Annotated in this window: 84 protein-coding genes and 1 tRNA gene (1 of these 85 cut by a window edge); 59 read left to right on the top strand and 26 right to left on the bottom strand. The window is 49.2% G+C overall.

Annotated features, from left to right (window positions below):
- From BLP55_RS05420 to BLP55_RS05375, 10 genes are all read left to right on the top strand, one after another.
- Positions 1–471 (top strand): T9SS type A sorting domain-containing protein (locus BLP55_RS05420; RefSeq protein WP_211516809.1); only part of this gene is annotated, 471 nt, incomplete at its 5' end.
- Positions 472–537: 66 nt separating this feature from the next.
- Positions 538–2,769 carry a beta strand repeat-containing protein gene (locus BLP55_RS05415; RefSeq protein ID WP_091141300.1) on the top strand — a complete coding sequence of 744 codons (2,232 nt, stop codon included), beginning with the start codon at positions 538–540 and terminating at the stop codon, positions 2,767–2,769.
- A 37-nt stretch (positions 2,770–2,806) separates the two neighbouring features.
- Entirely contained in the window at positions 2,807–5,611 is a 2,805-nt protein-coding gene (locus BLP55_RS05410) for a helix-turn-helix and ligand-binding sensor domain-containing protein (RefSeq protein ID WP_091141299.1), read from the top strand.
- A gap of 320 nt (positions 5,612–5,931) precedes the next feature.
- Complete coding sequence (locus BLP55_RS05405; RefSeq protein ID WP_091141298.1) at positions 5,932–9,057, top strand: glycoside hydrolase 5 family protein; 3,126 nt, start codon at positions 5,932–5,934, stop codon at positions 9,055–9,057.
- A gap of 14 nt (positions 9,058–9,071) precedes the next feature.
- Positions 9,072–10,946, top strand: a complete 1,875-nt coding sequence (locus tag BLP55_RS05400) for a glycosyl hydrolase family 16 (RefSeq protein ID WP_211516808.1) — start codon at positions 9,072–9,074, stop codon at positions 10,944–10,946.
- Positions 10,947–11,002: 56 nt separating this feature from the next.
- On the top strand, positions 11,003–11,818 hold the full coding sequence (locus BLP55_RS05395; protein WP_091141350.1) for a glycoside hydrolase family 16 protein: 816 nt from the start codon (positions 11,003–11,005) through the stop codon (positions 11,816–11,818).
- 46 nt (positions 11,819–11,864) lie between these two features.
- Positions 11,865–14,117, top strand: a complete 2,253-nt coding sequence (locus tag BLP55_RS05390) for a glycoside hydrolase family 3 N-terminal domain-containing protein (RefSeq protein WP_091141297.1) — start codon at positions 11,865–11,867, stop codon at positions 14,115–14,117.
- Position 14,118: 1 nt separating this feature from the next.
- Positions 14,119–15,801 carry a family 16 glycosylhydrolase gene (locus tag BLP55_RS05385; RefSeq protein ID WP_091141296.1) on the top strand — a complete coding sequence of 561 codons (1,683 nt, stop codon included), beginning with the start codon at positions 14,119–14,121 and terminating at the stop codon, positions 15,799–15,801.
- 251 nt (positions 15,802–16,052) lie between these two features.
- On the top strand, positions 16,053–16,580 hold the full coding sequence (locus BLP55_RS05380; protein WP_170826794.1) for an ankyrin repeat domain-containing protein: 528 nt from the start codon (positions 16,053–16,055) through the stop codon (positions 16,578–16,580).
- 6 nt (positions 16,581–16,586) lie between these two features.
- On the top strand, positions 16,587–17,357 hold the full coding sequence (locus BLP55_RS05375; protein ID WP_091141294.1) for a T9SS type A sorting domain-containing protein: 771 nt from the start codon (positions 16,587–16,589) through the stop codon (positions 17,355–17,357).
- Positions 17,358–17,455: 98 nt separating this feature from the next.
- Here BLP55_RS05375 and BLP55_RS05370 read toward each other — a convergent pair whose 3' ends face one another.
- Positions 17,456–18,157 (bottom strand): glycoside hydrolase family 5 protein, encoded by a 702-nt coding sequence (locus tag BLP55_RS05370; protein ID WP_244503422.1) that lies wholly within the window; start codon positions 18,155–18,157, stop codon positions 17,456–17,458.
- Positions 18,082–19,266, bottom strand: coding sequence for a hypothetical protein (locus tag BLP55_RS05365; protein ID WP_091141292.1), 1,185 nt, complete (start codon positions 19,264–19,266; stop codon positions 18,082–18,084). The genes BLP55_RS05370 and BLP55_RS05365 overlap by 76 nt, the downstream gene beginning before the upstream one ends.
- A gap of 636 nt (positions 19,267–19,902) precedes the next feature.
- Between BLP55_RS05365 and BLP55_RS05360 the strand changes: the two genes are divergently transcribed.
- The 12 genes from BLP55_RS05360 (at position 19,903) to BLP55_RS05310 (ending at position 31,357) form a co-directional block, all read left to right on the top strand.
- Positions 19,903–20,454, top strand: coding sequence for a DUF3347 domain-containing protein (locus BLP55_RS05360; protein ID WP_091141291.1), 552 nt, complete (start codon positions 19,903–19,905; stop codon positions 20,452–20,454).
- Between the two features lie 46 nt (positions 20,455–20,500).
- A complete protein-coding gene (locus BLP55_RS05355) occupies positions 20,501–21,019 on the top strand; it encodes a helix-turn-helix domain-containing protein (protein WP_211516807.1) in 519 nt (172 codons plus the stop codon).
- 87 nt (positions 21,020–21,106) lie between these two features.
- Positions 21,107–21,829 (top strand): heavy-metal-associated domain-containing protein, encoded by a 723-nt coding sequence (locus BLP55_RS05350; protein WP_091141289.1) that lies wholly within the window; start codon positions 21,107–21,109, stop codon positions 21,827–21,829.
- A gap of 83 nt (positions 21,830–21,912) precedes the next feature.
- The gene (locus tag BLP55_RS16790; protein WP_139149609.1) at positions 21,913–22,167 is read left to right on the top strand and encodes a heavy metal-binding domain-containing protein; all 255 of its coding nucleotides are present in this window, start codon (positions 21,913–21,915) and stop codon (positions 22,165–22,167) included.
- 4 nt (positions 22,168–22,171) lie between these two features.
- Positions 22,172–22,660 carry a DUF305 domain-containing protein gene (locus tag BLP55_RS05345; protein ID WP_091141288.1) on the top strand — a complete coding sequence of 163 codons (489 nt, stop codon included), beginning with the start codon at positions 22,172–22,174 and terminating at the stop codon, positions 22,658–22,660.
- A gap of 10 nt (positions 22,661–22,670) precedes the next feature.
- Positions 22,671–25,166 (top strand): heavy metal translocating P-type ATPase, encoded by a 2,496-nt coding sequence (locus tag BLP55_RS05340; protein ID WP_091141287.1) that lies wholly within the window; start codon positions 22,671–22,673, stop codon positions 25,164–25,166.
- A 44-nt stretch (positions 25,167–25,210) separates the two neighbouring features.
- Positions 25,211–27,895 (top strand): multicopper oxidase domain-containing protein, encoded by a 2,685-nt coding sequence (locus BLP55_RS05335; protein ID WP_091141286.1) that lies wholly within the window; start codon positions 25,211–25,213, stop codon positions 27,893–27,895.
- Positions 27,896–28,077: 182 nt separating this feature from the next.
- Positions 28,078–28,410 carry an ArsR/SmtB family transcription factor gene (locus tag BLP55_RS05330; protein ID WP_091141285.1) on the top strand — a complete coding sequence of 111 codons (333 nt, stop codon included), beginning with the start codon at positions 28,078–28,080 and terminating at the stop codon, positions 28,408–28,410.
- 19 nt (positions 28,411–28,429) lie between these two features.
- Positions 28,430–28,900 carry a DUF6428 family protein gene (locus BLP55_RS05325; RefSeq protein WP_091141284.1) on the top strand — a complete coding sequence of 157 codons (471 nt, stop codon included), beginning with the start codon at positions 28,430–28,432 and terminating at the stop codon, positions 28,898–28,900.
- 16 nt (positions 28,901–28,916) lie between these two features.
- Positions 28,917–29,546: a low molecular weight phosphatase family protein gene (locus BLP55_RS05320; protein ID WP_170826792.1), complete on the top strand. Its 630-nt coding sequence runs from the start codon at positions 28,917–28,919 to the stop codon at positions 29,544–29,546.
- Between the two features lie 3 nt (positions 29,547–29,549).
- Positions 29,550–30,620, top strand: coding sequence for an ACR3 family arsenite efflux transporter (gene arsB, locus BLP55_RS05315; RefSeq protein ID WP_091141283.1), 1,071 nt, complete (start codon positions 29,550–29,552; stop codon positions 30,618–30,620).
- Positions 30,620–31,357, top strand: coding sequence for a metallophosphoesterase family protein (locus tag BLP55_RS05310; protein ID WP_091141282.1), 738 nt, complete (start codon positions 30,620–30,622; stop codon positions 31,355–31,357). Before arsB ends, BLP55_RS05310 begins: the two co-directional genes overlap by 1 nt.
- A gap of 402 nt (positions 31,358–31,759) precedes the next feature.
- Here the strand turns inward: BLP55_RS05310 and BLP55_RS05300 are convergent, their stop codons facing one another.
- Positions 31,760–32,113, bottom strand: a complete 354-nt coding sequence (locus BLP55_RS05300) for a helix-turn-helix domain-containing protein (RefSeq protein WP_091141280.1) — start codon at positions 32,111–32,113, stop codon at positions 31,760–31,762.
- A 1-nt stretch (position 32,114) separates the two neighbouring features.
- A complete protein-coding gene (locus BLP55_RS05295; protein ID WP_091141279.1) occupies positions 32,115–32,588 on the bottom strand; it encodes a lipocalin-like domain-containing protein in 474 nt (157 codons plus the stop codon).
- Between the two features lie 103 nt (positions 32,589–32,691).
- On the opposite strand from BLP55_RS05295, the gene BLP55_RS05290 reads away from it, so the two are divergent.
- On the top strand, positions 32,692–32,955 hold the full coding sequence (locus BLP55_RS05290) for a helix-turn-helix domain-containing protein (protein WP_091141278.1): 264 nt from the start codon (positions 32,692–32,694) through the stop codon (positions 32,953–32,955).
- Between the two features lie 131 nt (positions 32,956–33,086).
- On the opposite strand, the gene BLP55_RS05285 is transcribed toward BLP55_RS05290, so the two are convergent.
- The 8 genes from BLP55_RS05285 to BLP55_RS05250 all read right to left on the bottom strand — a co-directional run bounded on the left by BLP55_RS05285 (position 33,087) and on the right by BLP55_RS05250 (position 39,408).
- Complete coding sequence (locus BLP55_RS05285; RefSeq protein ID WP_091141277.1) at positions 33,087–34,019, bottom strand: hypothetical protein; 933 nt, start codon at positions 34,017–34,019, stop codon at positions 33,087–33,089.
- A complete protein-coding gene (locus tag BLP55_RS05280) occupies positions 34,016–34,312 on the bottom strand; it encodes a helix-turn-helix domain-containing protein (RefSeq protein ID WP_091141276.1) in 297 nt (98 codons plus the stop codon). The genes BLP55_RS05285 and BLP55_RS05280 overlap by 4 nt, the downstream gene beginning before the upstream one ends.
- A 103-nt stretch (positions 34,313–34,415) precedes the next feature.
- Positions 34,416–35,333, bottom strand: a complete 918-nt coding sequence (locus BLP55_RS05275) for a hypothetical protein (RefSeq protein WP_091141275.1) — start codon at positions 35,331–35,333, stop codon at positions 34,416–34,418.
- A gap of 89 nt (positions 35,334–35,422) precedes the next feature.
- Positions 35,423–35,510, bottom strand: a tRNA-Ser gene (locus tag BLP55_RS05270).
- Between the two features lie 44 nt (positions 35,511–35,554).
- Positions 35,555–36,424, bottom strand: coding sequence for a glutamate--tRNA ligase family protein (locus tag BLP55_RS05265; RefSeq protein WP_091141274.1), 870 nt, complete (start codon positions 36,422–36,424; stop codon positions 35,555–35,557).
- Positions 36,424–37,452: an asparaginase gene (locus BLP55_RS05260; protein ID WP_091141273.1), complete on the bottom strand. Its 1,029-nt coding sequence runs from the start codon at positions 37,450–37,452 to the stop codon at positions 36,424–36,426. The genes BLP55_RS05265 and BLP55_RS05260 overlap by 1 nt, the downstream gene beginning before the upstream one ends.
- Positions 37,442–38,578, bottom strand: a complete 1,137-nt coding sequence (locus BLP55_RS05255) for a 1-acyl-sn-glycerol-3-phosphate acyltransferase (RefSeq protein ID WP_091141272.1) — start codon at positions 38,576–38,578, stop codon at positions 37,442–37,444. The genes BLP55_RS05260 and BLP55_RS05255 overlap by 11 nt, the downstream gene beginning before the upstream one ends.
- A gap of 62 nt (positions 38,579–38,640) precedes the next feature.
- Entirely contained in the window at positions 38,641–39,408 is a 768-nt protein-coding gene (locus BLP55_RS05250) for a TatD family hydrolase (protein ID WP_091141271.1), read from the bottom strand.
- A gap of 94 nt (positions 39,409–39,502) precedes the next feature.
- Between BLP55_RS05250 and BLP55_RS05245 the strand changes: the two genes are divergently transcribed.
- The 3 genes from BLP55_RS05245 (at position 39,503) to BLP55_RS05235 (ending at position 43,280) form a co-directional block, all read left to right on the top strand.
- Positions 39,503–39,940 carry a retropepsin-like aspartic protease gene (locus BLP55_RS05245; protein ID WP_091141270.1) on the top strand — a complete coding sequence of 146 codons (438 nt, stop codon included), beginning with the start codon at positions 39,503–39,505 and terminating at the stop codon, positions 39,938–39,940.
- 49 nt (positions 39,941–39,989) lie between these two features.
- The gene (locus tag BLP55_RS05240; protein WP_091141269.1) at positions 39,990–42,320 is read left to right on the top strand and encodes a T9SS type A sorting domain-containing protein; all 2,331 of its coding nucleotides are present in this window, start codon (positions 39,990–39,992) and stop codon (positions 42,318–42,320) included.
- A 126-nt stretch (positions 42,321–42,446) separates the two neighbouring features.
- Positions 42,447–43,280 carry a T9SS type A sorting domain-containing protein gene (locus BLP55_RS05235; protein ID WP_091141268.1) on the top strand — a complete coding sequence of 278 codons (834 nt, stop codon included), beginning with the start codon at positions 42,447–42,449 and terminating at the stop codon, positions 43,278–43,280.
- 61 nt (positions 43,281–43,341) lie between these two features.
- On the opposite strand, the gene odhB is transcribed toward BLP55_RS05235, so the two are convergent.
- Positions 43,342–44,610: a 2-oxoglutarate dehydrogenase complex dihydrolipoyllysine-residue succinyltransferase gene (gene odhB / locus BLP55_RS05230; RefSeq protein WP_091141267.1), complete on the bottom strand. Its 1,269-nt coding sequence runs from the start codon at positions 44,608–44,610 to the stop codon at positions 43,342–43,344.
- Between the two features lie 253 nt (positions 44,611–44,863).
- Positions 44,864–47,650, bottom strand: coding sequence for a 2-oxoglutarate dehydrogenase E1 component (locus BLP55_RS05225; protein WP_091141266.1), 2,787 nt, complete (start codon positions 47,648–47,650; stop codon positions 44,864–44,866).
- Between the two features lie 116 nt (positions 47,651–47,766).
- Here BLP55_RS05225 and BLP55_RS05220 point away from each other — a divergent pair, with 116 nt between their 5' ends.
- From BLP55_RS05220 to BLP55_RS05195, 6 genes are all read left to right on the top strand, one after another.
- Complete coding sequence (locus BLP55_RS05220) at positions 47,767–48,309, top strand: hypothetical protein (protein ID WP_091141265.1); 543 nt, start codon at positions 47,767–47,769, stop codon at positions 48,307–48,309.
- A 94-nt stretch (positions 48,310–48,403) separates the two neighbouring features.
- Complete coding sequence (locus tag BLP55_RS05215; RefSeq protein ID WP_091141264.1) at positions 48,404–48,919, top strand: hypothetical protein; 516 nt, start codon at positions 48,404–48,406, stop codon at positions 48,917–48,919.
- Positions 48,920–49,033: 114 nt separating this feature from the next.
- Positions 49,034–50,494, top strand: a complete 1,461-nt coding sequence (locus tag BLP55_RS05210; RefSeq protein ID WP_091141263.1) for a serine hydrolase domain-containing protein — start codon at positions 49,034–49,036, stop codon at positions 50,492–50,494.
- A gap of 162 nt (positions 50,495–50,656) precedes the next feature.
- Entirely contained in the window at positions 50,657–51,361 is a 705-nt protein-coding gene (locus BLP55_RS05205) for a DUF456 domain-containing protein (RefSeq protein ID WP_091141262.1), read from the top strand.
- A gap of 46 nt (positions 51,362–51,407) precedes the next feature.
- Positions 51,408–53,759, top strand: a complete 2,352-nt coding sequence (locus BLP55_RS05200) for a DUF5686 family protein (protein WP_091141261.1) — start codon at positions 51,408–51,410, stop codon at positions 53,757–53,759.
- Positions 53,756–54,340, top strand: coding sequence for a hypothetical protein (locus tag BLP55_RS05195; RefSeq protein WP_091141260.1), 585 nt, complete (start codon positions 53,756–53,758; stop codon positions 54,338–54,340). Before BLP55_RS05200 ends, BLP55_RS05195 begins: the two co-directional genes overlap by 4 nt.
- A gap of 39 nt (positions 54,341–54,379) precedes the next feature.
- Here BLP55_RS05195 and BLP55_RS05190 read toward each other — a convergent pair whose 3' ends face one another.
- Positions 54,380–54,730, bottom strand: coding sequence for a hypothetical protein (locus BLP55_RS05190; protein WP_091141259.1), 351 nt, complete (start codon positions 54,728–54,730; stop codon positions 54,380–54,382).
- Between the two features lie 19 nt (positions 54,731–54,749).
- Positions 54,750–55,724 carry a polyprenyl synthetase family protein gene (locus BLP55_RS05185; protein ID WP_091141348.1) on the bottom strand — a complete coding sequence of 325 codons (975 nt, stop codon included), beginning with the start codon at positions 55,722–55,724 and terminating at the stop codon, positions 54,750–54,752.
- Positions 55,725–55,880: 156 nt separating this feature from the next.
- On the opposite strand from BLP55_RS05185, the gene BLP55_RS05180 reads away from it, so the two are divergent.
- Genes BLP55_RS05180 through BLP55_RS05165 form a run of 4 tightly spaced genes read left to right on the top strand, consistent with a single transcriptional unit; the run spans position 55,881 to position 62,107 of the window.
- Entirely contained in the window at positions 55,881–56,474 is a 594-nt protein-coding gene (locus BLP55_RS05180) for a TetR/AcrR family transcriptional regulator (RefSeq protein WP_091141258.1), read from the top strand.
- Positions 56,475–56,485: 11 nt separating this feature from the next.
- Positions 56,486–57,847 (top strand): TolC family protein, encoded by a 1,362-nt coding sequence (locus tag BLP55_RS05175; RefSeq protein WP_091141257.1) that lies wholly within the window; start codon positions 56,486–56,488, stop codon positions 57,845–57,847.
- A 2-nt stretch (positions 57,848–57,849) separates the two neighbouring features.
- Positions 57,850–58,914: an efflux RND transporter periplasmic adaptor subunit gene (locus tag BLP55_RS05170; protein WP_091141256.1), complete on the top strand. Its 1,065-nt coding sequence runs from the start codon at positions 57,850–57,852 to the stop codon at positions 58,912–58,914.
- A gap of 10 nt (positions 58,915–58,924) precedes the next feature.
- Positions 58,925–62,107 (top strand): efflux RND transporter permease subunit, encoded by a 3,183-nt coding sequence (locus tag BLP55_RS05165; RefSeq protein WP_091141255.1) that lies wholly within the window; start codon positions 58,925–58,927, stop codon positions 62,105–62,107.
- Between the two features lie 68 nt (positions 62,108–62,175).
- Here the strand turns inward: BLP55_RS05165 and BLP55_RS05160 are convergent, their stop codons facing one another.
- Positions 62,176–62,523 (bottom strand): toxin-antitoxin system YwqK family antitoxin, encoded by a 348-nt coding sequence (locus tag BLP55_RS05160; protein ID WP_091141254.1) that lies wholly within the window; start codon positions 62,521–62,523, stop codon positions 62,176–62,178.
- A 571-nt stretch (positions 62,524–63,094) separates the two neighbouring features.
- On the opposite strand from BLP55_RS05160, the gene aspS reads away from it, so the two are divergent.
- The 16 genes from aspS to BLP55_RS05080 all read left to right on the top strand — a co-directional run bounded on the left by aspS (position 63,095) and on the right by BLP55_RS05080 (position 78,756).
- Positions 63,095–64,846 carry an aspartate--tRNA ligase gene (gene aspS / locus BLP55_RS05155; RefSeq protein WP_091141253.1) on the top strand — a complete coding sequence of 584 codons (1,752 nt, stop codon included), beginning with the start codon at positions 63,095–63,097 and terminating at the stop codon, positions 64,844–64,846.
- Between the two features lie 130 nt (positions 64,847–64,976).
- The gene (locus BLP55_RS05150) at positions 64,977–65,177 is read left to right on the top strand and encodes a cold-shock protein (protein WP_091141252.1); all 201 of its coding nucleotides are present in this window, start codon (positions 64,977–64,979) and stop codon (positions 65,175–65,177) included.
- Between the two features lie 275 nt (positions 65,178–65,452).
- Entirely contained in the window at positions 65,453–65,818 is a 366-nt protein-coding gene (locus BLP55_RS05145; RefSeq protein WP_091141251.1) for an NADH-quinone oxidoreductase subunit A, read from the top strand.
- A gap of 90 nt (positions 65,819–65,908) precedes the next feature.
- Positions 65,909–66,460, top strand: coding sequence for an NADH-quinone oxidoreductase subunit B (locus tag BLP55_RS05140; protein ID WP_091141250.1), 552 nt, complete (start codon positions 65,909–65,911; stop codon positions 66,458–66,460).
- Entirely contained in the window at positions 66,460–66,978 is a 519-nt protein-coding gene (locus tag BLP55_RS05135) for an NADH-quinone oxidoreductase subunit C (protein ID WP_091141249.1), read from the top strand. The genes BLP55_RS05140 and BLP55_RS05135 overlap by 1 nt, the downstream gene beginning before the upstream one ends.
- A 17-nt stretch (positions 66,979–66,995) precedes the next feature.
- Positions 66,996–68,231: an NADH-quinone oxidoreductase subunit D gene (locus tag BLP55_RS05130; protein WP_091141248.1), complete on the top strand. Its 1,236-nt coding sequence runs from the start codon at positions 66,996–66,998 to the stop codon at positions 68,229–68,231.
- Positions 68,232–68,311: 80 nt separating this feature from the next.
- The gene (locus tag BLP55_RS05125; protein ID WP_091141247.1) at positions 68,312–68,851 is read left to right on the top strand and encodes an NADH-quinone oxidoreductase subunit NuoE family protein; all 540 of its coding nucleotides are present in this window, start codon (positions 68,312–68,314) and stop codon (positions 68,849–68,851) included.
- Positions 68,851–70,218, top strand: coding sequence for an NADH-quinone oxidoreductase subunit NuoF (nuoF, locus tag BLP55_RS05120; RefSeq protein WP_091141246.1), 1,368 nt, complete (start codon positions 68,851–68,853; stop codon positions 70,216–70,218). Before BLP55_RS05125 ends, nuoF begins: the two co-directional genes overlap by 1 nt.
- Before the next feature lie 123 nt (positions 70,219–70,341).
- Positions 70,342–71,391, top strand: a complete 1,050-nt coding sequence (locus BLP55_RS05115; RefSeq protein WP_091141245.1) for an NADH-quinone oxidoreductase subunit G — start codon at positions 70,342–70,344, stop codon at positions 71,389–71,391.
- Positions 71,391–72,434: an NADH-quinone oxidoreductase subunit NuoH gene (gene nuoH, locus BLP55_RS05110; RefSeq protein WP_091141244.1), complete on the top strand. Its 1,044-nt coding sequence runs from the start codon at positions 71,391–71,393 to the stop codon at positions 72,432–72,434. Before BLP55_RS05115 ends, nuoH begins: the two co-directional genes overlap by 1 nt.
- Before the next feature lie 222 nt (positions 72,435–72,656).
- Positions 72,657–73,202, top strand: coding sequence for a NuoI/complex I 23 kDa subunit family protein (locus BLP55_RS05105; protein ID WP_091141243.1), 546 nt, complete (start codon positions 72,657–72,659; stop codon positions 73,200–73,202).
- Positions 73,202–73,720 (top strand): NADH-quinone oxidoreductase subunit J family protein, encoded by a 519-nt coding sequence (locus tag BLP55_RS05100; RefSeq protein WP_091141242.1) that lies wholly within the window; start codon positions 73,202–73,204, stop codon positions 73,718–73,720. The genes BLP55_RS05105 and BLP55_RS05100 overlap by 1 nt, the downstream gene beginning before the upstream one ends.
- Positions 73,720–74,040 (top strand): NADH-quinone oxidoreductase subunit NuoK, encoded by a 321-nt coding sequence (nuoK, locus tag BLP55_RS05095; RefSeq protein WP_091141241.1) that lies wholly within the window; start codon positions 73,720–73,722, stop codon positions 74,038–74,040. Before BLP55_RS05100 ends, nuoK begins: the two co-directional genes overlap by 1 nt.
- Positions 74,040–75,923 carry an NADH-quinone oxidoreductase subunit L gene (nuoL, locus tag BLP55_RS05090; protein WP_091141240.1) on the top strand — a complete coding sequence of 628 codons (1,884 nt, stop codon included), beginning with the start codon at positions 74,040–74,042 and terminating at the stop codon, positions 75,921–75,923. The genes nuoK and nuoL overlap by 1 nt, the downstream gene beginning before the upstream one ends.
- Before the next feature lie 7 nt (positions 75,924–75,930).
- Complete coding sequence (locus tag BLP55_RS05085) at positions 75,931–77,373, top strand: complex I subunit 4 family protein (RefSeq protein ID WP_091141239.1); 1,443 nt, start codon at positions 75,931–75,933, stop codon at positions 77,371–77,373.
- A gap of 6 nt (positions 77,374–77,379) precedes the next feature.
- Complete coding sequence (locus BLP55_RS05080; RefSeq protein WP_091141238.1) at positions 77,380–78,756, top strand: NADH-quinone oxidoreductase subunit N; 1,377 nt, start codon at positions 77,380–77,382, stop codon at positions 78,754–78,756.
- Positions 78,757–78,823: 67 nt separating this feature from the next.
- On the opposite strand, the gene BLP55_RS05075 is transcribed toward BLP55_RS05080, so the two are convergent.
- The 6 genes from BLP55_RS05075 to BLP55_RS05050 all read right to left on the bottom strand — a co-directional run bounded on the left by BLP55_RS05075 (position 78,824) and on the right by BLP55_RS05050 (position 86,653).
- On the bottom strand, positions 78,824–79,168 hold the full coding sequence (locus BLP55_RS05075) for a heavy-metal-associated domain-containing protein (protein WP_091141237.1): 345 nt from the start codon (positions 79,166–79,168) through the stop codon (positions 78,824–78,826).
- A gap of 63 nt (positions 79,169–79,231) precedes the next feature.
- A complete protein-coding gene (locus BLP55_RS05070; protein ID WP_211516806.1) occupies positions 79,232–79,714 on the bottom strand; it encodes a cupin domain-containing protein in 483 nt (160 codons plus the stop codon).
- 120 nt (positions 79,715–79,834) lie between these two features.
- Positions 79,835–82,147, bottom strand: a complete 2,313-nt coding sequence (locus BLP55_RS05065) for a tail fiber domain-containing protein (RefSeq protein ID WP_091141236.1) — start codon at positions 82,145–82,147, stop codon at positions 79,835–79,837.
- Between the two features lie 237 nt (positions 82,148–82,384).
- On the bottom strand, positions 82,385–84,136 hold the full coding sequence (locus BLP55_RS05060) for a sensor histidine kinase (protein ID WP_091141235.1): 1,752 nt from the start codon (positions 84,134–84,136) through the stop codon (positions 82,385–82,387).
- A complete protein-coding gene (locus BLP55_RS05055; protein WP_091141234.1) occupies positions 84,133–84,759 on the bottom strand; it encodes a response regulator in 627 nt (208 codons plus the stop codon). Before BLP55_RS05055 ends, BLP55_RS05060 begins: the two co-directional genes overlap by 4 nt.
- 64 nt (positions 84,760–84,823) lie before the next feature.
- Complete coding sequence (locus tag BLP55_RS05050; protein ID WP_091141233.1) at positions 84,824–86,653, bottom strand: tail fiber domain-containing protein; 1,830 nt, start codon at positions 86,651–86,653, stop codon at positions 84,824–84,826.
- Positions 86,654–87,082: 429 nt separating this feature from the next.
- Here BLP55_RS05050 and BLP55_RS05045 point away from each other — a divergent pair, with 429 nt between their 5' ends.
- The 5 genes from BLP55_RS05045 (at position 87,083) to BLP55_RS05025 (ending at position 93,866) form a co-directional block, all read left to right on the top strand.
- Positions 87,083–89,905: a MopE-related protein gene (locus BLP55_RS05045; RefSeq protein ID WP_091141232.1), complete on the top strand. Its 2,823-nt coding sequence runs from the start codon at positions 87,083–87,085 to the stop codon at positions 89,903–89,905.
- 443 nt (positions 89,906–90,348) lie between these two features.
- The gene (locus BLP55_RS05040) at positions 90,349–91,650 is read left to right on the top strand and encodes a tyrosine-type recombinase/integrase (protein ID WP_091141231.1); all 1,302 of its coding nucleotides are present in this window, start codon (positions 90,349–90,351) and stop codon (positions 91,648–91,650) included.
- 89 nt (positions 91,651–91,739) lie between these two features.
- Positions 91,740–92,480, top strand: a complete 741-nt coding sequence (locus tag BLP55_RS05035; protein ID WP_091141230.1) for a hypothetical protein — start codon at positions 91,740–91,742, stop codon at positions 92,478–92,480.
- 69 nt (positions 92,481–92,549) lie between these two features.
- On the top strand, positions 92,550–92,834 hold the full coding sequence (locus BLP55_RS05030) for a helix-turn-helix domain-containing protein (protein WP_091141229.1): 285 nt from the start codon (positions 92,550–92,552) through the stop codon (positions 92,832–92,834).
- A 99-nt stretch (positions 92,835–92,933) separates the two neighbouring features.
- Positions 92,934–93,866: a hypothetical protein gene (locus tag BLP55_RS05025; RefSeq protein ID WP_139149608.1), complete on the top strand. Its 933-nt coding sequence runs from the start codon at positions 92,934–92,936 to the stop codon at positions 93,864–93,866.
- A gap of 66 nt (positions 93,867–93,932) precedes the next feature.
- On the opposite strand, the gene BLP55_RS05020 is transcribed toward BLP55_RS05025, so the two are convergent.
- On the bottom strand, positions 93,933–94,196 hold the full coding sequence (locus BLP55_RS05020; protein WP_091141227.1) for a helix-turn-helix domain-containing protein: 264 nt from the start codon (positions 94,194–94,196) through the stop codon (positions 93,933–93,935).
- 103 nt (positions 94,197–94,299) lie between these two features.
- On the opposite strand from BLP55_RS05020, the gene BLP55_RS05015 reads away from it, so the two are divergent.
- Positions 94,300–94,773 carry a lipocalin-like domain-containing protein gene (locus BLP55_RS05015; protein WP_091141226.1) on the top strand — a complete coding sequence of 158 codons (474 nt, stop codon included), beginning with the start codon at positions 94,300–94,302 and terminating at the stop codon, positions 94,771–94,773.
- A complete protein-coding gene (locus tag BLP55_RS05010) occupies positions 94,773–95,096 on the top strand; it encodes a helix-turn-helix domain-containing protein (RefSeq protein WP_091141225.1) in 324 nt (107 codons plus the stop codon). The genes BLP55_RS05015 and BLP55_RS05010 overlap by 1 nt, the downstream gene beginning before the upstream one ends.
- Before the next feature lie 418 nt (positions 95,097–95,514).
- On the opposite strand, the gene BLP55_RS05005 is transcribed toward BLP55_RS05010, so the two are convergent.
- Entirely contained in the window at positions 95,515–96,060 is a 546-nt protein-coding gene (locus BLP55_RS05005) for an HXXEE domain-containing protein (protein ID WP_091141224.1), read from the bottom strand.
- Positions 96,057–96,743, bottom strand: partial view of a heavy metal translocating P-type ATPase gene (locus BLP55_RS05000; RefSeq protein ID WP_091141223.1) — the 3' end only. It continues 1,260 nt past the right edge of the window; only the last 687 of its 1,947 coding nucleotides appear in the window; its start codon lies beyond the right edge, outside the window; the stop codon is at positions 96,057–96,059. Before BLP55_RS05000 ends, BLP55_RS05005 begins: the two co-directional genes overlap by 4 nt.

Genomic DNA, 96,743 nt, shown 5'->3' with positions numbered 1-96,743 from the left:
TTCCAGGTGGTACGCGCATCGGACCTGGCCAGCGCGACGCTCGACCGTTCTACGAACTTCTTTAACTTCAACATGATCCCTGTTTCGCTGTACACCGCGGGCGCGACCTACAACGTACGCGTGGCGGTGATGACGGCAGGCACGTGGTCTCCGTTCGGCGACGCCTGCGAGATTATGGCGCCTGGAGCTGCGGCCAAAGGCATCGATACCGACGAAGCAACATCGGCGTTCAAGGCCGCTACCTATCCGAACCCTTTCACGAGCGACTTCAGCATCGACATCGCGACCGAAAGCAACGAAATGGTACAGGTGAAGGTGTATGACATGTTGGGCAAGCTTGTCGAGTCTAAGGAAGTAAACGCCGCCGACTTGAACACCACAAAAGTGGGGGCACAATACCCATCGGGTGTTTACAATGTGATTGTCAACCAGAACGGCATCGTGAAAACGATCCGTGTGGTGAAAAGATAAAATTTGGGGGGTTAATAATAGAAAACACCTCTCTTTATGGGAGGTGTTTTTATAAAAATGAAGACTATGAAAAATGCCAAAAATGGAATAGCAACCTTGTTTTTTTTGTTTTCGGTAGCAGGTATGGCGCAGGTTGGCATCGGAACTCCGGCTCCGGCGGCCACGCTAGACATTACCGCGGCAAACTTGACCGCGGCCAGTGTAGATGGCTTGTTGGTGCCAAGGATATCCAGGGCGCGCGCGCAAACCATGGCCGGCACACCAACATCGACGTTGGTTTACATTGACAATGTGGCTACGGGGTCATTGCTCGGAACAACCGTCAATGTGACATCTGTGGGGTTCTATTTCTTTAACGGAACGGTTTGGGAAAGATTGGCCTCGGGCGCAAACAACGCGTGGAACATTACAGGCAACGCCGGTTTGTCGGGCACGACCAACTTTTTGGGCACAACAGATCCCGTCGACTTGGCTTTTAGAAGAAACAACAGCGCCGCGGGTAAAATCGGTGCAACCAGCACCGGATTTGGCGTCAACGCACTTACGGCAGGCGCAGCCACTACCAGTACCGCTTTCGGCACCGATGCGGCTCGTCTTACCACAGGCAACGCGAACACCTCGGTGGGTTACCAGGCCTTGTACGCGCAGGTGGGCGCGGCCAATGCCACCGCCATGGGCTATCAGACTTTGCTGGCCAATACGGCCGCAGAAAGTTCGGCCTTTGGTTCGCAAGCGATGATGGGCAATATTGGCGGCACGGGCAATACGGCCATGGGTTTCCAGGCTTTGCTGTCAAACGCCAACGGGTCGCAAAACACCGCCGTCGGAAATCAAGCGGCACGCGGGACCACAGGAAGCAGCAATACCGCCATCGGCTACCAAACCCTTTATTTCAACACCACAGGAATCAACAATACGGCCATCGGCAGACACGCCATGCACTTAAACACGGCCAGCAACAATACCGCCGTGGGGCAACAGGCTTTGTTGAACAATACAACCGCTACGGGAAACACCGCTGTGGGCTCGGATGCGTTGCGTATCAGTACCGGAGCGGGCAATACCGCGGTCGGATACGCAGCAGGTGAAGAGCATGGAACGGGCGCCAACAACACCTATTTAGGGTTGGAGGCGGGAAGGTATAACACCGGTGCGGCGGGCAACAACGTGTTCGCGGGTTACCAATCAGGACACCGTTCAACCGGATCGTTCAATACCATATTGGGCTCGGCCACGCTTAGAGGCACAGGCGCTTCGTCGAACAACGTCGCGGTAGGCTACAACATCATGACCGCGGCAACCACCGCCACGAACAATACCGCGCTGGGCTCGGGTGCCCTTAGCGGAAACGTCGTCGGTAACAGCAACGTTGCCATCGGATACCAAGCAGGGGCTACCGAAACCGGTGACCAAAAATTGTATATCGAAAACTCGAACGCAGGCCCGAACGCTGCTTTGATCTATGGTGAATTCAACACCAACATCGTACGCGTCAACGGACAAATCCAGGTGGGCAATCCAACCATTGCCGGTTACGCCTTTCCTACCGTTCGCGGCACCAACGGACAAATCTTGCAAACAGACGGTGCAGGCGCGACCAACTGGGTCAGCCCAAGTGCATTGTCGATCACAGAGACCGATCCGCAGGTGTCTTCTACAACCACGGGTTATGTCCCAAGATGGAACGGGACCACGTTGGTTGACGGCGTTGTTCGTGACGATGCTACGAATGTGGGTATCGGCGTAGCCCCATCGGCAGGCAACAGACTGGACGTGAACGGCAATACCCGAACCACGAACTTTCAGATGACCAGTGGCGCGGCCGACGGCTACCTTTTGCAAAGCGATGCTGCCGGAAACGGAACCTGGGTTCCCAATGCTGCGGCCAATCTGTCGATGGTAAATGCAAACCTTACAGCCAATCAAGTATTGACGGGTGCCGGTTGGGAAAAAATCAACTTCGACAACGAAACGTTCGACACCGCCAGCGAGTTCAACATCACCAATGGTCGATTCAGGGCGTCAAAGGCCGGTTTCTATCGGATCAATGCGGCCTACCATACCAACCCGCAATCGCATACGAACCTTTACTCGATTGGTGTTTACGTCAACGGGACCTTGCACAAAATGTCGGCCAGCGACCACCATGGTATTGGCCAGATTGAGCGTTCGGTCAGTTGTTTGGTGCCATTGGCGGTGAACGACTATGTCGAGATTTACATCGAGGACTATGTCGCTGGCGTTGAGATCGACGGTTACTCGGGCAAGACCTATTTCGAAGTACAGCAAGCACGATAAGTAACGTCAAAAATTGCAACGGTATAAGGTCCATAAAATGAAACGCCGATTCGCTTTGGCTTGGCTATTGTTTGCCCCTTTTTGGCTGTTGGCGCAGGAACTTTCGCCCATCGTCAAATACAACTCGGGCAATTACAATGCCGGCAACCAGAACTGGATGATTGCCCAGGACGCGGACAAATTCATGTTCTTTGCCAACAACGAAGGGCTGCTCGAATTCAATGGATCGGCCTGGACGCTGTACCCGTCGCCGAACGAAACCATCATCCGTTCGGTCAAAGTGGTGGGCGACCGGATTTACACCGGTTGCTACATGGAATTCGGCTACTGGACACGACAGCCCAACAAACAGCTCCAGTACCATTCGCTGAGCAGCGGCATCAAAAACCAAATCAAGGACGACGAGCAGTTCTGGAACATCTTGGGCTATGACCAGTGGGTGATTTTTCAATCGCTCGACCGCATCCACATCTACGATACGCAAACCAAGAAATTCTCGGTCATCGCACCCAAAAATGGCGTCTTGAAAGCCTTTCAGGCAGACACCGCCATTTACTACCAGGTGCCCAACGATGGCCTTTATGAAATAGAAAACGGCGCACCCAAACGCGTGTCGAACCATCCTGCGGCCAACCACAAAATCGTCAATATTTTTTCGAACGACGACGGGCTGTTGGTGCTTACGCAAAACCACGGCTTTTTCTCTTTGATCGACGGTGTTTTTGCGCCACAGCAGTCGGACGCGAACCGCGAACTGGCCAACAGCAGCGTGTACAGCGCCGAACAATTGTCCGACAATGGCTTCGCGATAGGAACCGTGTCGAACGGGGTGTTCGTGCTTTCGGCCGATGGACAACTCCGGTACCACATCACGCAAGACAAAGGGCTGAGCAACAATACGGTGCTTTCGGTTTTTGAAGATGCCGATCACAACGTATGGATGGGGCTCGACAACGGGATCAACTGTTTGAACCTGCGGTCGCCGATTCGAAGTTATACCGACAAGACCGGGTTTTTGGGCACTGTGTACGCTTCGTTGTTGCACGACGGCAAACTGTACATCGGCACCAACCAGGGATTGTTTTGCAAAACCTATCATTCGAACGAACCTTTCCAGTTCATCGCCCATACCAAGGGGCAGGTTTGGTCGTTGTTCGAACACCAGGGCACGGTGTTCTGCGGCCATGATTCGGGAACGTTTGTGGTGACGGGTGCCACGGCATCGCCTATTTTCTCTGCATCGGGCACTTGGGGATTTGTGACCGTCCCGGGCCGGAAAGATTTGCTCATGCAGGGCAATTACTACGGCCTATCGGTGTTGCAAAACGTGGGCGGACAATGGAAGTTCCGCAACAAGATCGACAAGTTCGACTACTCGGCCAAACATTTTGCGCTGACCGACGACCGCGAGGTGTACATCAGCCACGAATACAAAGGTGTTTTTAGGTTTAAGCTCGACGAGAACTTTGCCGTTTGTTCCGATTTGACGACGCTCAAAAATCCGCAAAAAGGGAAGAATGCGAGCCTGGTACAATTTGATGGACGTGTGTATTACGCCAGCAAGAACGGCATTTATGTACTCGACCAGGTGAGCAAAACCTTCCAAAAACACGCGGCGCTGAGCGCGGTATTCGAACAAGACGAGTACACCACGGGCAAGTTGATCGTAGACGGATCGAACAAACTTTGGACGTTTTCCAAAAATTACATCCACTATTTTACGCTGAGCAAGATCAGCAACGCGCTCAAGAAAAACACCATCCCGATCCCGATGTCGCTTACCGGATCGCTGTCGGGCTATGAAAACATCTCGCAACTTTCGAATTCGACCTATTTGATTGGCACGACCGATGGCTATTACACCATCAAGCTCAGCGATTTGCGGCCGGGCCACAACCGCGTCTCGATTACCGGGGTCACAACCAACAAAATAGAGGAAAAACCCGTCAATGCCACGATCCAAGCCGACGGCGATTTCGCCTACAACGACAACAACGTGACCATCGGATTCACCGTCCCCGAATACCACAAATACCTGTACACGGAATACCAATACCTGCTCGAAGGCCTGCAGGACCAGTGGAGCCATTGGTCGGCACGGGCCACGGCCAACTTCAAGAACCTGCCCGCGGGCGATTATGTTTTTAGGGTACGCGCACGTACCGCCGACGCCGATCCGAAAAATATGGCCACCTATCGGTTTACGATCCGAAAGCCTTGGTATGCGACCAATTTGGCGTGGTTGGTGTACGGTATCCTTGCGTTGGTTTTGGCGGGTTACATCCACCGGGCCTACAAAAAGTACTACCGCGAAAAGGAACAAAAACTGATCGACGAAAACAACCTGTTGCTCGAAATCAAAGAACTCGAAAGCGAACAACGGCTCATGAAATTGCAAAACGAACAGCTCTCGAGCGACGTAGACAGCAAAAACCGCGAACTGGCCGTATCGACCATGAGCCTCATGAAGAAAAACGAACTGCTTGCGCTGATCAAGGACGACTTGAAACGCGCGCCGGCCAACCACGACGACAAAAGCATCAAATCGGTGATCAAGAGCATCAACGAAAGCATTTCGGGCGACAATTCGTGGACCATTTTCAAGGACGCGTTCAACAGCGCCGACAACGACTTTTTGAAAATCGTCAAACAGTCGCATCCGTCGCTCACGCCAAACGATTTGAGACTTTGTGCCTACCTTCGACTCAATTTATCGTCCAAGGAAATTGCGCCGCTTTTGAACATTTCGGTACGCAGCGTAGAGGTCAAAAGATATCGTTTGCGTAAAAAAATGGATTTGCCGCACGAAACAAGCGTGGTGGACTATATTCTATCGATATAGTTGGCCAAAATAGTCGTATTTTTAACTATACATTAACTATACGAACGCCGTAAATGAAGGAAGATTTGCCGTAGTATTTTATCTTGGAAACACCAATAAACAAAGGCTTTTATGCGAATACCGACGAAATCTTTTTTTGTATAGTTTCTTTAGACGTTCAATTTATTTTTCGAAATAGAAAAAATGTAGTTTTAGCACATTGTAATTTTTGGGTCGCGCTTTTTGCCGATACTTAAAAAATAAACCCAAATCATTAACTATACGCCACTTTTTAAATCAGTTTGCAACCAATTCACTCTAAAACCAAATAACGTTAACAAATGAGAAAATTAATTTTACTAACCATTGCTCTTTTTTCGGGTGTTGCCCTTGCGCAAGACAAAGTGGTCGTTGCCAAAGGCGACCAAGGTTCGAAATTGATCGTCAATGGCCAAGAATTCATCGTCAACGGGATGAACTGGGACTACTTCCCAATCGGCACCAATTACACGTACAATTTTTGGAGCCAGCCCGACGCCTTTGTCAAACAGGCGCTCGACGAAGAAATGTCGTTGCTCAAGAACATGGGCGTCAATACGATTCGCGTGTATGCGGGCATGCCTAAAAAATGGATCGAATATGTCTATTTGACGCACGGCATTCACACCATGCTCAACCATTCGTTCGGGCGTTACGGGCTTGACCTCAACGGCGGCTACATCCCGAATACCGAATATTCAGAACCGGCCGTGCGCGAGCTGTTGCTCAAGCAAGTCACCGAACTGGCCACCGAATACAAGGACACCAAAGGACTTTTACTGTTCTTGTTGGGTAACGAAAACAACTACGGATTGTTCTGGGACGGTGCCGAAACCGAAAACATCCCGGTGCCCGAGCGCGTTTCTACCAAGCGCGCCGTGGCCATGTACAAATTGTTCAACGAAGCGGCAGTGGCGATGAAAAAAGCCGATGGGTCGCACCCGATTGCGTTTTGTAACGGCGATTTGATGTACCTGGACATCATCAACAAAGAATGTCAGGACTTTGATATTTTTGCGACCAACGTATACCGCGGACAATCGTTTGGCGATTTGTTCGAGCGTGTCAAGAACGAATACGGCAAGCCGGTGTTGTTCGCCGAATTTGGTGCCGATGCGTTCAACGCGACCACCAACCAGGAAGACCAAACTTCGCAAGCCTACTACGTGTTGAACCAGTGGAAAGAAATCTACCAGAATACCGCGGGATTGGGCAAGGCGCAAAACGCGATCGGTGGATTCACGTTCCAATTCAGCGACGGCTGGTGGAAATACGGACAAACCTCTGGTCTGGACGTACACGACAGCAATGCCTCTTGGTCTAACGGCGGCTACATGCGCGATTTTGAACAAGGCCAGAACAACATGAACGAAGAGTGGTTCGGGATTTGCGCAAAAGGACCGACCAATGAAAAAGGTTTTTACGAGCTCTATCCGCGTTCGGCCTACTATGTTTTGAAAGAAGCACACCAGCTTAATCCTTATACAGCAGGTACGCAAAGCGCCATCAATGCGCATTTCGACAAAATCCAGATCATGGATGCCACGCTGCGCGCCCGTGGCGACAAAGCGGCACTCGAGGCCCAACAAGGCGGTAAGATCCGTTTGAGCAAGCTGCGCGCCGAGTTCACGACGTTCAATACCGGCGGCTCGTTGATCGACACGCCAAAGGATCCCGATCCGAATGCCACCGAATATCCTAACCAACTCGGATTCGACCACATGCAATCGTTCTACGTAGGCGTAGAAGGCAACCCAACGGCCAACATGACGGCCAATGTAGATTTCAACATCTTGGGCAATGTCGCGTTGAACCCAATCGACCAGATTTTCTATGAAAACCGCGGCCGTCCTGTAACGCTCGAGCGCAACAACGAAGAGGTACGCATCGATTCGAACAACCGCGTTCAGGTGTACAGCGCCAGCTACAAATGGAACCACAATTACTTTAACCTCGACGGATTCTACCGTACCGGCCACTACCACTGGGGCTATGAAGGCGACTTCTTTGGATTGTATCCTGAAGCGAACTACGGACCGGCCATGGACCTTTACAACGGCGTCGCGCCATCGGGTTTTGAAATGGAAGGCAAAAAATATTTCAGCGGATTGAAACTCGCTTTCGGACCGCAACTTTGGTGGGGCGCCAACCCGGCCATTTTGCTCAAATACTCGAAGAGCATCGCCGGATTTGGCCTGACAGGGGTGTTCCACGAAGACCTCGCGCAACAAACCAGCACCGAGAGTTCCTTTGCAATTCCGCAACCTAAAACCAGGCGCCTCACGTTGCACGTCAACAAAAAAATCGGCAAGTTCGGTGTAGACCTGGGCGGTATCTGGGCAGGACAGCCACTTAACGGACGCGAATACCAGGTCGCACGCGGCCCCGAAGACAACCAGCAAATCTATCAACACGAGATCGAAGCCAAAGACAACTGGGGCGGTAAATTCAAGGTAACCTATACCGGCGGTCGTTTCAACTGGTACGGCCAGGCAGCGGCCATGGGGCTCGTGGCCAACGGTGGCGCCGACTATACGCAAACCTTTACCGGCTGGAGACTCAAGGACAGCGGTAGCGGCAACCAATACAACTTTTTGAGCGGACTCACCTATTCGGTGGGCAAACTCCAGATCGCGCCAAACTTCTTGTGGCAAAAACCACTCGAAGGACCAATCGACGCAAGCGCGATGGCACCGGGCAGACCTAGAAACATCCTCGACGATCCGTTTGTCGTACGTGCCAACCGCGAACAAGTGGCGGGCGAGATCTTGTTTACGTTCGACCCAACACCGGGCACCTGGATGTACCACTGGGACAGCGACCGAACAGAAGATTCAAAATTTGCGGTAAGCGCAGGAGCCGTGTTCCGTCACTTGCCGACTACACAGGACGCCGCCATCGGTATCTTGCCTGACGGGCGTACTACTTTTGCGTTCGACGGCGCGGCACCAGCCAAAGACCTGTATGAAGTCAACGCCAAAGTCGTGTCTAAACTGACACCTGATTTGGGTATCATCGCCAACCTGTATACGGGCGACGCCCAGGCCAACGGCTCGGATGCGAGAACCATCCACCGTTACGGCATGGATTTGCGCGTGATTTACAAGCAAATCAAATTGAATTCGTTCGTCAAAATCAACGATTGGGGACCTTACGATTACCACCGCGATTACAACCTGACGTTCCCGATCCAGCTCATGGCCGACCTGTCTACCGAAATCGGCAAACCAGATTGGTTCGTGCTTCCGGGCACACGCATCGGCATCCGCGGTACTTGGCGTTCGCTCGACCAATACTCGCCGCGTTACAGCCCTACACAAATCCAGGATGCTGCGGGCAACTGGGTACCAGATCCTACCGCAATTGGCTTCCCTGACGGCAACGAGTGGGAAATCAGGACGTACATCCACATCAACATCGGCAAATAAAAAAATTGAACACTATGAAAACAAATTATAAAAAACATTGGACCAAGTGCTTGCCGTTGGGCATACTTGCGCTGGCCGTTTTGGGTTGTGAGAACGACGAAAACGACTTTAAGGAAGCCACATTTTCCAAAAATCCCGAAGTATTCATCGACACCTTTACACCGGGGCTGATCTATTCGGCCTATGGCGGCGCCGTACCTGGTGCATTTCAGGTGGATACCGAAGAAACCTTTAACAACTCGGCGGCTTCGATGCGCTTTGATGTACCCAATGCGGGCGACGCGGCGGGTGCCTATGCGGGCGGATCGTTCTACACCAGCGTGGGACGTGACCTGACGGGTTACGATGCGCTCACGTTTTGGGCCAAAAGCGACGTGGCGGCCACCATCGATGTGGTAGGATTCGGCAACGACTTTGGCGAGAACAAATACCAGACGGCCATCAACGGGTTGCGCATCAGCACGGCATGGAAAAAATACATCATCCCAATCCCGGACCCCGCCAAACTTACCCAGGAAAAAGGTATGTTCTTTATTTCTGAGGGGCCAGAAGACGGCGATGGCTATACGTTTTGGATCGACGAGGTGCGTTTCGAGAAGCTGGGCACCATCACGCCGCAACAGCCCCAAATACTGAACGGACAAGATGTTACGCAAACCTCTTTTGTAGGAGTAACCACCCCGATTGACGGCTTGGTTTGCCAGTTCAACATGCCCAACGGCATCAATCAGGCCGTAAGCGTTACACCCGCTTTCTTTACGTTTTCCTCTTCCAATCCGTTGGCGGCTACGGTTAACGAGCAAGGTGTTGTGACAACGATTGGCTCGGGAAGTGCAGTGATTACAGCAACGTTAGGCAGTGAAGAAGTTTTGGGATCGCTGACCGTAAATTCACAGGGAGCATTTGAGCACGCGCCGGTGCCCGACGAAGATCCGGCAGATGTCATCTCGATATACACAGAAGCTTATCCCAACGTGCCCGTGAACTACTATAACGGCTATTGGCAGCCCTACCAAACTACACAATCGGCAGACTTTACCGTTGACGGAGACAACGTGCTAAACTACACCAACTTTAACTTTGTGGGTGTCGAATTCTCGGCCCCGACGGTAGACGCCTCGGGTATGTCGCATTTGCACCTTGATTTGTATTTCCCTAACGCATTGCCGGCGGGTTCTAACTTTAGGGTACGTTTGGTAGACTTTGGTCCCGATGGTGCTTTTGGCGGTGGCAACGATGTAGGATTTACACTAACATTTGCGGCACCGACGTTGGTTTCGCAAAACTGGGTCAGTCTAAACATCCCATTGTCCGACTTCGCAGGGTTGACCAGCCGTGCACATTTGGGCCAACTTATCTTTGAAGGCACCAACATTACAAATTTTTATGCCGACAACATCTACTTTTATAACGACGGGAGTGTGATTCCTACGGTACCGCCCGTCGCAGCGCCTAACCCAACCTATCCTGCCGCCAACGTGACTTCGGTATTCAGCGATGCCTACACCAACGTCGCGGCAGATTTAAACCCTAACTGGGGACAACTCACCCAGGTTACCCAAGTGCCTATCGCAGGCAACAACACCTTGGTTTACGCCGGATTGAACTACCAGGGCCTCCAGTTGGGGACACCGTTGGACGTCACCTCCATGACATTCTTGCATTTGGATTACTATTCGGCCACATCGAACGCGTTAAACGTTTATCTGATTAGCGGCGGCCCGACGACCGAGCAACTCGTCAACCTTACCGTCCCGACGACGGCCGGTTGGAACAGCGTCGATATTCCGCTTTCGCAGTTCGCTCCGGTGAATCTGGCCAACATCATCCAACTCAAGTTCGACGGTAACGGCGACATTTATTTAGACAATATTTTATTCAGGAACTGATGGCATGCCCCTACAAAGGGGCCGGCCATTGGCTAACGCTAAAACCAAAATATACCATGACTTATTTTTCAAAGAAATATTTGACCCTCACGGCATTGGCTTGTCTTTCGTTGTCCCTGACGGGCTGCGACGAAGAAGCAAAACAAAGCCTCCCTTCGCACAGCTGGCAGCTCGTTTGGCATGATGAATTCGACGGCACGGCGGGCTCGCTCCCCGATGACACCAAGTGGGGATTCGACCTTGGCAACAACAACGGATGGGGCAACCAAGAACTCGAGGTGTACACCAACAATCCTGAGAACGTTTCGCTAGACGGCAACGGCAACCTCGTGATTACTGCCATCAAAAACGGCAATTCGTTCACCTCGGCGCGCGTCAAGACACAAGAAAAATTCGCACAAGCCTACGGACGCTTCGAAGCGCGTCTAAAAACCCCTTATGGACCTGGTGTATGGCCTGCGTTCTGGATGTTGGGCGACAACGTGGGCGAAGTAGGCTGGCCAATGTGCGGCGAAATCGACATCATGGAAATGCGTGGACAGGCTCCAAGCACCGTATTGGGTACCGTACACGGCCCCGGCTATTCTGCGGGCAACGCGATCTCTGGTTCTTATACGCTCCAGGCCAATCGCTTTGACTTGGACTACCATGTATTTGCGGTCGAATGGACGCCCAACCAGCTCGACTTTTTTGTCGACGGGTATTTGTTCAAGCGCATCACGCCACAGGACACGCCCGGACAATGGGTCTATGACCACCCATTCTTTATGATCTTGAACGTGGCCGTGGGCGGAACCTTTGCAGGCTTCCCGACCGACCAGACGCCATTCCCGCAAAAAATGACGATCGATTACGTCAGGGTTTACCAATAACATTTAAAATCAGCGGCGTCAGCGTTAGTGCGGCGTCCCTTGTCTTATGAAAAATTACTTGTCGCTACTGTTGTTGCTTGTTTCCTTTTGGGGCATTGCACAACCCAAAAATACCGACCGGCGCATCGCCAAGCCCAGTATCGGCCAACGGGTCGATGAGCTGTTGGCCAAGATGACGCTTGAGGAAAAAGTCGGTCAGCTCAACCAATATTCGGGCGACAATACCGTGACCGGACCGCTTACGATCAATCCGAACAAAACCGAGGAGATCAAGCAGGGCAAAATCGGTTCGATGATTAACATCTTGGGCTCGGAATATACGCGACAATACCAAGACCTGGCCATGCAATCGCGTCTGAAGATTCCGTTGCTTTTTGGCCTCGACGTCGTGCACGGCTACAAAACCACCTTCCCGATCCCGCTGGCCGAAGCCGCGAGTTGGGATTTGCCTGCCATCGAATTGGCGGCGCGTGTGGCGGCCCGCGAATCGGCGGCGAGCGGTATCCATTGGACCTTTGCGCCCATGGTCGACATTTCGCGCGACCCGCGTTGGGGCCGTGTCATGGAAGGGGCAGGCGAAGACACCTATCTTGGTTCGAAAATCGCCTATGCCCGCGTCAAAGGTTTTCAGGGCGACAAACTCGGCGATTTGAATTCGGTCATGGCGTGCGCCAAACACTTCCTCGCCTATGGGGCGGCCATCGGCGGACGTGACTACAATTCGGTCGACATCAGCAAACGCGCGCTTTGGGAGACGTATCTTCCGCCGTTCAAGGCAGCACTCGATGCGGGCGCGGCCACGTTCATGAACTCGTTCAACGACATTAACGGGATTCCCGCTACCGCCAACAAACACATCCAACGCGACATTCTGAAAGGCCAATGGAATTTTACCGGGTTCATCGTATCGGACTGGGGTTCGATTGGCGAAATGGTTAACCACGGCTACAACGCCGACAAAAAAGAAGCCGCGCAGGCCGCCATCAACGCGGGCAGCGACATGGATATGGAAAGCAACTCGTACCGCGAGAACCTCGTCCAGCTCGTGCGCGAAGGCAAGGTCTCGGAATCGGTGGTAGACGATGCGGTGCGCCGCGTGTTGCACAAGAAATTCGAGTTGGGGCTGTTCGACGACCCGTACCGTTACAGCGATGCCAAACGTCAGCAAAAAGAACTCAACAATCCCGAAAATACCAAAGCCGCGCGTGACATGGCCGCCAAGAGCATCGTTTTGCTCAAGAACGAACAGCACATCCTGCCGCTTTCCAAAAACACCAAAACCATCGGCTTCATTGGCCCGATGGTCAAACTCAAACGCGCGAACCACGGCTTTTGGGCCGTTGATTTGAAAGACGTCGATTCGACCTACATCGTCTCGCAATGGGAAGGCCTACAACAAAAAGTAGGCAAGAACACCAAGCTGTTGTACGCCAAAGGATGTGGCATCAACGATACGAGCAAGGCCGGTTTCCAGGAAGCGATCGACGTGGCCAACCAATCGGATGTGATTGTTTTGAGCGTGGGCGAAAAACACGACATGAGCGGCGAAGCCAAGAGTCGCAGCAACATCCAGCTGCCTGGCGTACAGGAAGACCTGATCAAGGAACTGCAAAAAACAGGCAAGCCGATCGTGGTACTCATCAACGCAGGGCGTCCGCTGGTGTTCAATTGGACGGCCGACAACATGCCTGCCATTTTGTACACGTGGTGGCTCGGATCGGAAGCAGGAAATGCCATTGCCGATGTGCTTTTTGGCGACTACAACCCATCGGGCAAACTGCCGATGACGTTCCCGCGTACCGAAGGCCAAATCCCGATCTACTACAACTATCTGAGCACGGGCAGACCGGCCAAGAACGAAAACGATAAGATTTACGTATCGGCTTACATCGATTTGCAGAATTCGCCCAAGTTTCCGTTCGGCTATGGCTTGAGCTACACCACGTTCGGCTACTCGGCACTCAAATTGTCGAAGACTTCGATCGCGAAAAAAGAAAAACTCGAAGTATCGTTATCCGTAACCAATACCGGAAAGGTCGCGGGTGAAGAAGTCGTGCAGTTGTACCTCAAAGACCGCGTCGCGTCTATCGTACGACCTGTAAAAGAGCTCAAGGATTTCCAGAAAATCAAGCTCGAGCCGGGGCAAAGCAAGACGGTTGTTTTTACGATCGACAACGAAAAACTATCTTTTTACGACAACGACCTGGCATTCATTTCTGAACCGGGTACGTTTGATGTGATGGTCGGGTCGTCTTCGGAAGACATCCGCCTGCGCGGTCAATTTGAATTAAGCGAATAACATGAGACCAAAACTCTTTCAAATATTGGCTTTCCTGCTGCTTGCCCCCGTTTGCGTGGCGCAAGACGTGGTGTACAACGACTTGGTGTGGTCGGATGAATTCGATGCCGATGGGGCCGTCAACGGCAGCCGCTGGTTCCACCAAACCCAATTGCCCAACGGCAACAGCTGGTTCAACGGCGAAGTGCAGCATTACACCAATTCGACCGAAAACGCCTTTGTAGATGACGGTATTTTGAACATCGTGGCCAAAAAAGGAAATTATACCGATCAGGGCGTCACCAAGGAATACACCTCTGCCCGACTCAATGCCAAATTTGCATTCAAGTACGGCCGTATCGACGTGCGCGCCAAATTGCCCGTCACCTCGGGGACTTGGCCTGCGATTTGGATGCTTGGTAAAAACGTCAATGAAGACGGCGCCTATTTCGACGCCGAATACGGTACGACGGGCTGGCCTGCCTGTGGTGAGATCGACATCATGGAGCGCGGGATTTTTCCGTGGCAACCCGTAGACTATGTGCAAAGTACCATCCATACGCCTGCGGGTCATGGGGGTGCGGCGGTGCATGGCGGTACGATGGCCAACAACGTACAAAACGAGTTCCACGTGTATTCGATGAACTGGTCGCCCAACCAAATTACCTTTTTGCTGGACGGCGTTGCGTACTACACCTACAATCCGGCGGTCAAGACACCCAACAACTGGCCTTTTGACCTGGAACAATACCTGATCCTGAATGTGGCCATGGGCGGCATCTCGGGTGGCATCCCTGCCAATTTTGTCCAAGAATCGATGCAGGTCGATTACGTACGTATCTATCAAAATGTGGTAGCCGATACGCAAGTCCCGACCAATTTTACGGCATCGGTATCCACGGTAACAAGTTCTTCGGTGGCGCTGGCGCTTGATGCCGACGACAATTCGGGAACCGTTGTGTACAACGTGGCTTACGAAGGCAACAATATCGCTTTTACCCGACCAGCAGGCGCACCACAAACGGTGACCATCCCAAACCTGTCGCCCGATACGCATTATGTATTTACCGTGACGGCCATGGACTTGTCGGGGAACGAAGTAATGAACAACCCCATCGTGTTGGACGCCACGACACTCGAACAACTGGGCTGCGCGGGAACCGATACCCAAGCGCTACAGGGCACGTTTACGCTGGGGTACCACTATTTGTTCGAAACCTTTGGAACCGATATCAAAATCACCTGTGAACTGCTCGACGACCGCGCCGATGTTGCGGCCTATCTGTGGCGGCAAAATCCGTTCGCCGAAACGCAAATGAACCTGGTCGCGGGACAAACGTTCAGCCAAACGCTTACGGGACAAACGCCGGGTGCAACGATCAACTATGCGGTCAAATTTGCCTATGCGGGCGGCATGTCGGTAACCCAATACCTTTCGTATGTGGTGGGCGACGATTGTGCGTTGGCTACCGAAAACCAATCGCAGGAAGTACCTTTTTCGTTTGTCAATCCGGCATCGGGAATACTTCGCATCGAATCGGCGCAAACAATCGACCACGTCGCAATCTACGGCTTGGTGGGGCAACGGATCATGGATCGCGCCCATACCAACGAGCTCAACATAAGTAGCCTTTCGGCAGGGGTTTATTTGCTCGAGGTACGGTCTGGAAACCAAAGAAGTGTAAAAAAATTAATCGTCAAATAAAATAACGGCTTGAAACCAAACAACATTCGTTTTTGTTGAATCCTGCTCGGGACGCGGATGCGCCGCTGGTGTGGTCTTTGCATCCGTCCCGTGTTTGGATTGGTTGGCCTTGAAGGATAGGATTTAGTTGTAATTATTTAGAAATTAGGTTGCTTGGAATGCGTGGGTTTGGGCCTGCGCATTCTTTTTTCATGTGTTTTACGCAACCCTATTGCATTTTGCCCATCCAGCAATTAATTCTAACAAAACACATGATGCAACATTTTATTCTCTTTTTGTCGGTGGCCTGTTGCCAAGCGCTGGTCGCACAAAATACAGCCGATGTTTTCGACATCGCCCGAAAAGGAACCATCAACCAAGCCAAAGCGGTTTTGACCGAAAACCCCAATGCGTTCGACGCCATCAACGCCGATGGTTATTCGGCGCTCATCCTGGCCAGTTACCGCGGCAACAATCCAATGGCCAAATTCCTGGTCGACAACGGATGCGACATCAACTACATGAGCGGTATGGGAACAGCGCTTATGGCGGCCGTGGCCAAAAACAACCTCGAAGTCATCGAATACCTGCTCGACCACAAAGCCGATCCCAACCTGGCCGACGGAAACGGCACGACAGCATTGATTTATGCCGCCACGTTCAAGAACCACCAGGCCGCCACATTGCTGGTGAAGGCGGGTGCAAACGCCACGACAAAGGACAAACGAGGCAACTCTGCCACCGACTACGCCATTCTGGCCGACGACGACCAACTCATTCAAATTCTCAAAACAAAATAAAACACCATGAAAAAAACTACTTTTACTGCTACCGCTTTGCTGTTTGGAGCAACACTTGCCGCACAAAGCTACACCACAGGAACACTTGCGCTGGACGCCAACAACGGAACACCGCTGGACTATTCGGCAAAGATCGATGTCGATGCAAGCACCGTACAACTCACCTTGATAGGCCCATCAACTTCATGGCTCGGCATTGGCTTCGACAATACGTCGATGGCCGAATCGGGCGATGTACTGATCTTTAACGGGACGTCGATGACCGACCGCCATTTTGCGGGCTTTGGCACCACCCCCACCATGGACGCGCAACAAGACTGGACCGTGACGTCGAACACGCAAGCCGGCGGCGTACGTACGGTGGTGGCCACGCGCGCCAGGGACACGGGCGATGCAGACGACTATGTGTTTACCGCGTCGGCCCAATCGCTCAACATCGTGTATGCTAGGAGGCAAGGCAGCACGACCATCGGATACCATGGCGCCAACAGCTGTGGCCAAATGATGACCAATTTGACGTTGGGTGCTGAAAAGTTTGAAGTTGATTCGTTCAAGTTGTTCCCGAACCCGGCCAGCGGATCGGTTACTGTAGAATTACCGTCGGGCATTGCATCGGGTACCGTAAAAATATACGACAACCTCGGGCGCGTGGTCAAAAACCAAGCCGTCACGGCCACCGAAGGCACCATCCAAACCAATGGATTGCTCACGGGTTCTTACCTCGTGGTTTTGCGTACCGATTACGGGAATGCCACCAAGACTTTGCTCGTGGAATAAGCCCCCAAAAACATGAAACATTTTAGGAAACGTCGCCTTCGGGTGGCGTTTTTCTTTCGGGACACGTGCGGCCCATCGTTTTATTCGAAATAAAAGTGTTATTGGTTCAGTTGACGCAAATAACCGCGGATCAATTTCCCGCTTTCCTTTAAATCGTCGTCTTTCCAGTTGCCCGAAGACGCAGCCGATGGCTTGAGCATGGAACAGGTCTCATCCTTATCCGAAACAGACCAAGTGATCCAGCTTAGTCCTTTTTGCTGGATCCAATCGATGTAGTCCTGCCACGCCTTGGGATCGATCGGTCCGTCGCCCGTGGCTTCCATCCCAGCCGATTCCGAAATGAAAACGGGAAGACCTTTTGCGATGGCTTCGTCGGTACGGTCCCTGAGCCACTTGCCGTGCGTCGCGGCATAAAAATGCATGGTGTACATGAGGTTGATTTCCCCCGTGATCGGATCGGCGGCAGGCAAATGGATGTCCTGGTCCCAACGCGGGCATCCTACCAAGATGACATTTTTGGGATCGTGTCGGCGGATGGTTTTGATGATCTCCTGGGCATAGGCTTTCACTTCGGGCCAGGACTCGTCGTCGGGCTCATTGAAAACCTCGTAGATTATATTCGGCTTTCCGGCATAGGTTTTTGCGATGACGTCAAAAAAACGACGCGCGTTTTCGAGGTTGATGTTGTGGCTGTGCCAGTCGACCACCACATAGATATCGGCGGCTATGGCACCATCGATGACCGCCTTGGCCTTCTCGATCGCAAATTCGGGATTGTCTTGGTAGTTGTGTTGCCCCACTTCGGCGCTGATGGCGGCGCGAACAACCATAGCCCGAAGCGGGAACCGTCGTCGTTTACCAATTCATGAAAATCTTCCCCGGTTCTCAATACATCTAAAGCACTTTCGTAATGGCCTTCAAAGGTATGGATGTTTAAAAACCGTCGGTAATACTCGATAAACTCGTGCGGCTTGAAAACTTTCGTGAAAATCCCTAATTTTTCAAAAACTGCCCTTGTCTTTTGATAGTTTCGGTCATCACTCGTAATGTAAAATTCACACCGTGACGCGAAAGCAGAGTGAAAGGCATCTTCAGTCATATTCCGAAAGGTGTTCTTTTCTTTTTGGGTGACTTTTATTTTATCCGCCTTGAAACCGTGTAAGTCCAGTTTCAAATATTCATTCGTAATCTCATCAAACCATACGGGCGCATTTTTTCCATTTTGAAGATATTTCTCCGCATCGATGCCTGTTTTACTGTACGCGCTTTCAATAAGTTCGAACGGATTCTTTCCGGGACTGAAATGACTACTATTTACACCGATCTTCTGAACCATTTCACGAAGATGTTTGTAGTCTTCCGTGTCATTCATATTGTTGTACATCTTTCCAAAACTTTTGATAAGCCCTTCGAACGTTTGGTCTTCGCGAAACCCCGGAAACAGTTTGTCCATAACTTCGGCAGATTCAGGTTGTTCAAACGCTTGTTTCAGGACAACATCCAAGTTCAAACTCTTCAAAATTGCTTTGTAGGATTCAATAATTGAATTAAATTGATCGTCGCCCGCAACTGGTTTGAATAAGTTGTCAAGACTGAAATCAGTGAAAATATGAGCCTCGTCAAGACGATCTTGTAGTAACTCATGCGGATCGAAGTAATCGAGGTTAACTTGTTTAGAATCATTAGCCAAACAAAGATTATTTGTCAAGTGTGTAATGTAATCCAAATCCTCGCGGATTCTTGCTTTTTGCTCTTCGTCCTCGGAATAATTTGCAAGGATATCGCCAATGTGGGAAGTAGAATAGACCAGGAGAAATTTTTCCCGGTTTTCAAAGATTTCTGTTAGTTCAGGGAAATGACCATTTTTCATCCCCGTCATAACATTCCAGTCGATATAAGTCTTAATCATGGCGCACCAAATTTTATCCGCAATTTAATTTTAATTCGTCTAAGGCGCTGATATTCTGGTCAAAGTTATGAACCAAATTAGGTCGCAAAACGATAAAGGTTTAAGAAGCGGGAAAACACTTTTAACATCTCATTGATTTTAAACTTTCTTTTTTTAACTACTTTTGAAGTAAAGAAATCTCTTTGAAGAAACATGCTTCCATATTGCTCCTGTTCCTTTACTTGATGCCCACGTTGGGCATTACGGTATCATGGAGCAAATGCAATGAGCGCAACATGAAGGCCAACAACATAGTAAAATGTGTTTGTAAGCCCGGGAATCCCAATAAAAAATGCTGCGACAATAAAAAATATACGTTCAAATTCAAGGACAGTCAGCAAAAAGCCGAAATCGCTACGTCAAAATTGGCTCATGATTTTAGTGTACTGCCTGTTTCAATATTTGAGCACTCTCCCCGATATGTTTTTTCTGAGGTAACTTTTACTGCAAGCAATCTCCCGCGCCCGCCAAATATCCATAAAGCGCCCATATACCTTATGAATCAGGTTTTTCGTATTTGATTTAGACTAAACATTTCCTCGGGCGCTTAGCCGTAACCGGGCGATATCTTATTGTTTATTCTAAAAAAAGTAAAAAATGAAAAATCTAAAAAAAATAATACTGACAGCGTTTCTGTCAATTGCGTTTGTGACTACCTACGCGGTAAATTCTAAAAATCCTTTCAATTCCGATTTACTGATAGCCCAGCCGGTACAGGAGAATACAATGAAAGAAATCTATAACGCCTATTTTAGCATTAAAGATGCACTCGTCAAATCTGATGGAAAAACCGCTGCGGCCAAAGCTTCTGAGCTTTTGAGATCTATTAGCGCCGTTCCGATGGACAAAATGAAATCCGAACAACATTCGGTATGGATGAAAGTTCTGCCCGAACTGAAAGAGGACGCGGCGCATATTTCCGACACGCAAGATGCAAAGCACCAACGCGATCATTTCGTGACATTATCCAAAAATATGCACGAGGTCATGAAAACCTTCGGTACCACCGATGCGGTCTACTACCAAAAATGCCCGATGGCAAATGGTGGAAAGGGCGCAAACTGGCTCAGCAAAGAAAAGGCGATCAAAAACCCGTACTACGGGAATGCAATGCTCACCTGTGGAAGCACAGTCGAAACTTTAAAGTAAGATTGTGAGGCTGTACATCAAAAATATGGTCTGCAACCGTTGTAAAATGGTCGTGAAGTCCGAACTGGAAAAATTCGGGCTTCACCCCGTTTTGGTAGACTTGGGCGAAGTAGACGTATCTGAAGCGCTTGACAAAGGACAACAAGAACAACTCAATGACCGGTTGTCGGTGTTCGGGTTTGAATTGTTGGATGACAAAAAGAGCCGCCTTATAGAAAAGGTAAAAAACCTTATCATAGAGATGGTGCATAACAATGACAATCAGTTGAAGACGAACCTTTCGGGCTATATCGCCAGTAATATAGGGCAAGATTACAACTACATCAGCAATGTCTTTTCTCAGCATGAAAGCACAACGATAGAACAGTATTACACTTTGCAACGCATCGAACGCGTCAAGGAACTAATTGTCTACGATGAACTAAACCTAAACGAAATAGCCGACCGATTGAATTACAGCAGCGCTTCGCATCTGACCAAACAATTCAAGAAAGTTACCGGACTGACACCTTCTCACTTTAAATCTCTAAAGCACAACAAGCGGCAACCGCTCGAAAATCTGTAAAAATTGCAGATAAGTTTGAAAATTGTACAAGCGCTTCCGAAATGAAGCCCTGAACTTTGCATATACAAATTCAATTATGCAAAATTTATGACACACACTTATCAAATCACGGGAATGACCTGCTCGGGTTGCGAGAAAAACGTAAGAAGGAAATTAGCCGCAGTGCCCGGTGTAACCGAGGTAGAAGTTTCGAGAGAAACAAATAGCGGTAAAATTACGATGGACAAACACATTGGCCTTGCAGAGTTTCAAGAGGCCATTGGTGGGAAAGAAAGTAAGTATCAGATTTCAACAGTTGAGTATCACGAACCGGCAACAGAGGCAAAAGGTTGGACGGCAACATACCGACCAATTCTTTTAATATTCGGATACATTGGCGCGATAACGTTGTTGATACAGTCAATGAATGAGAGTTTCAATTACATGGAAGCCATGAGGCATTTTATGGCCGGGTTCTTTCTTGTTTTCTCATTCTTTAAGCTCTTAAATCTAAAAGGTTTCGCGGAAAGCTATGTAATGTATGATGTTCTCGCCCGCAAAGTTCCGGCTTGGGCTTATCTGTATGCTTTTGTTGAACTTGGATTGGGAGTTGCCAACCTCATCAATTTTAATCCGCTTGTAACCAACGCCGTGACATTTGTCGTAATGTCGGTGAGCATCGTCGGCGTATTGCAATCGGTCATGAACAAAAAGAAAATACAATGTGCCTGCCTCGGTGCCGTGTTTAACCTTCCGATGAGTACCGTGACAATAATCGAGGACGCGCTGATGATAGCCATGAGCGGCGTGATGCTAATCCAAATGTTCTAATACAACGACACGCAGTCGAACATTTTTAACGAAAACAAAAAAATATTGCCCAATGATCGGGCTTCACATTAAAACGACTTATTATGAAAACAATCATCTTTTTATCAATCGCAATTTCTTCAGTGGTTGCTTGCAATTCAAAAAGCACTACAGGAAACAACAACCAAATTGATTCTACGACAACCGAAAGCGCTGCGCCTGTTACAATCGATACTACTAAATCAGAAGCACCGGTAGCCGAACTTTATGCTTGTCCGATGCATCCCGAAGTTCAAGGAAAAAAAGGCGAGGAATGTTCCAAATGTGGAATGGCGTTAACCGAACCCGTTAAAAAATAAGATTATGGAAAATCATAGCAAGCACGGACAGGAGGGAATGCACCATTACAGAAAATTACTGATAATGACCATCCTTTCTTTCATTGCCATGTACATTCTGATGTATGCGATGGTTGACCGACTGGATAACGTAATCCCAAACGTCAATCAATTTTACATGGCAGGTTTAATGACGATGCCTATGGTGATAATCGAACTCTTGGTGATGGGCGCAATGTATAAAAACAGGAAAGCCAATGTTACCATAATAGCAGCCAGCGCGATTGCGTTGGTTGCTTTCTTTTTTGCCATAAGGACGCAAGCTTTGGTTGGCGATAAGGAATTTCTGAAGTCGATGATTCCACACCATGCGGCCGCCATTCTGATGGTCAAAGAAGCCGAACTCTCTGATCCCGAAATCCAAGAACTGGCTAAAAATATTATTTCAAGCCAACAAGCCGAAATAGAACAGATGAAAGCGAAGATTCAAGAACTGGAAAACAGCAAACCTTAAATTTTTATCCATGACGCATAAATATGACATTGCCGGAATGCATTGTGACGGGTGCCGTACAAAAGTGGAGAACACGTTAAACAGCATCGAAGGCGTTAAAGCAGAGGTTACGTTACAACCACCAGTCGCAACGATTACCATGAAAGACCATGTCGCAACGGAAAAACTTCAAAAAGCGTTGGACGGAGCAGGGAAATACACAATCACAATGGCGAATGCGGGCGGCAACGAGCATCACTCACACGCCACGCCACATACGCCTAATATACACCGAAACAGTTCTGAAGGGAAATACTATTGCCCGATGCATTGCGAAGGAGATAAACACTATGACAAGCCGGGGCAGTGTCCGGTGTGCGGAATGGATTTGGTGAAAGAGGCAACGATTCAAGCAAGTTCACAATCTTTTACCTGTCCGATGCATCCAGAAATTGTTCAAGACGCTCCCGGTTCGTGTCCTATTTGTGGCATGGACTTGGTTCCGACGCAGCCCGGCGACGAAGAACAAAAAACTTACAACGATTTGCTCAGTAAGATGAAGGTTGCGGTGTTGTTCACTGCGCCGATCTTTGCGATTGCGATGATCGAAATGATGCATAATAATCCGCTACTGGCCATCATGGATGCTTCAAAATGGAATTGGGTACAATTGCTTCTTTCGCTCCCGGTCGTTTTTTATGCTTGCTGGACATTTTTTGTCCGCGCGTGGAAGTCGATCGTTACCATGAACTTGAACATGTTTACGCTTATCGGTATCGGTACAGGTGTCGCTTTTTTATTCAGCTTGGTCGGCTTATTCTTGCCCTCACTGTTTCCAAGCGAGTTTAAAACTGAGCACGGAACGGTAATGCTGTACTTTGAAGCAACAACGGTCATTCTTACGTTGGTGTTGCTTGGACAATTACTCGAAGCCAGGGCACACACGCAAACCAGTGGAGCAATCAAGGAACTGCTCAAACTGGCACCAACACAGGCCACTATAATTGAAGATGGAGAAGAGAAAGTAATATCTATCCACGACATCCAAACGGGAAATATGTTGCGTGTTAAACCCGGCGAAAAAATTCCGGTTGACGGGAAAATCACTGAAGGAGAAACCCACATCGATGAAGCCATGATTACCGGCGAACCGATCCCAATTGACAAAAAGGCGGGTGATGCTGTCATAGCCGGAACCATAAACGGGAACAAAACGTTTGTCATGGTAGCTGAAAAAGTGGGTGCAGACACTTTGTTGTCGCAAATCGTTCAAATGGTAAATAATGCTTCACGCTCCAAAGCGCCCATTCAAAAATTAGCCGACGGCATTGCAAAATATTTTGTACCGACCGTGATTGCCATTTCGGTGATAACGTTTATTATTTGGGCTAAATTCGGCCCACAACCCGCTTTGGTCTATGGGTTCATCAATGCCATAGCAGTCCTGATTATTGCGTGTCCGTGTGCGCTCGGATTGGCCACACCTATGTCTGTCATGGTTGGCGTCGGTAAAGGGGCACAAGAAGGAATTTTGATAAAGAATGCCGAAGCGTTGGAGAAAATGGATAAGGTGGACGTTTTGATTGTCGATAAGACAGGAACACTAACAGAAGGCAAACCATCGGTGGAACAGGTTTATTCATCGCACAATAACGAGAATGGTCTTTTACAGGCCATAGCGTCGTTGAATAGGTACAGCACCCATCCATTGGCATCGGCAGTGGTAAACTATGCCAAGTCGAAAAATGTCTCACTTTTGGAAGCCACGGACTTTGAATCCGTTACCGGAATGGGCGTGACAGGTACCCTCGACGGTAAAAAAGTTGCATTGGGCAACATTAAACTGATGCGACAGTTGGACGTGAGAATAGAAGATGAATTGGAAAGCAAAATCATTGCCGAGCAAAAGTTAGGAAAAACTGTTTCCTACATAGCGGTTGATACAGTTGCCGTAGGTTTCGTGTCAATCACTGACGCCATAAAGCAAACCAGTGCCGATGCCATTAGGGAGTTACAGCAATTGAAAGTCGAAGTGATTATGCTTACCGGCGATAATGACAATACAGCCCGCGCGGTCGCACAAAAACTCAATCTTTCATCCTACAAGGCAAATTGTTTGCCCGAAGATAAAATGCTCGAAATAAAGAACCTGCAATCTCAGGGTAAAATGGTTGCGATGGCAGGCGATGGCATCAATGATGCTCCCGCATTAGCCCAAGCCGATGTAGGCATAGCGATGGGAACCGGAACTGATGTTGCCATAGAAAGTGCCAAGATCACTTTAGTCAAAGGCGACCTGAAAGGCATTGCAAAAGCCAAGGAACTCAGCCACGGTACCATGAAAAATATTAAGCAGAATCTTTTCTTCGCCTTTTTTTACAATGTATTGGGCGTACCCGTCGCGGCAGGTGTACTATATCCGTTTTTCGGAATACTGTTGTCTCCTATGATTGCCGCATTGGCGATGTCTTTCAGCTCCGTATCCGTTATTGTAAACTCATTGCGGTTAAGGACGTTAAAATTATAAATCTTTAGTCATTCAAAACGGCCATTGGCCATAACAATTGAAACATGAAAAACATTCTGATCCTTATACTGATATTGTTCAGCATAACTACAAATGCACAGCATGAAGGGCATACAACACCAACAACAAAGGCGGAAACGCAGTCGGTGAGTTATACTTGTCCGATGCACCCTGAAATCCATTCTTCCAAGCCCGGCAAATGTCCCAAATGCGGAATGAATTTGGTCAAGGAGAAAATCAAAGCCAAGCCAGCCAATGCTAAACCTAAAGCTGACAAAGCAAAAAGTCAACCCACAACCAAAACTGAAAAAGACGCTGAGACGGCCTACACTTGCCCGATGCATCCCGAAGTGGTTTCAAACAAGCCCGGAAATTGCCCAAAATGTGGTATGAAATTAGAAAAAGCGAGCGATAAGACGGAGCCTGTTGAAAATACGAAAACAACTAAGGCCGAAGGTCATGACCATCATGACATGGAAAGCATGAATACGCCGACGGACGACCTCAGCAGCAATATTAGCACTGCAAAAAAGAACTTGGGTATCGTCAAAACTGTCAAAGCGTCGCAACCACCGCGTACGGTTCGTTATGACCTGCACGTCCGCGATACAATCGTAATGCTTGGCAAAAAGAAAAAAAGGGCGATAGCCGTCAATGGTCAGATTCCGATGCCTACCCTGACTTTCACCGAAGGCGACACTGCTGAAATCCACGTATATAACCATTTAAAAGAAGAAACGTCGCTGCACTGGCACGGGCTTTTTCTTCCAAACAGTGAGGATGGTGTTCCATTCCTGACGCAAATGCCAATCGAGCCGGGCGCGGAATACCTTTACAAATTTCCAATCGTACAACACGGCACACACTGGTATCACAGCCATAGCGGACTACAAGAACAGATCGGTATGTACGGAATGTTTATCATGAACAAACGCGAGGAATGGGATATTCCAACAGTTCCGGTTCTGCTTGCCGAATGGACAGATATGAAACCCGAAGAAGTCCATCGCAGGCTAAAAAATGCAAGCGATTGGTTTGCCATTAAGAAGGGAACGACTCAAAGTTATACTGAGGCAATCGCATCTGGGCATTTCGGCACGAAAGTCACCAATGAGTGGAAGCGCATGACCGCAATGGATGTGAGCGACGTTTACTATGATACATTTTTGATTAACGGCAAAAACCAAGATGAACACCCACAATTTAAAGCCGGCGACAAAATTAGGCTGAGAATAGCTAACGGTGGTGCTTCAACGAATTTTTGGCTGAATTATGCCGGTGGAAAAATCACAGTCGTCGCCAGCGATGGAAACGATGTCGAGCCGGTCGAAGTCGACCGCTTGCTGATTGCGGTTTCCGAAACCTACGATGTGGTAGTGACCATCCCCGAAAATAAAAGCTACGAGTTTTTAGTCACGCCTGAAGACAGAACAAAATCGGCCTCTTTATGGCTCGGTAGCGGAGAAAAAGTTTCGGCTACAAAATTACCGCGATTGAAATATTTCGAAGGCATGAAGATGATGAACGACATGATGGACATGAAAGGCAACATGATCGAAATGGACGGCATGAAAATGCAAAACCAAATCATGGACATGAACACCGTCATGTACCCGGAGATAACTGGTGAAGAGGAGTCGAAAGAGAAAACACCAAAAAAACAAAATGACCATGCCGGTCACGACATGTCAAAAATGGACAATGCGAGCAAAGAGATTGTAACCCTTAATTACGAAATGCTACGCGCACCCCAAAAAACAAACCTTCCCGAAGGATCTTGGCGCGAACTGCGTTTTGAGCTTACAGGCAATATGAATCGTTATGTTTGGAGCCTTGACAACAAGGTTGTTTCTGAAACCGACAACATACTGATCAAAAAAGGCGAAAACCTTCGTATTATCATGTTCAACAACAGCATGATGCGACACCCGATGCACTTGCACGGCCATGACTTCCGCGTAGTCAACTCGCAGGGCGATTATTCGCCGATGAAAAACATCATCGACATAATGCCTATGGAACGCGATACGATAGAATTTGCTGCGACCGAACCCGGAGGCGACTGGTTTTTCCATTGCCACATTCTTTATCACATGATGAGTGGTATGGGACGGGTGTTCAGCTATGAGGATTCGCCGGTCAATCCTGAAATTCCCGATGCAAAAGTCGCTCGACGCGGCTTAAATTCGGATGATCGCGAGTTCCACCTTATGGCTGAAAATGATTTTGCCACGAACGGGAACGACGGGATGGCGATGTTAGCGAATACACGTTGGAACATTACATCGGAATGGCGCTTGGGATATAACGATATGCACGGCTATGAATCGGAGACGCATATAGGGCGTTACATTGGGCGAATGCAATGGTTCATGCCTTTCATCGGTTTTGATTTCCGTTATCGTGACATGGAACACGGCGAATCCGAAAAAAATCTTTTTGGGCAAGTCAATACCAAAGACAAGCGGGCACAAGTGAGCGTCGGAGCTGCTTATACGTTACCAATGCTCGTCACGCTACAAGGCGAGGTTTATCATGACGGAAATGTGCGCTTTCAGCTGATGCGTGAAGATATTCCTATATCGCCGAGGATTCGTGCAGGCTTAATGGTAAACACCGACCGCGAATATATGGCTGACCTTAGATACATTTTAGCCAAAAACTTCAGTGCGAGGGTTCATTATGATAGCGATATGGATTTTGGTGTCGGGTTGATGGTCAATTATTGATAATACCCTAAAGCAAGAGCGCCCGAGGGCGCTCTTTTAAACAATAATTACTCTTTTTTCGGGGGCATTTTACCTGCGCAACAGAAGGATTTCCGGTTCATTCCTAACAAACGAAAAAAATATTTGAACTATTGATAACAATTTAAATTTATATCGTAATATTGCAATATAAATATATTACAATGGGAGCAACTAAAACAGATCATTTCACAGCAGAACAAAATGAACTCGCAGTAATCGCAAAAGCGTTAGGGCATCCGGCGCGTATTGCAATCATGGAATACTTGATAAAAGTTGATACGTGTATTTGCGGTGATATTGTAAACGAATTACCATTGGCGCAACCTACCGTGTCCCAACACTTGAAGGAGCTGAAAAACGCCGGGTTGATAAAAGGCAATATCGAAGGAACCGCAATATGCTACTGCATCAATGAGCCGGGAATCGAGAAAATCAGAGGCTTTTTCCAACACATTACGGATCACCTCGACAAGAAAAGAAAAGAATGTTGTTAAACTTTAAATACAGATTATCATGAAATTATCAGAAATCAAAAACCATTTGGCCGAACTCGAAGCGGTCAATTTCAAATTGGAAGACAATACTTTCGTTCCCGAACATTTCCACGTAACCGAAGTCGGGATCATTACAAAGCATTTCATTGATTGCGGAGGAACTGTTCGTGACGAGAAAGTCGCAAACTTCCAACTGTGGGATGCCAACGATTACGAACATCGCTTGAAGCCACAAAAGTTGATGAATATTATCGCCCTTTCTGAAAAAGTCTTGGGAATGGAAGATTTGGAAATCGAAGTCGAATACCAATCAGGGACAATCGGAAAATACGATTTGGGCTTCGACGGGAACGATTTCATATTGCTCAGCAAAAAGACTGCCTGTTTAGCCAATGAACAATGCGGCGTTCCCGAAGGAAAGCAAAAAGTAAGTTTATCTGAAATGACAAAAGAAGCTTCATGCTGTACACCGGGCGGTGGCTGTTGCTAATCTAAACTTTGACCAAATGACAACACAGAACATTTTGTTTCCTGAAATTATTGATGTTGTGAGTGGTTTTGACTTTGGAGCCATCGCAGAAGAACGCAAAGCCGCGTTACAGCCACTTATAGATTATGTGCAAGCTAAGGCACTCGGAAATCAAGAAATACGTATAAACTTCATTTGTACGCACAATTCAAGAAGAAGCCATCTTTCGCAAGTTTGGGCACAGACCGCCGCAACGCATTACGGAATCGGACAAGTTTTTTGTTATTCGGGCGGTACCGAAGCAACTGCGCTGTTTCCGAAGGTCGCAGAAACGCTGACAGAATCCGGTTTCCAGATTCAGAACCTTGCCGACGGAACCAATCCCGTGTACGCAATCAAATTCTCAGGAAATGAACATCCCGTAATCGGATTTTCCAAAGCCTATTACGACGATTTTAATCCTGAACGCGAATTTGCTGCTATAATGACGTGTTCACAGGCAGACGGCGGCTGTCCGTTCATTTCCGGTGCCGAAAAGCGCATCCCGATTACCTATGACGATCCGAAAGCTTTCGACGGTACACCTCAGCAAGCTGATAAGTATCGCGAGCGCAGTTTGCAGATAGCAACTGAAATGTTCTACGTTTTCTCCCAAATCAACAAATAAAATATGTCGGCAAACAATTGTGCTCCAGTAGTCGAACGAAAACAGTTAGGTTTTCTCGATAGGTTTTTAACGCTATGGATATTTGCAGCTATGCTTCTCGGCGTAGCCCTCGGCTATTTCTTGCCATCGAGTAGCGGTTTCATTAATTCGTTTTCGAGCGGCACCACTAACATCCCGCTTGCCGTCGGACTGATGTTGATGATTTACCCGCCTTTGGCCAAAGTGAATTACAGCAAAATGGGCGAGGTTTTTACCAATACGAAGGTACTTGGCGCGTCATTGTTCCTGAATTGGATTGTCGGCCCAATCCTGATGTTTTTATTGGCATTGCTTTTCCTCAAAGGCTATCCCGAATACATGATTGGGGTTATCCTGATTGGACTGGCAAGATGTATCGCTATGGTTGTAGTATGGAATGACCTCGCCGACGGAAACCGGGAGTATGCGGCTGGCCTTATTGCGCTCAACAGTATTTTCCAAGTATTTCTGTACAGCGTATATGCATACGTATTTATTACGATACTACCTCCATATTTTGGCTATGAAGGTTTCGTCGTCGATATTAGTATTGGGCAAATCGCGGAGAGCGTAGGGATTTACTTGGGGATTCCTTTTGCGCTCGGAATAATCAGCCGCTATGTGTTGATTAAAATCAAAGGCGAAGAATGGTTCAAAACCAAATATGTTCCGGCAATTTCACCGATTACTCTCATCGCCTTACTATTTACGATTGTAATCATGTTCAGCTTGAAAGGCGAACTGATTGTGCAGATTCCAATGGATGTAATCAGGATTGCAATTCCTTTGGTGATTTACTTCGCGGTGATGTTCATTGTCAGCTTCTTCATCGGGAAATACTTTGGTGCAGACTATTCCAAAAGTACTTCAATAGCCTTTACCGCGACCGGGAACAACTTTGAATTGGCGATTGCCGTTGCCATCGGCGTGTTCGGAATCAATAGCGGACAAGCGTTTGCAGGCGTTATCGGGCCACTCTTCGAAGTCCCGGCTCTGATTGCATTGGTGAACCTGGCATTTTGGTTTAGGGACAAGTATTATACAGTAAACAAGTAATGAGAATCGCGGTCATATCTGATATCCACGCAAACTTTCCGGCTTTCGAGGAAGTGATGAAAGATATTGAAAAGCAGAATATTGACGCGATTTACTGTTTGGGCGACCTTGTGGGCTACAATGTATGGCCGAATGCAATTATTACCGAAATCAAAAAGCGGCGCATTCCGACCATTGCGGGAAACCATGATGTAAAAGCCGTAAAAATTCAAGACCAACGAAACTCCAACGATCCGGCCGACTTGGCCTATCTCATGATTAAGAAAGATTTGGTCACATACCTATCGACATTGCCGGCCTTTATCAGATTGGAATTTAAATTCAGCAATGAAACCGTTGTGTTGCTAATGGTTCACGGAAGCCCTTACAGCAATACCGAATACTTACTTGAAGACAAACCGGAGAAAGATTATGCGGCCATTTTCACAGATACAGCTGCCGACATATTGATTTGCGGACATTCGCACAAGCCTTACCATCGTATCATTTCCGACGGCGGTGCAAGCAAGCGATATTTTCACGCGATAAACGCGGGTTCCGTTGGAAAGCCGAAAGATGGAAAGCCGCAAGCTTGCTACGCAATAGTTACTTTTGACAAATGCAGTAGTGCTTTCAAAAAGGACAGTATTAAAGTTGAGTTCGTTCGGGTCGATTACGACGTGGAAAAAGCGGCACAGGCAATCGAGCACAGCGATTTACCTGATGAGTTCGCAGATATGCTAAGAAAAGCTTATTAAATAATGCTGTAAGCGTGATTGCGTGGCTGTCAAAATTTGCACACGCGCACGTACGCAAACGAAACTGATATGTTTTTAATTACAGAAATGTAAATTTGACTAATGTTTTCGGGTTCTAAGACTTCACCAATTTAAACACATTTTTATCTCACAACATTCGGTAGGGTACCCGTCGATTTAGAATTTTCGATCTGACGGAAAACGTTTTGAATTTGGGGTATGGGGGCGATATAATAAGTACGCCGTCAAAATTTTCGACTTTTTTTGACGGCGTTTTATTAGGCTTGCGATTCATTGCTGAACCGATGATAAGTGCGTTTGAGCAATGTCTTTTCTACGTGTTCGCGGTAGGCTGGGTTCACATTCATATAGCGAATGATTTTAAGGATTAGCGCTTTACGTTCAGCCTCGGATAACTTGATTTGGGTCATAGACGTTGTTTTTGTAACTGAGATAGTTTTCTTCTGTTATTAACCAAGACTTACCTACTTTGCTTGCCTTCAGTAATCCGATTCGACAATGGTTTGTAATTGTAGCAACCGATTTTTGTGTCATCGTTGCCACTTGTCGAACCTTGTAATTTCGCTCAGCGACCACTTGTTTAGTGGGGGTATTCTTTAGTTGTTCTTCAATCTTTTCAATGATATTGTTCATGACCTTTTTGGAAAGTGAATCGATAAGTTCGGGTACCCATTCGATCTTATGAAACTTTCCGTTGATTACGATACCAAAATCGGTTTCTGTTAATGTTTCCATATTACTCGGCTTTATTGCAAATTTCGATAACCCGTTCGTTTTGCGGTACATTTACTTCGCCGAGATTGGTGGTGTAGTAGAACATTTCGAGTTTGATAGTCAAATCATTCGCGCTAATCACGTTGTATTTCGAAACGTACCCGGACGATTTGGTGTAGGTCATCACGCCGTTTTCTATTTCGTATTCGCCTTCTGTGGTAGATTGTTCGCAATAATTGGTCATGCCGATTTGGTACATACGAAACTTTCCAACGATAGCGCCGCCGTCGGCAGAAAATTGGTAATAGTTGTACTGGTCTTCGCAATCACTAATGGCTTGGATTTGACCATTTACGGATTTGTGGCTAAGATTCCAACGACCGGATAAGTGTTGCGTTTCCGATGGAGTGTTCGGTACCGTGGGTTGAGAACTGTCGTCGCTGCTTGAACAAGCAAAGGTTAGCGCACAGAGCGCAATGAGAAGGATTTTTTTCATACTGGCTATAAATTGGTTACGAGCAAATATAAATAAAATTCTATTTTATAGTGTACTTTATTATAGAGTACCAAAAAAAGTACCTTTTATTGAGATTTGACTGATGGAAAACAAGGAAAATCTCGATACACCTGAGCTAAACGCCATTGCAGAGCGTCTGAAACAACTTCGTAAAGAAAAGGGCTACTCGAACTACGAACACATCGCCTTCGACTTAGGAATGAGCCGTTCAGCATATTGGCGTTTGGAGACCGGCGCGAACTTTGAGTTGAAGACGCTGATTAAGATTTGCACGGTACTCGGTGTGAGTTTAGAAGAATTTTTCAAAGGCATCGATTTACCTCAAAAAAAACCGACAAAAAAATAAAACTGCTTGTTCAGGTTTTACCTTCTGCAAGTCATATACCGTTGGGATTCTTAAAAATCTGTACACCTCTGCCCGTTATCCTTTTTTTGCTTATTTGGGATAGTCTTACAAATGGTGCAGATTCCAACGTATTATATTGGAATCTGCACTTGCTCACCCACTGATGCTTCGGTCAGTTCGTAGAGTTTTGACTGAACTGCTATTGACAATTGTCTTTTCAAATGCGTTCCCGTTTTATCAAGCAAGTCGTGGTAAGTTTTCTTGTTGCGAGAGAAAGCGTTTCGATGCTGTTGAAGTATTCGATACCATGTCATCGTGTTTTGGTAATTGGTTAATTTGAATCGGTCTGAGGCAGAAAGCCTCGAAGTATCAGCAGAACCATCGAGAATGAGCATCGCGTCAAATTCTTCTATAATACTTTCAGCCAATTTTGCATAAACTTCCGGCTTCGTCAAATCGTACATCGTGACAATATCAAGCTGCCTAATAAACTTCCGGCTTTGGCTTTTGATTTCAAAACGTACCGTGTCGGGATGACAATGGCTGACTTGTTGAATGCCTTTCGCATAGAATTTCACAGTTTTATATGTATTGGCCTTACCGCGTTTATCGGTACTGAAACTTCGCTTACTAAAGCCCAAGTCGGCATCATTTCGAAATTCGTTCCTATCGTGAGCATAAGCGTATGTTATCAAATCTTTCACGTCCAAAGGCGAAATCACGTTAACACCGTATTCAAAACCGAACACGGGAAATTGTTGTAAGTCAACCTGAAATGTCCGCTGAAATTCAAGTATTGTTGTGATACTACTGTTCATTGAAAAGTCATTGGCATTATGACGGTCGTCGTTGAAGTAAAAATGGGGCTTGAAAATGATGTCGAGTCTATCGTCAAAGAACCGAAACAAAATGCCCTTGAATTGCCGGACGTGCTTTGTTTTAACGACTTCGAAATCGAAGCGATTGAACTTGTCCTCATTGCTCACCCATTCGAGTTTCGGGTGTTGGCGCAAGTAGTCGATTAGTTGAACATCCCGAACCTGGCTTCTAACTAAATCGATCATGGCCGGGATTTTTTGCTGTTCAACGCTACGATGCACAATTCGATGTCGGAATGTTTGATGTAAACGCGCGACCCGACTTTTCCTGACTTGATAAGTCCTGCATTCCGCCAATTGTTGAGCGTTTTGATACACACATTGAGTTTCTTGGCCGCCTGAGCCAATGTGTAGATTTCGTCATCGACGGGTTTTGCAGATTGCTTCTTTTCAAGTTCTGCAAAGGCTTCTTTAACTGCCGCGTTGATTTCGGCTTTGACTTCTGAAAGGTCAAGAGGTAAGTAGTGATAAGTACTCATAACGTATAATTTTAAGGTTATGAGTGCGAAATTGAAAAATGCCGATGCCCGTTAGAAGGCGGAAAATTGACCTTTTACGGGCAAAGAAAGTAACCGCTTGAAATTAAAGGTATTTCCGGCGTTTTGAAAGTTCGTAAACAGTCAAATACAGTTGATCGAGTTCCGAAGGTTTACTTTTCTTGACCCTGATTTTCCCAATTTCGAGGTCAAAAGTTTCGTTGACCCAATCCCGGAACTTTTCGGCCTTGCAATGAATGAGTTTGTCCTCGAACATCCGTCGGTATATTTGCGAGAGATTCGCTTCGCTCTTTTCGATTTGCGATGCGATGCGGTCGAAAACTTCTTCTCCAATTCCGTAGAAAATGTGTACAGCCGATTTCTTTTGAACTGCATCATTATCTTCGGTCAAACTTGCAAGCTTGTTTCTAAGATAGTCTAAATCTCGGTCATAGAACGTGGTGTTATCTTCATAGGCAAGTTCCGCTAAGAAACCAATCAGCTTTTTCAGATGTCGCTCACGCTCCGGCAACGATTTTTCATTGTCGAAATGAGCCGCGTAGATCGTCATCTTACGACGAAAATACTCCCGAATCTCATCGAGATTATGTGAGAAGGAATTTTTATCTGCCCTGATTTGCAATGAAGGGAAAGATGCAGTTGTTGCGTTTCCGCCTTTTGCTTTTGTGGCATCTTCGAGCCAAGCCGACATTTTGAAAAAGTACTCGTATAGGCTAAGAACCGAAAAAGCGGCGGTGTTATGAGGCAATGAAAAGTTGGCGAAGTCGGCTTTTATTTTTCGAGATATTGAGGTTTCAGTCAACATCTTATTCGAAAAAAGGAATTTCAATACGGTTTCGAGCAAATCCGACGACTGAACTGCTTTGAGTAGTTCTGAAACGACAATGTATCTTTCTTCAACCGAAAACGAATTGGTTGGCCGTTGCAAGTAATTCAAAATTGGCAATATTTCTTCTTGTCCAACTTCCATTATTTGTGCATTTCTAAAGTCGATTATTTCCATTGACGGGAGTCTATTGACTAAATATTGACTTTGTTAGAAAACAAATAACCGCAACCAATTGAAAAACAATTAATTACGGTTTTTAATAGCAGAGAGGAAGGGATTCGAACCCTCGATGCCCTTTTGGAGCATACACACTTTCCAGGCGTGCGCCTTCGACCACTCGGCCACCTCTCTTTGAGGGTGCAAATGACGTGAAAAAATCGGGAATAGTAAAACTTTCAGTCGGGAATCAGCGCAGAAAAATCCTTGGGCTTTTCGATCGGCTTGCCAATGGTGCTGCCAATGCGCGAATACAAGCCCGCAGCGGTGAGACCTTGGTTCCGAAAATGCAAAACAGACGTATCGCCCGCCGATTTCGAAAGTTTCCGGTCATGGCCATCGGTCAGCAATTCGTGGTGGTGGAAGGTGGCCGATAAAAATGCATCGGCGCCGAGCAAACCGGCCAGGAACAACTGCGCGAGTGTCGACGGCCAAAGGTCTTGTCCGCGCACGATCAAATCGACGCCAAAGTACAGATCGTCGGCCAGCGAAGTGAGCTGGTAAGCCGGAAATCCGTCTTTTTTGCGTACGACAAAATGATGCATGCCCTCTGGCAGCGCTGCGATTGTCGTCGAACCGTCGAGCGCGCGCACCAAAATGGGTCGGGCCTGGCTTGTATCGATACGCCACGCGACACCGGGGGTGTCCAACGCGATCTTTTTGTGTTGGCACGCGCCGTGGTATACGCCGCCAAAATCGGTCTCGATTTGCTTGCGCGAACAACTGCACGCATAGACCTTTCCGGTAGCGACGAGTTGGCCAAGCAGCACCTCATAAAAAGACAGGCGGTGGCGTTGCGAATAATGCGCCTCGAAATCGGCGGGGTTCGACGGGCCTTCGTCGTACGAAATTCCAAGGAAAGCAAGCGTCTGGAAAACATCGGCAAGGTATTCTGGATGTACGCGGTCGCGGTCCATGTCGTCGATACGCAGCAACAGCGACGCACCGTATTTTTGGGCCGCGGCCGCCGTGATCGCGAACGAATAGACATTGCCGAGGTGCAAAAAACCACTGGGCGTTGGCGCTATACGGGTCTTGGAGAAATGCATCAGGAGAGTTCGCCGCGGATCGACGTTTCGAAAATCGTCTTGAACACATTGGGCGCGACTTGCTGCCCGAGCAGGTACATCAGCTTGGTGATGGCCGCCTCGGTGGTCGAATCCTTGCCCGAAATCACGCCTATTTTTTTGAGCGCGGTACTGGTTTCGTACTGCCCCATGCTCACGCTCCCGCCCGAACACTGCGTCACATTGACCACATGCAGCCCGTTCTTGATGGCTTTTTTGAGCGCCGATACGAACCATTCGTCGGTGGGCGCGTTGCCCGACCCGTAGGTCTCAAGCACCATGCCTTTGAGGTTCGGGATGCTCAGGATGGCCGACAGCACCTGTTGGTTGATGCCCGGAAACATCTTGACCACCACCACATGGTCGTCCATTTCTTTGTGCACGATGAGCTTCTTGCCAGCGGTCTTGCCGGGGATTGGATCGGCATTGACCTTGAGGTGTACGCCCGATTCGGCCAATGGCGGATAGTTGGGCGATGCAAACGCGTTGAAATGTTCGGCGTTGATCTTGGTCGTGCGGTTGCCGCGGTACAATTTGTATTCGAAATACAGACACACCTCGCCAATGACGGGCTTGCCTTTGTGCTGCAACGACGCGATCTGGATGGCCGTGATCAGGTTCTCCTTGGCATCGGTACGCAAATCGCCGATGGGCAATTGCGATCCCGTAAACACAACGGGCTTGGCCAAATTTTCGAGCATGAAACTGAGCGCCGACGCCGAATAGGACATCGTATCGGAACCGTGAAGCACGACGAACCCGTCGAATGGCGCATAATTGCTTTCGATGATTTCGGCAATCTTGACCCATTTGGAAGGGTTCATGTTCGACGAATCGATGGGGTTCTCGAACGAAATGGTCTCGATGTCGCAATCGAGCTGTTTGAGTTCGGGGATTTTATTGAGCAGTTTCGCAAAATTGAACGCCTTGAGCGCACCCGTCTCGAAATCCTTCATCATCCCGATGGTGCCGCCGGTGTAGATCAGTAAAATGCGCGGCTTAGACTGCATTTTCGTACTTCATTTTGTTGATGACCGGATTGGCGTACATGGCCAAAAACCCTTGGAAGGCTATGGGATTGTCTTCGTCAATCCGGATTTCGAGCCGTCGTTCGAACAACGCTTTTTCTTCTTCGGTATAGCGGTCGGCAAATTGGTTGGTGTTGTGCAACAGGTCGTAGGCGATAAAATTGGTCGGCCACAACTTATAGTGTGACAAAATCGCATCGTCGATGACCTGCGCGAGCGCCTGGATTTGTTTGTTGCTGTTGTCGAATTCGCGCGCAATACCGTCGATTTCGGTATCGAGTATGTCGCCCACATGCATGTGGATGCGTTTCTTTTGTCCCATGATGCCCGAAAGCAGCGTCATGAAATCTTCGTTCTTTTCCTTGATGTAGATCTCGTTGTTGGCCTCGGCAATCAAACGTGGCATCTTGAGCGCATCGGTGGGGTCGTATTCATACGAAATCGACACCGGCACGATCTTGACCTTCTTGAAATAGTCCATGAGGTTGTCGTCGCCCGCGCCCATCGCGAGCATCTTGAGTACGCCTTGCTGGGTCATGTCGTTACCGTCCTTGGTACGACCTTCGCGTTGGGCGATCCACACCGAACGGTTCTCGCGCAACAACAACTGAGCGATGTACTCCGACATCAATTTGGAACTCATCAGCAGTTCGCGTGGCGGCAAATTGCGTTGCACCAGAAAGTTCCGGTTGAGTTTGGACAGGGCCAGCAAAAACGACTTTTTCACGAGGTTGTCGCCAATGGCCGACGCCGTCATCACAAGCCCGTGCTCGAACAACGCCACATTGAGCAGCGAGGTGTCGAGAATGATGTCGCGGTGGTTCGAGATGAACAAATACGACGTGTTGGGCTCGAGCTTTTCGAAACCCGAAGTCGTGAACCCGTCCGACGACCGTTCGATCACGCGCTGCACCGAATGGTACAGGAAATTGCACTGGAAGTCGCGGATGGAATGGGTTCGGGTCAGGTGGTCCTTCCACTCCTGGTCGGGCAGGTCGGGGAAACTAAAATCCATCAGCGCCTTCATCATCGGATGGTTGACCACGCGTTGGAGCGCTTGGTTCACCTCGGCATCGTAGTACGGACGAATCGCGTCGAATTTTTGCATTTCTGGTTAGTTAAGATGTACAAAAGAACAAAATTTATCCGAAATCGGGTGTCAAATTTTGATTAAATCCCAAAGACGTCGCGTGAATTTTGGGTCGTGGTGCGCGCGATTTCTTCGGGTGCAAGCCCATAAATTTCGGACAGTTTTTGCACGACGTTCACCACATAGCTGCTTTCGTTGCGTTTGCCGCGGTACGGTACGGGTGCCAGGTAAGGCGAATCGGTTTCGAGCACGATATGACGCAGGTCGATTTGGTTCAAAAACTGGTCGATCTTGCCGTTCTTGAACGTGGCCACGCCGCCGATGCCGAGCTTCATCCCGAGCGAAATGGCCTGCAACGCCTGCTCGTAAGTACCCGTAAAGCAATGGAAAATCCCAAAGAGTTCGGGCGATTTTTCTGATTCGAGCACTTCAAAGATTTCGTCGAAAGCGTCGCGGCAGTGAATATTAATCGGAAGCTTGTATTGCTTTGCCAGTTGGATTTGGCGACGAAACGCAATTTGCTGGATGCCGAGCGTGGTTTTGTCCCAATACAGGTCGATCCCGATTTCGCCCACCGCATAGAATTTGCGCGCGGCCAGTTCGCGTTCTACGTGCGCCAGTTCGGCTTCGAACGTTTCGGGTTGCACGTGTGTGGGGTGCAGACCCATCATCAAAAACACGTTGTGCGGGTATTGCTGTTCAAGGTCGTACATGGCCTGGGTATAACCCGAGTCGATGGCGGGTACAAAAAATCGCGTCACGCCGGCGTCGAGGGCGCGTTGCATCATCGCGTTTCGGTCGTCGGCAAAAGCCTCGCTGTACAAATGGGTATGGGTATCGGTGATCATGGTAGTCGTTGAGGCACAAAAATACGGCTTGCCCGTCGATTTATTGGTATCGGCTTGAATTTTTAGCTTATTTTTGAGGTTCGCCGTTGGCTTTATGGAACACCTGCAAGACATCCTCAAAAACGAACACTACCGCAAAATCAAATTCCGCGTCACACGTACGCAGCATTTGCTCATCAAGGCCAAGATCAATGGCATCTCGGGCGATTTCATCCTCGACACGGGAGCCTCGAACAGTTGCGTCGACTTCTCGGGCGTTTCGGTATTTGGGCTCACCGCCGGACATTCAAAGACCAAGGCCGCGGGTGCGGGCGCAACGGGCATGTTTACGCAACTCGCGCGCAACAACCGGTTGCAAATCGGGACTTGGAAAAACAGCGACTTCCATGTCGTGATCTTCGACCTGTCGCACGTGAACCAAGCGCTCATCGAGCACAAGGCCAAACCCGTGGCGGGCATCATCGGCGCCGACGTACTCATGGCGGGCAAGGCAATTATTGATTATTACAACCATTGTTTGTATTTGAAATAGTGGTATATTTGGTTGCAGGGCAAGTGTTTGTTTATTAACCGTTTAGCTTATGAAGAAAAAATTACTCCTTCCTATCGGGTGTTTTCTGTTTTTTGTGCAACAAATTACTGGGCAAATTTTGGCCATTCCCGACCATGCCTTTTTGGACGAAATCCCAGGCGCGCAAATCGCCATCCCCAACGTCTTGGCGAACGATTTGCTCAACGGCAGCCCTGCAACGTTGGCCAACGTGACGTTGACACAAATCGAAGCTTCGCCGGGCCTGGTGCTTTTACCCGATGGCTCGGTACAGGCCTCACCTGTAGTCGGAATCTACAATCCGCATTTGACTTATGAGATTTGCGAAATCGCCAACCCGAACAACTGTACCACGGCCCACGTATCTGTCTACAACGACAACTGGCTTTCGATCAGCGACCCGACAATTACGGTCACCACACCGCCAACCTGTACAAATCCGACGGCCACGATTACTATTGGCGACTTCGATATTTCTGAATCCGGCCTATACGTTTATCTTTACAGCGACGGTGTTTTGGCAGGGCAATCGGCTGTAGACGAATTCTTCCCGACCGCGACATTTACCAATGTACCAACCGGTGTACTTTTTTTTGCATTGGTTGACTTTGAAGAAATATCGACATATTATATTTACGACTACCTGCCAGACCCGACCTGCGATTTCAACCTGGCATTCAGCGGCGCGATAACAGACAGCAACAGCAACGGCATTACCGATGTGGGCGATACGATCCAGTACCAATTTACAATCAACAACAGCGCGCCAGACACGCTAACCAATGTGACTGTTTCATCGGCGACACTCGGTATACAGGGCGGCCCGATTGCGACCATGTTGCCTGGCGCGACCGACACAACCACGTTTACGGCTTCTTACTCCCTGACGCAAGAAGATATCAACGTCAACCAGGTGACGCATTACGCGATGGCCGACGCATTGGCTGGGGCAGAAACCATGGAATCCAATGCACAGGCGGTCACCCTCCTAAACGCGCCCGACGGTATTCGGATGTCTGCATTTTTCGACAGCAACTTCAATGGTATCATGGACGCCGATGAAAATTTCATTTCCGGCGGCTACGTCGGATCGTTCCAATATGAAATCAACGGCAGCGGCAACCCGCATCAGGTTCAGGTGGCGGGCAACGCATTTACATTGTATGAAAGCAACCCTTCGAATACGTATCATTTAACAATGGTGATCCACCCGTGGTTGACACAGCATTATGTAGCGAACGTCAATTTTGACGTAACGGTACAACAGGGCTCGGGCATCACCACGTATCTTTTTCCAGTATCCTACGTACCTACAACAAACTTCTACGCGTGGATTGCTGGACAGCAGGGAATCCGTCCGGGTTTTGCGTCATGGCATCAGATCAGATTCGGGAATTATGGAAATGTCCCGATTGTTTCAGGGACATTGGATTACAACCCTGACGCGCATTTGAGCCTAACCGAAATTCCGGCGGGCGCTGTCGCCACACCTACAGGTTTCCAGTATCCGTTCTTTAACTTGCAACCCGGAGAGATGCGGACACTTTACGTGCATCTCCAGGCACCTCCCGTCCCAACAATCGCCATAGGGGACCAATTGGTTTCGTCTGTGGCAGGAATGGTGACGTCTCCGAACGAAATTAATTTGGAGAACAACCAGGATTCCGTTTCTCAAACGGTTGGGAATTCCTGGGACCCGAACGACATATCCGAAAGCCACGGACCCAGAATCGTACATGCCGACTTTTCGACCGACAACTTCCTGACCTACACAATCCGTTTTGAAAACACCGGCAATGTCGATGCGATCGACATTCGGATCGAAGACCAACTCGACGGCCAGCTCGATGAAACCACCGCACATACGCTCGACGCCAGCCACAATTACGTAATGACACGCACGGGCAACCAATTGGTCTGGCGGTTCGACGGGATCCATTTGGACCCGTCGGTCGAAGGCACCAACACCGGACACGGCTACGTGACATTCGAAATCAAGCCCAAACCGGGTTACGCCGTGGGCGACATCATCCCGAATTCGGCCGACATTTACTTCGATTTCAATCCGGCGATCACGACCAATACGTTCGAGACCGAATTTGTCGAGACGTTGGGCAACGCGACTTTCACGGCGGGCCAAACGATGGTATTCCCGAATCCCGTGACCGACGTACTCCATTTGAAGACCTCAAAGCCGATTTCGGCAACATTGCAAATTACCGACCTGCTCGGCAAAACGCTTCGTACACAAACCTTCGATGGCAACGCCACGATCGACTTGTCTGGTTTGTCGCAAGGCATGTACCTGGTAAAAATTTCGAGTCCAGATCAAACCCAAACGCATAAGATCGTCAAGCGATAATCCGTAAAAAATCCCGCTCATGGCGGGCAAGGCAATTATTGATTATTACAACCATTGTTTGTATTTGAAATAGTGGTATATATTTAATTTCGAAACAACTCAATCACAATCATCAAATCGGAATCTATGAGAAAATTATTACTCGCCCTCGTTTTTTTGGTTGCACAGACAAATAGTTTTGCAGCGCTTGACTTTAATGTGGCCCTTGATACGGATTGTGTACCTGAATCGCCGATGGGCGGTGGTTTGAGCGATTTGTTGGCGTGCGACTTCAATGGCGATGGCTTTGCAAACTTTGATTTGTCGTTGCAAATCATTTCGTGGGGTGGTGGAAATCCCGACTACACCTTTGAATTCTACGAGTCGTTCGCCGGCGCACAAACGCAAAACGGCGCCATCACACCGATTTTAAATTTCAACGGCTTCGACGGTCAGGTGATTTACGTGCGTCGAAATGACTTGTTATCGGGCAATTTCGAGATTGCGAGTTTTGCGCTCCAAGTGGCTTTCGTTCCGCTTACGATCGACGTGGTTGTAAACGGAAACACCATTACGGTCAGTGCGTTTCCGGCTGTTCAGTATGACTATAGCATAGACGGTGGTGCTTTCCAAACGAGTCCCGTGTTTACAAACGTCGGCGGAGGCGATCATATCATTGTGGTTCGATCACCGGAGGGTTGTGGCGAGCTGGCCACGTCGACTACCGTGCTGGATGCCACCGGGTTTGCCGACAGCGGTTTTTTGGCTTGGCCAAATCCGGTTTCTGATTTTTTATATGTGTCAGGCATCACCGACGTCACGGAGCTGACGCTGACCGATGGGTCGGGTAAGCTCGTGCGTTCAACAAGAACAAACGAAAATAACCTTAAAATAGACTTTGCGGGATTGCCGGACGGATTGTATTTCGTAAGGCTCCAATCAGATCAAAAACAGCAGACGTTGAAGATCGTCAAGAAATAAGCTGAATCAAAAAAAAATCCCGCTCATCAGAACGGGATTTTTTTTATAATCGAAAGTTGATCTACAACTCCAATGCTTTCTTCGGATTGTTGTCCATCAAGAATTCGGCCGGATTTTCCAAACCTTCCTTGACGGCAACGAGGAACCCTACCGATTCGCGTCCGTCGATGATACGGTGGTCATAGCTGAGCGCGACATACATCATCGGGTGGATTTCTACTTTCCCGTCTACGGCAATCGGACGCTCGATGATGTTGTGCATCCCGAGGATTCCCGATTGTGGTGGGTTGATGATAGGGGTAGACAACATCGATCCGAAAACACCGCCGTTCGAAATGGTGAATGTACCACCTGTCATGTCGTCTACGGTGATTTGCCCGTCGCGTGCACGGATGGCCAGACGTTTGATTTCGGCTTCTACACCGCGGAACGACAACGATTCTGCATTGCGAACCACCGGCACCATCAAGCCTTTCGGGCCCGATACCGCCACCGAGATGTCGCAGAAATCATACGATACTTTCTGGTCGCCGTCGATCATCGAGTTGACATCCGGGAACAGCTGCAACGCGCGTGTAACGGCCTTGGTAAAGAACGACATGTAGCCCAAAGAAAGTCCGCCGTGCTTGGCCTTGAACGCATCTTTGTACTCGTTGCGGATTTTGTTGATTGGCGTCATGTTGACTTCGTTGAACGTCGTGAGCATGGCCGTTTCGTTTTTGGCCGCCACCAATCTTTCGGCGACTTTACGACGCAACATCGAAAGTTTGGTTCTTTCCGATCCGCGGTTGCCGCCTGTTGGCGTACCCATCGAAGCCGGTGCATTCACCGCGTCGTCCTTGGTGATGCGACCGCCTTTTCCGGTTCCGGTAACGGTGGCAGGGTCGACGTTTTTCTCGTCGAGTATTTTGCGTGCGGCTGGCGATGGCGCTCCTGTAGCGTAGGTCGTGGCTGGCGCAGCAGCTTTAGCTCCGCTCAGTTCGGCTGCGCCTCGGGTTGGTTCTTCTTTTTTAGCTTCAGCTTTTGGCTCCTCTTTTTTCGGTTCCTCGGCCTTTGGACTTTCAGACTTTTGACTTTTGACTGCCGAAGGCTTGGCATCGGTATCGATGAGACACACGACTTGTCCTACCTTGACGGCGTCGCCCTCTTCGGCCTTGAGCGTGATTACCCCGCTGGCTTCGGCCGGGAGTTCAAGTGTGGCTTTGTCTGAATCGACTTCGGCAATGGCCTGGTCTTTTTCGACATAATCGCCGTCTTTGACGAGCCATGTTGCGATTTCTACTTCTGTGATGGATTCCCCTGGAGAAGGGACTTTCATTTCGAGAATCATATTTTTTGGTTTTATCGTTCTTGGTTATTTTAAGCTATCGCCGTTCCAACAGCACTACGCCACTTCTGACTTCATTATTCGTTGTTCGTTAATCGATATTTTGAATGTCGAACTTCGATTAACGAATTTCGAACTTTGAAATCGGATGCCCTAGCCCTGATGGCAGCGAAAATCCTTTTTGCAGACGCTGAAACAAGTTCAGCGTTAGGGTGTCCCGGCAAAAAGATTGCAGCGTACAGCAGGTTCCCGGCTACTAATTAAACAAATTTTTATCAAATACCATCGCAATCGCTGCGGCATGGCGTTTTTTCGAGCGTGCATAACTTCCGGCAGCCGGTGCGCTGTATGCTTTGAGCGCGGCCAAACGCAACTTGACCTCGGTGAAATTCACGAGCATGTAGCTGTAGGCACCCATGTTGCGCGGCTCTTCTTGCGCCCACACGTAATCGTCGGCGTTCGGATACGAGGCGATGATGGCCTTGAGCTGTTCGGTTGGCAACGGGAACAATTGTTCGATGCGCACCAGTGCGACATCGGTACGGCCGTTGGCTTCGCGTTCGGCGAGCAAATCGTAATAGAATTTACCCGTACAAAACACGAGTGTCTTGACTTTTTTCTTGTCGACGGTGGTATCGTCGATGGTTTCCTGGAATTTCCCCGTCGCAAATTCATCTGCAGACGAAACCACCAATGGATGGCGCAGCAAACTCTTTGGTGTGAACACGATCAGCGGCTTGCGGAACGTGGTTTTCATCTGACGACGCAACAGGTGGAAAAAGTTCGCCGGCGTGGTACAATCGGCCACATACATGTTTTCGTTCGCGCACATTTGCAGGTAACGCTCCATACGTGCTGACGAGTGTTCGGCGCCCTGGCCTTCGTAACCGTGCGGCAAGAGCATGACGAGCCCGTTTTGGTTGTTCCATTTGTCCTCGGCGGCCGAGATGTACTGGTCGATCATGATTTGCGCGCCGTTCGAGAAATCGCCGAATTGCGCTTCCCAAATGGTCAGTGTTTTTGGCGAGGCGAGCGCGTAGCCGTAGTCGAATCCGACGACGCCGTATTCCGACAACAACGAATTGTAGATGTGGAATTTGCCTTTGGCTTTGGGCAATTGCGAGAGCAGGATCACTTCTTCTTCTGAATCTTCGACCTTCACGACGGCGTGGCGGTGCGAGAACGTACCGCGTTCGACGTCCTGACCAGAAATACGAACGTCGTAACCTTCGGTCAAGAGCGAGCCATAGGCCAACAATTCGGCCATCGCCCAGTCGAGCTTGTCGCTGTCAAAATACATCGTCTTTCTGTCGGCGATGAGCTTGGTGATTTTGCTGATGAATTTTTTGTCCGATGGCAATTCGGTGATCACCTTGGCGATTTCGGTCAGTTGCTTTTTGTCGAACGTGGTGTCGGTATGCAGCAACATTTCGGCCTGATCGGCTTGGTGGTAGCCCTGCCATTCGTTTTGCATGAACGGCGTGATGATGGTCAGATCTTTTTTGCGCGACGCTTCGAGGTTTTCCTCGAGCACAGCCTTGTATTGGTCTTCGAGCCCTTTGACGTATTGTCCGTCGATGATGCCGTCGGCGATCAATTTGTCGGCGTACAAATCGCGCGGGTTTTTGTGTTTCGAGATGGTTTTGTAGAGTTTCGGCTGGGTGAAACGCGGCTCGTCGCCTTCGTTGTGGCCGTACTTTCTATAACCGAGCAAGTCGATGAACACGTCGCTGCCAAACTGCATGCGGTAGTCGAGCGCAAACAACATGGCGTGTACGACCGCTTCGGCATCGTCTGCATTGACGTGCAACACGGGCGACAACGTCACCTTGGCGATGTCGGTACAATACGTAGACGAACGCGCATCGAGGTAGTTGGTCGTAAACCCGACCTGGTTGTTGATCACCACGTGGATGGTTCCGCCGGTTTTGTAGCCGTCGAGCTGCGCCATCTGGATGATTTCGTATACGATGCCCTGTCCTGCCACGGCCGCGTCGCCGTGCAATGCAATCGGCAACACTTTAGAAGCGTCGTTCGGGAAATAACGGTCCTGTTTGGCGCGCGTGATGCCTTCGATGACGGCCCCGACGGTTTCGAGGTGCGAAGGGTTGGGCGCCAAATTGATGTTGATCGATTTGCCCGACTTGGTCTTGCGGTCGGCGGTGAGGCCCAAGTGGTACTTGACGTCGCCGTCAAACAGCGCGTCATCGTCATAATCTTTGCCGTCGAATTCCGAGAAAATGTCTTGTGTATTCTTGCCGAAGATGTTCGCCAAAACGTTCAGACGGCCACGGTGCGCCATGCCCATCACGAACTGTTCGACGCCTTTTTCGGCCGCGGCTTCGATGAGCGCATCGAGACCCGGGATCAATGATTCGCCGCCTTCGAGCGAGAAACGCTTCTGGCCGACGTATTTGGTGTGGAGGAAGTTTTCGAACGAAACCGCCTCGTTGAGTTTTGCTAAGATTTGCTTTTTTTGTCCCGCGTCGAACTTCGGATGGTTGTCGTTGTAACCAATCTTGTCCTGGATCCACTGGATGACCTCGGGCTTGCGGATGTACATGTACTCTACGCCAATCGACTCGCAATAGATACGGTTCAAGTGACCGATGATGTTGCGCAACGTCGTAGGTTCGAGTTTCATGGCCTTGGCCGCGTCGAATACGGTATCGAGGTCGGCATCAGACAAGCCGTAGTTGGCCAAATCGAGCGTAGGCGACCAAATGCGGCGTTCGCGCACCGGGTTGGTCTTGGTGAACAAATGCCCGCGCGTACGGTAGTCGTCGATGAGTTTGAGGACGTTGAATTCTTTGTGGATTTTTTCGGTTTCTACCGAACAATCGCCACTGGCGGCCGCGGCTGCCAATTGCTGACCAGGCGTGCCTACGGGGTACTCGTCGTTGTAGGTGGTGATGCCAAAATCGAAGCCCTGCAAAAAACTCCTCCAGCTGGGTTCGATGCTGTCTGGATTTTCGAGGTATTGGTGGTAAAGATCTTCAAAAAATTGGGTGTGCGCTGCGTTCAGAAAGGAAAACCGGTCCATGATTTCGTTAAAAGTCCTAAGGGGTTGAAAAATAGTCCCGCAAAAGTACGACAATATACCCAAATTTTTAGTTATTTTTAGCATAGTTTTATACTTTGAACCAATAGACGAAACAAATGACACGACCAAGCCACACCCCGCTCCGACTTTTTTTGATTCTGACGCTGTTGTTTTTGGCGCTGCCGAAGCTGCAAGCGCAACAAACCAGCGCCGGCCGATGGCAGTTTGGTGGTGGCATCGGGGCGAATTTCGGTTCGGGATTTACCAACATCACGCTTGCCCCGGGTGCGATTTACAATTTTAACCAATACGTAGCGGCGGGCGTCGGCTTACAGGGAAGCTATGTACGGTCGCGCAATTATTACGAATCTTACATTTACGGCGGCAGCCTGCTTGGTTTGTTCACGCCCATCCCGCAGGTGCAACTTTCGGCCGAGCTCGAACAATTGCGCGTGAACACGACGTACGACCTCGGCTACCAGCCCTTTGTGAACGGCACCACATCGCGCGAACGCAATTTCTGGAACACGGCCTTGTATTTGGGCGCGGGCTATCGCGTGCAGAACGTGACCATCGGCGTGCGCTACAACGTACTGTTTGACGACGACGATGGCGTGTACAGCGAACCGTTTATGCCTTTTATCCGGGTTTATTTTTAGACTGATGAAATTTTAACGTTTGATACACAAAAAGTGTAAAACGACTGTTTTCGTCTTTGTTAAGTTTGGGAATCCAATAGCGATTAATTAGCCTATGGAAACACTTGCCAAACATCGTTCAATTTTTTTACTGGTCGTCTTTGCGTTAATTTTTTCGTGCAAACGAAAAAACAACGATTTAGAAATTTTTGCGCATTTCAAAAATTCGGCCGCAACGATTCTAGTAGACACGACGGCATACAAAAAAACGACCGCCAAGCGTATTTTCGGATCGCACACGGCGGTATCGTTCGACAGACTGAAAGTCAAGAAACAGTACACCCGAGGAGCGCGTGCAATGGCATATTACAGCATCCTTCTCGAGGACATCCAAACCCAAACAAAAGTCTGCCGATGGCTCGCCGAAAGGAATGGCGCCCTTTTTTTTGACGACACCACCAGTATCAACCAAGGCATGGAGCAGATTTACATTTGCTGCACCGGAACCAACGATTGCGAACCCAGCCTTTTTGTGTCCGAAGGAAAACTGTTTTGGACATGTGGCGAAAAACCGTCTTGTTCAAATCCTGAGAAAAGTTGCAAGATCAGCAAAACGGTCTTGCTTGACTGACGGCGTGTACAGCGAACAGTTTATGCCTTTTATCCGGGTTTATTTTTGATGCGCGATGTATGGTTGGATAAAATTTGCTACATTTAGCCAATCATTAATCAAAAATCAATCATCATGAAAAAATCAATCTTCGGATTCCCATCCGTATTGGGTGTCCTGTTCCTGTTGTTTTCTTTTGCCGTATCGGCGCAAACCAAGTCTGAACAAATCGAAGCGTTGCTGTCGCGTTACCACGAATACGGCCGCTTTAACGGTTCGGCGCTCGTGGTCGAGAACGGCCAGCCCATTTACAAAAAAGGATTCGGCATGGCCAATTTCGAATGGGACATCCCGAATGCGCCCAACACCAAGCACCGTTTGGGATCGATCACCAAACAATTTACGGCCGTCCTGATTTTACAGCTCGTCGAGCAAGGCAAGCTCCAACTCCACGAACCCATCGCCACCTACCTGCCCGACTATCCCAAGGCCAACGCCAGCCAAATCACGACGCACCATTTGCTCACGCACACGGCGGGCATCCCGAACTACACGTCGTCGCCAAAATTTTTCAGGGAACAATCGCGCAACTACTACAGTCCGGTCGATTTCGTCAAAACGTTCAGCGAACTGCCGCTCGAATTCAAGCCGGGCGAGAAATTCGCCTACAGCAATTCGGGTTATTTCGTGTTGGGCTATTTGATCGAAACGTTGTCTGGCAAGCCGTACGAGCAATTTTTGCAGGAGCAAATCCTGACGCCTTTGGACATGAAAGATACCGGGTTCGATCATTCGGAGGCGATCATCAAACGCCGCGCCTCGGGCTACGAAAAACAGGGCGATGACTACTACAACGCCAGCTACATCGACATGAATTTGCCGTATGCCGCGGGTTCGATGTATTCGACGGTCGAAGATTTGTTTGTTTGGGACCAGGCATTGTACACCGACAAAGTGCTTTCGGCACCCTCGCGCGCATTGCTGTTTGGGCATCATATTGTGGACGGCGACCGTTTCTATGGCTACGGCTGGGGCGTTTTTGATCTTGGCGGATTCAAAGCCGACGGCAAAATCAACGTGACCGAACACGGTGGCGGCATCAACGGATTCAGTACCGTCATTTCGCGCATCACCACCGACAAACACCTGATCGTTTTGCTCAACAACACCGGCAGTGTTGGGGTGGGCAACATCGCCGACCAAATCCGCAACATTTTGTATGGCAAACCGTTCATCATGCCCAAAAAATCGCTCGCACGCGCGCTGTTCACCACATTTTCAAAAAGCGGCATCCCGGCGGGGCTTGCCCAATACAAGGAACTCAAAAAGTCCGACCTGTATGAAATACGCGAAGGCGATGTGAACAATGCAGGCTATGAACTGATGGGCTTGGGCAAAGTGGCCGAAGCAATCGAGTTGTTCAAGATCAATGTCGAGGCGTTTCCCAAATCGGGCAATGTATATGACAGCCTGGGCGAGGCTTATCTGAAGAACGGCAACAAGGAGCTGGCCATCGTAAACTACAAGAAATCGGTGGCGTTGGACCCGAAGAACGAGGCGGGAAAAAAGATCCTTGCCGAACTCTCGAAAAAGTAACCCACTTGACCACAGTCTGAAAAAGTCCAAGCCGGTATTTCGGTTTGGACTTTTTTTAACATTTTTTACAGAAAATCTGCCGCGCGGACAAAAATATCCGTGTTACTTTTACTTCAGTTCCCGCGGAAATACAAGCCACATTAATTTTAATTTTTACACACCATGAAAAAAACAGTCATTTTAGCAGTGATGCTGCTCGGATTCGCTTTGGGGCACAGCCAAAGCAACAACCCGCAAAACAAAGTAGGTGCAGACATCCTCGCCGCGGCGGCCGTCGTCGGCAAGGATTTCAAGGACGGAAAATTACAGAACGTCGATCAGGCGACCATCGACCGCTATTACGCCACATTGCTGCCCGGTTATCAGCCTGTAAAGTTGGCCGAATTCACAAAGATTGCGCAGGCCATGAAGGGCGCCAACAGCTACTCGGTGATCGATGGGTCAGGGTTTTCGGACAAAGGCAAGGGATTTTTGCGCAAATCGCTAACCGATTACAGCCAAACGGCGCTGGCCGACGATGTCAAGAAAAGCAACATCAGCGAAACCGAAAAAACACAAATATTGACGGTGATCGCGATCAATTACAATATGGTCAAACCGACGCCAGTAAAGCCAATGCCTGCAGGCAAATCGAAAGGACCGAATGGGTATTTTGACGTCGATTTTAACGACGCCGAGTTGGCGCAATCGCCGCAAGCGGGCATTTGGAGCGCCGTGGGCGTCGTACTCGGGTTCAGCATTTGTGGCCCGTGGTGCGCCATAATCGGCGGGATTCTTGGGGCCATGGTGGGTTCGACGCCGGGCACGACTACTGTGACCGGGCCAAACGGCAGCCACACCTACACCTCGGGAGGCCCTAAACCGTGAGTTTAACGGCTATGGCGTTTTATCGCCATAGCCTCTTTATAGAAAGATGAGATATTTTTTGTTGCTGCTCTCGTTTGTCGCGGCATTTCAGGTTACGGCGCAACCAACGCTACGCGTACAGGTAAAAGACCGCGAGTCGGGCGAACCGCTGGCATTTGCGCACCTTGTTTTTAACGACAACCCCAAGATGGCTACCCTTACCGATGTGGATGGCCGGTTTGTGTACCGACAGCAAGATTTGCAACGGGCGACCTGTTCTTATGTCGGTTACCGTACCGAAACATTTGCCATCAAAGGCAATGAGGTTGTCTTGTTTCTAACCCGCGAAACGCAGGCGTTAGAGGACGTTTATATAGGGCCTGGTGTAAGCCGCGCCACCCAAATCATCCAAAAGACGATCGCCAACAAAAAGAAACACCATCCTGACCACCTGAATGCTGTTCGATACAAAAGCTACAACAAAGTGACTTTCGACTTTATGTACTACAAAAACAAAAGGGACAGCCTGGCAGTTTCGGAGAAATTCAAAAACAGCCGTTTGCTGCTTATGGAAAGCCTTACCGAACGCAAATACATGCGACCCGGATTGACCGAAGAAACCATAACCGCCACCCGCGTGTCGGGATTCGAGCGTCCCGATTTTGCCGCGTTGGCCACCGATTTGCAACCGTTTTCGTTTTATGAGGAAACGATACCGCTTTTTAATGTGCATTACCTCAACCCTATTGCAAACCGAAGCCCCTCGAAGTACCATTACACCTTGACCGATGAATATACGCACGATGCAGACACGGTATTCGTCATCGCCTTTAAGGCCAAGCCCGGCAAAAGTTTCGATGCGCTGAAAGGGGTATTGTACATCAACTCGAACGGCTATGCGGTACAGAACGTTTTGGCCGAACCCGAGGTGCGAAGCAAGGTCAACATCAAAATCCAGCAGCAGTACCAGCGGATACAAAACCACTGGTTTCCCGAGCAACTGCACTACACGCTTATGGTGGACGATTACCCAAATCCTGGAATCGGCCTTTATTCCGAAGGCAAAAGTTACTTGAGCCAAGTAGCGATCAATCCTACGCTCAAACGCTCGGAATTTTCGACGCTCGCGGTAAAACTCGCACCGTCTGCGGCCAAGTTAGACACGTTGTCGTGGGCCAAGCAGCGCCCAATCCCACTTTCGGCCGTCGAAAAAAACACCTATACGACCCTCGACAGCTTGGGTAAAGCGATGCACTTTGACCGGTATCTGTCGCTCACCGAAAAATTACTCCAAGGCCGGATTCCGCTAGGGTTTGTCGACCTTGATTTGGACAAATCCCTCAAATACAACCAATACGAAGGATTGAGGTTGGGCATCGGATTGCGCACCAATGAACGGCTGTCGAATCGGTTTGCCGTGGGTGGATTCGCCGGATACGGAACCCAGGACACGGCCTGGAAATACGGCGCAATGTTGCAAACAAAGCCCGCACCCCAAAGCACCCTTGCGTTTTCGTTCGAACACGACCTGACCGAAATGGGAAGTTACGGTTTGCGAAGCATCCGCAATTGGTATGCGCTTAGGGATTTTTTGGGCTACCGGTACGACCAAGTCAAAAAGTATGGTATCGATTGGACGTTTTCGCCTGTGCGCTTTGTCGATCTAAGCATCTGTATTTCGCAGTCCGACGTGGTTCCCAAATACGAATACTTGTCCGTCGACCAAACCCATCGCGGCTACAGCATCACCAGCGCCTCCTTGTTTTTACAATATGCCTTTGGGCAAAAACGCGTACAATCCTTTGGCGGCATCTTTAGCACCCCGACCGACTATCCCGTCGTCAGGGCTTGGGTCGAGCAGGGTTTTAAAGGAGCCTTGGATTCGAACTTCGGGTACTTGCGTGTGGAAGGTTCGGTTTCACAAAAATTTCATTCGGCCTGGGGCACCACCGACTATGTATTGTCGGGGGGCTACATCGACGGCACGGTGCCGGGTTCGCGATTGTTCACCGGCCACGGGGCTTACGACCCAAATATGGTGGTGGTTGTCAAAGACCATTTTCAAACCATGCGCCCGTACGAATTTTTGTCCGACCGGTTTGCACAGTGCTATGTATCGCATCATTTTGGCACGGTGTTGCGCCGCGGATTTTTTATGCCCGAACTCGCGCTTTCGCATCGGTGCGGATGGGGAAATCTTACCAAAATGGCGCCTTATGTTCCGTTCGGGTACAAAACCATGGATCAAGTGTACCTCGAAGCGGGATTGCAGCTGCAAAACCTACTCAAATTGAACGTCAGGAACTTGGGTTATTTGGGACTGGGTGTCGCTGGATTTTACCGGTATGGCGCACACGCTTTGGACCGTACGGGCGACAACCTCGCGGTCAAACTGGCCCTTACCTATTCGGTGCGATGAAGTGGTGGGCGCTTTTGTTGGTTGTGCATGTGTTCTACGCGCAACAGCCCACATCACTTTATCTTGTCACACGCGGTACGGCCAGTAAGTTGGCTTTGGTCGCGCCGTTCAATTTGCAGGACCGATTTGCTTCGCATGTCGGGATTGGGTTTATCGAACAAGGACGCTGGAACGTGTTTCATGTAAGCAACGAAGCCACTGCAAATGCGTCGGCACTGGTCCAAACCGATTTGGACGGATTTACCCAAGTACCGGATATGATTTACTGGGCGTTGTGGCGCACCACTGTCGACGCGGCATTCATCGACCGGCTTAAACATTTGTTGTCTACCTTCGAGGATGTCGGGTTTGATTTCGACTTCGATCTAGACAGCCGCAAACTCTACTGTTCGGAATTTTGTGTTCAATTACTCCAACGGCTCGACTCGGACCAATTTTGCTTCGAGCCAATTTCGCGTAGGCTGGAACCTTTTCAAGCCGCGTTACTAGGCAGAACGGTATTGCATTACTGGCCCGTCGATTTTTTTCAAATCAACAACCGATTTGTTTTGGAACGGATCGGATTTGGGCCGCCGCCTTGAAGCCCTTTGCTTTCAAGAAATTTGACTGTAACGAATCCTTTAGAAACGATTGCGGAACCACACCTTCATCCATTCGCGTTTCAAAATCAAAAACGAAACTTGTTCAGAAAGCGCAACCAAATCGGAACCGTCGAGTTTCTTGATCTGGTCTTCGGGCACGTCGATGACGTACAGTAAATTGAGGTATTCGGCAAATTTGTATTGGATGAGCCGGTAAATCTTCTCGTGCATTTGCACCTTGAGTTCGGTCGGGCTGGTGCTGAGCGGAAAATCGATGGCTTCGTTGGCCAGGTTGAAATCCTTGTTGATTTGTTCGATCAGTTTGAGGTACAAATCTTCGGTTTCGGCTTGGGCCAATAAAACATCGGTATTGGGCGGTGCAGTGTACATGTGTGAAAATTGAGGCTGCCTAAACTTTGCGTTCCATCAGGTTTTCGCCAAAAGTACGCAGCGCCGCTTTTTTGTCATCGGCAATTTGCAACGCACGTAACGTATCGAACGCTTTCATGGTATAGTCGTGGATGGCCTGCTTTGTGGCCGTCGCGGCACCCGTTTGGTTAAAGATGGCGGCCACCGACGCAATCTTGTCGCGATTGTCCGTAGGCTGAATTGAGTAAAGATGACGGAGTTGCTCGGTTTGTGCGTGGTCTGAAAACGCCATCGCCTTGAGATAGAGATAGGTTTTTTTGTTCTCGATGATGTCGCCGCCGATTTGCTTTCCGAACGTAGCCACGTCGCCAAACACATCAAGGTAATCGTCCTGCAATTGGAACGCAATGCCCAGGTACCGCCCGAAATCGTAGATGAGTTGTGCATTTTGCGCCGATGTTTCGGCAATGATGGCACCCATTTGCATCGCGGCGCCCACGAGCACGGCGGTTTTGTATTCGATCATTTTGAGGTATTCGGGAATGGTCACGTCGTCGCGTGTCTCGAAATCGACATCCCATTGCTGGCCTTCGCACACTTCGAGCGCGGTCTTGCTGAACAATTTGGCCAGGTCGCGAAAGATGGCCGGCTCGTATTGTTCGAAATACTGATAGGCCAGGATCAGCATCGCATCGCCCGACAAAATGCCTGCATTGAGGTCCCATTTTTCGTGTACGGTTTCCTTGCCGCGACGCAGTGGCGCGTCGTCCATGATGTCGTCGTGCACAAGCGAAAAGTTGTGGAACGTTTCTACGGCCATGGCAGCAGGAAGCGCTTTTTGGAAACTGCAATCGAAAACATCGGCCGCCATGAGCGTCAAAACGGGCCGCATGCGCTTGCCGCCCAATGTTAAAATATAGCGAATGGGGGCGTACAGATTTTCGGGATCCTTACCGATTTGTTGTGCAGAAAGATAGGCGGCAAAATGTTGCTGATACTGTTCTATCGCGAGCATGGGCGAATATTTGGCGCTAAGGTAATGCATTCGTTCAAGATGACAAATTCGACGGGTATGTCAAATGTTAAATTAATGTCAATACTTTGGAAACTATTTTGGTGTTCAAAGTTTCCAACCTACATTTGCCGCTGAAATTTAGATTACCACACCATTATGGAAGAAAAAATAATAGCCAAGGCAACCGACATGTTTCTCAGACTCGGTTTCAAAAGCGTTACGATGGATGATATTGCGGGTGAAATGGGAATCTCCAAAAAGACCATCTACAAGTATTTCATCAACAAGGAAGTGCTGATCGAGGAATCCACCGAAGCGATGCACAAACAAGTGCACGTCAAGATCGAGGCCATCATGGCGCAAAACCACAACCCGATCCGCGAGAATTTCGAACTGCGCAGAATGTTCAAGAACATGTTTCAGGCGGCCGAAACTTCTCCGCTCTATCAACTCAAGAAACACTATCCCGAGCTGCACCAAAAAACCATGTGCCACGAACTCGAAGACTGTTACTTGTTCCTGCGCCAAAACATCGACCGCGGGATTTACCTCGGGCTTTACCGCAAGGACATGGACATCGAGAAAGCCATCAAGTTCTACTACATGCTGATTTTCCAGATCAACGAAAATACCGTGTCGGAAAAAGAAGCCCAAGAGCTCGAACTGGCCGTGTTGGAATACCACACACGCGCCATCGCCACCGAAAAAGGCATCAAAGAATTAGAATTCAATCTATCCAACAATAATTAAATCAATCATCAATGAAAATGCCCTCTTTTTTAAGAACACCGACGGCCCTGCTGCTTTTACTGACAGGCCTTGGGCAGCAGTTCGTGCAGGCGCAGAACAAACCCATCAGTCTTAAGGACGCCGTGACGTTTGCCCTGGCCAACAAAGCCGATGCCCAAAAGGCGAAACTCGACATCGAGAACGCCGGTTACGAAATACAGGAAGTGCGCGCAGGAGCGCTTCCGACGGTTTCCGCCAACGGAAACTTGACTTACAATGCCATCATCCAACAAAGTGCCTTGCCGGGTGACATCGTGGGTGCGCCGGGAACGGTCGTTTTGATTCCGTTTGGTCAGGAATGGCTTTCTACGGCTGGCGTTTCGCTGAGCCAGAACATTTTTGACATGTCGGTGTTTACGGGGCTCAAGGCGGCCAAGTCTACGCGTCAGTTTTACCAAATCAATGCCAGTTTGACCGAAGAACAGGTGATCGAGCGCGTGGCCAATGCCTACTATCAGGTGTTGGTTGCGCAGGAGAAGTTGGCGGTGAGCGACAGCCTTTACCAAAGTACGGCCAAGGTGCGCGACATCATCAAAGGACAGTTCGACAACGGGCTGGCCAAGAAAATCGATTTGGACCGGACCATGGTAAACCTTTACAACCTTGACACCGAACGCCAGCAAAACCGCAACAATGTGGCGTTGCAGGAAACCGCGCTCAAATTCTACATGGGCATGCCGGTAGAAACACCGATTACGTTGGTCAAGGAACACATCGAAGTCAAGCCGCTCGCGCTCGACGAACAACCCAACAGCACCAACCGTTTCGAGTACCAGTTGATGACCACGCAAGAACAGTTGTACAAATACCAGAAACAGTCTAAGGTGGCGGCGTACTACCCGACCTTGTCGCTCAACGCCTACTACAACTACCAAGGTACCGGACAAGAATTCCCTTGGTTTTCGAAACCCGTAGACGGAACGTACTGGACCGACTATGCCTCGATCGGGCTCAACCTCAAGGTGCCGATTTTTTCGGGATTGGGCAACCGTGCACGTGTGGGCAAAGCCGATGTGGAATTGCGCAAGCACCAACAGGACATGGCCGACAAAAAACTGTCGCTCGACAAGGAATATTTCGATGCGGTGACCGTCATCAAAAACAACCTCAAGACGCTCGAAAGCCAAACCGAAAACGTCACCTTGGCGCGCGATGTCTTAGACGATACCCTCAACAACTATTACAATGGGCTCGCGACACTTACCGACTTGCTGGATTCCGAGCAGGCCTACACCCAAGCCCAAAACAATTACAATACCGCACTACTCAACTACAAATTGGCCGAAGTGCAATTCATCAAATCAAAAGGACAACTTAAATCTCTAGCACAATAACCATGAAAAAGAAACTCATTTATATCGTCGCCATCGTGGCCGTCATCGCACTTATCGGCATGACGCTTTCGAACAACAAGGCCAAGAACGAGAACGAGCAAGCCATCGTTTCGCTCAAGAACAGTACGGTAGCCGTGCGTATCGACACCGTCGCTACCGGCGCCATAGACCAGGAATTCGTAGCCAACGGCACATTTGCACCGTCGCAGGAACTCAAATTTTCGGCCGAGAACTCGGGCCGTGTCACCAAGGTTTTGGTCGACGAAGGCAGCGTCGTTCGCATCGGTCAAACGCTTGCGATCATCAAAGGCGACAAGCTTTCGGTAGACGTGACCAATGCGCGTGCCGCCTACCAGAATGCCGTAGCCGACGCACAACGTTACGACAACGCGTTCAAGACCGGCGGTGTCACCAAGCAACAGGTAGACCAATCGAAAGTGGCTTTGGCCAATGCCAAGGCGCAACTCGACCAGGCCAACATCTCGTTGGGCGACGCCACGATCAGGGCCACCATCAACGGGATTGTCAACAAGCGCCTTATCGAACCGGGATCGGTGGTTTCACCGGGTACCGAATTGTTCGAACTCGTCAACACGTCTAAACTGAAACTGGCCGTGACCGTTCCCGAAGGCCAGATCCCGTTGCTCAAACTGGGCAACAACGTCAAGGTCAAGGCCAGCGTTTATCCAGACAAGGTGTTCGCAGGAAAAATCACGTTCATCGCCGCCAAGGCCGATGCGTCGCTCAACTTCCCGATCGAGATTGAAATCGCCAACAACCCGAACAACGAGCTCAAAGCGGGCATGTACGGTACGGCGCAATTTGAACCAACCGGAGCCGGTTCGGGGAACATCCGCGCCATTTCGCGTACGTCTTTCGTAGGCGGGGTAAACGCGGGACAGGTATTTGTGGTCAAGGACAGCACGGCCAAGATGCGCAAGGTAACCCCTGGACGCGTACTTGGCGAGAAAGTCGAAATCCTCGGCGGTCTTGAAGACGGCGAAATCATCGTCACCAGCGGCCAGATCAACCTGACCGACGGCGCCAAAGTGAGCATCATCAAATAAAAGCCAATCCATGAAAATAGCATCCATATCCATCAAACGGCCGACGCTCATCATCGTGCTGTTTACCATCCTGACGCTGGGCGGCTTGTTCAGCTTCTCGAACCTGAGCTACGAGCTCATCCCTAAATTTGAAATCAACGTCGTGACCATCGCGACGGTTTACCCGGGCGCCTCGCCGTCTGAGGTCGAGAACACCGTTACGCGCAAGATCGAAGACGCGGTGTCGTCGCTCGAGCTCGTCAAGAAAGTCGAATCGAAATCGTACGAAAGCCTCTCGCTGGTCATGGTTACGCTCGAGGCCGAAGCCGATGCCGACTACTCGCTCAACGATGCGCAGCGCAAGATCAACGCCATTGAAAAGGATTTACCCGAAGACGTCGATCCGCCATCGCTTACCAAATTCTCGATCTCCGATTTGCCGGTCATGACCTTGGCCGCCACCGGAAACATGGACGAAGTGGCGTTCTACGACTTGCTCGACAAAAAAATAGAACCGATTTTGGCCCGTACCAACGGGGTTGCGCAAATCACGCTCGTAGGCGGGCAGGAACGCGAAATCCAGGTGAGCCTGGACCAGAAAAAATTGCAGGGCTACGGACTGTCGATCCCGCAGGTGCAGCAGGCCGTTTTGGCGTCGAACCTTGACTTCCCGACGGGTAGTTTGCAAACCCGCGAGAGCAAGATGCTCATTCGTTTGTCGGGTAAATACCGCAACGTAGAAGAGATGCGCAATTTGGTCGTGTCAAACCAGAACGGCATCCAGATCCGTTTGGGCGATGTGGCCGATATCCAGGATTCGCAAAAACAGGTCGAAAAGATCTCACGCGTAGACCGCAAGAGCGCCATCGCCATCCAGATCATCAAACAAACCGACGCGAATGCCGTGCAATTGTCCGAAGACATCAAGACGACCATCGCCAAGATCGAACAGGATTATGCGGCGCAAGGTGTGAAGCTCGAAGTGGCCAACGACACGTCTGAGTTTACGCTCGTGGCCGCAGACGGGGTCATCCATGACTTGTTCATCGCGGTATTCCTCGTGGCGTTCGTAATGTTGTTCTTTTTGCACTCGATCCGGAACGCGTTTATCGTCATGATTTCGATTCCGGCGTCGCTCATCGCCACATTCATCGGCATTTACCTGATGGGTTATACCTTGAACTTGATGTCGCTTTTGGGACTTTCGCTCGTGGTAGGTATCCTTGTCGACGACGCCATCGTTGTACTCGAGAACATTTACCGACACATGGAGATGGGCAAAAACCGTATTCGCGCGGCCTATGACGGAACCGCCGAAATCGGGTTTACGGTAACGGCCATCACGCTCGTGATTGTCGTGGTGTTCTTGCCGATCGCGCTCAGTACAGGATTCGTTTCGAACATCATCAGCCAGTTTTGTGTGACGGTGGTCATTGCCACATCGTTGTCGTTGCTGTCGTCGTTTACGTTGATTCCTTGGTTGTCGTCGCGTTTCGGAAAACTCGAACACATCGAGGGCAAGAACCTCTTTGGCCGTATCATCCTTGGCTTCGAACGCGGACTCGACCGTTTTACCGACTGGGTTTCGGGCATCTTGAAATGGTCGCTCAAATCGCGCGCCACCAAAGTATGGTCGCTTGTGATCGTGATTGTAATGTTTGTTTCGTCGTTGTTCCTGGTAGGTGCCGGATTCATCGGTGGGGATTTCTTCCCGAAAATGGACCGCGGACAGTTCATCGTACAGCTTGAATTGCCCAAGGACGCTTCGGTCGAGCAAAGTAACTTTGTGACGCAAAAAGCCGAGGATTTCCTGGGCGGTAAAAAAGAAGTGACCAAGCTCATCACAACCGTAGGACAGCTTTCGGGCGGTTTCTCGGGATCGCAAACCACACCTTATAAGTCTGAAATTACCGTGACGCTCGTGGACCGCGAAGACCGCGAAGACAACACGTTCATCTATGCGGCCAAGGTCAAACGCGAGTTGCAAAAAACACTCGTGGGTGTTCAGGTCAAAACCGTTCCGGTGAGTATCATGGGTGGTGCCGGCGAAGCGCCATTGGCTTTGACCATCACGGGTAATGACGTAGAAAGTGCGATGCAATTCGCCAACGAAGCCGCGGGCGAACTCGCGAAAATTTCGGGTGCCACCGAGATCAAATTGACTTCGGAAACCGGTTCGCCAGAGGTGAACGTACAGGTAGACCGCGACAAGATGGCGGCGCTTGGCCTCGATCTGCAAACGGTGGGTATGACGATGCAAACTGCGTTCAACGGCAACACCGACGGCAAGTTCCGCGCGGGCCAGTACGAATACGACATCAACATCCGCTTTAATGAATTCGATCGTTCGAACATCAACAACGTACGCGATTTGATTTTTATCAACCAACAAGGACAACAAATCAAGTTGTCGCAATTTGCCAACGTGACCGAAGCCTCGGGACCGAGTTTGCTCGAGCGCCGCGACAAGAGTGCATCGGTGACCGTACAGGCGCAAACCGTCGGCAAGTCGGTGCAGGCCGTGGCCCAGGAATGGGAAGCGGTGTTCTCTAAAATGAAACGTCCGGCGGGTGTAGACTACGTTTGGGGCGGCGACATCGAGAACAGCCAGGAAGGTTTTGGTACGCTGGGGATATCCTTGCTCGCGGCCATCATTTTGGTCTACCTGGTAATGGTGGCGTTGTACAACAGTTTTGTGTATCCGTTTGTGGTGTTGTTCTCGGTACCGCTTTCGTTCATCGGGGCGTTGTATGCGCTGGCCTTGACCAACAATACGCTCAACATCTTTACGATCCTGGGGATCATCATGCTCATCGGGTTGGTGTGTAAGAATGCGATCCTACTCGTCGACTTTACGAACCATCGAAAGGAAGCGGGCGAATCGACCTACAATGCCTTGATCCAGGCCAACCACGCGCGTTTGCGTCCGATCTTGATGACGACCATCGCGATGGTATTCGGTATGTTGCCGATTGCATTGGCCACGGGCGCTGCCGCCGAGATGAACAATGGCTTGGCGTGGGTGGTCATCGGCGGATTGATTTCGTCGTTGTTCCTGACACTCATCATTGTGCCAGTGGTGTACTCGATCTTTGACGGACTGATCCGCAGGTTCAGCAAAAACAAAGATGTCGACTACGACGCGCTCATGGTCGAGGACTATGTGCCTACCGAAGTCAGCGAAGACGGATTCACGACCAAACATTCGGTCTAATTTCTATAAACAAAAAGCCCGCTTGCAGCGGGCTTTTTTTATTCCTTATTAGTTATTGTTATTTTTTATTAGTTGCGGTTGGCCAGGGCTTCTGCTTTCCAGTTCTTGACCGACTCTATTTTATTGCTTTTGTAGTTCACTTCGGCCAGATTGTTCTCGCCAAAAAATACCCATTTGCCAGTTTTCTCGCCATTGCTGTATTCGCCCACCGACTTCTTGACGCCGTTGGCATCGTAGGCAACCCATTGCCCCTCGAGTTTGCCGTCTTTGAAAAATCCGGTTTGGGCAATCTTGCCATTTTCATGGTAATAGGTTGCTTTGACCAAATCGCCGTAGGCTTCGAGTTTGGGTTCTATCGTGTGCGCCGAAATCATGCCTGACACCAGCATCGCTCCAATGATCATGTACTTTTTCATAATGTCGTAGGTTTTAATTGTTGATAATCTTACTACAAACTTACTCAATTATTTACAATTAGGACACTTTGACTTAACAATTTGGTAACATTGAATGAAAACTTAACATTGGAAATTTGAAAAAACGTCGGAAAGCCTTGTGGGTTGGGCGTTGCCGCGGATTGGCGTAAAAACGTTAAAATCAAAATTTTAGGCCGCGGCCGGGCTGTTCGCTATATCTTTTGCTTCGTCCCGAAGCGTCGGGACTCCGCAAAAGGATGCCGCTGCCATCCCTAACGCGGTCGTCAATCCTTGAGAAACTTGCGGTTGATATGCGCACCTTCTTGCGTTTGAATGCTGACCACGTAACCGCCTTTCGACAATGCGCTCACAAGCGAATAACAGATTTCCCTATAATCCTAAACGCTCTTCGTGCGGCCGCGTTAGGGATTGAAGCGAAAATCCTTTTGTGGAGCCTGCGGAACAAAAGATTGCAGCGTAAAGCCCGGCCGAAGGCAACGCCCAAATTAAAATGTAAATCACTCCTCATAATTGAGCGATATCGCTTAAATTTGCGCAAAATTTCATCAAGATGTACAGAAGCCACAATTGCGGGGAACTCACCGCCGCCCACATCAACCAAACCGTCACGCTCGCAGGCTGGGTCCAAAAATCACGCGACAAAGGATTCGTGCACTGGGTCGATTTGCGCGACCGCTACGGCATCACGCAACTCGTTTTTGACGAAAGCCGCAGCGACAACGCCGTGTTTGAATTGGCCAAGACGCTCGGGCGCGAATTCGTGATCCAAGCCACAGGCAAGGTCATCGAACGCGAGTCGAAGAACGCGAACATGGCCACGGGCGACATCGAATTGTTGGTCACCGAACTCAACATCTTGAACCCCGCGTTGCTCCCACCGTTTACGATAGAAGACGACACCGACGGCGGCGAGGAACTGCGCATGAAATACCGCTACCTCGACATCCGTCGCAGCCCGGTGCGCAACGCGTTATTGTTTCGCCATACGGTCGCGATGGCCGTGCGCAACTTTTTATCGGCGCAGGGGTTTTGCGAAATCGAGACGCCGTACCTGATCAAATCGACGCCCGAGGGCGCCCGCGATTTTGTGGTGCCGAGCCGAATGAACGAAGGCCAATTCTATGCGTTGCCGCAATCGCCACAAACCTTTAAACAGCTTTTGATGGTGGGCGGCATGGACAAGTATTTCCAGATCGTGAAATGTTTCCGCGACGAGGATTTGCGCGCCGACCGTCAACCCGAATTTACGCAAATCGACTGCGAGATGGCTTTCGTGGAACAAGAAGACATCTTGAACGTATTCGAAGGATTGACCCGCCATTTGCTCAAGGAACTCAAAGGCATCGAGGTCGACAAATTCCCACGCATGACCTACGACCACGCGATGAAAACCTATGGCAACGACAAGCCCGACATTCGTTTCGGGATGGAGTTCGGCGAGCTCAACAGCGTCGCGCAACACAAGGATTTTGGCGTATTCAATTCGGCTGAATTGGTCGTCGGAATCGCCGCTCCAGGCTGTGGCGAAATGACGCGCAAGGAAATCGACGCGCTCATCGAATGGGTCAAGCGTCCGCAGATCGGCGCAAGCGGAATGGTATATGTGAAATGCAACGAAGACGGCAGTTTCAAATCGTCGGTCGATAAATTCTACGATCAGGAAGATTTGAAACGTTGGGCCGAAGCCACGGGCGCAAAATCAGGCGACATGATTTTTGTATTGTCGGGCGGCGCGCACAAAACACGTACGCAATTGTCGGCTTTAAGAATGGAACTGGCAACGCGTTTGGGCCTTAGAAAACCAGAGGAATTCGCACCGCTTTGGGTGGTTGACTTCCCGCTTTTGGAGCAAGACGAGGATTCGGGCAGATGGCATGCGATGCACCACCCGTTTACGTCACCAAAACCCGAAGACATGAAATTGCTCGAAACCGATCCGGGCGCCGTACGCGCCAATGCGTATGACATGGTTTTGAACGGGAACGAGATTGGCGGCGGATCGATCCGTATCCACGACAAGGCCACGCAGCAATTGATGTTCAAATACTTGGGCTTTACCGAAGAAGAAGCCAAAAACCAATTCGGATTTTTGATGGATGCGTTCCAGTATGGCGCCCCGCCGCATGGTGGATTGGCTTTCGGACTCGACCGCTTGGTGGCCATTTTGGGCGGACAGGAAACCATCCGCGACTTTATTGCGTTCCCAAAAAACAATTCGGGACGCGATGTGATGATCGACGCGCCGTCGCCCATCAGCCCCGAACAATTGAAAGAATTGAATATAAAACTCGATTTAAAATAGATTTTCTTTAGAAAAATCTTAAAAAATTAAACGTTTTCGCATTTTTTAGATTTTTTTAACACCCACGCATTGCCATATCAGTTTAAAGTTTACATTTGTACCATTATAACTTTTTATTACTACAATTACAATGCGCACAGGTACAGTAAAATTTTTCAATGAATCAAAAGGTTACGGATTCATTACAGACGAAGAAACAGGGAAAGACATCTTCGTTCACGCCACCGGAATCAAAGCCGAGGAAATCCGCGAAGGAGACAAGGTGAGCTATGAAGAAGAAGAAGGAAGAAAAGGAAAAGTGGCCGCTCAGGTTACTGTCCTTTCGAACTAAAATATAAGTATTTTTGTTGCCTTGAAAAGTCAGGCGCCCCGAAGTTCGGGGCGTTTTTTTTTGCGTAAATTTAGGCCAGGTCGCTTTTTGGGTAAAAAAACGTCAACAGAAATTGGGAATTGCCCACAATCGACGCAAAAACAACCCTTATTTATAATCAATAAAAATTAGCGATTTACAACGTTATAGTAGCCGCGAAATTGCAAAAATGGGTTGCTATTTAATTGCGGAGGGTTATCTTTGTGGTTCAAATACAAACCAGATTTTCTACTGCCATGCAAACCAGCCAAATCGATTACCTACCGATTATCATGCAAATGGGACTTGCCGTCGGATTTGTGGTCATGACCATCATCGTTTCGTCGTTCCTGGGCCCCAAACGCAGCTCCAAAAACAAGGACAAAAACTTCGAGTGCGGGATCGAATCGGTCGGTAACGCGCGTATCCCTTTTTCTGTCAAATATTTTCTCGTGGCCATCTTGTTCGTCTTGTTCGACGTCGAGGTGATTTTCATGTACCCGTGGGCGGTCAATTTCCGCGAAATGGGTATGGAAGGCTTGATCAAAATGGGCATTTTCATCACGTTGCTTTTGGTCGGATTTTTCTATGTCTTGAAGAAAAAAGGCCTCGAGTGGGAATAACAAATTATTTTAAATTATAAATTTTAAGTGTTGAATGGGTGATTCCGATCAATTTAAAATTTAGAATTCAAAATTTATAATATCAAAAAAATGAGCGATTCAAAAATAAACACCAACGCAGAAGCACCTCCTGGATTTGCCGGCGAAGGTTTTTTTGCCACCAAACTCAGTGACGTCGTGGGGCTTGCGCGCGCCAATTCGCTTTGGCCGTTGCCGTTTGCCACTTCTTGCTGCGGGATTGAATTCATGGCGACCATGGCCTCGCACTACGATGTGGCGCGTTTTGGGTCGGAGCGCATGAGTTTTTCGCCGCGCCAGGCCGACATGCTTTTGGTCATGGGAACGATCGCCAAGAAAATGGCCCCCATCCTGCGCCAGGTTTACGAACAAATGGCCGAACCGCGCTGGGTGATTTCGGTGGGCGCTTGCGCTTGCTCGGGTGGAATTTTTGACACCTACTCGGTTTTGCAGGGCATCGACAAGGTGATTCCCGTAGACGTCTACGTGCCGGGTTGTCCGCCAAGACCAGAACAAATCCTCGACGGCATCATGCGTCTGCAGGACATGGTCAAGACCGAATCGGTACGCCGCAGAAGCTCGCCAGAATACACAGAATTGCTCGCATCATACAACATCAAATAATGGCTTTAGAAAATTCGGTAATACAGCATACGCTTACAGACCAGTTTGGTGCTGCGGTCGGCGATTTTCAGCAAATACACGACATCCTTACTTTTGAGGTGGACTCTGAATCCATTTCAGAAGTAATGTTGTTTTTACGCGACAACGCCACGCTGCGTTTCAACTTTTTGACCACGTTGTGCGGGATGCATTTTCCCGACGCCGACAAAGACCGACAATTTGCCGTGGTATACCACATGCACAACTGGGTAGACAATGTACGCATCCGCATCAAATGCTATTTGGGCGTAAACCCAGAGATCGCTACGGTGTCGAATTTGTTCCTGAGCGCCAACTGGCAGGAGCGCGAAACCTATGATTTTTTTGGGATCGTATTCAAAGGCCATCCGCAACTCAAGCGCATCTTGAACATGGACGAAATGGTCTCGTTCCCGTTGCGCAAGGAATTCCCGCTCGAAGACGGCGGACGTACCGACAAGGACGACCGTTACTTTGGACGAACAACCGATAATTGCTAATTAAGTCACGCTATACTATGTCAGACTTATTGTTACCACCCGAACTGCGTTATGCGGAAATCATCGAAGCCCGAAAAAATGAAGACGGCAGCGAGCTGTCGATCCTGAACCTGGGCCCGACACACCCTGCCACGCACGGGATTTTCCAGAACATCCTTTTGATGGACGGCGAACGCATCATCGACGGCGAAGGTACGGTAGGCTACATCCACCGCGCTTTCGAGAAGATCGCCGAGAACCGTCCGTTCTACCAGATCACGCCGCTCACCGACCGTATGAACTATTGTTCGGCACCCATCAACAACATGGGCTGGTGGATGACCGTCGAGAAAGCTTTGGGCATCGAAGTCCCGAAACGCGCACAGTACTTGCGTGTGATTGTGATGGAACTCGCGCGTATCGCCGACCACATCATCTGTAATTCGGTTTTGGGGGTCGACACGGGCGCACTCACCGGATTCCTTTATGTGTTCCAATACCGCGAAAAAATATACGAAATCTACGAAGAAATTTGCGGCGCAAGACTCACGACCAACATGGGCCGTCTGGGCGGTTTCGAACGCGACTGGAGCCCGCTTGCGTTTGAGAAACTCAACCAATTGCTCGAGGAGTTTCCGCCAATCTGGAAAGATTTCGAAGATTTGCTTACACGTAACAGGATTTTCATGGACCGTACGATAGACGTGGGTCCGATCTCGGCCGAAAAAGCAATTTCTTACGGATTCACCGGCCCGAATTTGCGCGCGGCGGGCATCGACTACGATATTCGCGTCATGCAGCCGTATTCGTCTTATGAAGATTTTGAATTCAACATCCCGGTAGGCCAATCGGGCGATACGTACGACCGTTTTTGCGTACGCAACGCCGAGGTTTGGGAGAGTTTGTCGATCATCAAACAAGCACTCGCCAAATTGCCCGAAGGACCGTACCATGCCGATGTTCCCGATTATTACTTGCCGCCAAAAGACGAGGTCTACCACAACATGGAGGCGCTTATCTACCATTTTAAGATCGTCATGGGCGAAGTGCCCGTCCCGGTTACCGAAGTGTACCACGCGGTCGAGGGCGGCAACGGCGAACTTGGCTTTTATTTGACCACCGACGGCAGCCGTACGCCTTACCGCTTGCATTTCCGCCGTCCGTGTTTTATTTATTACCAGGCGTTCAACGACATGGTCAAAGGGCAGATGCTATCCGATGCGATCGCAACGCTGTCGAGCTTGAATGTCATCGCCGGAGAATTAGACGCTTAAGAAATTATAAATGTTGAATTTTAAATGATGAATGACATTCGAACCATTTAAAATTTAGAATTCAAAATTTAAAATAACAAATGAAACAGTCACACGATATCCAACAAACGATCAACATCACGCCAGCGCTGATGGACCGCATCAATGAACTCCTCGGCCATTATCCCGCCGACAAACGCAAATCGGCGTTGTTGCCAATTTTGCACGACGTCCAGGATGCGCATGACAACTGGCTGTCGGTCGAATTGATGGACAAGGTGGCCGAAATCATCGGCATCAAACCGATCGAGGTGTATGAAGTGGTGTCGTTTTATACGATGTTCAACCAACGTCCTATCGGCAAATACATGTTCGAATTTTGTCAGACTTCGTGCTGCGCCACGCGCGGTGTCGAGGATTTGATGGATTATACGTGCAGCAAACTCGGCGTGGGCGTCGGGCAACCAACACCCGACGGCATGTTCGAAGTACGCGGCGTAGAATGTTTGGGCGCGTGCGGCTATGCCCCGATGATGCAGCTCGGCGACACCTACCGCGAGCACTTGACCAAGGAAAAGATTGACCAGATCATCGAAGACTGTAAAGCAGGAAAAGTCAACCTTTATTACAACGCAGAGTAATGGGTAAGCAAATACTATTAGACAAGATCAACGTTCCGGGCATCAAGACCTATGAAGTGTACCGCAAAGAAGGCGGCTACGCATCGGTCGAGAAAGCGCTCAAATCCATGACACCCGACGAAGTCGTGAACCAAGTAAAGGATTCGCAGCTCAAAGGACGCGGCGGTGCCGGTTTCCCGATGGGGATGAAATGGAGTTTCATCGACAAAAAATCGGGCAAACCAAGACATTTGGTATGCAATGCCGACGAATCGGAACCGGGCACGTTCAAGGACCGTTATTTGATGGAATACATCCCGCATCTTTTGATCGAGGGGATGATTACGGCGAGTTACGCGCTCGAAGCGAACCTGTCCTACATCTACATCCGCGGCGAATACATGTGGGTGTTCAAGATACTCGAAAAAGCCATCAAGGAAGCCTATGCGGCCGGATGGCTCGGCAAAAACATCCTGGGCACGGGTTACGACCTCGACCTGTATGTACACGTGGGCGGCGGCGCCTACATTTGCGGCGAGGAAACCGCGCTGATCGAATCGCTCGAAGGCAAACGCGGCAACCCGCGCATCAAGCCGCCATTCCCTGCGATTTCGGGCTTGTGGCAAAACCCGACCGTGGTCAACAACGTCGAATCGATTTCGGCCGTGCCGTGGATCGTGATGAATTCGGGTGCAGAATACGCAAAAATCGGAACCGAGAAATCGACGGGAACCAAGTTGATTTCGGCCTCAGGTCACATCAAAAAACCGGGCGTTTACGAAATCGAACTGGGCATTTCGGTGTACGATTTTATCAATTCGGACGAATATTGCGGCGGCATGCTCGACGACAGGCCTTTGAAAGCGCTTGTCCCGGGCGGTTCATCTGTTCCAATCTTGCCTGCGCACCTGATCTATAAAACAGCCAATGGCGAAGACCGTTTGATGTCGTATGAATCGATGCAGGACGGCGGATTTGCCAGCGGTTCGATGATTGGTTCGGGCGGATTCATCGTGTACAACGACACCACGTGCATCGTTCGCAACACCTGGAACTTTTCTAGATTCTACCACCACGAAAGCTGCGGACAATGTTCGCCTTGCCGTGAAGGAACGGGTTGGCTCGAGAAAGTGCTGCACCGTATCGAAACCGGCCACGGCCGCGAAGAAGACATCGATTTGCTGTGGAGCATCCAAAGCAAAATCGAGGGCAACACGATTTGCCCATTAGGCGACGCGGCGGCATGGCCCGTGGCGGCAGCGATCCGTCATTTTAGAGACGAATTCGAGTACCACGTGCGTTTCCCGGAGAAAATCAAAAACAGGGACCATTTTGTGCATGAACCTTTTGAGAAGGTGAGGCATTTGGTTTCGAAAGAAACTGTTTAGTCATAAAGTCGTAAAGTCATAAGGTCATAAAGGCGGGCTCTGCGACAAAAATAAAATAATGAAAGTATTATCGTTTTCAAGGCCTTTCGACTTTAAGACTTTAAGACTTTAAGACTCAAAACCATGAAAGTAACCATAGACGGACAAAGCATAGACGTCGAACCAGGAACCACCATCCTGCAGGCGGCGCGCAAGATTGGCGGGGAATCGGTTCCGCCGGCCATGTGCTATTATTCGAAACTCAAGGGAAGCGGCGGCAAATGTCGTTGCTGTTTGGTCGAAGTTTCCAAAGGAAGCGACGCCGACCCGCGCCCGATGCCCAAACTCGTCGCGTCTTGCGTCACGGGTTGTATGGACGGGATGGAAGTCAACAGCACCGCCTCGGAACGTGTGACCGACGCGCGCAAGGCCGTGACCGAGTTTTTGCTCATCAACCACCCGCTCGACTGTCCGGTATGTGACCAGGCGGGCGAGTGCGATTTGCAGAATTTGAGCTTCAAGCACGGTAAATCTGAAACGCGTTTTATCGAAGAGAAAAGAACGTTCGAGCCAGAAGATATCGGGCCGAACATCCAACTCCACATGAACCGTTGCATTTTGTGCTACCGTTGTGTGATGGTGGCCGACCAACTCACCGACAACCGCGTACACGGCGTAGTCGACCGCGGCGACCATTCGAACATTTCGACCTGTATTTCTAAGGCCATCACCAACGAATTCTCGGGCAACATGATCGATGTGTGTCCGGTGGGTGCTTTGACCGACAAAACGTTTAGGTTCAAATCGCGTGTATGGTTCAACAAACCGTACAACGCGCACCGCGATTGCAAAACGCCGGGCTGCTGCGGAAAAACCACCGTTTGGATGTTCGGTAACGAGATCCAGCGCGTGACCGGTCGCAAGGACGAATACCACGAAGTAGAGGACTTCATTTGCAACGAGTGTCGTTTTGACCACAAAGACGTCAAGGACTGGGTGATCGAAGGACCGCGCAAATTCGAAAAGGATTCGGTGATCAACCAAAACAATTACACGCGCAAATTGGATACCGTGGTGATCGAAACCGAAACCGGCATTCTCAAAGGACGCGAACAAGACCGCAAGAAAATCTCGATGCGCCACAAGCCGCTCGACGCCCAAGAACAAACCGCATTTAAAGAAGGAAACATATAATGGATACCGCGATCATCATAGAAAAAAGTGTGCTCATTGTAGCGGTTTTTGCCCTGACGATGCTCATGGCGATGTATGCGACGCTGGCCGAACGCAAAGTGGCCGCGTGGTTGCAAGACCGCATCGGGCCAAACCGCGCCGGAAAAGGCGGCATCCTGCAACCATTGGCCGATGGACTCAAGTTGTTTTCGAAAGAAGAATTTTTACCCGACACGCCCAACAAATTCCTGTTCGTGGCAGGGCCTGCCATTTCGATGAGCGTGGCGCTGATGACCTCGGCGGTGATTCCGTGGGGCGATAAATTGGAGATTGCCGGGCGCACCGTCATCATGCAGGCGACCGACATCGACGTGGCGTTGTTGTACGTTTTTGGCGTACTGTCGGTAGGGGTTTACGGCATCATGATTGGGGCTTGGGCCTCGAACAACAAATTTTCGCTCATGAGCGCGATGCGCGCCTCGTCGCAGATGATTTCGTATGAAGTGGCGATGGGACTCTCGATCATTGCGCTGCTCATGATGACCGGAACGTTGAGTTTGCGCGAGATCGCGGCCCAGCAAAGCGGCATGAACTGGAACGTGTTTTACCAACCCGTGGGCTTTTTGATCTTTTTGGTATGTTCGTTTGCCGAGACCAACCGTACGCCGTTTGACTTGGCCGAATGTGAGGCCGAACTCATCGGGGGCTACCACACCGAGTATTCATCGATGCGGATGGGCTTTTATTTGTTTGCCGAGTATGCGAGCATGTTTATCTCTTCTACGATCCTCGCCGTGCTTTATTTTGGGGCCTACAACTACCCGGGCATGCAATGGGCGGTGGAGAACTGGGGCGTGAACGTGGCCAACATCATCGGGTTTTTGGCGCTGTTTGCCAAGCTGTGTTTCTTTATCTTCTTTTACATGTGGGTAAGGTGGACCATCCCGAGATTCCGTTACGACCAATTGATGCGTTTGGGCTGGCAGATGTTGATTCCACTCGCGATCGCAAACATTTTTGTGACGGCGATTTGCATTTTGTGGAGCGACGGGAATTTGTTTTGAGTCGTAAAGTCATAAAGTCGTAAGGTCTTAAAGTCATAAAGTCATAAAGGCGGGAAGCGAGCGGAACGTCGAAAGAAGAATAAATTTGAATAATAGCCCCGATTGCAGCGGAAATCCTTTTTATGAAGTTGTAAACAAAATAAAAAGATTGAAGCGGAAAGCGGGACCAAACATGAAAGAACGAGCAAACAACTGCTCCTAAAAAATAAAAAACCAAAAACGATGGCATTACAAACGATGTCTTTATCGGGCCGAAAGAAAGAGGTGTCGAACAAAAAGATGACCTTTTTGGAACGACTCTACCTGTGGACGATCATCAAGGGAATGATGATCACGATCGGTCACTTGTTTACCCGAAAAGTAACGATCAAGTACCCTGAACAGGTGCGCGAGCGCTCGAAGGTGTACCGCGGGCAGCATTTGCTCAAGCGCGACGAACAGGGCCGCGAGAACTGTACGGCGTGCGGATTGTGCGCACTGTCTTGCCCGGCCGAGGCGATCACGATGACGGCCTCTGAACGCAAACCGAGCGAAAAACATTTGTACCGCGAGGAGAAATACGCGTCGGTGTATGAAATCAACATGCTGCGCTGCATTTTTTGCGGACTGTGTGAGGAAGCGTGCCCGAAGGATGCGATTTATTTGACCGAATCGAAAGTCTTGGTGCCGTCGCAATACGACCGTGAGGATTTTATTTTTGGCAAGGACAAGCTGGTGATGCCACTTACCGAAGCCATGAAAAACGCCCAACTTAAAAACGCGAACTGATGCATACCATTACCCTGTTGTTCATTTTGCTTTCGGCCGTTACGGTGGCCACGGCGTTCTTGACGATTTTTTCGAAAAACCCGATCCACAGCGCGATTTACCTCGTGATTTGTTTCTTTTCGGTGGGCGGGCATTATTTGCTCATGAACTCGCAGTTTTTGTTCATCGTGCACATTATTGTGTATGCGGGTGCCATCATGATTTTGTTCCTGTTTACCATCATGCTCATGAACCTCAACAAGGAAGACGAGGTGCACAAGCCGCGTTTGCAGCGTTGGAGCGCCGTGCTGTTCTTCTTTTTGCTGTGTGCGGTAATGATGCTGATCTTTTTCCAATCCAAGCCTATCGTGGGCGACTACGACGATTTGGGCACCGACTACCAATCGATTAAGGTGTTGGGCAAGGTGTTGTTGGATTCCGAGAACGGGTTCATGGTGCCGTTTGAATTTGCCTCGGTATTGCTCTTGGTGGCGATGATCGGCGCGGTGTTATTGTCTAAAAAAGAAAAATCATCATAATGGGAAATGTACTGAACCAGATTGGGATTGAAAATTATATTTTCCTGGCCGTGATCTTGTTTTGCATTGGCGTGTTTGGGGTGTTGTACAGGCGCAACGCCATCATCGTGTTCATGTCGATCGAAATCATGCTCAACGCCGTAAACCTGTTGTTCGTGGCCTTTTCGACCTACCACCAGGATGCGCAAGGACAAATCTTCGTGTTTTTCTCGATGGCGGTGGCTGCAGCCGAAGTGGCTGTGGGCTTGGCGATTGTGGTGTCGATTTTCCGCAACCTCGGCTCGATCGACATCGATAACTTAAAGAACTTGAAAGGATAATGGATAGTTTAGCTTTACTCTTATTGCTCTCGCCTTTTGTAGGTTTTTTGATCAACGTTTTCTTCGGGAAAAAACTCGGACACAATGGCGCTGGCTATCTGGCCACGCTGGCCGTGGTGGTGTCGTTCGTGGCCACATTGGTGTTTTTCCTGGGCCTCAACGGCGGCGCGAAGCCTTCCGAAATCAAGCTGTTCGATTGGTTGTCGGTGAACAATTTCAACATCGAATTCGGCTTTTTGCTCGACCAGTTGTCGGTATTGTGGCTCATGTTTGTCACGGGTATCGGGTCGCTCATCCACCTGTATTCGGTGTCTTACATGCACGACGACGAGAACCGTCATAAATTTTTCGCCTACCTCAACCTGTTCGTGTTCTTCATGATTTCGCTCGTGATGGGCAGCAACTTACTCGTGATGTTCATCGGATGGGAAGGCGTCGGGCTGTGCTCCTACCTGCTCATCGGTTTCTGGTACAAAAACCAGGACTACAACGATGCGGCCAAGAAGGCCTTCATCATGAACCGCGTGGGCGACTTGGGACTTTTGATCGGGATTTTCATCCTCGCTACTTTGTTCGGCACGCTCAATTTCACCGAACTCAACGCCACGATCCTGGGTGGTACCAACGCGGGCAACACCACGTGGATTGCGGCGGCGGCATTGGCCTTGTTCATCGGTGCGTGCGGTAAATCGGCGCAAATTCCGTTGTACACCTGGCTTCCCGATGCAATGGCGGGACCAACGCCCGTATCGGCACTCATCCACGCCGCGACCATGGTGACGGCCGGTATTTTTATGGTCACGCGTTTGCACGTATTGTTCGACCTCGCCCCTGTGGTGTTGGACGTGATTGCTTACGTAGGCGCATTTACCGCACTAATGGCCGCGACCATCGGGCTGGTACAAAACGACATCAAAAAAGTACTCGCCTACTCGACGGTTTCGCAATTGGGATTGATGTTCCTCGCGCTGGGCATGGGCGCCTATGAAGTAGCCGTGTTCCACGTGATCACGCATGCGTTCTTCAAGGCCTGTCTGTTCCTCGGTTCAGGCTCTGTCATCCACGCGTTGCACGGCGAACAGGACATGCGCAACATGGGCGGGCTCCGCAAAGCCATGCCGATTACGTTTGTCACGATGCTCATTTCGTCGCTCGCGATTTCGGGTATTTTCCCGCTCGCCGGATTCTGGTCTAAGGACGAAATCCTGATGGTATCGTTCCACGGCAACAAGGCGTTGTGGGTCATCGGTTCGGTGGCCTCGGTTTTGACCGCGTTTTACATGTTCCGATTGATGTACCTTACGTTTTTCAACGACTTCCGCGGTACCGACGAACAAAAGCACCACCTGCACGAAAGCCCTGCGCTCATTACATTCCCGCTGATCGTACTCGGCACGTTGGCGGCCATCGGCGGACTCATTTCGCTTCCGGGACACAGCTGGCTCAACCATTACCTGGCGCCGTTGTTCGCCGAAAAAACACACGAAGCGCACCATTTGGGCACTACCGAATACCTATTGATGGCCGTGGCCACCGTGGGCGCGCTCATCGGTATCGGCATCGCTTATGCAAAATACATCAAGCAAAAACAACTGCCCGAAACCGACGAAAACATTTCGGGTTTCACCAAGGTGTTGTACGACAAATATTATGTAGACGAAGCCTATGAGGCCATCATCGTCAAGCCAATCAATTTCTTGTCGCGCTTTTTCCGCGATTACATCGAGACCGCCGTGGCCGGATTTGTATTCGGGTTTGCGCGTGCGGCCAACGAAATAGGTTATCAGGGCAAAAAATTACAAAACGGGAACGTCGGGTTTTACCTGTTCGCCTTCGTCTTGGGCGTTTGTGCCATCATCTCATACGTATTCCTAGCAAAATAACAGACAAATGGATGCATCTACTTTATTGATTGTTCTTCTCATCGGTTCACTGGCGACCTATTTCTCGGGCGATAAATTTGCCGGAAAAGTCGCGCTGCTGTTCTCGGTGGCGGCGCTGGCCGTGTCTGTTTTGTTGCTCAATGCGTTCAACGCCGGACAAAATGTCGATGTGTTGTGCGCCTGGATCTCGCAGCCCAAGATCGCCTTTGCGCTAAAGGTCGATGGGTTGTCGCTGGCGATGCTGTTGCTCACCACCGCGCTTACACCGCTGATTGTGTTCTCGGCCTTTGGCAACGACCACAAGAACGCCAAGGCATTTTATGCGCTGATCCTGTTCATGGCCTTTGCGATGGCGGGTACGTTTTTGGCCGCCGACGGTTTGCTTTACTACATTTTCTGGGAACTCGCGTTGATCCCGATTTACTTTATCGCGCTGATTTGGGGCAACGGCGATGCCGACGAACGCCGCAAAGCCGTCGTCAAATTCTTTATCTATACGTTTGCGGGCTCGTTGTTCATGCTCACGGCGTTCATCTACATGTACCAACGCGCAGGCAGTTTCCTGATCGACGATTTGTACAACATGCGTTTGACGATCAAAGAGCAATTTTGGATTTTCCTCGCGTTCTTTTTGGCCTATGCGATCAAGATTCCGATTATCCCGTTCCATACATGGCAGGCCAAGGTGTATCAAAAAGCACCTACCGTCGGGACGATGTTGCTTTCGGGCATCATGCTCAAAATGGGCTTGTATTCGGTCATCCGTTGGCAGTTGCCGATTGGGCGTTGGGCCGCGATCAACTTCATGCACATTTTCATCGGACTGTCTATCGCGGGTGTGATTTACGGATCGATTGTAGCGCTGCGTCAAAAAGATTTGAAAAAACTACTCGCCTATTCGTCGCTTGCGCACGTCGGACTCATTGCCGCCGGGGCCTACACGCTCACGCTCGACGGACTAAAGGGCGCGGTGTTGCAAATGATTGCACACGGTTTTGTGGTGGTCGGCTTGTTCTTTGTGGCCGAGATTATTTACCGCAGATACGAGACGCGTACGATTGCCGACATGGGTGGCATCCGAATCCAATCGCCTAAATTCACGTCGATGTTCATGATTTTGGTGCTGGCGTCGGTGGCGTTGCCGTCTACGTTCAATTTCATCGGCGAATTCACGGTGCTGTACAGCTTGTCGCGCATAGACATGTGGTTCGCGATTCTCGGTGGTACGACCATCATCCTTGGTGCCTATTACATGCTACGGATGTTCCAGCAGGTGATGCTCGGGCAGCAAAACGCGCGCCTGTTCCAGGACGTGACTTTCAATGAAGGCGTTGTGTTGGTTTTGATCATTGCCGTGTTGTTTTTCTTTGGTATCTATCCGAAGCCCATTACCGATTTGATCACACCAAGCCTCCAGAACATATTAACTTTTGTATACAGAACTAACTAACCCACGATGAGTACACTAATAGCGATCACAGCCTTGGGCGTCGTCTGCCTGCTTTTTGAAATCCTCAATTGGCGAAAGGCGATGATCCCGTTTACGATTCTCGGTTTGTTGGGCACGCTCGGTATGACCGTGTGCGAACTGGTCGATGAGAACATCGGTAGTTTTTACAACAACATGGTGGTGGTCGATGCGTTCTCGCAGTCGTTCTCGAGCCTTTTCATCGTGCTGACGATTTTCCTGATCGCGATGAGCCACAACTTTTACCAACACCACCAGGCCAAGATTTCGGACTACATCGCGATCAAGATTTTCCTGCTTGCGGGTGCTGTAGCGATGGTATCGTTTGGCAACTTGGCGATGTTCTTTTTGGGTATCGAGATCTTGTCGATTTCGCTGTACATCCTGGCGGCCAGCAACAGGCTCAACGTACGCAGCAACGAAGCGGGCATGAAGTACTTCTTGATGGGGTCGTTTGCCTCGGGCATTTTGCTGTTCGGGATTTGTTTGATTTACGGCGGCATGGGTACGTTCGATGTAGCCGAAATTGCCGAATTGTCGCACTCAGCCGAATTGCCGATCTGGTTCCCGATTGGGATCATCCTGGTCACCATCGGTATGTTCTTCAAGATCGCCGCGGTACCGTTCCATTTTTGGGCGCCCGACGTATACGAGGGTTCTCCTGCGCTGACTACGGCCACGATGAGTACACTCGCCAAAGTAACCGCTATGGCCACCTTGTATAAATTGTTGTGCGCGATGAATGCCGATGTAAACCACGCGTTCCAGATTACGGTGGTTGTGGTGTCGATCGCCTCGATGACCGTGGGCAATTTGATGGCCTTGCGTCAGGCGAATGTCAAACGTATGCTTGCGTTTTCGGGTATTTCGCACGCGGGCTTTATGCTGATGGCATTGCTGAACCTGAACCACGCGGGCGGGGCTTTGCTGTATTATGCCGCGGCCTATGCGCTCGCGGGTATAGCCGCGTTTGCCGTGATCTTGTATGTGTGCAAAGACAATGATAACGAAGACGTGACGAACTTCCACGGACTCGGCAAAACCAACCCATTGTTGGCCGCGATTTTGACCGGCGCTTTACTGTCTATGGCGGGCATCCCAGTCTTCTCGGGCTTTTTCGCCAAACTGGCGTTGTTCAGCCTGACGATCAAATCGGGTTATTTGTTCCTGGTCATTGTGGCCGTAATCAACTCGATCATCAGTGTCGGCTATTATTTCAAATTGATCCTGGCGATGTACACCAAAGAACCGAACCAGCAACGCAACGGGACATCAATGGTGTATTACGGCGTGGCTTTTGCGTCGATCACACTTACCATCTTGCTTGGGTTGTTCCCTTCGCTGGTGATGGATTTGTTGGGCTAAGCCAAAAACATATCAAAAAAGAAACCACCTCATCGGGTGGTTTTTTGTTTCGGATTAAACTTGCTGACTACGCCTTCTTACAACAGTCGTCCAGTTTTTCGTAGGCCTCGGGATTGGCTTTGACCTCATCGGCATCGAAGCCCAGGTTGGCAATCCCTTGCCTGATCTTGTCCAAGTTGGTCTTTTTCGGATCAAAATATACCGTAAACTTCATCGCCGCTTCGTCAAGGTCATACATCTTGACGCCCTTGATCTTGAGCATGTTTTTTTGAAAATTCTGACCGCAGGTTTCGCAGGCCTTACAATGATTGCAGTACAACGTGGTTTGGATAACTGCCTTTTCGGTCTCTTTTTGTGCAACGGCCAGCGTCATCGAAAAAAACGCCAGCGTCAAAAATGCCAATTTTTTCATGCGAATGATTTTAAACAAAAATAGGAAATAAAAACAAAAACCCGGTTTGACCCGGGCTTTTCGCTAAACAAAACTGATGCCATAGCGGTCGCAAATTTCGGCGACCTTCTCGAAATCGGGTGGTCCTGCCGGCAACTCGGCCAGCTTCTCGAACATGTGTTCGATGCCCGACGGGATGATTGTCACCGCCGCCCGGCATTTCTTGGTCCCCACGACACGGAAGCCATGCGGGATACGACGCGGCAAAAAGATCATGTCGCCCGCGCCCAAAATCGTGGTTTCACCTTGGGTTTGAAATTCCATTTCGCCTTCGAGGATGTAAAATACCTCGTCTTCGTTTTCGTGGATGTGCATCGGAACGCCCACGCCCGGGTCGTTGTAATTCTCGACAATCGTAAATTGATCGCCCGTGTCTTTGCCCGATAATTTGATGGTTTGGTTGTCGCCGAGTACGTTCAGGCGTTGGCCTGCTCCGGCCAGTTGGATTTTGTGGATGGCCTCTACAGAGACCGCGTCGGTCATACCGACAGGTTCATTCGTGTTCATGATTAACTGATTGATGATTAATGATTGTGGTTAAGACGCACAATTGCTATTTTGTTACAGTCAATCACAAAAAAAACCGCTCCCTGGACGAAGCGGTTTTGTCCGAAAGTAAATACCACCTTACTTTTTATCGGACGACAATCTATTCAAAATGAGCTGCAGTTGCGCTTGCTGAGATTCAAGTTGCTGCTGCAGTTTACGGTTGTGTTGTACAAGATTCTCGTTTTGCTCCTTGAGCTCGCGAATGGCATTCACCGAAGCTACTAGGATGGAATGCATGTTGAAATTGAGGTAGCCGTCGTCGTCGGTGCCTACCGCTTCGGGAAAAATTTTTTGAACTTCCTGCGCCGAGAATCCCACACATTCGGTTTGCAATACCTCGGGTTCAAATTGGTGCCCGTCTACATCCTGGTAATGGTAGCGGATGGGCTGCAGTTCTACAATCTCGGCAAGCCCTTTTTCATAATTGCCGTGGATCTTTTTGAGCCGTTCGTCCGAAGGGATCGTCCAAACAGTCGTGGCCGGCTTGCGTCCCTGGTCGAGCGACAATTGAAATTGGCCACCCAAAGACGCGTTGTTGTCGATACCTAGTCCGACCCGCCCGTTCTTGAGCACCAACATGGCATTGCTGCGTTCTGCCGGATCCAGTAAAAAGTCGTTGTCGGTATCCACTGCATTGCCAATGACAAACAGCCTATCGGTCGCATTGGCAGCCTGACAACGTATATCCCCGTTGACCGTCGGCGTATAAAGCGTTGCGCCAAAGCCAATCACGGTTTCACCAAAACTGGCCGCCGTATTGAATTCGCCGGTGGCTACGGCCAATCGACCAGACACAATGTTGTCTTTTCCCTTGGCAAAACCGTACTCGCTGGATATCTCATTGAAATTGCCAAGTGCGATGCCCCACCGTTCAGTAATCACGTTTTGTTGCCCGAAAGCGTATGCATTAGACCCAGAAACATTGTTCATGAAACCAAAAGTCGCAGACAGGCTTCCGCTTGAAATATTGTATTGGCCGAAACTAAACGATGTCGATCCGCTGGCGGTATTGCCGTCTCCCATCGAAACGGAACGTGTTCCGCTGGAGGTGTTGTCTTCGCCAAAAGATACCGAATAATTCCCCGTATTGGCATCGGACCATTGCGAAGCGTTTACTTTGCCTGCACGAAACGCCCCTTTTCTTGGGTTCCACACCATCCGCATCGTCGTTCCTGTTGGCATCGTTGCACCACTGCCGAGCGTTCCCGTCGAAAATAGACCGTCGGTGCCGGATATGGTGACCGGGCCGCTATCGGCAACAATGGTCCTTCCGAGGCCTGCACCACTAAAATCGTAGGCTTCGTCGAGGCTTCCGCTGGCTATCGCATTTCGGTTGGTCCAGGTCGCGGTGCCATTGGCGTCGCCTACTAGCAAACGCCCGGCGGCTTGGTTGCCGTCGACCATGCGAATGTTCCCTGCGACATGTAACCGCTCCTGCGGATTGCTGGTTCCTATGCCCACGTTGGCCGAAACTGTTGCGCCGTTGACCCCGGCGGTACTTCCCAAAACCACAGCATTGTTGCCCGTCACCAAGGCCCTGGCGCCGATTGCCGTGGCATTCTCTAAATTGTTCGTCCCCACATTGGCCAAATAACCAAAAGCAGAATTGTTGCTTCCCACGGTGTTGTTGCGCAAGGCCTCTTTCCCAAAAGCCGAATTGTTGTCCCCTATCGTATTGTTGAACAACGCTTGTCTTCCGAACGCCGCATTGGCGCTTCCGAGCGTACTGTTGCGCAAGGATTGGTATCCGTAGGCGGAATTCTCGAATCCCTCGGTATTCAAGAGCAACGATGCGCGTCCGAACGCTACGTTCCAATAGCCTGTCGTATTGGCACCCAAGGCATCGTAACCCACGGCAGAATTTTCGTACCCGCTCGTGTTGGTCGTCATCGCCCCTGCCCCAAAGGCAGTATTGAAATTCCCTGTAGTGTTGTCTTGCAACGAAGCAAGTCCAAAAGCAGTAGAGGTTATGCCGATTCTACCCGATAATATGCCGCCGCGTTTGAAAATAACATCCTGTGCATGAATGGTCCCTATAAAGTGCGAAGCGGCCGACGTGTTGGCGTTACCGTGGATCGACCATTGGTTGGCATTGGTACTGCCCACTCCCTTCCAAGCCGCCGTGGCATGTTCCCAATAATAAAATCCAGGCGCATTTGCCCCGGCCTGCGTGGTCAGAAAAACCAACATGCCATTTTGGGCAGCGGTCGGATTTACGACGGGAAAAACATCGATTTTGGGAATCAACAAGCCATCTTGGTTCGTAGGTGACGCTGCGTTCCCGGAACGAATGTCCATGACCGCGTTGGGTGTGGTGGTATTGATTCCTACCTGTGCGAAAAGTTTGATGCTTAAAAAAAAGAGCAACAGTAATGGCTTTACTTTTTTCATCTCTACTACCGGTTAAAAATTCTATTACAAAAGGTGTTCGTCAAAATTGACTCCTTTTGCTGAAAACGACAATACGTAATTGGGGGTAGCGGATAATTGACAGCCTACATGTTCAATTGTTTGATTTTTAGTATATTATAGAAGCTGTAGGAAAAGAATTTCCATTGTGATGCGAAGACAAGGTCCAGGTTTTCTCGCGCGCATACGACAATACGCGTACAGTTTTTTCCTACACCGCTAGGTGGCCAGCGCAATCGTGAGCGTAATTTGCAATCCTTGGTGGGATTCAAGTTGTACCGATCCGCGCACCGCCTGCATCCTTTTGCGTATGTTTTGCAGGCCATTGCCCATACCGTGCGGTTGCTGCAATCCGATGCCGTTGTCGCGCACCACCACTGTGAGGTGTTTTTCGGTGGCGCTGACCGACAATTCGATGCGTGTGGCGCGAGCGTGTTTGACCGCGTTGTTGAGCGCTTCCTTGATGCAAAAAAACAGGTTCTTGCGCAAATAACCGTTCAGGATTTTTTGGTCTACATCGGCCACTTTTTCTGAATAATGAAATACGACGTCGCTACCCTCGAACAAATTTTGGGAATACCGCTTGGCATACTCACAAAAATCGCGCACCGTATTGTGTTCGGTGTTGAGCGACCAGATGAAGGCGTTGAGCCGCTGCGAGATTTCGGTACCGGTGTGGTTGATCTTCCCGATCAGGAATTGTTGCTTGTCGCTGGGTTGCGTCTTGGCCAACAGGTTGGCGTTGATCAGGATGCTGCCGAGTTCCGATCCGATGTCGTCGTGTAAATCCTTGCTGATCTCGTTCTTTTGGTCGAGCAACAACTGCTGGAGTTTGTTCTTTCGCCTAAAAAACAACGCGACAAATAACAGCACGAGAAAGCCAAACAACGCCACCACCAGCTGCAAAATAGCAATGTTTCGCGATTGATTGAGTTCGTTGATCTTGGCCACAAGCAGTTTGTTTTCGTTTTTCACGTATTGGTCGGTAATCTTTTGCGTAAAGTGGCGCGCCCGGTCGTTGGTGTCTTCGCTGATCGAAATGATCTTTTGTTGCAGGGCTAGGATTTGTTTGGTATCGCCCATCTGTTGGAACACTTCGAGCGCCGTCACATAAAAATACCGTTGGTAGGAATTGTTGACTTCCGAATTCTCGATGATGGCAAGTCCTTTGACATACAGCGCGTTCACTTTTTGGGCATCGTTCGTATACCAATGCATCAGGTAGGCGCAATTGAGTGCAACGATGTCCCGCATACCGTATTTTTCGGCCGAGGCAATGCTTTTCTCCAAATACCACCGCGCGCTGTCGATTTGTTTTTTCTCGGCATACAACAGCCCAAAGGTTTGCTCACCGTTGACGACACCGCGAAAATTCGAATTTGTTTTGGCCAGTGCATACGCTTTTTTGTTGTAGTACAGCGCCGAATCGATTTCCTTGTTCTTGAGCTTGAGCTGCGCCAGGTTGTTGTACACATAGGCCTTGCCGATGAGGGTGCGCAGGTGTTTCCCGACGCGTTTCGGGTAGTAATTCTTGGCCAGCCACAACGCCTGCTCGGCCGACTGCAATTCTGCGGTTTCGATTTCGTTGATGCCTTTGAAAAAATAGGCGTCGGCCAAAAAAGCGCTGTCCTTGAGCGTCTTCCCGATCTCGATGCCCTTTTCGGCCTCGTGGATCGCAAACGGAAAAAGTTCCATGTAGTAAAACGCCTCGGTCTGGAGGCTCGTCAAAAAGTACGAAATGCTGTCGGATGGATGAAGCTGGTTGATCTTCTTGGCATAGTCGATCCATTGTTGCGCCTTGTCCTGGTGGTCTGTTTCGATATAGGTCTCGGCAATCTTGACCGCTTCGGACAACTGACATTCTAGTGTGGCACATCGGTTAAAAACGGCGATCTGCCTATTGACGTCGCGGTTTTGTGCAGCCAACAAGCCACAACAAAACACTATCGCCAAAAGCATCCATCGGCTCATCGCTTGAGGTAAAGGTTCACCGCTTCGACACGGGTGTTGACGTGCAGCTTCTCGTAAATGTTCTGGATGTGTTTGCGTACGGTTCCTGTACTGATCTCTAGATCGCTCGCCACTTCCTTGTTCATCCTGCCCTTGGCGAGCAAATCGAGGATTTCTTTTTCCCGAGCAGTGAGCGACTGGATTTCCTGGTGCTGTGATTGGAATTTCGAAAAACTGGCCACCACCTTGCGCGCGATGCTGCCGCTCATCGGGCTGCCGCCGTCGAACAGGTCGTTGAGCGCGTCGATGATTTTGTTCGGGCCTTCGGTCTTGAGGATGTAGCCGCTGGCGCCCGCTTCGAGGCTTTTGAAAATCTTGTCGTCGTCTTCATAGGATGTACACATCAGGAACAACAGATCGGGCATTTGCCGCTTGAGTATCGCCACACATTCGATGCCGCTAAACCCGGGCAAATTGATGTCCATCAGCACGGCATCGGCACCCACCACAGGAATCGCTTCGATGGCCGCTTCGGCGTTTTCGTAACTTCCGGCCAATTCGAATTGTTCGGTGAACTGGATCATCATGGTCAGTGCCTCTCGTAAATCGCGGTTGTCTTCGACTATGCCTATGCGTTTTTTCATCGCCTTTTTTTGTGCAAGTTAAAGATACGAAAACGGTTCAGAAATACGTAATTGCGCGTAGGATTTACGGGCGGCGCTCGAGTGCCGAAAGGCGTTTTTCGAGCGATTCGATCATTTGCGCCTGCTTGGCGGCGGCGGCCTTGAGCGATTTATTCTCTTGGGTGACCGATTCGATCTGTGCCTGCTGTTCCTGTATCGCCTTGACCATCGGCATCACGAACTGACTGTAGGCCACGCTGTAATTGTCGGTCGGGTTGGAAGCATCGGGTAGGTGCAGCCCGTCGAAATCGTAGCCGATCGATTGGGCCGCCTTTTCGACATCCTGGGCCAGAAAACCTGTGTGGACAATCGCCGAGGATGCGGCATAGTCGGTGTCTCCTTTGAGATCCGACGGCAGATTTTGCATCAGATGGGCGTCGAATTTCTTGGTGTCGAATTGATACGTCACCGGCTTGAGTTGCAGGATAAAATCGAGTCCGGGAACATTTTGTTTGATGTTGTTCTTGAACCTGGCATCCGACGGATAAGCGTAAGCCACCTGACCTTCGATCACCGTAACCGCTGCGCTGCCCAAACGCATTTTGTTGGACGTATTGACCACGGCCTGCGTTCCTATGGCGGTAGCCCCCGAAATCCCCGACGGGAGCGACACATTGCTTCGGTTGCCAAGCGCCGTGTTGTTGTTCCCGGTCTCATTCCAAGAAAGCGCCGAATCCCCGATAGCGGCATTCCTATCGCCCGTGGTATTGTTGCGCAACGAAGAAATCCCCGCCGCCGTATTGCTGTTGCCTTCGGTATTGAAATACAGCGCCGAGCCTCCCAGTGCCGAGTTGCCGTATCCGGTGGTATTCTCGAGCATGGCCGAAAAACCCACCGCGCTGTTGGTCTCGCCCGTAGCGTTTACCACGAGTGAGTTGGCGCCTAGCGCCGTATTGTTGCTGCCCGATACGTTTCCGGACAACGCATTGCTCCCACTGGCCGTATTGTTGCTGCCGGTTGCATTGTGTTCAAGCGCATAAGATCCGGAAGCGGTATTGCTGTAACCAGAAACATTGTCGGTAAGCGCGTACTGTCCGGTGGCGGTATTGTCGGCCCCTATCGTATTGTCGTGCAATGCCGACATACCCACAGCGGTATTGCCGTTAGAAGCGGTACTTGCATAAAGCGCGCGATGGCCCACGGCAGTGTTGTCGTTTCCTGTGGTGTTCGAAAACAGTGCCGCCTGTCCAGACGCCGTGTTACCTGCTCCCGTAACATTGGCCTGCAAGGCGCTGCCGCCAAAAGCAGCATTAAAGTTTCCTATCGTATTGCTGCGTAGCGATTGATAACCTAAAGCCGCGTTGTTGGCGCCGCTTGTGCTGGAAAGACCGCTTTGGTAGCCGACAAATACGTTCTGCCGGTTGGCCAGGTTGTCGTTTGCTCCGGCTTGCTGGCCCAAGAAAACCGATTTGCCCGTGTTCAGTATTTCGATTTGTCCTTTTTGCGTAAGGCGCATTTTGATCGAATTGTTGGTCCTGAAATCCACATCCTGCGCATTGGTCGTACCGATGAAGTTTGTTCCGCTCACGGCAGATGCGTTTCCAGATACATCCCAACTCTTGTTGTTGCTGTCGATGCCCACCCATGCCAAAGCGGGCTGACTCCAATAATAAAAGCCGGGCAGGTTGGTGCCTACGGAGTTGGTTAGAAATACCAACATCCCGTCCTGTGCAGCGGTCGGATTTATAGACGGAAATGCATTGATACGTGGAATAAGGATTCCGTCTGAATTGGTTGGTGCCGTTGCGCTGGATGCCGAAATGTCGAGCTGCGCTTTTGGCGACGTATTTCCTATTCCGACTTGCGAAAAGGCAGACTGGAAAGAAATTGCTAGTAGGATTAACAATAGCTTCATAATCAATGAGATAGATAAGAGGCGGACAACCCAATTTTTTGCTATTGATTGGGTTTTTATTTATTGTTGAAATTTTGATACTTTATTCATGGCAAATGTAACTCTTTATATAAAACACTGAAAAACAAACCCTTTTATTCGTTGAAGCCACCCGTTTTTCCGTTAAAATAGATCAATTATTACAGTTTTGGTGTACAAAAGCCCCATTACTATTTGTAGTCCTGTCAGAAAATACTTTATCTCGTCGCGTCCGAAAAGAAGAAATATCTTATTTTTTTATTCTCGTTTCGCCATGTACCGGTTTGGATCAAAAAAATTACGGTCAATTTCATTCTGTAACACCAAAGATTTCAAATAAACGCAAAAACCGTAGCCAATTCAGCAAGAATGTACTAACTTCCATCCTGGATTCAAAAAACCACATTGAACATGAGAAAAATTACCTTATTGTTTTGCTTTTTGCTTGCGGCTACCGCATGGGCCCAGCCAGGCGCCATCGACACGAGCTTCAACACCGGAAACAGCGGACCCGACCTGGTCACGTATACTTCGGTCAATCAACCCGACGGCAAAATCCTCATTGCGGGCGCCTTCGACAATTACAACGGCACCACGCGTGCGGGCATCGCCAGGATCAATCCCGACGGGACACTCGACCCTACCTTCGATCCCGGCGCAGGCATCGCGATCTCGACCGAATACATTTACAGCATGGCCTTACAAGCCGACGGAAAAGTACTCATCGGCGGAACGTTCACCTCATTCAACGGTGTAGCCAGAACCAATTTGGCGCGCTTGAACGCCGACGGATCGGTGGATACCGATTTTAATCCAGGTACCGGGCCCAATAACGAAGTGACTACCATTTCAGTACAGTCGACCGGGAAAATCATCATCGGCGGATTGTACACGCAGTACAACGGAACGTCGGGCCGCTTGTTTAGGCTCCATGCCGATGGCACCATCGATACCAGTTTCAATGCTGGCGGCGTGGGACCCAACTTTTACGTATGGACATCGAGTGTTTTGCCCGATGACAAAATATACATCGGCGGCGGGTTTTCGATGTTCAACGGCACCAATGCCAACCACCTGATTCGCCTCAACGCCGACGGTACGCGCGACGCCACGTTCACCAATGTGCGCTACACGAACAACGCCGTCCTGGCCCATGCCGTGCAACCCGACGGCAAGATCGTCATAGGTGGTTACTTCACCAATTACGGTGGTGTTGGGTTTCCAAGAAATCGTCTGGCGCGTATCAATGCCAACGGAACGCTCGACGCTACTTTTACGGTTGGGTCCGGGCTGAACGATTATCCGCTTACCTTGGTATGCCAGCCCAACGGAAAAATACTTGCGGGTGGTGCCTTCACGACATACAACGGCGCAACGGTCAACCGTTTTTTCCGACTTAATACGGACGGTTCCCATGATTTGACGTTCGATTCAGGAACGGGAATGAACGGCATTGTTTACAAAGCAAACTTTCAACCCGACGGCAAATTCCTGGTCGCAAGCGAGGCCACCAACTACAATGACAACACCACGCAGCCCAATTTTTCTAAAATCAACGCCTATGCGCCGAATTCGATAGCGATTACCGCGTTGGGCGCCGAAGGGCCGTATTGTCCTGGGGCTGCTTTTGATGTAGACTTGACCGCCGAAGGTTATTACACCGACAGCAATGTTTTCACGGTGCAATTGTCGGATGCGTCGGGGAGTTTTGACGATCCGAGCGCTATTGCAACCTTGAATGGCGCTATAGCCGAATCGATCCCCGTAACCTTGCCGCTTGTTATAACCCCGGGCTCGGGCTATCGTTTACGCGTTGTCGCCAGTGATCTTGAAACCATCGGAACCGACAATGGAGCCGATTTGACCATCCAAGGCGAACACCTGTTTTATGCCGATGCCGACGGTGATGGCTATGGCGTAGGTGCGCAGGTATCGCTGTGCGCCGAAAGTGCCGAAGAAGCCCCTGAAGGCTTTGCTGTACTCGACGGCGATTGCAACGACGACGACGCGACCGTTCATCCGAACGCAACCGAAATCCCCTACAACGCCATCGACGACGATTGTGATGGCACGACAGACGAAACGGGGACCGTGACCACCACGTTGCTCCCGGCTTTTTGCGGCGCGACACTGGCTTCGATCAACACACTCGTGGGTATCCAAACCGTGGGCGGACACGCGATTACCGGCTACCGCATCCGTTTGACCAAGGACGCCGAAGTGCAAACCATCGAACGCAACGTACCGCATTTTACGATCCCGCAATTCCCATCGCACGACTATGCAAGCACCTATACGGTCGAAATCCAGTTGCAACGCGCCGGAATCTGGCAGGTGGGCTGGGGCTCGCCTTGCTTGGTATCTACCCCGGCGATCCTGTCCGAAGGCGGTGCGGCGGCGGTAAACCCGTCGCAGTGTGGCATTACGCTGGCGCGGATCAACACGCTGATTGCAACGACCAGCCTGCAAGGCGTGACCGGCTACCGTTTCCGCGTGAGCGATTTGACGAATCCGTCGGGGGCTAATGCCGTGCAAACCATCGACCGTGTGCAAAACTGGTTCAGCCTGCAGATGCTGGCGCGTTACCACTATGGAACCACTTACCGCATCGAGGTAGCCGTGAAAACAACCGGCGACTTTGGCTTATTTGGTGCGCCGTGCGAACTTTCGAGTCCGGCGGTTCCGAGCATCAACAATTGCGGCGGCACGGTTTCGGGTCTCGGATCGTTGGTGTCAACTACCAGTATGTCGGGGGTAACGCAGTACCGCTTCTTGGTGGTGCGCGAAGCCGATAATGCCTCGGCAACAATCGATCGCAACACACCTTATTTTACGTTCGCTGCCGTCCCATCGGAAATTTTTACCCCTGCCGGATCTTACACGATAAGTGTGGCTTTACTGACTACTGGCACATGGTCGCCCATGGGATCGGGTTGTTCGATTACCGCGCCTGGCGCCCTGGCCAAGGGCATTGCGTCTACGGCCGAAGCAGACACAGCGATCAGAATTACGGCAAGCCCGAACCCATTCACCGAACATTTTGTCCTCGATGTGGTTTCTGACACGCCACAAACCACAGAAATCAAGGTGTACGACATGCTCGGCAGGCTGCTCGAATCGGCGACGCAGCGCGACGCACACTTTGAGTTGGGCCGTAGCTATCCGACAGGTGTTTACAATGTTGTGGTGAAACAAGCCGATGCAATTAGGACATTGCGGGTCGTCAAGCGGTAATTTTACAGACAAATTATCATAAAAAAAGGCCTCCGAACAACTGGAGGCTTTTTTGCCTAAGCCAACCTTTTCAGGTTTGACTCCGGTACAAAACGAAAAAACCTCCGAACGAATCGGAGGTTTTTGTACCAAAGTCAACCTTTTCAGGTTTGACTCCGGCACAAAACGAAAAAGCCCCCGAACGAATCGGAGGCTTTTGTACCCGGAGCCGGAGTCGAACCCTTTAGATTTGCCTATTTTTAAAAACCACTATACTCAAACGAAATATCATTAAAAAATACAATAAAATCAACACTTCATAAAGCATTTAACTTTTCGAATCAGCAGAAATAAATCTAATGTCATAGAATAATATCTTAACATCGTTGGGCAACGGTTGGGCAAAAACGTGTAATTCGTATGATTTTATTATTTACCTTTGGATTGTTCAAAGTTCAAATCAAATGGCATCAATCAGTTTTAGAGTTAGAAGTAAGGCGAATAAGAAAGCCGCTATCAAAATCCGTGTCAGCATAGACCGGCAAAATGTTTTTGAAACCAATACCGGGTTTTCAATCCATCCAAAAAATTGGAGTTCCGAAACCGGGCTTCCAAAACAAACCACCGCCGAAAACAAGCAAATTCAGTCCAATCTAAAAAAGCTTGATGCTTTCGTGTGGGAAAATCTCAATGCCGATTCAGGCGGTAGTGTTATAATCGATCAATTTTGGCTCGAAGAGAAAGTGGCCTCTTGCTTCAACAGAATTGAGAAAACCGACATTGGATTACTCGTCCATTATCTCCAAGAATTAATCGACAACGCGGCTACGCGAAAAGTCAAAGTCCCGGGCGGCTATAAGATGGGAATTTCCAAAAGTCGCGTCAATAGTTTCATAGCGACGAAAAACGTGATTGTTGAGTATCAAGCGATAATCAAAAAACAACTTCACTTTTTGGACTTATCCGAAACAACAGTGGACAAATTCACCAACTGGCTACTGGTCACGAAGAAATACGCCATAAATACCGCGTCGAAGTTCGTTGCTAATATCAAAACGATTTCTCGTGAAGCCGAGCGAAAAGGAATACCGGTTCATCCATTTGCAAAGTACATCGAGGTGTTTTCTGAATCAGACGATGATCGGTACATTCAAACCTTATCTTTCGCAGAGCAAAAACAGATTCTCGATACGCATTTCGAACGAGAGGCGCTAAAGAATGCGAAAAAATGGCTTCTCATTGGTTGCGAAATTGGGCAACGCGCCGAAGATTTACTGATTCTGACCAAAAAGAACGTCCGGTACAAGGACGGAAGAATGTTTATGGATATTTTTCAAGAGAAAACCAACAAGCGAGTTACTGTAGGTGTTGCCGCTCCGCACATTATCGATATAATTGAAAACGATTTTCCTTATGAAATCAGCGACCAAAAATTTAATGATTACATCAAAGAAGTATGTGAGACTGCCGGAATCAACGAAATGGTTGAGGGAAAAATATTTGACGCGTTAACCGACAGAAAATTGTTAGGCACGTTCGAAAAATATAAACTTATCACATCGCACTGTTGCCGTCGCTCGTTTGCCACCAATTACTATCGAAAAATGCAAACGTCCGTTTTAATGAAGATTACCGGGCACAGCAGGGAATCAATCTTTTTGCGATACATCAATCAACGTGAGAATCAGGATGACAACGCGGAGCTTTTTATCAGGCTGCATGAAGAAATTCATCGTGTCGGGGAACCGCAGCTTCAAGTGGTGTAAGACAGAACCGCAATGGAAATGAATTGAATAATGGCGAAATTGATGAGGTGTTTGCCCGTTGATTTCTTAATTTTGCCATTTTCAATGGAATGGGGAAGCAATTCGAAATCATTACGACACTCAAATCCTACCAAGACCGCTACAAAAGTCGGTTGGAAAACCATTTAGCCGAATATGAGGACTACGACGAAGAGCATTTTTTAGATTCTGAAATCAAGTATTTCAATCATTGCTATCAGTCAGTGTGTATCTCGTACGAAAATTACATGGGCATAGATGAAAGTGAATATCCATCTGCCAGCGTATACGCTTACACACTTTACAAGCCGTATTCAGGATTCAAACCCATTCAAGAAATTTACGAGTTGGTTTTAGATGACGAATGTGAGGGGACGGACGGTTTTGATTTGGATAAAGCCGAAAAGCTTCAACTCAGCTTTAAAAAAATCATTTCGCATTTGGAAGATTTGCGATTCAATTTAATCGCATTCGGCACCACGGAAAGTGCTCCGAAAAACCCATACCCGGATATTTTTACGAGCTACCAAGCCTACCTTGTTTTCAAAGATTTCACGGAGAACATCACGGATTATTATTTGGATTTCAGTTTCATTTTTCACAAAATGAAAAGTACAAGTGAAAAATTGATTCACAACCGTGTCAAGCACAAGGAATTTATGGAGTGGCTTCGGGTTGAGAAATTCATTTCCATTTCCACCTACGAAGATTTTGATATCAAAGCCTCATTCAGCACAAAGGCTGATCGTGGTATGCGCCCAACAAGATATTATACCATCAAGAACCGACACTTCCCTTCGGATTCCGATTAATCGGAAAAAACGACCATAAATCGGAAATGACATCGCCGGACATTTGTAGTGAACTTAAATTTTCTACAAATGAAATCACTACAATTTATCGGGTGCGATCCCGAAACCTTCCAAGCCGAAACTGCGGCAATCCTTAGAAATCTCTTCGAAGATTTTGTTCAACGCTTCATGCCGCCAAAACCCAATGACTACATGACCCGTGCAGAAGTTGCCGAAATGCTCGATGTTGATATTTCGACGATAGCGAACTGGCAGCGTAAAGGAATCTTGAATCCTCTCGGTATTGGAAATCGGGTGTATTTTCTGCGCTCGGAAGTCGAGGCAAGTGTAAAACCGCTAAACGGGAATCTGTAATCCTATCAACGGAAAGCATAAAAGGGAGTTGTTCAGGCTCCCTTTTGTGTTCAAAGTTGTTTCTACTGGCATCGTAAAAACTACTTCAAAGATACACTTTTGATCGACTTCATCACAGCAAATCTTCCCAAGAGTTACAGTTCAAGATTGGAGCAAAATCCACTTTTGGACTTTTCGATGTTACGGAACGTTTCTGAAGATGGCTTTCTGATTCCGGCCCTCGACCGGATGGGTAAAGAGGTACAAAATAAAAATGGCGAAACCGTATACAAAGTACCTTACAAATCTGCGAGTTACAATGGGCTATGCTTTACAATTTTCGAAACCGGAACTATTATTTTAACCGGAAGTCTCCACAAGTATTTCAATGGGGGAGCACACAACTTCAATGACTTCGACTATGTCGCATTTCTTCTCGTATTGATGGACTTAGAAGACAAGTTTGGATTTAAACTCGAAGAATGTAAACTTCAATGTGTTGAGGCCGGAGTAAATATTGTCCCACCGGTTCCGACAAACGACATTCTGAGACACTGCTTTCTTCATAAAACAATTCCATTCAAAGACATCCAACATTCTCAGGATGGTCGATACAAGCAGGCAAAACACTCTCAATACATTGTCAAAATCTACAACAAAGCGTTACACTACACTGGAAAAGGCTTTACCATCGAAACAGAGATTTTGCGTTTTGAGTTGAAATTTATGAAAATGGAAAAATTGAACAAACTCGACATCTTTACGTTGGCCGACATTCGGAACTTAGGTTTCGGGGTTTTTAAGGAAATGTTGGTTCAAGCCTTTGAAGATATTCTCCTTTTTGACCAAACCATAAATTCGTCTTGCACGAAACTCACGGATTATCGAAATCCGCTTTTTTGGACTGACCTATTGGAAACCAAATCCCGGAAAACATTTTACAAGCACAAGAAGACATACACGGAAATTGTTATCAATTCTTCGGAGAGGCTTCAACAACAACTCACCGAAATTCTCATTTCAAAAGTTAACGAACTTGCGAAAGGTATATGAATTGACCATTAAAGTATATTGTCAAAATGCTAACCTCTATCGGGTATCGGTCGGTTATGTATCGTATTACTTCTCAGTGGAAACTTTCCGAGGAATGTCAATACCCTTGAAAAATTCTTCCAAACTCACACCGAGTACCGTGCAAATCTTAATCAGTGTTTTCAACTCAAAGTTCGCGCCCGTTTCCAAACGCCAATACGCTGAACGGCTCATTCCTAAGTCGAAGGCGATGTGTTCGTAGTTCGAGTAGCCCTTTTCTTTACGAAGTTGTTTCAGACGCTCTGCAATGGCGTTTAGCTCAGGTGTATCGAGATTTTCCTTGTTTTCCATCAGTCAAATCTCAATAAAAGGTACTTTTTTTGGTACTCTATAATAAAGTACACCATAAAATAGAATTTTATTTATATTTGCTCGTAACCAATTTATAGCCAGTATGAAAAAAATCCTTCTCATCGCGCTCTGTGCGCTAACCTTTGCTTGTTCAAGCAGCGACGACAATTCACAGCCAACAACACCGAACATTCCACCTGAAACGCAACATTTATCCGGTCGTTGGAACCTAAGTCACAAATCCGTGAATGGTCAAATCCAAGCCATTAGTGATTGTGAAGACCAGTACAACTATTACCAATTTTCTACCGACGGTGGCGCAATCGTTGGCAAATTTAGAATGTATCAGATCGGTATGACAAACTATTGCGAACAGTCTACAACAGAAGGCGACTACGTCATTGAGAACGGCGTGATGACCTACACCAAATCGTCAGGTTACGTTTCGAAATACAATGTGATTAGCACGAATGATTTGACTATCAAACTTGAAATGTTTTATTACACCACCAATCTCGGTGAGGTAAACGTGCCGCAAAACGAACGGGTGATTGAAATTTGCAACAAAGCGGAATAATGAGTTTTTCGAGTACCGATTTCGGCATCGTCATCGCCGGCCAATTTTATCCCATAGAAGGAGTGTCTCAAATTGTCGAAGCATTCTCTCAAATTGCAATGAACAGATTTGAGAAACAACTTGACGATTTAAAAAAGAAATCGGAAATTGGTAAACGGAATTTGACCGTGAATGAAATTGCCACGCTGACCAACCGAAACCCTGCTACGGTAATGCGTCACCTTCGAATGGGGTTATTGTTGGGTACAAAGGTTGGTAAATCTTGGCTCATTTCAGAAGAAAACTATCTCAAATACAAAAGCAACACACGTGAGCAAAGTTAAATTATCCGAGACTGAGAGAAAGGCCTTGATTCTAAAGATTAAGCAGTTCATGAATGTAAACCCCGCATATCGCGCTCACGTTGAGAAGTTCTTACTTGAACGTACGTACCATCGATACAACAACGAATCGCAAGCATAATGAAGTGCCGTCAAAAAAGTCGAAAAATTTGGCGGCGCTATCAACAAACTCACCCCATACCCCAAATTTAATCTGTTTTCCTTAGTGCGACCGGCTCCTAATCTGTGGGTACCCTATCGACTGTGTTGGGATAAAAAATGTGTGCAAATAATTACAGTCTCAAAAGCCCGGCAGTCGCGGTTCTTATTAGAATACTGTAATAAAAAATGTATTAGTTTTATTTACGTACGTGCGCGTGTAAAGAAAGTTATACCGCCACAAGTGTTCACATCAATACAATCATTGACCTTTTGAAAGTCGATACATCCCCCACCACGCAACCGGAGCCAACAAAACCACGCTCACCATTCCCGGAAAGTAGCCATAGACTTCATCTGTAAAAAATGGAAATACAAAATGCGCGAGTTCAGTGATTCCCATCGCGGCAAAGAATGTCCATGCGAGGTAAGAGCCAAAAGCGTAACCACGCTTCATAAGCAAGGGGATTAGCAACCACGCACCTACTGAAAGAATTACAAGCGCAATTACGGAAAACGATAAGATTTCAGGTTTCCGCGTTCCGGTGATTTCTGCAAGCCTGTCGAAGAAATCCATCACTTTTTCTTCGACACGGTGCAAAAGGAATAGAAAAAATGCAATCCAGTATGGCCATCTTATCCCTTCGAATGTCGATACGCTCGGCAAAAACAACCAAAGTAAGAAACCACCAAGAAAGCCCGACGAAAAAATTAGGCTCGTCCAAATTCCAAAGGAAAAATAGCCCAACAAAAGAATGGCGACCGTAAATACGAACGCAGCAACAATGATGTTGGGCTTCTTCTTCATAATCTGATTCTTTGGATTCGCACCGCGTTCAGGATGGCCAATAATGCCACGCCTACATCAGCAATCACCGCTTCCCATAAATTCGCGACACCGCCTGCGCCAAGCGCCAATACAATAACCTTGACAACCATTGCCAAGACAATGTTCTGCCAAACGATTTTCTTGGTCAACTTACCGACCTTAATTGCGGTCACGATTTTCGACGGCTGATCGTTTTGAATTACTACATCGGCGGTTTCAATCGTTGCATCGCTTCCCAATCCACCCATTGCGATACCAGCGTCGGCCAATGCCACTACAGGCGCATCATTTACACCGTCGCCAACGAAAGCCAGTTTTTTATTTTGGTCTTTGAGTGCTTGGACTTTTTCGACCTTGCCTTCGGGAAGCAAATCACCGTAGGCATTGTCAATTGACAGTGTTTTAGCAACGTCATCTACAACCGATTGTTTGTCGCCTGACAACATTACCGTTTTGATACCGAGGCCGTGCAAATCTTTGATGGCTTGTTGTGCATCGGCTTTGATTTGGTCGGCGATGGTAATGTAGCCCGCATACTTTTTATTCACCGCCACAACTACAACGGTATTCACAATTGCCGTTACGCTTTCGGGATAATCAATGCTATATTTTTTGAGCAGTTTCGCATTTCCGGCCAAGACTTCTTTACCATCGATGGTCGC

Source organism: Flavobacterium caeni, assembly GCF_900101895.1.
Lineage (GTDB): Bacteria > Bacteroidota > Bacteroidia > Flavobacteriales > Flavobacteriaceae > Flavobacterium > Flavobacterium caeni.
This window is presented reverse-complemented; position numbering and strand designations above follow the sequence as displayed.

What these genes read in the sequence shown, in the direction of transcription:
- BLP55_RS05415 (WP_091141300.1), top strand. Translation starts at nt 538, where the DNA reads ATGAAAAATGCCAAAAATGGAATAGCAACCTTGTTTTTTTTGTTTTCG.
- BLP55_RS05410 (WP_091141299.1), top strand. Translation starts at nt 2,807, where the DNA reads ATGAAACGCCGATTCGCTTTGGCTTGGCTATTGTTTGCCCCTTTTTGG.
- BLP55_RS05405 (WP_091141298.1), top strand. Translation starts at nt 5,932, where the DNA reads ATGAGAAAATTAATTTTACTAACCATTGCTCTTTTTTCGGGTGTTGCC.
- BLP55_RS05400 (WP_211516808.1), top strand. Translation starts at nt 9,072, where the DNA reads ATGAAAACAAATTATAAAAAACATTGGACCAAGTGCTTGCCGTTGGGC.
- BLP55_RS05395 (WP_091141350.1), top strand. Translation starts at nt 11,003, where the DNA reads ATGACTTATTTTTCAAAGAAATATTTGACCCTCACGGCATTGGCTTGT.
- BLP55_RS05390 (WP_091141297.1), top strand. Translation starts at nt 11,865, where the DNA reads ATGAAAAATTACTTGTCGCTACTGTTGTTGCTTGTTTCCTTTTGGGGC.
- BLP55_RS05385 (WP_091141296.1), top strand. Translation starts at nt 14,119, where the DNA reads ATGAGACCAAAACTCTTTCAAATATTGGCTTTCCTGCTGCTTGCCCCC.
- BLP55_RS05380 (WP_170826794.1), top strand. Translation starts at nt 16,053, where the DNA reads ATGATGCAACATTTTATTCTCTTTTTGTCGGTGGCCTGTTGCCAAGCG.
- BLP55_RS05375 (WP_091141294.1), top strand. Translation starts at nt 16,587, where the DNA reads ATGAAAAAAACTACTTTTACTGCTACCGCTTTGCTGTTTGGAGCAACA.
- BLP55_RS05365 (WP_091141292.1), bottom strand. Translation starts at nt 19,266, where the DNA reads ATGATTAAGACTTATATCGACTGGAATGTTATGACGGGGATGAAAAAT.
- BLP55_RS05360 (WP_091141291.1), top strand. Translation starts at nt 19,903, where the DNA reads ATGAAAAATCTAAAAAAAATAATACTGACAGCGTTTCTGTCAATTGCG.
- BLP55_RS05355 (WP_211516807.1), top strand. Translation starts at nt 20,501, where the DNA reads ATGGTCGTGAAGTCCGAACTGGAAAAATTCGGGCTTCACCCCGTTTTG.
- BLP55_RS05350 (WP_091141289.1), top strand. Translation starts at nt 21,107, where the DNA reads ATGACACACACTTATCAAATCACGGGAATGACCTGCTCGGGTTGCGAG.
- BLP55_RS16790 (WP_139149609.1), top strand. Translation starts at nt 21,913, where the DNA reads ATGAAAACAATCATCTTTTTATCAATCGCAATTTCTTCAGTGGTTGCT.
- BLP55_RS05345 (WP_091141288.1), top strand. Translation starts at nt 22,172, where the DNA reads ATGGAAAATCATAGCAAGCACGGACAGGAGGGAATGCACCATTACAGA.
- BLP55_RS05340 (WP_091141287.1), top strand. Translation starts at nt 22,671, where the DNA reads ATGACGCATAAATATGACATTGCCGGAATGCATTGTGACGGGTGCCGT.
- BLP55_RS05335 (WP_091141286.1), top strand. Translation starts at nt 25,211, where the DNA reads ATGAAAAACATTCTGATCCTTATACTGATATTGTTCAGCATAACTACA.
- BLP55_RS05330 (WP_091141285.1), top strand. Translation starts at nt 28,078, where the DNA reads ATGGGAGCAACTAAAACAGATCATTTCACAGCAGAACAAAATGAACTC.
- BLP55_RS05325 (WP_091141284.1), top strand. Translation starts at nt 28,430, where the DNA reads ATGAAATTATCAGAAATCAAAAACCATTTGGCCGAACTCGAAGCGGTC.
- BLP55_RS05320 (WP_170826792.1), top strand. Translation starts at nt 28,917, where the DNA reads ATGACAACACAGAACATTTTGTTTCCTGAAATTATTGATGTTGTGAGT.
- arsB (WP_091141283.1), top strand. Translation starts at nt 29,550, where the DNA reads ATGTCGGCAAACAATTGTGCTCCAGTAGTCGAACGAAAACAGTTAGGT.
- BLP55_RS05310 (WP_091141282.1), top strand. Translation starts at nt 30,620, where the DNA reads ATGAGAATCGCGGTCATATCTGATATCCACGCAAACTTTCCGGCTTTC.
- BLP55_RS05300 (WP_091141280.1), bottom strand. Translation starts at nt 32,113, where the DNA reads ATGGAAACATTAACAGAAACCGATTTTGGTATCGTAATCAACGGAAAG.
- BLP55_RS05295 (WP_091141279.1), bottom strand. Translation starts at nt 32,588, where the DNA reads ATGAAAAAAATCCTTCTCATTGCGCTCTGTGCGCTAACCTTTGCTTGT.
- BLP55_RS05290 (WP_091141278.1), top strand. Translation starts at nt 32,692, where the DNA reads ATGGAAAACAAGGAAAATCTCGATACACCTGAGCTAAACGCCATTGCA.
- BLP55_RS05285 (WP_091141277.1), bottom strand. Translation starts at nt 34,019, where the DNA reads ATGATCGATTTAGTTAGAAGCCAGGTTCGGGATGTTCAACTAATCGAC.
- BLP55_RS05280 (WP_091141276.1), bottom strand. Translation starts at nt 34,312, where the DNA reads ATGAGTACTTATCACTACTTACCTCTTGACCTTTCAGAAGTCAAAGCC.
- BLP55_RS05275 (WP_091141275.1), bottom strand. Translation starts at nt 35,333, where the DNA reads ATGGAAATAATCGACTTTAGAAATGCACAAATAATGGAAGTTGGACAA.
- BLP55_RS05265 (WP_091141274.1), bottom strand. Translation starts at nt 36,424, where the DNA reads ATGCATTTCTCCAAGACCCGTATAGCGCCAACGCCCAGTGGTTTTTTG.
- BLP55_RS05260 (WP_091141273.1), bottom strand. Translation starts at nt 37,452, where the DNA reads ATGCAGTCTAAGCCGCGCATTTTACTGATCTACACCGGCGGCACCATC.
- BLP55_RS05255 (WP_091141272.1), bottom strand. Translation starts at nt 38,578, where the DNA reads ATGCAAAAATTCGACGCGATTCGTCCGTACTACGATGCCGAGGTGAAC.
- BLP55_RS05250 (WP_091141271.1), bottom strand. Translation starts at nt 39,408, where the DNA reads ATGATCACCGATACCCATACCCATTTGTACAGCGAGGCTTTTGCCGAC.
- BLP55_RS05245 (WP_091141270.1), top strand. Translation starts at nt 39,503, where the DNA reads ATGGAACACCTGCAAGACATCCTCAAAAACGAACACTACCGCAAAATC.
- BLP55_RS05240 (WP_091141269.1), top strand. Translation starts at nt 39,990, where the DNA reads ATGAAGAAAAAATTACTCCTTCCTATCGGGTGTTTTCTGTTTTTTGTG.
- BLP55_RS05235 (WP_091141268.1), top strand. Translation starts at nt 42,447, where the DNA reads ATGAGAAAATTATTACTCGCCCTCGTTTTTTTGGTTGCACAGACAAAT.
- odhB (WP_091141267.1), bottom strand. Translation starts at nt 44,610, where the DNA reads ATGATTCTCGAAATGAAAGTCCCTTCTCCAGGGGAATCCATCACAGAA.
- BLP55_RS05225 (WP_091141266.1), bottom strand. Translation starts at nt 47,650, where the DNA reads ATGGACCGGTTTTCCTTTCTGAACGCAGCGCACACCCAATTTTTTGAA.
- BLP55_RS05220 (WP_091141265.1), top strand. Translation starts at nt 47,767, where the DNA reads ATGACACGACCAAGCCACACCCCGCTCCGACTTTTTTTGATTCTGACG.
- BLP55_RS05215 (WP_091141264.1), top strand. Translation starts at nt 48,404, where the DNA reads ATGGAAACACTTGCCAAACATCGTTCAATTTTTTTACTGGTCGTCTTT.
- BLP55_RS05210 (WP_091141263.1), top strand. Translation starts at nt 49,034, where the DNA reads ATGAAAAAATCAATCTTCGGATTCCCATCCGTATTGGGTGTCCTGTTC.
- BLP55_RS05205 (WP_091141262.1), top strand. Translation starts at nt 50,657, where the DNA reads ATGAAAAAAACAGTCATTTTAGCAGTGATGCTGCTCGGATTCGCTTTG.
- BLP55_RS05200 (WP_091141261.1), top strand. Translation starts at nt 51,408, where the DNA reads ATGAGATATTTTTTGTTGCTGCTCTCGTTTGTCGCGGCATTTCAGGTT.
- BLP55_RS05195 (WP_091141260.1), top strand. Translation starts at nt 53,756, where the DNA reads ATGAAGTGGTGGGCGCTTTTGTTGGTTGTGCATGTGTTCTACGCGCAA.
- BLP55_RS05190 (WP_091141259.1), bottom strand. Translation starts at nt 54,730, where the DNA reads ATGTACACTGCACCGCCCAATACCGATGTTTTATTGGCCCAAGCCGAA.
- BLP55_RS05185 (WP_091141348.1), bottom strand. Translation starts at nt 55,724, where the DNA reads ATGCTCGCGATAGAACAGTATCAGCAACATTTTGCCGCCTATCTTTCT.
- BLP55_RS05180 (WP_091141258.1), top strand. Translation starts at nt 55,881, where the DNA reads ATGGAAGAAAAAATAATAGCCAAGGCAACCGACATGTTTCTCAGACTC.
- BLP55_RS05175 (WP_091141257.1), top strand. Translation starts at nt 56,486, where the DNA reads ATGAAAATGCCCTCTTTTTTAAGAACACCGACGGCCCTGCTGCTTTTA.
- BLP55_RS05170 (WP_091141256.1), top strand. Translation starts at nt 57,850, where the DNA reads ATGAAAAAGAAACTCATTTATATCGTCGCCATCGTGGCCGTCATCGCA.
- BLP55_RS05165 (WP_091141255.1), top strand. Translation starts at nt 58,925, where the DNA reads ATGAAAATAGCATCCATATCCATCAAACGGCCGACGCTCATCATCGTG.
- BLP55_RS05160 (WP_091141254.1), bottom strand. Translation starts at nt 62,523, where the DNA reads ATGAAAAAGTACATGATCATTGGAGCGATGCTGGTGTCAGGCATGATT.
- aspS (WP_091141253.1), top strand. Translation starts at nt 63,095, where the DNA reads ATGTACAGAAGCCACAATTGCGGGGAACTCACCGCCGCCCACATCAAC.
- BLP55_RS05150 (WP_091141252.1), top strand. Translation starts at nt 64,977, where the DNA reads ATGCGCACAGGTACAGTAAAATTTTTCAATGAATCAAAAGGTTACGGA.
- BLP55_RS05145 (WP_091141251.1), top strand. Translation starts at nt 65,453, where the DNA reads ATGCAAACCAGCCAAATCGATTACCTACCGATTATCATGCAAATGGGA.
- BLP55_RS05140 (WP_091141250.1), top strand. Translation starts at nt 65,909, where the DNA reads ATGAGCGATTCAAAAATAAACACCAACGCAGAAGCACCTCCTGGATTT.
- BLP55_RS05135 (WP_091141249.1), top strand. Translation starts at nt 66,460, where the DNA reads ATGGCTTTAGAAAATTCGGTAATACAGCATACGCTTACAGACCAGTTT.
- BLP55_RS05130 (WP_091141248.1), top strand. Translation starts at nt 66,996, where the DNA reads ATGTCAGACTTATTGTTACCACCCGAACTGCGTTATGCGGAAATCATC.
- BLP55_RS05125 (WP_091141247.1), top strand. Translation starts at nt 68,312, where the DNA reads ATGAAACAGTCACACGATATCCAACAAACGATCAACATCACGCCAGCG.
- nuoF (WP_091141246.1), top strand. Translation starts at nt 68,851, where the DNA reads ATGGGTAAGCAAATACTATTAGACAAGATCAACGTTCCGGGCATCAAG.
- BLP55_RS05115 (WP_091141245.1), top strand. Translation starts at nt 70,342, where the DNA reads ATGAAAGTAACCATAGACGGACAAAGCATAGACGTCGAACCAGGAACC.
- nuoH (WP_091141244.1), top strand. Translation starts at nt 71,391, where the DNA reads ATGGATACCGCGATCATCATAGAAAAAAGTGTGCTCATTGTAGCGGTT.
- BLP55_RS05105 (WP_091141243.1), top strand. Translation starts at nt 72,657, where the DNA reads ATGGCATTACAAACGATGTCTTTATCGGGCCGAAAGAAAGAGGTGTCG.
- BLP55_RS05100 (WP_091141242.1), top strand. Translation starts at nt 73,202, where the DNA reads ATGCATACCATTACCCTGTTGTTCATTTTGCTTTCGGCCGTTACGGTG.
- nuoK (WP_091141241.1), top strand. Translation starts at nt 73,720, where the DNA reads ATGGGAAATGTACTGAACCAGATTGGGATTGAAAATTATATTTTCCTG.
- nuoL (WP_091141240.1), top strand. Translation starts at nt 74,040, where the DNA reads ATGGATAGTTTAGCTTTACTCTTATTGCTCTCGCCTTTTGTAGGTTTT.
- BLP55_RS05085 (WP_091141239.1), top strand. Translation starts at nt 75,931, where the DNA reads ATGGATGCATCTACTTTATTGATTGTTCTTCTCATCGGTTCACTGGCG.
- BLP55_RS05080 (WP_091141238.1), top strand. Translation starts at nt 77,380, where the DNA reads ATGAGTACACTAATAGCGATCACAGCCTTGGGCGTCGTCTGCCTGCTT.
- BLP55_RS05075 (WP_091141237.1), bottom strand. Translation starts at nt 79,168, where the DNA reads ATGAAAAAATTGGCATTTTTGACGCTGGCGTTTTTTTCGATGACGCTG.
- BLP55_RS05070 (WP_211516806.1), bottom strand. Translation starts at nt 79,714, where the DNA reads ATGAACACGAATGAACCTGTCGGTATGACCGACGCGGTCTCTGTAGAG.
- BLP55_RS05065 (WP_091141236.1), bottom strand. Translation starts at nt 82,147, where the DNA reads ATGAAAAAAGTAAAGCCATTACTGTTGCTCTTTTTTTTAAGCATCAAA.
- BLP55_RS05060 (WP_091141235.1), bottom strand. Translation starts at nt 84,136, where the DNA reads ATGAGCCGATGGATGCTTTTGGCGATAGTGTTTTGTTGTGGCTTGTTG.
- BLP55_RS05055 (WP_091141234.1), bottom strand. Translation starts at nt 84,759, where the DNA reads ATGAAAAAACGCATAGGCATAGTCGAAGACAACCGCGATTTACGAGAG.
- BLP55_RS05050 (WP_091141233.1), bottom strand. Translation starts at nt 86,653, where the DNA reads ATGAAGCTATTGTTAATCCTACTAGCAATTTCTTTCCAGTCTGCCTTT.
- BLP55_RS05045 (WP_091141232.1), top strand. Translation starts at nt 87,083, where the DNA reads ATGAGAAAAATTACCTTATTGTTTTGCTTTTTGCTTGCGGCTACCGCA.
- BLP55_RS05040 (WP_091141231.1), top strand. Translation starts at nt 90,349, where the DNA reads ATGGCATCAATCAGTTTTAGAGTTAGAAGTAAGGCGAATAAGAAAGCC.
- BLP55_RS05035 (WP_091141230.1), top strand. Translation starts at nt 91,740, where the DNA reads ATGGGGAAGCAATTCGAAATCATTACGACACTCAAATCCTACCAAGAC.
- BLP55_RS05030 (WP_091141229.1), top strand. Translation starts at nt 92,550, where the DNA reads ATGAAATCACTACAATTTATCGGGTGCGATCCCGAAACCTTCCAAGCC.
- BLP55_RS05020 (WP_091141227.1), bottom strand. Translation starts at nt 94,196, where the DNA reads ATGGAAAACAAGGAAAATCTCGATACACCTGAGCTAAACGCCATTGCA.
- BLP55_RS05015 (WP_091141226.1), top strand. Translation starts at nt 94,300, where the DNA reads ATGAAAAAAATCCTTCTCATCGCGCTCTGTGCGCTAACCTTTGCTTGT.
- BLP55_RS05010 (WP_091141225.1), top strand. Translation starts at nt 94,773, where the DNA reads ATGAGTTTTTCGAGTACCGATTTCGGCATCGTCATCGCCGGCCAATTT.
- BLP55_RS05005 (WP_091141224.1), bottom strand. Translation starts at nt 96,060, where the DNA reads ATGAAGAAGAAGCCCAACATCATTGTTGCTGCGTTCGTATTTACGGTC.